Annotated in this window: 94 protein-coding genes (1 of these 94 running past the window's edge); 53 read left to right on the forward strand and 41 right to left on the reverse strand. The window is 71.8% G+C overall.

What is annotated here, in order from left to right:
• Both J5X75_RS30460 and J5X75_RS45645 read left to right on the forward strand, forming a co-directional pair.
• On the forward strand, positions 1–213 hold a 213-nt coding region (locus tag J5X75_RS30460; protein ID WP_208470987.1), incomplete at its 5' end, for a hypothetical protein.
• A gap of 77 nt (positions 214–290) precedes the next feature.
• On the forward strand, positions 291–2,510 hold the full coding sequence (locus J5X75_RS45645; RefSeq protein ID WP_208470988.1) for a HoxN/HupN/NixA family nickel/cobalt transporter: 2,220 nt from the start codon (positions 291–293) through the stop codon (positions 2,508–2,510).
• Positions 2,511–2,574: 64 nt separating this feature from the next.
• Here J5X75_RS45645 and J5X75_RS30470 read toward each other — a convergent pair whose 3' ends face one another.
• The 3 genes from J5X75_RS30470 to mmsA all read right to left on the reverse strand — a co-directional run bounded on the left by J5X75_RS30470 (position 2,575) and on the right by mmsA (position 6,569).
• On the reverse strand, positions 2,575–3,672 hold the full coding sequence (locus J5X75_RS30470; RefSeq protein ID WP_208470989.1) for a substrate-binding domain-containing protein: 1,098 nt from the start codon (positions 3,670–3,672) through the stop codon (positions 2,575–2,577).
• Between the two features lie 7 nt (positions 3,673–3,679).
• A complete protein-coding gene (mmsB, locus tag J5X75_RS30475) occupies positions 3,680–4,975 on the reverse strand; it encodes a multiple monosaccharide ABC transporter permease (RefSeq protein ID WP_208470990.1) in 1,296 nt (431 codons plus the stop codon).
• Between the two features lie 73 nt (positions 4,976–5,048).
• Positions 5,049–6,569, reverse strand: coding sequence for a multiple monosaccharide ABC transporter ATP-binding protein (gene mmsA, locus J5X75_RS30480; RefSeq protein WP_238490116.1), 1,521 nt, complete (start codon positions 6,567–6,569; stop codon positions 5,049–5,051).
• A 224-nt stretch (positions 6,570–6,793) separates the two neighbouring features.
• Between mmsA and J5X75_RS30485 the strand changes: the two genes are divergently transcribed.
• Complete coding sequence (locus J5X75_RS30485) at positions 6,794–9,574, forward strand: hypothetical protein (protein WP_208470991.1); 2,781 nt, start codon at positions 6,794–6,796, stop codon at positions 9,572–9,574.
• 5 nt (positions 9,575–9,579) lie between these two features.
• Here J5X75_RS30485 and J5X75_RS30490 read toward each other — a convergent pair whose 3' ends face one another.
• Positions 9,580–10,836, reverse strand: a complete 1,257-nt coding sequence (locus J5X75_RS30490; RefSeq protein ID WP_238490098.1) for an MFS transporter — start codon at positions 10,834–10,836, stop codon at positions 9,580–9,582.
• Positions 10,837–11,177: 341 nt separating this feature from the next.
• On the opposite strand from J5X75_RS30490, the gene J5X75_RS30495 reads away from it, so the two are divergent.
• Both J5X75_RS30495 and J5X75_RS30505 read left to right on the forward strand, forming a co-directional pair.
• On the forward strand, positions 11,178–12,539 hold the full coding sequence (locus J5X75_RS30495) for a sensor histidine kinase (protein WP_238490100.1): 1,362 nt from the start codon (positions 11,178–11,180) through the stop codon (positions 12,537–12,539).
• A complete protein-coding gene (locus tag J5X75_RS30505; RefSeq protein WP_208470993.1) occupies positions 12,536–13,198 on the forward strand; it encodes a response regulator transcription factor in 663 nt (220 codons plus the stop codon). Before J5X75_RS30495 ends, J5X75_RS30505 begins: the two co-directional genes overlap by 4 nt.
• 4 nt (positions 13,199–13,202) lie before the next feature.
• Here the strand turns inward: J5X75_RS30505 and J5X75_RS30510 are convergent, their stop codons facing one another.
• From J5X75_RS30510 to J5X75_RS30540, 7 genes are all read right to left on the reverse strand, one after another.
• On the reverse strand, positions 13,203–13,526 hold the full coding sequence (locus J5X75_RS30510; protein ID WP_208470994.1) for a DUF6223 family protein: 324 nt from the start codon (positions 13,524–13,526) through the stop codon (positions 13,203–13,205).
• A 460-nt stretch (positions 13,527–13,986) separates the two neighbouring features.
• Positions 13,987–15,141, reverse strand: coding sequence for an McrC family protein (locus tag J5X75_RS30515; protein ID WP_208470995.1), 1,155 nt, complete (start codon positions 15,139–15,141; stop codon positions 13,987–13,989).
• Positions 15,138–17,303, reverse strand: coding sequence for an McrB family protein (locus tag J5X75_RS46145; RefSeq protein ID WP_208470996.1), 2,166 nt, complete (start codon positions 17,301–17,303; stop codon positions 15,138–15,140). Before J5X75_RS46145 ends, J5X75_RS30515 begins: the two co-directional genes overlap by 4 nt.
• Before the next feature lie 21 nt (positions 17,304–17,324).
• Complete coding sequence (locus J5X75_RS30525) at positions 17,325–17,924, reverse strand: nitroreductase family protein (RefSeq protein ID WP_208470997.1); 600 nt, start codon at positions 17,922–17,924, stop codon at positions 17,325–17,327.
• A 16-nt stretch (positions 17,925–17,940) separates the two neighbouring features.
• Positions 17,941–18,372, reverse strand: coding sequence for a hypothetical protein (locus J5X75_RS30530; RefSeq protein ID WP_208470998.1), 432 nt, complete (start codon positions 18,370–18,372; stop codon positions 17,941–17,943).
• 25 nt (positions 18,373–18,397) lie between these two features.
• A complete protein-coding gene (locus tag J5X75_RS30535) occupies positions 18,398–18,985 on the reverse strand; it encodes a TetR/AcrR family transcriptional regulator (protein ID WP_208470999.1) in 588 nt (195 codons plus the stop codon).
• A gap of 18 nt (positions 18,986–19,003) precedes the next feature.
• Positions 19,004–19,879, reverse strand: coding sequence for an oxidoreductase (locus tag J5X75_RS30540; protein WP_208471000.1), 876 nt, complete (start codon positions 19,877–19,879; stop codon positions 19,004–19,006).
• Between the two features lie 81 nt (positions 19,880–19,960).
• Between J5X75_RS30540 and J5X75_RS30545 the strand changes: the two genes are divergently transcribed.
• On the forward strand, positions 19,961–20,956 hold the full coding sequence (locus tag J5X75_RS30545; RefSeq protein WP_208471001.1) for a hypothetical protein: 996 nt from the start codon (positions 19,961–19,963) through the stop codon (positions 20,954–20,956).
• Between the two features lie 6 nt (positions 20,957–20,962).
• Here J5X75_RS30545 and J5X75_RS30550 read toward each other — a convergent pair whose 3' ends face one another.
• From J5X75_RS30550 to J5X75_RS30560, 3 genes are all read right to left on the reverse strand, one after another.
• Positions 20,963–22,186, reverse strand: coding sequence for a vanadium-dependent haloperoxidase (locus tag J5X75_RS30550; protein ID WP_208471002.1), 1,224 nt, complete (start codon positions 22,184–22,186; stop codon positions 20,963–20,965).
• 77 nt (positions 22,187–22,263) lie between these two features.
• Positions 22,264–22,593: a hypothetical protein gene (locus J5X75_RS30555; protein ID WP_208471003.1), complete on the reverse strand. Its 330-nt coding sequence runs from the start codon at positions 22,591–22,593 to the stop codon at positions 22,264–22,266.
• A gap of 219 nt (positions 22,594–22,812) precedes the next feature.
• Positions 22,813–23,682: an EamA family transporter gene (locus J5X75_RS30560; protein WP_208471004.1), complete on the reverse strand. Its 870-nt coding sequence runs from the start codon at positions 23,680–23,682 to the stop codon at positions 22,813–22,815.
• A gap of 69 nt (positions 23,683–23,751) precedes the next feature.
• Here J5X75_RS30560 and J5X75_RS30565 point away from each other — a divergent pair, with 69 nt between their 5' ends.
• The 3 genes from J5X75_RS30565 (at position 23,752) to J5X75_RS30575 (ending at position 26,361) form a co-directional block, all read left to right on the forward strand.
• Positions 23,752–24,606, forward strand: a complete 855-nt coding sequence (locus tag J5X75_RS30565) for a LysR family transcriptional regulator (RefSeq protein WP_208471005.1) — start codon at positions 23,752–23,754, stop codon at positions 24,604–24,606.
• A gap of 89 nt (positions 24,607–24,695) precedes the next feature.
• Complete coding sequence (locus tag J5X75_RS30570; protein ID WP_208471006.1) at positions 24,696–25,871, forward strand: helix-turn-helix domain-containing protein; 1,176 nt, start codon at positions 24,696–24,698, stop codon at positions 25,869–25,871.
• Positions 25,872–25,914: 43 nt separating this feature from the next.
• The gene (locus tag J5X75_RS30575; protein ID WP_208471007.1) at positions 25,915–26,361 is read left to right on the forward strand and encodes an ATP-binding protein; all 447 of its coding nucleotides are present in this window, start codon (positions 25,915–25,917) and stop codon (positions 26,359–26,361) included.
• Here J5X75_RS30575 and J5X75_RS30580 read toward each other — a convergent pair.
• Together J5X75_RS30580 and J5X75_RS30585 are read right to left on the reverse strand one after the other, a co-directional pair.
• A complete protein-coding gene (locus J5X75_RS30580) occupies positions 26,348–27,010 on the reverse strand; it encodes a hypothetical protein (RefSeq protein WP_208471008.1) in 663 nt (220 codons plus the stop codon). The genes J5X75_RS30575 and J5X75_RS30580 overlap by 14 nt on opposite strands.
• A 5-nt stretch (positions 27,011–27,015) precedes the next feature.
• Positions 27,016–27,492 (reverse strand): SigE family RNA polymerase sigma factor, encoded by a 477-nt coding sequence (locus tag J5X75_RS30585; RefSeq protein ID WP_208471009.1) that lies wholly within the window; start codon positions 27,490–27,492, stop codon positions 27,016–27,018.
• A gap of 170 nt (positions 27,493–27,662) precedes the next feature.
• Between J5X75_RS30585 and J5X75_RS30590 the strand changes: the two genes are divergently transcribed.
• Complete coding sequence (locus J5X75_RS30590; RefSeq protein ID WP_208471010.1) at positions 27,663–28,856, forward strand: MFS transporter; 1,194 nt, start codon at positions 27,663–27,665, stop codon at positions 28,854–28,856.
• A 500-nt stretch (positions 28,857–29,356) separates the two neighbouring features.
• Here J5X75_RS30590 and J5X75_RS30595 read toward each other — a convergent pair whose 3' ends face one another.
• A complete protein-coding gene (locus J5X75_RS30595; protein ID WP_208471011.1) occupies positions 29,357–29,557 on the reverse strand; it encodes a hypothetical protein in 201 nt (66 codons plus the stop codon).
• 169 nt (positions 29,558–29,726) lie between these two features.
• On the opposite strand from J5X75_RS30595, the gene J5X75_RS46150 reads away from it, so the two are divergent.
• Positions 29,727–29,957, forward strand: coding sequence for a hypothetical protein (locus J5X75_RS46150; RefSeq protein WP_307798368.1), 231 nt, complete (start codon positions 29,727–29,729; stop codon positions 29,955–29,957).
• A complete protein-coding gene (locus J5X75_RS30600; protein WP_307798364.1) occupies positions 29,879–30,493 on the forward strand; it encodes a serine hydrolase domain-containing protein in 615 nt (204 codons plus the stop codon). The genes J5X75_RS46150 and J5X75_RS30600 overlap by 79 nt, the downstream gene beginning before the upstream one ends.
• 108 nt (positions 30,494–30,601) lie before the next feature.
• On the opposite strand, the gene J5X75_RS30605 is transcribed toward J5X75_RS30600, so the two are convergent.
• From J5X75_RS30605 to J5X75_RS30620, 4 genes are read right to left on the reverse strand one after another with little or no spacing between them, the layout of a single operon-like run.
• Positions 30,602–33,313 (reverse strand): exo-rhamnogalacturonan lyase family protein, encoded by a 2,712-nt coding sequence (locus tag J5X75_RS30605; RefSeq protein ID WP_208471013.1) that lies wholly within the window; start codon positions 33,311–33,313, stop codon positions 30,602–30,604.
• A 26-nt stretch (positions 33,314–33,339) separates the two neighbouring features.
• Entirely contained in the window at positions 33,340–34,164 is an 825-nt protein-coding gene (locus J5X75_RS30610; protein WP_208471014.1) for a carbohydrate ABC transporter permease, read from the reverse strand.
• On the reverse strand, positions 34,161–35,057 hold the full coding sequence (locus J5X75_RS30615) for a carbohydrate ABC transporter permease (protein ID WP_208471015.1): 897 nt from the start codon (positions 35,055–35,057) through the stop codon (positions 34,161–34,163). Before J5X75_RS30615 ends, J5X75_RS30610 begins: the two co-directional genes overlap by 4 nt.
• Complete coding sequence (locus J5X75_RS30620; protein ID WP_208471016.1) at positions 35,054–36,322, reverse strand: ABC transporter substrate-binding protein; 1,269 nt, start codon at positions 36,320–36,322, stop codon at positions 35,054–35,056. Before J5X75_RS30620 ends, J5X75_RS30615 begins: the two co-directional genes overlap by 4 nt.
• A gap of 230 nt (positions 36,323–36,552) precedes the next feature.
• Between J5X75_RS30620 and J5X75_RS30625 the strand changes: the two genes are divergently transcribed.
• On the forward strand, positions 36,553–37,683 hold the full coding sequence (locus J5X75_RS30625) for a hypothetical protein (RefSeq protein ID WP_238490102.1): 1,131 nt from the start codon (positions 36,553–36,555) through the stop codon (positions 37,681–37,683).
• On the opposite strand, the gene J5X75_RS30630 is transcribed toward J5X75_RS30625, so the two are convergent.
• Both J5X75_RS30630 and J5X75_RS30635 read right to left on the reverse strand, forming a co-directional pair.
• Entirely contained in the window at positions 37,658–38,446 is a 789-nt protein-coding gene (locus J5X75_RS30630; protein ID WP_208471017.1) for a phytanoyl-CoA dioxygenase family protein, read from the reverse strand. The genes J5X75_RS30625 and J5X75_RS30630 overlap by 26 nt on opposite strands.
• Before the next feature lie 11 nt (positions 38,447–38,457).
• Entirely contained in the window at positions 38,458–38,712 is a 255-nt protein-coding gene (locus J5X75_RS30635) for an alpha/beta fold hydrolase (RefSeq protein WP_208471018.1), read from the reverse strand.
• Between the two features lie 79 nt (positions 38,713–38,791).
• Here J5X75_RS30635 and J5X75_RS30640 point away from each other — a divergent pair, with 79 nt between their 5' ends.
• Positions 38,792–39,466: an SDR family oxidoreductase gene (locus J5X75_RS30640; RefSeq protein WP_208471019.1), complete on the forward strand. Its 675-nt coding sequence runs from the start codon at positions 38,792–38,794 to the stop codon at positions 39,464–39,466.
• Positions 39,467–39,537: 71 nt separating this feature from the next.
• Positions 39,538–40,704: an SUKH-3 domain-containing protein gene (locus J5X75_RS30645; protein WP_208471020.1), complete on the forward strand. Its 1,167-nt coding sequence runs from the start codon at positions 39,538–39,540 to the stop codon at positions 40,702–40,704.
• On the opposite strand, the gene J5X75_RS30650 is transcribed toward J5X75_RS30645, so the two are convergent.
• Positions 40,682–40,861: a hypothetical protein gene (locus J5X75_RS30650; protein WP_208471021.1), complete on the reverse strand. Its 180-nt coding sequence runs from the start codon at positions 40,859–40,861 to the stop codon at positions 40,682–40,684. The genes J5X75_RS30645 and J5X75_RS30650 overlap by 23 nt on opposite strands.
• Entirely contained in the window at positions 40,858–41,910 is a 1,053-nt protein-coding gene (locus J5X75_RS30655) for an alpha/beta hydrolase (protein ID WP_208471022.1), read from the reverse strand. Before J5X75_RS30655 ends, J5X75_RS30650 begins: the two co-directional genes overlap by 4 nt.
• A gap of 146 nt (positions 41,911–42,056) precedes the next feature.
• Here J5X75_RS30655 and J5X75_RS30660 point away from each other — a divergent pair, with 146 nt between their 5' ends.
• Positions 42,057–43,265: a sensor histidine kinase gene (locus J5X75_RS30660; protein ID WP_208471023.1), complete on the forward strand. Its 1,209-nt coding sequence runs from the start codon at positions 42,057–42,059 to the stop codon at positions 43,263–43,265.
• Between the two features lie 3 nt (positions 43,266–43,268).
• The gene (locus J5X75_RS30665; RefSeq protein ID WP_208471024.1) at positions 43,269–43,913 is read left to right on the forward strand and encodes a response regulator transcription factor; all 645 of its coding nucleotides are present in this window, start codon (positions 43,269–43,271) and stop codon (positions 43,911–43,913) included.
• Positions 43,914–43,952: 39 nt separating this feature from the next.
• Here the strand turns inward: J5X75_RS30665 and J5X75_RS30670 are convergent, their stop codons facing one another.
• On the reverse strand, positions 43,953–49,376 hold the full coding sequence (locus J5X75_RS30670; RefSeq protein ID WP_208471025.1) for an ATP-binding protein: 5,424 nt from the start codon (positions 49,374–49,376) through the stop codon (positions 43,953–43,955).
• Between the two features lie 438 nt (positions 49,377–49,814).
• On the opposite strand from J5X75_RS30670, the gene J5X75_RS30675 reads away from it, so the two are divergent.
• From J5X75_RS30675 to J5X75_RS30690, 4 genes are all read left to right on the forward strand, one after another.
• Positions 49,815–49,964: a hypothetical protein gene (locus J5X75_RS30675; RefSeq protein ID WP_208471026.1), complete on the forward strand. Its 150-nt coding sequence runs from the start codon at positions 49,815–49,817 to the stop codon at positions 49,962–49,964.
• Positions 49,965–50,042: 78 nt separating this feature from the next.
• Positions 50,043–50,870 (forward strand): alpha/beta fold hydrolase, encoded by an 828-nt coding sequence (locus J5X75_RS30680; protein ID WP_208471027.1) that lies wholly within the window; start codon positions 50,043–50,045, stop codon positions 50,868–50,870.
• A 99-nt stretch (positions 50,871–50,969) separates the two neighbouring features.
• A complete protein-coding gene (locus J5X75_RS30685; protein WP_208471028.1) occupies positions 50,970–54,599 on the forward strand; it encodes a S8 family peptidase in 3,630 nt (1,209 codons plus the stop codon).
• 107 nt (positions 54,600–54,706) lie between these two features.
• On the forward strand, positions 54,707–55,669 hold the full coding sequence (locus tag J5X75_RS30690) for a helix-turn-helix domain-containing protein (protein ID WP_208471029.1): 963 nt from the start codon (positions 54,707–54,709) through the stop codon (positions 55,667–55,669).
• A 16-nt stretch (positions 55,670–55,685) separates the two neighbouring features.
• On the opposite strand, the gene J5X75_RS30695 is transcribed toward J5X75_RS30690, so the two are convergent.
• Positions 55,686–55,889 carry a hypothetical protein gene (locus J5X75_RS30695; RefSeq protein WP_208471030.1) on the reverse strand — a complete coding sequence of 68 codons (204 nt, stop codon included), beginning with the start codon at positions 55,887–55,889 and terminating at the stop codon, positions 55,686–55,688.
• Between the two features lie 69 nt (positions 55,890–55,958).
• Between J5X75_RS30695 and J5X75_RS30700 the strand changes: the two genes are divergently transcribed.
• On the forward strand, positions 55,959–56,582 hold the full coding sequence (locus tag J5X75_RS30700) for a TetR/AcrR family transcriptional regulator C-terminal domain-containing protein (RefSeq protein ID WP_208471031.1): 624 nt from the start codon (positions 55,959–55,961) through the stop codon (positions 56,580–56,582).
• Positions 56,583–56,602: 20 nt separating this feature from the next.
• Here the strand turns inward: J5X75_RS30700 and J5X75_RS30705 are convergent, their stop codons facing one another.
• A complete protein-coding gene (locus J5X75_RS30705; protein WP_208471032.1) occupies positions 56,603–57,529 on the reverse strand; it encodes a DUF6777 domain-containing protein in 927 nt (308 codons plus the stop codon).
• A gap of 148 nt (positions 57,530–57,677) precedes the next feature.
• Here J5X75_RS30705 and aroQ point away from each other — a divergent pair, with 148 nt between their 5' ends.
• Complete coding sequence (gene aroQ, locus J5X75_RS30710) at positions 57,678–58,220, forward strand: gamma subclass chorismate mutase AroQ (RefSeq protein ID WP_238490135.1); 543 nt, start codon at positions 57,678–57,680, stop codon at positions 58,218–58,220.
• A 43-nt stretch (positions 58,221–58,263) separates the two neighbouring features.
• On the opposite strand, the gene J5X75_RS30715 is transcribed toward aroQ, so the two are convergent.
• A complete protein-coding gene (locus tag J5X75_RS30715; RefSeq protein ID WP_208471034.1) occupies positions 58,264–60,126 on the reverse strand; it encodes a hybrid sensor histidine kinase/response regulator in 1,863 nt (620 codons plus the stop codon).
• A gap of 247 nt (positions 60,127–60,373) precedes the next feature.
• Here J5X75_RS30715 and J5X75_RS30720 point away from each other — a divergent pair, with 247 nt between their 5' ends.
• The 19 genes from J5X75_RS30720 (at position 60,374) to J5X75_RS30810 (ending at position 85,933) form a co-directional block, all read left to right on the forward strand.
• Positions 60,374–61,459, forward strand: a complete 1,086-nt coding sequence (locus J5X75_RS30720) for a peptidoglycan-binding domain-containing protein (protein WP_208471035.1) — start codon at positions 60,374–60,376, stop codon at positions 61,457–61,459.
• A 139-nt stretch (positions 61,460–61,598) separates the two neighbouring features.
• Positions 61,599–62,516 carry a hypothetical protein gene (locus tag J5X75_RS45650; protein ID WP_208471036.1) on the forward strand — a complete coding sequence of 306 codons (918 nt, stop codon included), beginning with the start codon at positions 61,599–61,601 and terminating at the stop codon, positions 62,514–62,516.
• Between the two features lie 179 nt (positions 62,517–62,695).
• A complete protein-coding gene (locus J5X75_RS30730; RefSeq protein ID WP_208471037.1) occupies positions 62,696–63,868 on the forward strand; it encodes an ROK family protein in 1,173 nt (390 codons plus the stop codon).
• 73 nt (positions 63,869–63,941) lie between these two features.
• Entirely contained in the window at positions 63,942–65,468 is a 1,527-nt protein-coding gene (locus tag J5X75_RS30735; RefSeq protein WP_208471038.1) for a sugar ABC transporter ATP-binding protein, read from the forward strand.
• Positions 65,469–65,569: 101 nt separating this feature from the next.
• Positions 65,570–66,541, forward strand: coding sequence for an ABC transporter permease (locus tag J5X75_RS30740; RefSeq protein ID WP_307798365.1), 972 nt, complete (start codon positions 65,570–65,572; stop codon positions 66,539–66,541).
• Positions 66,542–66,640: 99 nt separating this feature from the next.
• The gene (locus J5X75_RS30745; RefSeq protein ID WP_208471040.1) at positions 66,641–67,696 is read left to right on the forward strand and encodes a substrate-binding domain-containing protein; all 1,056 of its coding nucleotides are present in this window, start codon (positions 66,641–66,643) and stop codon (positions 67,694–67,696) included.
• Positions 67,697–67,749: 53 nt separating this feature from the next.
• Positions 67,750–68,931, forward strand: coding sequence for a Gfo/Idh/MocA family protein (locus tag J5X75_RS30750; protein ID WP_208471109.1), 1,182 nt, complete (start codon positions 67,750–67,752; stop codon positions 68,929–68,931).
• A gap of 210 nt (positions 68,932–69,141) precedes the next feature.
• On the forward strand, positions 69,142–70,377 hold the full coding sequence (locus J5X75_RS30755; RefSeq protein WP_208471041.1) for an inositol-3-phosphate synthase: 1,236 nt from the start codon (positions 69,142–69,144) through the stop codon (positions 70,375–70,377).
• Positions 70,374–71,216: an SCO3242 family prenyltransferase gene (locus tag J5X75_RS30760; protein WP_208471042.1), complete on the forward strand. Its 843-nt coding sequence runs from the start codon at positions 70,374–70,376 to the stop codon at positions 71,214–71,216. Before J5X75_RS30755 ends, J5X75_RS30760 begins: the two co-directional genes overlap by 4 nt.
• Positions 71,213–72,553, forward strand: coding sequence for an EboA domain-containing protein (locus tag J5X75_RS46155; RefSeq protein WP_307798359.1), 1,341 nt, complete (start codon positions 71,213–71,215; stop codon positions 72,551–72,553). Before J5X75_RS30760 ends, J5X75_RS46155 begins: the two co-directional genes overlap by 4 nt.
• A gap of 21 nt (positions 72,554–72,574) precedes the next feature.
• Positions 72,575–73,426, forward strand: a complete 852-nt coding sequence (locus J5X75_RS30770) for a TatD family hydrolase (protein ID WP_208471043.1) — start codon at positions 72,575–72,577, stop codon at positions 73,424–73,426.
• The gene (eboE, locus tag J5X75_RS30775; protein WP_208471044.1) at positions 73,426–74,541 is read left to right on the forward strand and encodes a metabolite traffic protein EboE; all 1,116 of its coding nucleotides are present in this window, start codon (positions 73,426–73,428) and stop codon (positions 74,539–74,541) included. The genes J5X75_RS30770 and eboE overlap by 1 nt, the downstream gene beginning before the upstream one ends.
• Positions 74,538–75,872, forward strand: a complete 1,335-nt coding sequence (locus J5X75_RS30780) for an alkaline phosphatase family protein (RefSeq protein WP_208471045.1) — start codon at positions 74,538–74,540, stop codon at positions 75,870–75,872. The genes eboE and J5X75_RS30780 overlap by 4 nt, the downstream gene beginning before the upstream one ends.
• A gap of 11 nt (positions 75,873–75,883) precedes the next feature.
• Positions 75,884–76,921, forward strand: a complete 1,038-nt coding sequence (locus J5X75_RS30785) for a polyprenyl synthetase family protein (protein WP_208471046.1) — start codon at positions 75,884–75,886, stop codon at positions 76,919–76,921.
• Positions 76,922–77,038: 117 nt separating this feature from the next.
• A complete protein-coding gene (locus J5X75_RS30790) occupies positions 77,039–79,837 on the forward strand; it encodes a PQQ-dependent sugar dehydrogenase (protein WP_208471047.1) in 2,799 nt (932 codons plus the stop codon).
• Between the two features lie 11 nt (positions 79,838–79,848).
• Positions 79,849–81,537 carry a ThuA domain-containing protein gene (locus J5X75_RS30795; protein WP_208471048.1) on the forward strand — a complete coding sequence of 563 codons (1,689 nt, stop codon included), beginning with the start codon at positions 79,849–79,851 and terminating at the stop codon, positions 81,535–81,537.
• A 177-nt stretch (positions 81,538–81,714) separates the two neighbouring features.
• A complete protein-coding gene (locus J5X75_RS30800) occupies positions 81,715–82,722 on the forward strand; it encodes a sugar phosphate isomerase/epimerase family protein (RefSeq protein WP_208471049.1) in 1,008 nt (335 codons plus the stop codon).
• A gap of 234 nt (positions 82,723–82,956) precedes the next feature.
• A complete protein-coding gene (locus J5X75_RS30805) occupies positions 82,957–83,871 on the forward strand; it encodes a sugar phosphate isomerase/epimerase family protein (protein ID WP_208471050.1) in 915 nt (304 codons plus the stop codon).
• Position 83,872: 1 nt separating this feature from the next.
• Positions 83,873–85,933, forward strand: coding sequence for a PQQ-dependent sugar dehydrogenase (locus J5X75_RS30810; RefSeq protein WP_208471051.1), 2,061 nt, complete (start codon positions 83,873–83,875; stop codon positions 85,931–85,933).
• Positions 85,934–86,007: 74 nt separating this feature from the next.
• Here J5X75_RS30810 and J5X75_RS30815 read toward each other — a convergent pair whose 3' ends face one another.
• Together J5X75_RS30815 and J5X75_RS30820 are read right to left on the reverse strand one after the other, a co-directional pair.
• Positions 86,008–88,041 carry a HEAT repeat domain-containing protein gene (locus J5X75_RS30815; protein ID WP_208471052.1) on the reverse strand — a complete coding sequence of 678 codons (2,034 nt, stop codon included), beginning with the start codon at positions 88,039–88,041 and terminating at the stop codon, positions 86,008–86,010.
• A gap of 236 nt (positions 88,042–88,277) precedes the next feature.
• On the reverse strand, positions 88,278–88,520 hold the full coding sequence (locus J5X75_RS30820) for a response regulator transcription factor (RefSeq protein WP_208471053.1): 243 nt from the start codon (positions 88,518–88,520) through the stop codon (positions 88,278–88,280).
• Between the two features lie 136 nt (positions 88,521–88,656).
• Between J5X75_RS30820 and J5X75_RS30825 the strand changes: the two genes are divergently transcribed.
• Positions 88,657–89,124 (forward strand): peroxiredoxin, encoded by a 468-nt coding sequence (locus J5X75_RS30825; RefSeq protein WP_307798361.1) that lies wholly within the window; start codon positions 88,657–88,659, stop codon positions 89,122–89,124.
• On the opposite strand, the gene J5X75_RS30830 is transcribed toward J5X75_RS30825, so the two are convergent.
• Positions 89,096–90,205, reverse strand: coding sequence for an acyltransferase family protein (locus J5X75_RS30830; protein WP_208471055.1), 1,110 nt, complete (start codon positions 90,203–90,205; stop codon positions 89,096–89,098). The two genes, J5X75_RS30825 and J5X75_RS30830, sit on opposite strands and share 29 nt — an antisense overlap.
• Positions 90,202–91,182 (reverse strand): alpha/beta hydrolase, encoded by a 981-nt coding sequence (locus J5X75_RS30835; protein ID WP_208471056.1) that lies wholly within the window; start codon positions 91,180–91,182, stop codon positions 90,202–90,204. Before J5X75_RS30835 ends, J5X75_RS30830 begins: the two co-directional genes overlap by 4 nt.
• 124 nt (positions 91,183–91,306) lie before the next feature.
• Here J5X75_RS30835 and J5X75_RS30840 point away from each other — a divergent pair, with 124 nt between their 5' ends.
• The 3 genes from J5X75_RS30840 (at position 91,307) to J5X75_RS30850 (ending at position 94,269) form a co-directional block, all read left to right on the forward strand.
• The gene (locus J5X75_RS30840; protein ID WP_208471057.1) at positions 91,307–92,464 is read left to right on the forward strand and encodes a sensor histidine kinase; all 1,158 of its coding nucleotides are present in this window, start codon (positions 91,307–91,309) and stop codon (positions 92,462–92,464) included.
• Positions 92,461–93,129 carry a response regulator transcription factor gene (locus J5X75_RS30845; RefSeq protein ID WP_208471058.1) on the forward strand — a complete coding sequence of 223 codons (669 nt, stop codon included), beginning with the start codon at positions 92,461–92,463 and terminating at the stop codon, positions 93,127–93,129. Before J5X75_RS30840 ends, J5X75_RS30845 begins: the two co-directional genes overlap by 4 nt.
• A gap of 96 nt (positions 93,130–93,225) precedes the next feature.
• A complete protein-coding gene (locus J5X75_RS30850) occupies positions 93,226–94,269 on the forward strand; it encodes a zinc-dependent alcohol dehydrogenase family protein (RefSeq protein ID WP_208471059.1) in 1,044 nt (347 codons plus the stop codon).
• Here J5X75_RS30850 and J5X75_RS30855 read toward each other — a convergent pair.
• The 3 genes from J5X75_RS30855 to J5X75_RS30865 form a co-directional block, all read right to left on the reverse strand.
• Entirely contained in the window at positions 94,247–94,798 is a 552-nt protein-coding gene (locus tag J5X75_RS30855; RefSeq protein ID WP_208471060.1) for an SMI1/KNR4 family protein, read from the reverse strand. The genes J5X75_RS30850 and J5X75_RS30855 overlap by 23 nt on opposite strands.
• A gap of 18 nt (positions 94,799–94,816) precedes the next feature.
• Positions 94,817–95,008 (reverse strand): hypothetical protein, encoded by a 192-nt coding sequence (locus tag J5X75_RS30860; RefSeq protein ID WP_208471061.1) that lies wholly within the window; start codon positions 95,006–95,008, stop codon positions 94,817–94,819.
• 70 nt (positions 95,009–95,078) lie between these two features.
• Complete coding sequence (locus J5X75_RS30865; RefSeq protein ID WP_208471062.1) at positions 95,079–99,167, reverse strand: tetratricopeptide repeat protein; 4,089 nt, start codon at positions 99,165–99,167, stop codon at positions 95,079–95,081.
• Between the two features lie 277 nt (positions 99,168–99,444).
• On the opposite strand from J5X75_RS30865, the gene J5X75_RS30870 reads away from it, so the two are divergent.
• Together J5X75_RS30870 and J5X75_RS30875 are read left to right on the forward strand one after the other, a co-directional pair.
• Positions 99,445–100,878, forward strand: coding sequence for an FAD-dependent monooxygenase (locus J5X75_RS30870; protein WP_208471063.1), 1,434 nt, complete (start codon positions 99,445–99,447; stop codon positions 100,876–100,878).
• A gap of 306 nt (positions 100,879–101,184) precedes the next feature.
• Positions 101,185–102,672: an FG-GAP repeat domain-containing protein gene (locus J5X75_RS30875; protein ID WP_208471064.1), complete on the forward strand. Its 1,488-nt coding sequence runs from the start codon at positions 101,185–101,187 to the stop codon at positions 102,670–102,672.
• Between the two features lie 566 nt (positions 102,673–103,238).
• Here the strand turns inward: J5X75_RS30875 and J5X75_RS30880 are convergent.
• A complete protein-coding gene (locus J5X75_RS30880; RefSeq protein ID WP_208471065.1) occupies positions 103,239–104,693 on the reverse strand; it encodes a cellulase family glycosylhydrolase in 1,455 nt (484 codons plus the stop codon).
• Between the two features lie 218 nt (positions 104,694–104,911).
• The gene (locus J5X75_RS30885; RefSeq protein ID WP_238490108.1) at positions 104,912–106,402 is read right to left on the reverse strand and encodes a Na+/H+ antiporter NhaC family protein; all 1,491 of its coding nucleotides are present in this window, start codon (positions 106,400–106,402) and stop codon (positions 104,912–104,914) included.
• Positions 106,403–106,576: 174 nt separating this feature from the next.
• Here J5X75_RS30885 and J5X75_RS30890 point away from each other — a divergent pair, with 174 nt between their 5' ends.
• From J5X75_RS30890 to J5X75_RS30905, 4 genes are read left to right on the forward strand one after another with little or no spacing between them, the layout of a single operon-like run.
• A complete protein-coding gene (locus J5X75_RS30890) occupies positions 106,577–107,719 on the forward strand; it encodes a DegT/DnrJ/EryC1/StrS family aminotransferase (RefSeq protein ID WP_208471066.1) in 1,143 nt (380 codons plus the stop codon).
• An 8-nt stretch (positions 107,720–107,727) separates the two neighbouring features.
• Positions 107,728–108,357, forward strand: coding sequence for a sugar transferase (locus J5X75_RS30895; RefSeq protein ID WP_208471067.1), 630 nt, complete (start codon positions 107,728–107,730; stop codon positions 108,355–108,357).
• On the forward strand, positions 108,350–108,982 hold the full coding sequence (locus tag J5X75_RS30900) for an acetyltransferase (protein WP_208471068.1): 633 nt from the start codon (positions 108,350–108,352) through the stop codon (positions 108,980–108,982). Before J5X75_RS30895 ends, J5X75_RS30900 begins: the two co-directional genes overlap by 8 nt.
• Positions 108,983–108,995: 13 nt before the next feature.
• Positions 108,996–110,267 (forward strand): glycosyltransferase family 4 protein, encoded by a 1,272-nt coding sequence (locus tag J5X75_RS30905; protein ID WP_208471069.1) that lies wholly within the window; start codon positions 108,996–108,998, stop codon positions 110,265–110,267.
• Here the strand turns inward: J5X75_RS30905 and J5X75_RS46160 are convergent.
• From J5X75_RS46160 to J5X75_RS30920, 3 genes are read right to left on the reverse strand one after another with little or no spacing between them, the layout of a single operon-like run.
• A complete protein-coding gene (locus J5X75_RS46160) occupies positions 110,186–111,415 on the reverse strand; it encodes an O-antigen ligase family protein (protein WP_208471070.1) in 1,230 nt (409 codons plus the stop codon). The two genes, J5X75_RS30905 and J5X75_RS46160, sit on opposite strands and share 82 nt — an antisense overlap.
• Positions 111,376–112,650, reverse strand: coding sequence for a lipopolysaccharide biosynthesis protein (locus J5X75_RS30915; protein ID WP_208471071.1), 1,275 nt, complete (start codon positions 112,648–112,650; stop codon positions 111,376–111,378). Before J5X75_RS30915 ends, J5X75_RS46160 begins: the two co-directional genes overlap by 40 nt.
• On the reverse strand, positions 112,647–114,026 hold the full coding sequence (locus J5X75_RS30920) for a tyrosine-protein kinase domain-containing protein (RefSeq protein ID WP_208471072.1): 1,380 nt from the start codon (positions 114,024–114,026) through the stop codon (positions 112,647–112,649). The genes J5X75_RS30915 and J5X75_RS30920 overlap by 4 nt, the downstream gene beginning before the upstream one ends.
• Positions 114,027–114,113: 87 nt before the next feature.
• On the opposite strand from J5X75_RS30920, the gene J5X75_RS30925 reads away from it, so the two are divergent.
• On the forward strand, positions 114,114–115,343 hold the 5' portion of the coding sequence (locus J5X75_RS30925; protein WP_208471073.1) for a nucleoside-diphosphate sugar epimerase/dehydratase. The gene runs 588 nt beyond the window's last position; the window shows 1,230 of its 1,818 coding nt (coding positions 1–1,230); its start codon is at positions 114,114–114,116; the stop codon falls past the right edge of the window.

Consider the following 115,343-nt stretch of genomic DNA (forward strand, 5'->3'; position numbering starts at 1 on the left):
GCGATCATGACGGTGCCGGCGGCGACCGGGGCGATGAGGGCGGTCACGGCGATGCGGCGGAGAAGCTTAGGCAAGATCGGTCCTTCCGGGGAAGTGTGTTCCGGGCTCACCGTTGACTTCGGCCCGGTGCGTACCGGGGTGATTGCCGGGCCGGTGTACGTCGGTCACCGTCCGGTTGCCGCAGCGCAGGCGCGATGTGTGTCAGTTCAGTGACGTACGGCAATCCGTGCGGCCGCCGGCCGCGAATCCCGTTCGCCAGTCGAGTGGTGATCGGGCGAAGGGAAGCCGACATGGCGGACAAGGGGAACCGGGGATCGCTGGCCGTGATGGCCGGTGTCGTCGTGCTTTTACACCTGGCCGGATTCTGGGCACTCGACGGACTGCCGCCACAGTTCCCACTCGGGGTCTTCGTCGTCGCCTACCTGCTGGGCATGCGCTGGGCCTTCGAACCGGGCACCACCGCCGCGATCGACCGGGCCACCGCGCAGATCCCCGGCCGCGGCACGACGGTGGCCGGATTCTGGTACGCCCTCGGCTTCTCGACAGCGGTCTACGTCATGGCGGTCCTGTTCACGATGGGCCTGCAGATGCTCGCCTGGCGCGACCGGCCGGTGATCCTGGACGGCTCGTTCACCGGCGTCTTCCTCGGCATCTTCGGCATCCTCCAGTTCGTCGCGCTGATCGGCGCCGTGCGGATGCGGCGCGACGGCGCCGAGCCGCCGACCCGGCTCGGTCGCCTGCTGGGCTGGGTACGCCGGTCCTGGCACCTGTACCCGGTCGGCCTGATCCTCGGCTTCGGACTGTTCCTCGCCGTCGAGGTGGGCCTGCTGATCCTCGCGGCAGGGCAGTTGACGCTGATCGCCCCGATGTACCTGACCTGGGTGCTGCCGATGGTCTTCGCGGCCGGCATGTCCCTGGCGGCGACCGTGCAGAGCGCCGCCGGCGACCGCATCGAGGCGCGCCGGGCCGTCCTCGACATCGCGCTCACCGCCGTGACCGCACTCGCCGCGCTGATCGCCGCCGCCATGCGGGTGTTCGGCCCGCTGCCCGACGGCGCCGTCGGCGCGTTCTTCACCTTCCTCGGCAACCTGTTCCTGGCTGCCCTGCGCCTGCTCGGGCGACTGCTGAACTACCTGCTCGACCGGCCCGGGCTGCTGCTGCTCCTGCTGATCGTGCTGGTCGCCGTGGTGGCCTTGCGCCGGCGTGGCAAGGGAGGCGCCTCCGGCGGCGCCGCCCCGGCGAGGAGCGCCCCGCAGGCGACCGGCCGGAGCGCTCCGCGGGCGTCCGGCCCGGCGAAACCCGGCCTGGGTGACCGTCTTCGCCAGGCGCTGCGCGACCGCAAGGAGGCCGGCGCCCGCAAGAAGGCGGTCCGGGACCAGGAGAAGCGGGCCCGGGAGCGGGAGAAGGCCGCCCAGCGGGCTCGCGAGGAGGCAGCCGCCCGCAGCGCGGCCCCCGCCCCGCGCCAGCCCGCCGGTCCGGGCGTCTACGCCCAGGGCCGTGCCACGCCCGGCGACCGGCCGCGGCCGGCCCGCGCCGCCGCCCGCCCGGTCTCGGTGGTCTCCCCGCAACCGGCGCCCGTTGCCGCACCTCAACCCGTTCGCGCCAGCGCGGCCGCCAGCCCGCCGCCCGCACGCACCACGGCCGCAGCACGCCAGGGACGGTCCCCGGTCGCGCAGCCCACCCCGGTCCAGCCGGTGGCGGCCGCGCCGGTTGGCCCGTTGGTCCAGCCGGTGGCGGCCGCGTCGGTCGGTCCGTTGGTCCAGCCGGTGGCGGCCGCGTCGGTCGGTCCGGTGGTCCAGCCCGTAGCGGTCGCTCCCGTGGTGCAGCCGGTCGTCTACGGCCAGCCGGTGATCGCCCAGGGCGTGGTCGCCGACCTCGATCACACCGAGCCGATCGTGGCGGAGCCCCTCCCGCGGGAGCAGACCGGCATCGCCATCGTCACGGGGGCCGGTGCCGGCCTGGGCCGGGCCATCGTGTTGGGCCTGGCCGGCGCCGGGTACGGGATCCTCGCCGCCGACCTGGACGCCGACAGCGCCGCCGCCTGTGCCGCCCAGGCCCGCGGCTACGGTGTGCCCGCCCAGGCCGTACGCCCGGATGTCCGCCAACCCGGTCACCTGGAGCGGATCGTGGCGGTGGCCGACGAGTGGGGCGGCCCGGTGGTTCTGGTCAACGCGGGCGCCGGCGGCTGGCCCAGCCCGGTGCCGGGCCGGACCGCCGAGATGCACCTGACCGACCTGACCAGGGAGTCCATGCGGATCCGGGGCGGCGGCGCGATCCTCAACGTGGTCCCGTCGGCCTCCGCCGACACTCCCGCCCTGGTCCGATTCACCGCCGACCGGGCCGGGGACCGCGACGGCGTACGGATCATGTGCCTGACCACCGACCAGCCGTTCACGACACAGGACGAGGCGGTGACCGCGGTTCTGGACCTGATCCGCCACGGCCGGGCCGGCACGGTGGTGGCCCTGCAGAGCTGGAACCCGACCCCCGGGACCGTCCCACTGCCGTGAGCACCGGCTGGCCGCTAGAGCTGTTTCGAAGGGCCGGAAACAGCTCTGGCGGCCGGCTGAAGGGCTACTTGGTGAGCGGCGACAACTTCGGATCGTCGGCGTACGCCTCGGCCGCGTTGGCCTTGGTCACGATGATCGGCGGCAGCAGGTAGGCCGGAACCACCTTGACCCCGTTGTCGTACGACTTGGTGTCGTTGACCGTCGGCTGATTCCCGGCCTGCAACGTCTTGACCATGTTGACGGTCTCCGCGACAAGCTTGCGAGTGTCCTTGTTGATCGTCGAGTACTGTTCACCCGCCATGATTGACTTGACCGACTCGACCTCGGAGTCCTGTCCGGTCACGATCGGGATCGGTTTCCCGGCCCCCTTGATCGACGTGATGATCGCCCGGGCGAGCGTGTCGTTCGGCGACAGCACCCCGTCGAGCGTCTTGTCGCCCGCGTAGGTGGAGTTGAGCAGCGAGTCCATCCGGCTCTGCGCGTTCTCCGCCTTCCACCCCTGCGTCGCGGTCTGCTTCACGTCGGTCTGACCGGAACCGACCACCACCTCACCCCGGTCGATCAGCGGTTTGAGCACGTCCATCGCCCCGTTGAAGAACACCCCGGAATTGTTGTCGTCCGGCGATCCGGAGAACAGTTCGACGGTCCACGGCCCGGTGGCCTTCCGCGATTTCATCCCGTCCAGCAGCGCCTGTCCCTGCAATTGCCCGACCTTGAAGTTGTCGAACGCGATGTAGTAGTCCACGTCCGGCGTGTTGGTGATCAGCCGGTCGTAGGCGACGACCACGGCGCCCGACTGTTTCGCCTGGGCCACCTGTGTGGACAGCTGCGCGGCGTCGGTCGCCCCGATCACGATCACCTTGGCGCCCTTGGTGATCATGGCGGTGATCTGCGCCTGCTGGTCGGCGACCGTGGTGGACGCGCCCGCGTACTGCACGTCGGACTGGAAGCCCGCGTCTTTCAGCCCGTTGGTGAACAGGTCACCGGCGAGCACCCAGTTCTCCGACGTCTTCGAGGGCAGCGCCACGCCGATCAGCGCGTCCGCCGCGAACCCCTTCTCGGGCGCCGTCGAGCCCGATTCCCTGCGTTCCGATCCACAGCCGCTCGCCACCAGGGCCGCGACAAATCCAACCGCCAAAACCTTTGTGAGAGAGGTACGCATGAAGCGATCACCTTCCTGGCAGAAATTCGGTTTCACGAGTCGAGGTGTCCCGCGCGAGGGTCCGCGGCGGCTCGCGGCGGAACGGGCGCATCAACGATCCGATGACCGAGAACCGCCCCTGCTTCTTGTTGTAGACATCGAGCGCGACCGCACCGAGCAGGAACAGCCCCTTGATGATCTGGACCATGTCGGCGCCGGTGCCGATGAGCTGGAGCCCGTTGTTGAGCACCGCCATGACCAGGCCGCCGACGATCGAGCCGCTGACCGTGCCGAGACCGCCGGAGACCGCGGCCCCGCCGATGAAGACGGCCGCGATGGCGTCGAGCTCCCAGTTCAGCCCGTCCTGCGGCCCGGATGCCGCCGACCGGGCCACGAAGATCATCCCGGCGAGCGCCGCGAGGATCCCCATGTTCGTCATGACCAGGAAGTTCACCCGGCGCAGCTGCACACCGGACAGCTCCGCGGCCCGCGCGTTGCCGCCGACGGCGTAGATGTGCCGGCCGCCCGCCGTGTTGCGGGTGTAGAAGGAGTAGGCGATCACCAGGACCGCCAGGATGATGCCGGAGACCGGGAAACTGGTGCCGACCCGGCCGCCGGCGAAACGGAAGGTGGCGAACAGGATCACGCCGACCATGACGGCCAGCCGCACGGCGGAGACCCACAACGGGGCCGGTTCGGCGCCCTCCATCCGCTGCCGGACCCGCCGGGCGTGCCATTCCCGCCACACCACGGCCGCGCACAGCGCCAGCCCGAGCAGCAGGGTCAGGTTGTTGTAGCCGGTGTCCGGGCCGACCTCGGGCAGATAACCGGCGCCGATCGTCCGGAATCCCTCCGGCACCGGAACCGTGTCGGCGTTGCCGATGTACTGGTTCCCGCCACGGAACAGCAGCATCCCGGCGAGCGTGACGATGAACGCCGGCACCCCGATCCAGGCCACCCAGAATCCCTGCCAGGCGCCGATCAGCGCGCCGACGAGCAGGCCGAGCACGATGCCGGCGGGCCAGGGCAGTCCGTGTTCGCTGATCGCCTTCGCGACCACGATTCCGGTGAACGCGGCCACCGATCCCACCGACAGATCGATGTGCCCGGCGACGATCACCATGAGCATGCCGATCGACAGGATCGAGATGTACGCGTACTGCTGGGTCAGCGCGATCATGTTGCCCGATGTCAATGTCAGCCCGTCGGTCATGATCTGGAAGAAGGCGATGATCGCGATCAAGGTGAAGATCATGCCGAATTGGCGGGCGTTGGAGGTCGTACCCCCGAAGAGGTTCTTCTGCAGGTCTCCGCGTCGGCTCATGCCGTCACCTCCGCTTCGCTTCGGCGCCGCCATGAGTTCATGACTGAACTGAATGATTCGCTCGCAAGCTCGCTCATGTGGTGCGCATCCTCTTGGTGGAGGTCATCTGCTTCATGAGCAGTTCCGGGTCGGCGTCACGCCGGTCCATCTCGCCGGTGATCGTGCCTTCGAACACGGTGTAGATGCGGTCGCAGAGCCCGATCAGCTCGGGCAGTTCCGAGGAGATGACGATGACACCCTTTCCCTCGTCGGCGAGCCGCTGGATGATGCCGTAGATCTCGTATTTCGCGCCCACGTCGATGCCCCGCGTGGGTTCGTCGAGGATCAGCAGATCCGGATCGGTGAACATCCATTTCGCCAGGACGACCTTCTGCTGATTGCCGCCGGACAACCGGGTGACGCCCTCGTCCACCGACGGCGTCTTGATCCGCAGGGTGCGGCGGTAATGCTCGGCCTTGTGATATTGGGCCACCTCGTCCAGTACACCCCGCCGGGTGATCTTCGACAGTTTCGCGGCGACCACCGACGTCTTCACGTCGTCGAGCAGATTCAGCCCGATCGCCTTGCGATCCTCGCTGACATAGGCCAAACCATTCCGGATCGCGTCGGCCACGCTTCTGATCTCTATCTCCCGGCCGTCCTTAACGATCCGGCCACCGAGATGTACGCCGTACGAGCGCCCGAAAACGCTCATCGCCAGCTCGGTGCGCCCGGCGCCCATCAGCCCCGCGAACCCGACGATCTCGCCGCGCCGCACCGTGAAGGAGCTGCCCTTGCAGACCAGCCGCTCGGCGGAGACGGGATGCCGGACGGTCCAGTCCCGCACCTCGAAGAACACCTCACCGATGGTCGGCACGTGCTCCGGGAATCGGCTCTCCAGGTCACGGCCGACCATTCCCCGCACGATGCGGTCCTCGTCGGCGCCGGAGTCCGCCACCGTGATCGTCTCGATGGCGCGCCCGTCCCGGAGAATGGTGATCGCGTCAGCGATCGCCTCCACCTCGTTGAGCTTGTGGGAAATCATGATCGAGGTGATGCCGCGCTGCTTGAAACCGCGCAGCAGGTCGAGCAGGTGCCGGGAATCGGTCTCGTTTAGTGCTGCCGTCGGCTCGTCCAGGATCAACAATCGTACGTCCTTGGCGAACGCCTTCGCGATCTCGACGAGCTGCTGTTTACCCACGCCGATGTCCCGGACCAGGGTGTCCGGATCCTCGTTCAGCCCGACCAGGCGCATCAGTTCCAGCGCCCGGTGATTGGCCTCCCGCCAGTCGATACGCCCCCATTTACGGGGTTCGTTGCCGAGGAAGAGGTTCTCGGTGATCGACATTCCGGGAACCAGCGCGAGTTCCTGATGGATGATCACGATCCCGGCGTTCTCGCTGGCCCGGATGTCGGCGAACCGGCATTCCGCACCCTGATAGAAGATCGTTCCCTGATAGCTGCCGTACGGGTGAACGCCGCTGAGCACCTTCATCAAGGTCGATTTCCCGGCGCCGTTCTCACCGCAGATCGCGTGGATCTCGCCCGGCCGCACCACCAGACTGACGTCCGACAGCGCCGTGACGCCCGGGAACTCCTTGGTGATCGACCGCATTTCCAGCAGCGCGTGGCCCACGAATACCCCCCGAGTGCGTCTCTGTAAAGATCCACATCGATAAGTGGGATGTTTCCGCACTGTAAATCGAATTGTCGACAACCGCCATGGCGAAGCGGCCGATCACGGTTCCGGAACTCCGAAGCGCCGGTTGGACGAGGATTCCCGCCCCACGCGCATCTCCGGTCCGCCTCACCCGCCGATGGGGCTGCGACGATGAACCGGTGACCGACGATCCGGAGCACGGCGAGCGCTGGGCCGAAGACCTGCTGCGCCAGGGCATCGAGGAGAAGGACGTCGAGGCGGTACGCCAGGCGGGCGCGCTGCTGCTCGAGCTGCGCAACACCACGTCGCTGGCCGATCCGCGACAGCCACACTGGACACGGCGGCTTCTGGAGGTCTGCCGAACCGCGCATCACCTGACCGGCGACCTCTCGTACGCGCAGATCGCCCTGCACCTCGACCGCCAGATACGTGCCGAGACCAGGGCGGCCGGCGACGAGCGGCTCCAGCGGCTCACCGCCGCGGCGCACGCCCTGCTGCGACGGTACGACGACAGCGGATCCGTGGTGGACCTGGAATCCGCCGTCGAGTCCGCCACCCAGGCGCTCGCCGACGACGACCACCCCGGCCGGGCGGAGCTCCTGCACACCCTCGGTGTCGCGCTGCATCGCCGGTTCGCCCACCGCGGAGACCTGGCTGACCTGCGGCGGTCCGTCGAGACGTTGACCGCGGCGGTCGCGGTGGTGCCCGAGGGCAACCCGGACGAGAGCCGGTTCGGTGTGAGCCTGCGAGCGGCCATGCGGGAACTGCACGGCCATGATCCGTCGCAACCGCTCGAACCGGCCATCCGGCGGTCGGTCGACGAGGAGCCGCCGGAGCCGCCGGCCCCCTCGGCGACCGATGCCGTGGCACTGCTGGAACGGGCCGACCGGACCGGGGACACCGACGCGCTGGCGGCCGCGATCGAGCTGCTGGACGGTTCGGACGAGCCCGGCGACCTGACCAACCTCGGCATCGCCCTGCGGATGCGGTTCGGGCACACCGGGAATCCCGCCGACCTGGACGCGGCCGTGGACACCGGGCGGCGGGCCGTCGACCGGATGCCGGCGGACAACCGGATGCGGTACGTCGCGTTCGCCATGTACGGCGCCGCGCTCGGCACCCGCTACGAGCACACCGGCTCGGGCGCTGACCTGGTCGCGGCCGTCGACGCCGGACGGCAGGCGGCGCAGATGCTCGACGACGACGATCCTGCCCACACCCGCATCCTCTTCGGCCACGTCCGGACCATCCAGACGCAGCGCCCCGGCGGATACACCAGCCCGCCGTCCACCGGCCGGATGCTGCCGCCCCTGCCCGATCCCGCCGCCGAGTCCGAACGACGGGCCCGGACCGCCCTCGACCTGCACATCCGAGCCCAGGCGCTGGGTGACCTGGCCGTCCTCGAACCCGCCGCCGAACTGGCCCGCACCGCGGACGATCCGCACATGCTCAGCGTCATCCTGCACACCCGGCACCAGATGACCGGCGAACCCGCGGACTTGGCGGAACTCGTCGACGTCACCCGGAGCCTGGTGGCCGAACCGGACCCCGGCGATCCGAACGCCGCGGGCCGGCACACCAACCTCGCGGGCGCCCTGTACAGCCTGTTCGAGGCCGGCGGCGACCCGGCGGTCCTGGACGAGGCGGTCGCCGCCGCCCGCCGTGCCGTGGAACTCGGCGACGGCACCGACCAGTTGCCCGCGCTACGGCACAATCTGGCCAACATGCTCTCGTACCGCTATGAACGCACCCACACCGCGGCGGACCGGGACGAGGCTCTGGCCGCCGCCGCACACGCGATCGCCGACCCGGGGCACCGCGACTGCGCGTCCTGTTCGGAGACCAGCGGCCGGCTGCGGCACGACCGGTTCGAGGAGAGCGGGGACCCGGCGGAACTGGACCGGCTCGTCGAGACGCTCGCCGGCCGGCTGCGCCACGCCGACGGGCTGACCGACGAGGACCGGGCCCTCACCACCCTCAACCTGGCCACCGCGCTGCGGCTGCGCTACCAGCGCCGGGGAGTCCGGTCCGATCTGTCCGCCGCCGTCGACGTGCTGCGCGATCCCGGCGCGGACAGCGAGCATCGGGCCGCCTATCTCGTGGAGACGGCGATCCTGTGGCGTCTGCGGCTGGAAGCCGGTGACCACCTGGATCTCGCCCGGCTCGACGCGGTGGTGCACGACCTGCGGGAGGTCCTGCGCAGCCTCCCACCCGGTTCGGCGCGCCGGGAGGGCACGCTCACCACCCTCGGCCTCGTACTCATGCGGTGCTTCGAACACAGCGGGATGCGAAAGGACATCGACGCGGCGGTGACCGCTTTCGACGCCGCGGCCCGGCTCGGCGAGCAGGTCGGCAGCCACCTCGGGCTGGGGCTGGCGCTGATGGCCCGGCACCGGGCCAGCGGCGACCCGGGCGATCTGGACACGGCGATCGCGGCCGGGCGGCGGGCCGTCGCCATGCTGCCGGACGGGCACCCGGAACGGACGCAGGCGCTGTGCAACCTGGCGGTCGGCCTCCACCGGCGGAACGCGGACGGGGACCGGGCGGCGGCACGGGAAGCGTGGACGGCGGCGGCCTCCGATCCGGCCGGGGCCACCTGGGCACGGCTGCGCAGCGTACGCGGATGGGCCTCGTGTCTCACGGAGGGTGACGGACCGGCGGCGGCCGTGGAGGTCTATGCCCTGGGTGTCGAGCTGCTCGGGCTGCTGGCGTGGCCCGGACTGGCCCGCGGCGACCAGCAGCATCTGCTGGAACAGGAGGAATCCGGGCTCGCGCGGGACGCGGCCGCCGCCGCTGTGGCCGGTCGTGACCCCGGCCGGGCGACCGGATTCCTCGACAACGGGCGAGGGCTGCTCTGGGCTCAGGCGCTGCGGCTGCGTACCGAACTGGATCTTCTCCATCGTGCCCGGCCGGAGCTGGCGACGGCGCTGGCGCGGACGCGGGTCGCCCTTGGCGGCTGACCTCGTCAGCGCTGTTCGGCAGCGCCGTGTCCGGCCGCGGCCTCCGCTTCGTCCCGGGCTCCGCCGACGGCCGCCGCGCGCCTCGACCTGCGGACCGCCGGTCCGAAACCGATCAGCGCGGCGAGGAGCGCCAGGCCGGCCGCGACCGCCGGGGTGACATATCCGGCGCGCGCGCCCGCCGCCTCCACCGCCCAGCCGCCGATCGACGCGCCCGCCGAGACACCGATCAGCAGGCCGGTCACGGTCAGGGTCATGCCCTCGTTGATCCGCGCCGACGGCACCAGCTCGTGCACCAGGGTCATGCTCGTGATCATCGTGGGGGCGGTGGCCAGCCCGGCGACGAACAGCACCGCGGCCAGCGCCCACAGATTCCCGGCGAGCAGCACCGGCTGGATCAGCACGGCCATCGCCGCGACACACATCAGGAATCGGGCCGCCACCGCGCCGCGCATCCGCAGCGTCCCGAACGCCAATCCGGCCACCGCCGACCCGCCGGCGAACAGTCCCAGAATCACCCCGGCCGACGACGGATGGCCGAGCGATTCCGCGTACGCCACGGTGACCACCTCGACACTGCCGAAAACAGTGCCGGTGAACAGGAACGTCACCACGATCTCCAGCATGCCCCGCTCCCGCAGCGGCGACCGGCCGCGCTCCCGCACGCCGTGCACCGTCGGCTCGGTGCGGCGCTGCGCGGCCAGCGCCAGCGAACCGGACACGAACAGCACGATCGTCACGGTGAGGCCGGCCTGCGGGGCCACCGCCGTGCACAGGAAGGCGGCGATCACCGGGCCGGTCATGAAGCACAGCTCGTCGATCGTCTGCTCCAGCGCGTTCGCGGTGTGCAGCAGATCTGGCCGGTTCCGGTGCAGGGACGCCCATCTGGCCCGGACCATCGCGCCGAGGTTGGGGGTCGCGGCCGCCACCATGTTGGCGGCGAACAGGGTCCACGCCGGAACGCCGGCGCCCGCGCAGATCACCAGAGCCACCGCGCCGGCGGCGGAGAACAGGGCGGCCGGCACCGCCACGCGGGACTGGCCGTACCGGTCCACCCGCCGGGCGATCCACGGCGCGAGCAGGGCGGTCGCCGCCAGGCCGACGGCCGAGACCGAGCCGGCCAGGGCGTACGAGTCCCGCAGCGACGCCACCATGATCACGACGCTGACCCCGAACATCGAGATCGCCATCCGGGCCGGAAGGGCGGCGAGGGTGAAGGCGGCCGCGCCCGGCGTGGCGAAAAGGCGGCGGTACGACGAGAACAAGTGATCCCCCTCCAGCGGTCCGGGCCCGCCGATGCTCGCCGCTGCCCGCCGGGGTGTCATCCGAATTTCCACCCCGGACGGCCGAATCCACTCGATGCAGGAGGAACCCGATGCCCGGCACCCCGGCACGAGGGACACCGTCGTCATCACATTCGCCTCGACGATCGGCGCCGGTCTCTTCGCCGTCTCGCTTCCGGATCTCTTCCGGTACGCCCGACCCCGTCCCGCCGCAATCGGGACAGTTCCGCCCCGCGGCGCGATCTCGCTGCCCACTCCGGCCTGTGCCGCGCCCGCCGGGCTCAGAGCGATGGCCGGGGAGGGGGCTGGGCTACGCTCAGGACATGGCTGGATGGCGGTCGTGGGGCCGGAGGACCGACGCCGTCCTGGTGCCGGTGGTCGCCTTCATCGGTGTCGCGGGGTTCGTCGTGCAGTCGGGCGGCATCGACACTTTCGCTGAGTTCGGGGCGCTTCTCGCCGTACTGATCTCGTCGGGTCTTCTGATCCTCCGACGTCGTTTCCCGATCGCGGTGGGGGCCGTCGTTCTGGCCGCGGTCGCGGCCTACGGATTCCTGCTCCAGCAGCCCGGCCCGATCATGGTCGTCTTCGTCGTGGCGCTTTACACCGTGGTCGACGAGGGGCATGTCGCGGTCGCCGTCGGGCTGGGCGTCGCGTCGGTGCTGACCTTCGCGATCGCGGACAGCCTCACCCGGACCGGGGTGTCCGGGAACGGGGCCACCTTCCTGCACGCCGGATGGCTGGTCGCGGTCATCGTCGGGGTGACCCGCAACCGGCGCGCCTATCTCGCCGAGGTGGAGGCCCGCACCCGGGCGGCGGGGGAGCGGGCCGACGCGGAGGCGCGGCGCCGGGCCACCGAGGACCGGTTGCGGATCGCCCGGGAGTTGCACGACATCCTCGGCCACCACCTTTCGCTGATCAACGTGCAGGCCGGCGCCGCCCTGCACCGGCCCGATCCGGTGCGATCCGAGCAGGCGCTGACCACGATCAAGGAGGCCAGCCGGGAGACGCTGCGTGAGTTGCGTGCCGCGCTGAACGCCCTCCGGCAGGAGGGTGAGGCGCCGTTGAGCCCGCCACCCGGCCTCAACGGTCTGGCGGATCTGGTTACCGCGGCGGCCGCTTCCGGGCTGGCGATCCACGTCGACATCACCGAGAACCGGCCATTGCCACCCGAGGTGGATCTCGCCGCCTACCGGATCGTCCAGGAGGCGATCACCAACGTGGCCCGGCATGCGGCCGTTTCGGAGGCGGTCGTCCGGATCCGGCCGGACGGTTCCGACGTCCTGATCGAGATCGACGATGGCGGCAGGGGAACGCCGGACGCCATCCCCGCCAGCGTTGTCTCGGATGGTGTCGTTCCCGGTGGGGTCGTCTCTGGTTCCGTTCCGGGTAGCGCCGTCTCAAGTGGCGTCGTAGCGAGTGGCGCCGCCTCCAGCAACGCTGCCTCCAGCAACGCCGGTCCTAGTAGCGCCGGTCCTATTGGCGTCCTCCCGAAGAGCGTCCTCCCGAGCAGCGCCGTCGCGGCCGACAGCGAGCCTGGCAAAGCTGCGACCAGGGGAAACGGGATTCTGGGGATGCGGGAGCGGGCGCGGGCGCTCGGCGGTTCGCTGACTGCTGGGCCGGGGCCGGATGGCGGGTTCCGGGTCAGCGCGCGTCTTCCGCTGAGCCCCGACCGGATGCCGTCATGATCAAAATTCTGCTGGCGGATGACCAGACACTGGTGCGGGCCGGATTCCGGTCGATCCTCGAGGGCGAGGACGGGCTGGAGGTCGTCGGCGAGGCCGGTGACGGGGCCGAGGCCGTCCGGCTGGCGCGGGAGCTGCGGCCGGACGTGGTGCTCATGGACATCCGGATGCCGCTGCTGGACGGGCTGGCCGCCACCCGGCAGATCACCGGCGCCCGGGTGATCATGCTGACCACGTTCGACCTGGACGAGTACGTCTACGGAGCGCTGCGCGCCGGAGCGAGCGGTTTCCTGGTGAAGGACACCGAACCGGCCGAGCTGATCCACGCCGTCCGGGTCGTCGCCCGCGGGGATGCCCTGATCGCGCCGGCCATCACCCGCCGTCTGATCGCCGAGTTCACGGCCCGCGTCGCCCATCCGGACCCGGGTCCCCGGCTGAGCGCGCTGACCGACCGGGAACGCGAGGTGATGGCCCTGGTGGCGGCCGGCCTGTCGAACGACGAGATCGCCGCCCACCTGGTGCTCAGCCCGGCCACCGCGAAGACCCACGTCAGCCGGATCATGACCAAGACGGGTGTCCGGGACCGGGCTCAGCTGGTGATTCTGGCCTACGAATCGGGTCTGATCGTGCCGGGCTGGCTCGTCGCCACGGACCGTGACTGAGCGTCTACACGCGGACGTGCCGCGAGCGGGCCAGCGCCAGCCCGCCGACCGCGAGGCTCGCCACGCCGAGCACGATCGCCACATAGGCTCCGCCGCGCCCGTTGCCGGTGCCGATGCCGCTGTCCGACGTGGCCGCCACGAACCCGCCGCCCACCAGCGCGACCAGAGCCGCGCCCAGCGAGAACAGGGCGGGACCGCGGGTCCGGCGGGCCAGGGCACGGGCGCCGGCGATCACGCCGGCGAGCCCGGCGACGGCGGCCAGACTGGCTATGATCCGGCCGCTGCTCATCGTGTAGACACCGGCGGCCAGCACCTCTTGAACATCCATCACGTTCCCCTTCCACGAACCGATACGGGGAGCGTAGGTAAGGGAGAGTCACGGAGCGTCAGGCCGGAGTTGGGACCTGGCGTACCACCGCGGAGGTAGGGCGCACGGACGGCGTACCCCCGTGGTTGTCTATCCGGCGAAACCGCCTGGTTGGCGAGAGTGCGGGTCTGGGCCGGCAACTGGCCGGGCGGGGCAGGTCAGGTGGGAAGCGCTTGGTTGGCGAGAGTGCGGGTCTGGGCCGGCAACTGGCCGGGCGGGGCAGGTCAGGTGGGAAGCGCTTGGTTGGCGAGAGTGCGGGTCTGGGCCGGCAACTGGCCGGGCGGGGTGGTCAGGCGGGGAGCGTTTGGTTGGCGAGAGTGCGGGTCTGGGCCGGCAACTGGCCGGGCGGGGCAGGTCAGGTGGGAAGCGTTTGGTTGGCGAGAGTGCGGGTCTGGGCCGGCAACTGGCCGGGCGGGGCAGGTCAGGTGGGAAGCGCCTGGTTGGCGAGAATGCGGATTTGGGCCAGCAACTCGCCAGGCGGGGCGGTCAGATCAAGCGGATGGCGGATGATCTCGATCCCGGTGTTCCGGACCGGCAGCGGGCCGGAGGCGGCGCCCTGGGCGTAGACCAGCCAGCCACGGTTCAGGCCGAGCGCCGTGCAGTAGGCCAGCATCTGGTAGGCGTCCTCGTTCGGATAGGACAGCTTGTACTTGGCGTCGAACACCGCGACCGGCCGCCCGCCGGCCAGATGCACCACGTCCGGCTTGATCAGGATCTTGCGTGATGTGTCGAGGTGGGCGTGGTACTGCCCGGCGGTGTGTCCCGGACGGCCGGCCAGAGCCTCGCGCAACGCCGTGGTCAGGAAGTCCTCGAACACCCGCGCCATGTCCACCACGAACGCCGCCATGCTCTGGCCGCCCGGGCCCGGCTCGGCGCTGTGATGCCGCAGCACCAGGGCGGCCAGCCGCAGCGCGGGCAGATAGCGGGCGTTCAGGCGGGACGGCCGCCAGTCCGGCGGGATCGCGCCGTGCGGCAGCACCCGCACGCCGTCGAGGCGCGCGTCGAGATGGCCGAGCCGGGACCGCGCCGAGGCGGGCAGGCGCGGCACCGCCAGCATCCGGCGCAGCGCCGTCCGCAGGATCCGGTTCTCGGCGATGTCCGGCGAATACTCGTCGTAACGGACTTCGACCGGCAACGGAAGACCGGCCCGGTGCGAGATCTGATCGGCGAACCGGATCCGGCCACGAACCAGCGGCAGCGCCTCGTCGACCGCGACATACCCCTGGAGAACCCCGGCCGCCAGCGCCCGCTCCGCCTGCCTGGCCAGCGATTCGGCCAGCGCCGGCCACAGCTCGGGCTGGGCCTCCGCGCCGGCGTCCTCCGGCCGGAACCCGGGGTCGCCGGCATATCCGAGTAGGAAGAGCAGCCGCGCGATGCCCACCTTGGGATGCACTTCGACATCGAGACCGTCGATGCGTACGGCGCCCGCGCATCCGTTCGGCCACAGGCGCCACCACCCACCGCCCTCCGGCCGCGGCTTCACCAGGCCGGTCGCGTCGAGCGCGGCGGCCTGATCGTCGGAGAGCCGGCAACGGGCCCCGGCCTTGTCGAGTTCGCCCAGGTCGACGCGGTTCACGGCAGCCCGGCGCGGACGGCGTCGAGCCCGAACCGGTCGTGCACCTGCTGTCGCGACAGCCGGCCGTAGTAGTGCTCCTCCAGCAGCGGCAGCAGGTCGTGCCGCCACATCCGTTCCAGCGCGGCGCCGTCGCCGAGCCCCGTGCGCATCAGGTACGACGGCCCGATCTGGAAGTCGCGGTCCTCTTCACCGATCGCGTCGTTGAGCGCCTCCAGCAGCAGCGCACGCTGGTCGCCGTCGACGCCGTGCCGTTTCAGCCAGGCGGGCAGCAGGCCGGACACCGGCGGTTCGCCCGGATGCAGTTCGAGGAACGCGAACCGTCGCCGGATCGCCGCGTCGACCAGCGCGATCGACCGGTCCGCGGTGTTCATGGTGCCGATGATGAACACGTTCGGCGGCAGGTTGAACGCCTCGGACGGCGAGTACTGGAGAAGGACCGCCTCGTCCCGGTACTCCAGCAGGAAGTACAGCTCGCCGAAGATCTTCGCGAGGTTGCCGCGGTTGATCTCGTCGATGATCAGCACGTAGGGGCGGCCGGGATTGTCCCGCGCCTCGGCGGCGATCGCCCGCAGCGGGCCGGGAGTCTTGGCGAAGGCCACCGACCCGGCCGCGCCCTCGGCGGGGCGGAAACCCTCGAAGAAGTCCTCGTACGAGTACGACGGGTGGAACTGCACGAGCCGGACGGCATCCCGTTCGGCGATGTGGTTGGCGACGGCCCGGGCCAGGAAGGTCTTGCCGGTGCCGGGCGGCCCGTGCAGGATGACCTGCCGCCGGTCCCACAGCAGGTCGACCAGTTCCTGTAGCCAGAACCGGTCGAGGAACAGCTCGTCCGCCAGGCCGGCGGTCACCGGGCGCAGGCCGTCGAGGGCGGGGCGGGTGGACATCGGCTGCGGTTCGTCGACCGGCTCGCTGGAGTCCATCAGGGCGGACAGCGCGTCCAGGGAGCCGGTCAGGTCGACGACCGTGCCAGGTTTGTCCAGCTCGGCGGGGAGCGGCGCCGGCAGCGACCCGATCGGGGTGGGTGGCGTGGTGAGCCAGCCGACCGGGCGGCGCAACCGGGCGTCGTCGTACTCGGCCTCGCCGTCGATGACACCGAGATACAGCTGATCGTCCACCAGGGTGACGACGATGTCGTCGCTGTCCATCCGGGACAGGACCGCGTGGAACTCGCTGACCAGGGCCACCTGCCGGGCGTAGTCGAGGTGCTGGTAGCCGGCCTCGACGGCGGCCCGGACGTCCGGAACCGAGGCTCCCGCCGGTATTTCGCCGAGGTGCGTGGCGGCCAGCGAGACGAACGAGTGTTCCCGCCACCGCGCGGCCAGCTCCGCCCCGCCTGGGCGCGGCCGGACCAGCCAGGCCCGGCGCTCACCGGGCGGCCGGGTGATGTTGCGCCACTGCGCGGCGAACGGGGGCCGGTAGTAGTCGACGGGCTGCCCGGACTCCCGTTGCAGGCGCACGGTGATGTCGAAGAGCTCCCGGTCCAGGTCGCCGCCGGTGGGGGTGCCCGGCTTGGCGAAGGCGTTCCGGATGGCCTTGCGGTGGGCGGTGTTCAGGATCGGCAGGAAGTGGTCCGGGAAGGCGAGGTAGAGCAGCGACGCCCGCAGCGACGGCATGATCGGGTAGTGGTCGACGGCAGCCTGCCAGGACCACGCCCCGGACAGGGCCTCCTGTCGCTCCGGCTCCGGCCGCTCGAACCAGCCGCACAGCACGTCGACCGCGTCGGCCAGCCAGCGCCACAGCATGGTGTGCGCGCCGGTGCCGCCGTTCCAGGTGCCCTGGGAGAAGGCCGGCCGCACGTGTGCGGGCACGGCGCCCGGCCGATTCATCCAGCCGAGCACCGTGGTCACGCGCCGCTGGAGCGTGCCGCCGGTCAGGTTCGACAGCGGCAGCCCTTGGAGTGTCAGCAACTCGGCGACCAGCTGTTTCGCGTCATCGGACGCGTCCTCCAGCTGCCTCGACAGCTTGACCATGAACGGGTCGGAACCGAGGTCGGGCCGCTCGTTGTAGCAGCGCCGCAACTCCCGGGCGGTCTCCAGGCGCCACACCGCCCGGTCCGGGGTGAACAGGGACGTCCCGTCGCGGAAGCCCCGCTCGATCAGCTCCCGCCCGATCTGGCGGACATGCTCGTCCTGACGAGCGGGAATGATGACGTCGTCGTTCACGCCGGCTATTTCATCACGGCCTCAGCGCAGCCAGGTGACCAGCTCGTCGATGGGCTTGCGGCGCTTGGCCAGTTTGGCGGTCGGCACGCCCGGATCGTCGGCCGGGTAGCCGACCGTCAGCACCCCGGCCAGGGCCACGTCGTCGGGCAGCCCGGCCACCGCGGCGAGGGCGGCCAGCTCCGCCGGGAACGCCGGACTGTAGAAGCCGCTGGCCAGGCCCTCGTTCGCGGCGGACAGCTGGAGCAGCGCGAACAGCGCGCCGGAGTCGAACCACCAGAACGGCACCGGCCACGGGATCTCCTCGGCGTCCTCCAGTTTGTCGGCCTCGGTGTACCGCTCGTGGTACGACGCCTCCCGGATGCCGATGACCAGCTGCACCGGCGCCTGCGAGATCCACGGGTGGAAGCCGTGCTCCAGATACCAGGGCTCGGCGACGGCGGCCAGTTCGGCCCGCTTCTTCGGATCCGAGACGACGACGATCCGGTGCCCCTGGCTGAAACCGGCGCTGGGCGCCCGGTGCACCACCTTGACGACCCGCTCGATCACCTCGTCCGGCACCGGATCGGGCCGGTAGTTGCGGACCATCCGCCGTCCGCGCAGAACCTGATTGAAGTCGGTCACTTCGACACGGTACGCCTCACGCGCCGTAGACGTGGCCCCGTACCAGGTCGTCCTTCTCCAGGATGGTGTCGACGATCTTCCAGAACTCGGCGATCCGCGGGTGCGCGAGCCCGTCCGCGCGGTTCAGCTTCCGTCCGAACATCGGGTCGTCGGGCGCGGCCGAGCCCCCGTCGACCAGCGTCGCGGCCGGCGTGGTCTGGCCCTGGACCGGGCCGACCCGGCAGCCGAACGTGATGTGGTCGTCGGTGCGGCCCTCACCCCAGGTGCCGAGGATCGCGTCGATCCACGCCTCGTGCACCCCGTTGTGGTGGTAGCAGCTGGCGAAATAGACGGCCACCGCGTCGTTCTCGTCGTGGACGAACGCCCACGTCCGGTCGGCGGTGCTGTCACAGCACTGGCAGACGAACTGTCCGCCGTTGCGGCTGTCCTCGTCGATCACAAGAGTCACGGGCGCCACCCTACGCGGGTGGCGCTCACCACGGTGCACCCAGCAGCGGGCGGACGACGTCGTCGACCAGGTGGACCACCCAGGCGTCGTCCAGCGGCAGGCCGGTGAGCAGCAGCCGGTGCCAGAGCATCGCCTTGCACACCTCGACGACCGCCGCGGTGTCCGGAGCGGCCGGCAGGTCGCCGCGGCGGACGGCACGGTCCAGGACGATCTCCGCCTCGGCCGTGCCGGTCGCCAGGACGTGCTCGTGCAGCAGCCGGCCCAGCGACGGGTCGGCGCGGATCGCCGACAGCAGGGCCAGCACGTACGGGTGCTTGCGCTCGTACACCCGGCAGAACATGGTCAAGCCCGCGATCAGGTCGCCGCGCAGTGTCCCGGTGTCCGGCAGCGCCGGGTGCTCCCGCATCATCCCGTGCAGGGCGGCGGTGACCATGCCGGGTTTGCCGGCCCAGCGGCGGTAGATGGTGGCCTTGCTGGCGCGGGCCCGGCGGGCCACCTCGTCGATGGACATCCGGTCGTAGCCGACCTCGGTCAGCAGCTCCCGGATCGCGTCGAGGATGGCCTGCTCACGCGCCGGGTCCAGGCGGTGCTGGGCGGCGGGGGACTGGGGCAAACCGCCCTCCAAGACGGATCACTGCTGGACGAACGTACCGTACCGCACGCCGGTCAGCTCCTCGGAGATCGTCCACAGACGGCGTGCGGTCTCCTCGTCACGGCCCCGCGCCGCGACCTCCAGCCGGGCCGGTTTCCCGCGACGCTCGCCGGGACCGTCCGGGCCGTAGAGCTCGCCGCCGCGCACATCCGTGGCGAGCGCGGCGTGCAGCGACGGAAGCGCGCCATCCTCGGCCGACTGCGCCCCCACCCGGGCCGCGGCGATCAGCAGGGACCGAAACCGATTCCCGGTACGGGCGAGATCGGTGTGCGCCACTCCCGGGTGGGCGAGCACGCTGGTCAGCGGGGTCCGGCGGCCCAGCTCCAGCGCGAACAGCACGTTGGCCAGCTTGGACTGACAGTAGGCGCGGAACTTCCCGTAGCGGTGTTCGCTCATCAGGTCGTCGAACGCCATCCGGCCACGCCGGTGCAGGCCGCTGGTCACGGTCACCACCCGGGATCCCTCGGTGGCCAGCAGGGCGGGCAGCAGCAGGCCGGTCAAGGCGAAGTGCCCGAGGTGGTTGACCCCGAGCTGACGCTCGAAACCGTCGGTGGTCACCGAGCGGGGCAGGGCCATCACGCCGGCGTTGTTGATCAACAGATCGAGACGATCGTACGCGTCATGGAACCGCTCGCTGAAACGCCGGACCGATGCCAGATCGCCAAGATCGAGTTCCCGCCAGGCTATTTCCGGGCTGTGCCCGGCCGTCTCGCCACGCATCCGCTCGGCCGCCGCCTCGCCCCGCCGCCGGTCGCGGGAGGCGATCAGCACGCCCGTTCCGCGCCGTGCCAGCTCGAGTGCCGTGTGATAGCCGATGCCGCCGGCCGCCCCGGTGACCACCGCGATTCCCGCCATGTCCGCACCCTCCTCGTTCGTAGCTGTACGAAACGGTACCGTACACCAGGTGGCCCGTCCATCGAACTAAGATCACCGGCTATGTCCCCCACCACGCCGCCACGTCCCCTCGACATCACCCAGCTCTTCCCTGAGCTGCGGGAACACTCGACGACCTCGACCCGCCTGCACCCGCGTCCGGGCCGTCCGACGGTCGCCGACAGCTCGGTCGGAGGCCCGCTGCTGTGGCCCGCCGACGAGCCGTGGCCGGTCTGCGACGACGCGGGCGCCCACGGGCCGTCCAACCTGACCACGCCGGCCATCGAACGCCGTAAGCGGGAGATCCTCGCCCACGCCCAGGCCCGGCCGGCGCTACCCGGCGGGGAGTTCCTGACCGCGCCGGAACGCGCCGAGGTCGCCGCCGCCGACGGCCTCGAACTGGACGACCTGCTCGAGGAGCCGATCCCGCTGATCCCGGTCGCCCAGCTGTATCGGAAGGACATCCCCGACTACGCCGGGCCGGACGGCACCGACCTGCTCCAGGTGCTGTGGTGCCCGGTCGACCACGAGGACGCCGACTACAACCCCAAGGTGTTCTTCGTGTGGCGGGACAGCACCGCGGTCGGGCCGGTCCTCCGCACGCCCCCGGAACCGGCGGTGATCAGCGACATGTACCTGCCGGTTCCCTGCGTGGTGCACCCGGAACAGGTGCGCGAGTACCAGTACGCCGACCTGCTCCCCGAGGACCTGCGGGACCGGCTCGACGCCCGCGACGAGGAACTGGAGGAGGACGACGACCTCCTCGGCTACCAGAGCGCGCTGTCACTGGCGCCGGGCTGGAAGGTCGGCGGATTCGCGAACTGGTCGCTGACCGACCCGTACCCGATGAACTGCTCCGTCTGCGGGTCCGCGATGACCTTGACCTTCACCGCGGCCTCGGCCGACTGGAACGGCCGTCACTGCAGTTGGCGCCCGGTCGAGGAGGATCCGAACGCGTCCCCCGACTTCGTCGGCGTGGCCTTCGGCCGAGGCTACGACCTGTACGCCTTTCGCTGTCCCGCATCCTTCGACCACCCGGCGGCGACCGCCATGCAGTGAGGCCGGTCATCGTGGCCGAAGGCTGGTGGCCAGCACCTCCCGGGCCACCGCCCGGCCGATCTCCAGCCCGGCCCGGTTGCTGAAATCGAAGTGCAGGCCGCCGAGGACCCGCGATCGTCCCGCCTCGGTGGCCGCCGCCGAGAAACCAGGGTACGAACGAGCGGCCCCGCCCGGCGCCGAATCGGTGGCGTGGGTGAACGCGATCCGGTCGGTGTGGAAGAAGCCGGCCAGCACCGTGGCGCCCGCCCCGCTGTACGAGCTGTGGCCCGACACGTACTCCGGGGAGCCGCCGACACTGCCGGCCCGCGACACCCAGGCCGGATCCGGGGCGGTCGCCGACTCGTGGATCGCGGTGGTCGGCCGCCAATGCCGGTACGTGTACTTCGTCCCCACGGTCACCACCGTCGTGTCCGCCAGCGCCATCGAGATCAGCGCGCCCAGGCGGACCTCGTCGGAGAGGCCGAGACGCCGCTCGGCCGCGACCGTCGACGCGATGCGCAGCCACTCGCCCGGGGGTTGGCTCGTGCCCGCCGGCAGCGACCAGAACTGGTAGGTCGCCAGCGACTCGGGCGCCGGAATCCGGCCGTCACCGACCACCGCGACCTCGGCGAACGCGGCCGCGTAGGCCGTGCTGTCCAGCGCCGGTGGCGGGCCTGGTTGGTACCGCCCGGGATTCGCCACCGCGAACGGCCGCACGGCGCGGTACTGCACGCCCGCCCACGCCGCCCGGAACACACCCGGCCCGGACCCGGCCGCCTGCGACTCCACCGGCGCCGACCCGTCGTCGGCACGGGCCGCCACGACCGCCTCGCCGACATGCCGTCCCCAGGCCGCCCCGTCGTCCACCCCGTGGCGCAGACTCGCCAGGTCGCCGGCGAGTTCGCCGTCGTAGGCCGCCGTCCGTGCCGGATCCGTCCGGACCAGCACCGCGTGCGCCGCCGCGGCGGCCGCCGCCTGCCGGTTCGCGTGCCGGGGACCGTGCCCGCCGACCAGTGCCGGCTCCCGGCGGCCGCCGATCCCGTTGACCGCGTCGAACATCGCCACGTTCACCAGCGCGTACAGTCGCGCCGCATCGGCGTCCGTCGCCCGCGCGGCCCGGACCGCGTCGAGCGCCAGCCCGTTCCAGGAGGCGACCACATCGATGTCCGGCTCCGTGGTCCGTGCCGCCGCGGGCGCGCCGGCCCCGGCTCCCACGAGCCCCACCAGGACGCTGATCAGTAGCTTTCGCATGGCTTCGCCTCCCGCCGCTCAGCGTCCTCCACAGAGGAATCGCCGCGCGTCCATGTGTAAGACACCCGACTCCGGGTTCAGGCGGGCCGGGCGCCACGAATCTCCGGCCGGCTGGGGAAGAGGGTGAGCTGCTCGGTCTGTGGGAAGGCCGCCAGCTCGTCGGCGCCCTGTTTCCGCAGGCAGCGGCGGCAGGTCACGGCGGCCGTGGTGGGCCGCAGCGCGGCCAGCTCGCCCCCGCTGACCCCGACGTGGCAGAGCGGGGCCGGCACCTCCAGCTCGCCGAGCCAGCGAACGGTGGCGACGGCGTGGACCGCGCTCCCGCCACGCACGAACGCGTTACGGCCGGCGAAGTCCGCGACGGCGCGGGCGACGACGGCGGCGAGCAGATCCCCAGCTGATGGCGTCACGCTGACATTCTGCCCCTCGGGTATGACGGAAACCGCCACCCGCCCGGTTAGCCGCCGTTCGCCCAAAAGATCAACTCCCGACCGGATCCGGTACGCCGTCCACGAACCGTCCGTGGCGGATGCCCCGAGCACCGCTCCCTCCGGCGGGAAGTAGCCGAGCAACACGCGCCGGAGCAGGGGCAGCCGCCGGGTGGGAGAGCGGCGCGAAGCTGCCTGAACTCAGTCGGGCAGGAGGGCGGGGCGGGTCTCCGGCGAGACGACGGGCCCGGCAGTGGACCGGGAAGTACGGACCGCGCCGGCGCTCGCGGCGATCACCAGGGCCACGGCGACCAGTTCGAGGGCGGACAGGCGCTGCCCGAGCACGGTCCAGCCGGCCAGCACGGCCAGCGCCGGCCCGAGGCTCATCAGCACCGCGAAGGTCGAGGTCGGCAGCCGGCGCAGGGCGCGGAGCTCCAGCGTGTACGGCAGGACCGACGACATCAGCGCCACCACCGCGCCCAGGCCCAGGGTGACCGGCTCGACCAGGTGCGGCCGGGCGCCCAGCGGCAGGCTGAGCAGCGCCGCCGCGCCCATCGCCAGGGCCAGCCCGTCGGCTTTCGGGAAACGCTGCCCGGCGCGGGCGCTGAACACGATGTACCCGGCCCACATCACGCCCGCACCCAGCGCGAACGCCGCCCCGGCCGGGTCGAGCCGGTCGAAGCCCCGGTAGCCGAGCAGAGCCACCCCGGCCAGCGCCAGACCCGCCCACAGCCAGCTCGCCCGGCGCCGGGCGGCGACCACCGACAGCGTGAGCGGGCCGAGCACCTCGAGGGTCACGGCCGGGCCCAGCGGAATCCGGTCGATCGCCTGGTAGAACAGCGTGTTCATGCCGGCCAGCGCGATCCCGAACCCGGCGGCCACCGCCCAGTCGCCCCGGCTGTGCCCGCGCAGGCGGGGACGGCACACCACCAGCAGCAGCACGGCCGCGATCAGCAACCGCAACGTGACCACCCCGGCCGCCCCGGCCCGGGGAAACAGCAGCGCGGCGACCGCCGACCCGAACTGCACCGACATCGCCCCGCCCAGCACGAGGCCCACCCCTGCCCTCATGGCGCTGACGCTATGCGCCCGGTCGGCGGTCCGGAAATACGGATCCAGCAGTGGTTATGCTTCCCCGTTATGACCGCCGAGTTACGGCATCTCCGCGCCTTCCTGGCGATCGCCGCCGAGGGCAGCATCACCCGCGCCGCGGCCCGGCTGCACCTCACCCAGCCGGCGCTGTCCCGCACCCTGCGCCAGTTGGAGGAGCACCTCGGCGTCGGGCTCGTCGACCGCTCCACCCATCACCTGGAGCTCACCCCGGCCGGGGAGGCCTTCCGGGCGCGGGCGGCCGCGGCGGTCGCCGCCGTCGACGAGGCCCTCGACCCGGCGCGCGCCGGAACGTGGCCGCTCCGGCTCGGCCATGCCTGGTCGGCTCTCGGCGAGCACACCACCACCCTGCTGCGGGTGTGGCAGGAGACGTATCCACACATCCCCCTGCGGTTGTTGCGGGTCGACGACCGTACCGCCGGGCTGGCCCGGGGCCGCACCGACGCCGCGGTCCTGCGCGATCCCGGCGAGACGCCCGGCATCCACACCGAACTGCTGGCCACCGAGCAACGGGTGGCCGCCGTTCCGGCCGACAGCGAGCTGGCCCGCCGCCCCGGACTGACGCTCTCCGACCTGGCCGGCTGCGCCCTCGCGATCAACACGGTCACCGGTACCACCAGCCTCGACCTGTGGCCACCGGGCGCGGCCCCGGCCACCACGATCGAGGTGGCCAACACCGACGACTGGCTGGCCGCCATCTCGGCCGGCGGCACCGCCGGGGTCACCAGCACCGCGACCGCGGCCATGCATCCGCATCCGGCGGTCACCTACCTTCCGCTGACCGGCGCCCGCGGAATCGAACTGCATCTCGCCTGGCGCGAACCACCGACCCATCCGGCCGTCCCCGCCCTCGCCGCGCTGCTGCGCGACCTGCTCAGGCGCTGACGGCGCACGCGCTGTCCGCCCGGCCGCGGCCCGGGGGCCGTCTACTCAGGGGCGGCCGGCCAGGGTGCCGCCGGTCGATCGGGGATGCCGTGACCAGTGACCATGCCGGGGCCAGGCTGCGCCGCTGGCGCCTGCGCCGCGGCCTCACCCAGCGGGTGCTGGCCGAGCTGGCCGGTTTCAGTCAGGGCTACGTCGCCCAGATCGAGGGCGGACTGGCGCCCCTGGAACGCCGGGCCACCCGCGAGGCGCTGGCCCGGGCCCTGCAGATCTCGGTCGGTGAGCTGACCGGTCACCCCGGCGAGGACCGTCGCGGCTTCCCGGTGAGCGCCGAGGCGATCGAGCGGCTGCGCGGGGGCGTCATCGCCATGGCGGTCCCGGACGTCGCGGACGGTGACGACGACGGCGACGTCGACACCGCGCTGCTGGACCGGTACTTCGAGGCCTGCCGGTACGACCTGCTGGTGCCCGCGCTGGCCGAGATGCTGACCGTCCTCGCGGCCCGGTCGCGTACCGTCACCGGCCCGGCCGAGCGGCTGCATCGGCGCCGCACCGTGGAGGTCTGTCACAGCACCGTCTGCACCGGCGCCCAACTCGGGCTTCCGGATCTCACCCTGGCCGTCGCCGGAGTGGGCATGCGCGCCGCGGAGGAACTCGGCGAGCCGGAGTACCTGGGCCTGGCCAGCTACGCCCGCATCCGGGCGGTTTCCGCCACCCCGGGCGCCGGCCGGGTCGCCGCCGATGGCATCGACCGGCTCTCCCCGTACGTCGGCGCCGATCCCGCGGCCGCCGGCGCCTACGGCATGCACCACCTGATCAGCGCCGAACTGGCCGCCCGGGCCGGACGTTCCGCGGTGGCGTGGGCCCACATCGAGGAGGCCGCCGCGGTCGCCGCGCACACCGGAGAACGGCGCGACCGGTTCAACTTCGGCCCGGCCAACGTGGCGATGTGGCGTCTCGCCGTCCTGGTGGCGCTGGGGGAGGGCCGGGCCGCCCGGGTCGCGCCGCCCGGTTTCCGTCCCGAGGCGGTGTCCTCGGCGCACCGCCGCGCCTCGTACCTCATCGATCTCTCCCGGGCGCTGCTCCAGGGCCGCGGGCTGGAGGACGACGCGGCCGGCGCCCTCTACCGCGCCGAGGCGATCGCGCCGCAGCAGGTGGCCGTGTCCGCCGGGGCCCGCGACGCCCTGCGCGTCCTGCTGTCGCGGCCCCGGTTCGGCCGCGACAGCCGTCTGCGAGGGCTCGCCGGCCGGGCCGGAATCCGCGATTGATTCCACTAATCCTCCCGCCCGCCGGACGCCTTACCGTTCCCCCATGACGCAGATTCCCAGCGGAACACCGGGGGAGCCGCCGCAGCTCACGGCGGCGTTGGCGCCGGATCCGGACGCCGCGAGCCTGGCCCGCACCCTGGTCGCCGACGCGTGCCTGCGCTGGCGACTGCCCGGCCTGCTGCATCCGGCCCGGCGGGTGATGTCCGAACTGGTCCTCAACGCCGTCGAACACGCCGCCACCGACCTCGTCGTCACGGTCACCCGCCACGGCGACGGCCTGCACCTCGCGGTCCGCGACGGCGACCCGCGCCTGCCCCGCCTCCGGACGATGGCCCGCGTCCGCCGGGGCGCCCCTCTCGACGAACGCGGCCGCGGCCTCCAGCTGGTCCAGGCCGCCGCCACCCGCTGGGGCGCCGACCGCACCCCCACCGGCAAGACCGTCTGGGCCGTCCTGCTCCCCGTCGTGGCGGTGCCGCTCAGCCGCGGCTGAGCCCGGTGGCGACCGCTGTCAACGTGGCCGCCGACAGTTCGGCGGTGCCGCTCACGTCGATCACCGTGCCGTCCGCCGTGGTGATCAGCACCTGGTGTTTCGGCCCGTCCGTGGTCTGCCCCCGCATCAGCCGCGCCGTCCCGGCCGGCACCGCGAACTCGCCGATCTGCTCCATCCCGGCGGTGGACCAGGCGGACAGCCATCGCGTGATCGTCGCCCGGTCGGCCCCCGGCGCCGTCCGCAACGGCTGGAGAACCGTGATGAACAGGGAGTTCCCGCCGTTCGCCTGGACGAAGATTCGCATCGTGACCACGGCGCTCGCCCGGCCCGGTCCCGGTTCGGAGCCGTCGTTGACCAGCAGGTTCTCCGTCACCGCGTGCACCGAACTGCTGACCTGTGGATCGAGGCGCAGCCCGGGAGGTGCGTAGCCGATCCGGAACCCGGCCACCTCGCCCACGGCGGGGGCGGTGGACACCACCGGCGCCCGCCGTGGCTCCGGCCAGGCGGCCACCGAGATTCCGGCCAGGCCGAGCAGCACGCAGCCCACCACGGCGAGAGCCCGCAGACGGCGGCGCCGGCGGACCCCGCGCCCCACCCGCTCGGCGAACCCGGCCGGCACCGGCAGATCGAAATCGGACTTGGACAGCATCTCGCTCACCCCTGCGTCATCCGGCCGCGCAACGTCGACAAACCGCGGGACAGATGCGACCGCACCGTGCCCGTGGCACACCCCAGCACCGCGGCGATCTCCTCGTCCGGCAGGTCGCACAGATAGCGCAGCGCGATCGCGGCCCGTTGCGGCGGTGGCAGGCCGGCCAGGATCTGCCGGATCGCCGCGGACGACTCGACCGAGGCGAGCGCCCCGTCCTCCCGCGCTGTGTCGGGCACCGTGGCGACGGGGATCGCCCGGCGTCGCCTCCGCTCGTTCAGAAACAGGTTGATCATGGCGCGTTGCGCGTACCCCACAGGGTTTCCGTCCCTGCGCACCCGCGACCAGGACGTGCCCACGCGGATGAGGGTCTCCTGGGCGAGATCCTCGGCGGCGGCCGAGTCAAGCGTCAGCGCGTTGCCGAGCCGCAGCAGCCCGGCGGCGCTCTCCCGCACGAAGGCCTCGAACCCCGTATCCCTCATACCTCTAATACACTTCCGGGCGCCGGATCTGTTGCAGTCACCGGCGGAAGGGAACGGGAAATGCCTCTCACCATGGTCACGGTCGCTCTCTCGCCCGAGGAGCAGGCCGCGTAACACGCTGCCCGGCCGGCTCCTCGCCACTTTTCTTCTTCCTGGCTTGAGGAGCTATTTTGCGTGCCCTTCTCTCCGCGCCCATCGGCGCGGACTTCAACCGTCTCTGGACCGCGTCCGCGATCTCGAACATCGGCGACGGCGTCACCATGGCCGCCGGCCCGCTGCTGGTCGCCTCGATCAGTGACAACCCGTCGCTGATCGCCGGCGCCGTCTTCGCCCAGCAACTGCCGTGGCTGGGCATCGCCCTGATCAGCGGCGCCTGGGTGGACCGCCTCGACCGCCGCAACCTGGCCGTGGTGGTCAACCTGCTGCGCGCCCTCGCGCTGGGCGTGCTGACCACCACCATCGCCACCGGAACGGTCACCGTCGCGGTGATCTACCTGGTGATGTTCCTGCTCGGCGTCGGCGAGACACTGGCCGACACGGCGGTGGGCGCCATGCTGCCGGCGATCGTCGCGTCCGAGCGCCTGCCCAGCGCCAACGCGCGGCTCGGCGCGACGTTCAGCGTCAACCAGTTCGTCGCGAAACCGCTGGGCGCCTGGCTTTTCGTCATCTCCGCGGCCGCGCCGTTCGGGCTGGACGCGCTGACCTTCGGGGCCGCGGCCGCGCTGATCGCCGGAATCCGCCCGGTCCCACCGTCCGAGCTGCACGAACGCACCTCACTGCGGCGCGAGATCGGCGCCGGTGTCCGCTGGCTGTGGAACCACCGCCTGCTGCGGACCCTGGCGGTGAGCATGGGGATCGGCAACATCGCGTACTGCGCGGCGTTCGCCGTCTTCGTCCTCTACTGCCGGGACCGGCTCGGCCTCGGCGAGGTCGGCTACGGCGTGCTGCTCACCGCCTTCGCGGTGGGCGGCCTGTTCGGTGCGGGCGTGGCCGCCCGGCTGAGCGACCGCTTCGGCAACGCCGCAGTGCTGCGGGCCGGGCTGATCATCGAGGTGATCGTCCACCTGACACTGGCCGTGACCACCTCACCGTGGGTGGCGGCGGCCATCCTGGTGGTATTCAGCATCCACACCATGGTGTGGGGTGTGATCACCTCGACGGTCGGCCAACGGGCGGTCCCCGATCCGCTCCGTGGGCGCGTGTCCAGCGTCTACTTCCTGATTCAGACCGGCGGGGCGGCCCTCGGCTCGCTGCTCGGCGGCCTCCTCGCCGGCGTCTGGTCGATCACCACACCGTTCTGGATCGCCGCCGCGACCATGGCACTGATCACTCTGGGTGCCTGGCGCCCGCTCAGAGAAGCCTGATCCGGTACGCCCCGCGTGTTCAGCCCGGCGGCCACGCCGCCGGGCTGAACCGGGATACCGGCTCAGGACTCGCTGGAGCGCTGCCCGTCGTCCCCGCGCATCCGGCGGAACCGGCCGGCGATCCCGCTGGAGAGCATGCCCGTCACCGAGCCGGCCATGCTGAGAGCGGTGTCGAGCCCTTTCGCCCCAGCCTCTCCGACAGCAGAGAACGTTCGACGTCCGGCGCCGGCCCGATGACCGCCAGGCCATCACCGGCGCTGACCAGCTGAATCTCGGCGCTCATCGCCCGCTCGCCCGGTGGCTCGTTCGAGCCCGAGGCTGACCGGGCCGCCCGGACCATGATCATCCTCCGCTCCGGCATTTCCCGGCGACGTCCAGAGGACCCCGACCATGCCCGGTACGCGCGACCCGGTCCCGTCCCATCAGGACAGTTCCGCCGTGCCCCGCGACCTCGCTGCCCACTCCCGCCTGTGCCGCGCCCGCCGGGCGCAGATCGGTGGTCAATCCGGGCGGCGCAGACCCCGGTACACCGCGGTGATGCCCAGAAACAGCGTGGTGACCAGCACGATCGTGATGGCCGCGTTGACCGCCACCGGAATGTCCTCCGCGTAGTACTGCTTCCCGTAGTTGGCCCCCACGATGACGACCACATAGACCCACCACGGTGCCCACTTGCGCTCGCCCGGCCTTTTCGCACTCATGCAGAACCCCTCTCGGCGACCTGTTCCGCCCTCGAGCATCCCGGGCATCACCGGCCACGCCGTCCGCCATCAGACCGACGCGCACCCCATCACTTGGTCGTACGTCTCCGCCCGGTGAGGCAGCCCCGGGAGCAAGCTGGATCTTTGCGGCAGAAGGTAAGAAGGACCGGTGGCGGGAGTGGATGGACTGCGTTCGTTGCTCGGCGAACTGGTGGACGAGGGCGCGGTCGGCGTCCTGGCGGAGCTTCGGGACGATGGCGTCACCTGGCGGCTGAGCAGCGGGGTCGCCGAGCTGGGCACCGACCGGCCGGTCGAGCGGCGCTGCGCCGGGAGCCGGACTTCGCGCCCGGCGCCTCCCGCGCCTACAACAACACCGGATACGTGCTGCTCGGCATGCTGATCGAGAGGGTGACCGGCCGCTCGTACCGTGAGGAGGTCGAGCAGCGGATCCTGGGACCGCTGGACCTGCGCCGGACCCGGGCCGACGACCACGGGACGCGGTTGCCGGAGCCGCACGCGCACGCCTACCTGGACGTGGACGGCGTGCCGGTCGACATCACCGAGTGCAGCCCGTCGCAGGCCGGCGCGGCCGGCGGCATGGTGTCCACGGCCGCCGACCTCAACCGGTTCCTGGCCGCGTTGATGGCCGGCGACCTGCTCGGCGCGGCCGAACGACGCGAGATGCGGTCGACCGTGGCGACCGACGTCCCCGGCGTCGACGGGGGCCTCGGCGTCAACCGCTACACGCTGCCGAACGGCGCCGTGGTGTGGGGCAAGGAAGGCGGCTTCCACGGTTTCCGGACGTGGGTCTTCCACCAGGACGAACCCGCCCGGCAGCTGGCCGTCTCGATGACCGTGGCGGGGGAGGCCGGGCCCGCCACCCACGAGCTGCTGGCCCGCGCCGCCGACGTCTTCACGCCGACGGCGCGGGGCTGAGCGAGCGCCGGCCGCGCGGGATCGAGCGAGCGCCGGCCGCGCGGGATTGAGCGAGCGCCGGCCGCGCGGGATCGAGCGAGCGCCGGCCGTGCGGTCGAGGGCTGATCGTTACGGGAGGGCGGAGCCGGCGAGGGCCAGGTTCTGGATGGCGGCGAGGCCGTACAGGGCGGTGGTGTTGGTGTCGACCCAGGGCGCCTCGTCGACCGTGTTGAGGACGGCCGGGCCGGTCAAATGGGTGGTCTGCCACGGGGAGGCGCCGGTGTAGCCGTCGGTTGCGGTGAACTCGGTCCACGCCCGGGCGGCCAGGGTGGCGTCGCCGAGGCGGGCCGCCGCGTAGGCGGTCAGGCGGGAGTGGCCCTGCTTGAGGATCAGTGTGCCGAAGTGGGCGCCGCATTCGGCGGTCTGTTCGGCACGGGTCGCGTTGTAGAGGCGGCAGTACTGCAACCACGCCTTCTCGAACTCCGGCAGGTCCACCAGCCCGATCAGTTCGGCGCAGATCTCCACCTGGCCGAACATGGCGCTCAGATGCGACACGCTGACCGTCTTCCCGGCGACGGCGAACTCGCCGGTGTCGATGTCGTAGAGACCGCTGCCGGTGACGAAACCGTTCGGCATCCGGCCGATGGTCCGCATGGTGGCCAGCAGCTTCTTCTCGGCGACGGCCGCCTTCGGGCCGTGGCGTTCCCATTCGGTGAGCCAGGCGGCGGCCAGGCCGCTCCAGTCGGTGCCGAGGCCGATCGACAGGGCGTGCGGGTCCGGCGTGTACGGCTCCGTGCGGATCTTGCGCAGCGGGTCGAGGGCCAGGAACGTCCGGTCGGAGTCGACCAGCTCGTGCATGAGGTCGCCGACCCGCTCGTCGGCGGTGAGGAAGTAGAAGATCCGCCGGTAGATCGCGGTGCTGATGCGCTGCTGCTTGGCGCTGTCCGCCCAGTGCTGCACGCCGTGCCGCGTCCCGAGCCCGGCCCATCTTCCCAGGTGGTAGACGTCGACCTCGCCGGTGTGCCGGGTCATCGCCTCGGCGAAGCGGAAGATGTCGGCCCGCCCGGACCGCAGGTAGGCGAACCACAGCCACAGGTCGGGGGACAGTTCCGAGTTGTCCCACGCGTACCCGCCGACGTCGTAGCGCCACACGTGCCGGTCCACGTCGGGGGTGTGCATGACGTCGCCGTAGTTCCAGAATCCGTACCAGTGGCGTTGTTCGGTCTGGTCGCGGTAGTAGTCGAAGAGGAAGTCGAGCCGGTCCTCGACCTCGGCGCGGGCCGGTGTGGACCGGTCGACCGGGCTGAACAGGCCGCCGAACGCGCCGGACGCGGCCAGGTGCGCGGGCGGCGCGACGATCTGCGGCGGGGTGACGACGGTGCGGGCCAGCGCGGCGAGACGTTCGGCCGGCGGGGTCGCGGCCAGGGCGAAGAACATCAATTCCGTGGTACGGGCGACGCCATAGGGAGTCCCGAACCCGGGCTCGTAGTCCTCATAGGTGATGTTGAGGCCTTCGAGCTGCTCCGGGTACGTGTCCTGGCCCATCCCGTCGTGGTAGAACCGGGTGTCCATCGGCCCCGCCTCCGGCGACCACATCCAGATCGTCGCGGTGGCCTGGTCGGTGTCGGCGCCCCGGATGTCGAGCTGCGCCGGGTATTTCTGCCAGAAGTCCCGCATCCCGAACCCGAGCCCACCGCTGACCCCGCCGACATACCCGAACCCACGGGACCGCTGCCCGGCATCGACGCCGACCCACCCGTACCCGGTCCTGGTCCGTTTCTGAATGGTGTAGCCGGAGCAGCTGAGCTGGCTGAGCGTGTAGTCGCCCCACGCCGGGATGTACTGGAGCCGGCTGGTGACCCGCTGGTCCCAGGTCGCCGGGTCGGGCAACTTCTCACCGGCGATCTGCGCCGCGCGTACCGTGGCTCCGGGGTCCCGGCGAAGGCCGGTGATGCCTTTGACCGCCTCCCGCAGTAGCCCGTCGCCGTCGCCGGACAGCCGGATGTGCCGGTCGTAGGGCTGGTCGCGCATCGGCACCCCGACCCGCACGCCGAGCCCGGCGATGAACTCCTTCTGCCCCTCGCTGTCGAACAGGAACGTGTGCACCACCCGCACGTGCTCGGCCCCGGCGTAGAGGTAGAGGCGCACGATGAATGGCAGCCACGACCTCCCGCGCCGCCGGTGGTCGCCCTCGATCCGGACCACAGCCCGGACCGGCCCGCGCTGCTCGACCGTCACCCTGCTGATCGAGCTGGTCAGCTTCTCGCGGGAGGCGCGCCGCTCGTCGTCGTCCTCGATGCTGGTCTGCCGCAGACTGATGAGTTCGAGATTCCGCGCGATCTCGGTGCCGCCACGGGTGATCGACCGGATCAGCGCCGAGCCCCGCCGTCCCAGCACGACGTGGATGACGCCGGTGTCCACGGTTACCGTGTCCCGGTTCTCCGCGACACTCACCGAGGACGAGCCGGTCACACCAGCTGTCCGATTCAGCACATAGGAATCCGACAGCGGAGCATCGGCGGGAAGCGCGTGCGCGCTCCACTTCAGCGACCCGTCCGGCCAGTAGCCGATCGGCCAGCTCTGCACCGGGACAGCGGCCCCGTCGGCGGCGGCCAGCGAGAACGGCGAGTCGGCGGGGACCGCGCCCTTCGGCCACGGCACGCCCCAGGTGCTGCCGACGTTGGTGCCGGGCGTGCCCTCCAGCCAATTCAGGGCGACGGTCTCCGGCGCCGGGGCCACCGCCGTCTCGACCCGCAGTGGTGGCGCGGAGAAGGGGACGGAGGAGACCAGCGGGGCGGCGGCGAGACCGCGCACGAACGTACGTCGGGAGATGTCGGGCATGCTGCACCGGCTCCTTAGGTGGGGGATCAGCCTTTGAGGCCCGAGGTGGCGAAACCTTCGACCAACAGCCGCTGGAACGCGGCGAAGAACAGCAGGATCGGCACGATGGCCAGCGCCGACAGCGCCAGCATCGGCCCGAACGCGTTGTGGTCGGTGGTGTCGATGAACAGCCGCAGGGCCAGGGGAAGAGTGAGCTTCTCCGGCGAGGACAGGTAGATCAGCTGGGTGAAGAAGTCGTTCCAGGTCCAGATGAACGTGAAGATCGCCGTGGTGACCAGGGCCGGCCGGACCAGCGGCAGCACCACCGACCCGAAGATCCGGATGGAGCCGCAGCCGTCGAGCCGGGCCGCCTCGTCCAGCTCGCGCGGGATCGTCCGCATGAACTGGACCATCAGGAAGATGAAGAACGCGTCGGTGGCCAGCAGTTTCGGCAGGATCAACGGCCAGAACGTGTCGACCATCCCGAGCCGCTGGAACAGCGAGTACTGCGGGATCGTCACGATGTGCACCGGCAGCATGATCGTGGCGAGGGTGAAGGCGAACAGCGGCGCGCGCAGCCGGAACCGCAGCCGGGCGAAGGCGTAGGCGGCGAGCGAGCAGCTGGCGACGTTGGCGATCGCGCAGCTCGCCGCCACGATCGTCGAGTTGACGAAGAACCGCCCCGCGGAAACCCCGGCCAGGTCGTCGCCGAGCGCCCGGTAGTTGTCCAGGATCCACTCCTCGGGCAGCAGCGCCAGGCTCTGCACGATCTCGGAACCCGACTTGAACGACGCGAACGCCAGCCAGACGATCGGGTACAGCAGCGGGATCAGCAGCAGGATCACGGCCGGGTGCCACAGCCGCCGGCTCACGACTCCTCCCCGCTGTAGAAGACCCAACCCTTGGCGGTACGGAAGAGCAGCGCCGTGATCAGGGCGATGACCAGAAGCAGGAACCAGGACATGGCCGAGGCGTAGCCCATCTTGAACTCCACGAATCCCTTCTCGTAGAGGTAGAGCGTGTAGAACAGGGTCGCGTCGCTGGGGCCGCCGGTGCCGTTGCTGACCACGTAGGCGCCGGTGAACACCTGGAAGGCGCGGATCGTGTCGAGCACCAGGTTGAAGAAGATGACCGGCGACAGCATCGGCACGGTGATCCGGAGGAAGGTCCGCCAGGGGCCGGCGCCGTCGACCGCGGCGGCGTCGTAGTACTCCTGCGGGATCTGCTGCAACCCGGCCAGGAAGATCACCATCGGGGCGCCGAACTGCCACACCGCGAGCAGGACCAGCGCGAGCAGGGCCCGGTCCGGGTGGCCGATCCAGTCGTGGAAGATCACCCGCCAGACCAGGGCCACGCTCACGCTCGCGCCGAGCAGCGACGGGGCGTAGAACGCCGACCGGTAGAAGCCCTGCGCCCGGCTCCTGCGGTTGATCAGCATGGCGACGCCGAGGGCGGCGATCAGCTGGGCCGGCACCGAGATGACCACGAACTTCGTGGTGGCCCCGACCGCGTTCCAGAAGTGCGGGTCGACCGTGAGCATGCGGACGTAGTTGTCCATGCCCACCCAGCGAGGGGCGGTGAACAGGTCGTACTCGGTGAACGACAGGTAGAGCAGCCACACCATCGGGCCGGCGGTCAGGAACACCGCCCCGACGACCCACGGCGAGAGGAACAGGTAGGCGATCGACGGCCTTTCCCCGTACCGTCGCAGGGGTTTTGATCTGGTCTCGGTCTTGGCACGTGGCCGCTCCAGCACGGTGGTCATGCGCCCAGGGCCTGCTGGATCTCGCTCATCAGGCGCGGGGCGGCCTCCTCCGGCTCGGCCTTGCCGTGCATGACGTCGTCGTAGATCCGCTGGAACTGGGTCTTCACCACACCGGCGCCCTTCGGCGGCGGCGGGGGAGCGGGCAGCAGCTGCGGCGACACCTTCGCCTCGTAGGCGGCGACGGCCTTCCACTCGTCGGTCAGCGTGGACGCCAGCGTCTCGCGGATCTTGAGGTTGGCGGGCAGGCCGCGGGCCATGCCGAGGATGGCGCCGGCCTCCGGGTCGTTGAGGAAGAAGTCGACGAACGCGAGCGCGGCGTCCTGGTTCCTGGTGCGTTTCGCGACGCTGAGCATCATCGGCGGCTGGGTGAACTGGCCGATGCCGTTGCCCGCGGTCGGGAAGTGGGAGAGGGCGAACTCGCTGCCGTAGGTGTCCCAGGAGGTCATGCCGACCGTGCTGTCCGGGCAGAACTCGGCGGTCGACTCCTTGCGCGGGAACGGGGTGAGCGTGGTGTTGGCGGTGACCTCCGGCGGGGTCAGGGCCTTGGCGGCGCGGAACTCCTCGCCCAGCCTCCACCAGGCGACGATCTCGGCCTCGGTGTAGCCGAGCTTGCCGTCCGCGGTGTAGAGGTCCTTCCCCTGCTGGCGCAGCCAGTCGCCGAACCAGTCCTCGATGCCGAACGGGTCGCTCAGGCCGCTCACCTTCGGGCCGAACGTCGCGGACACCCGGGCGGCGGCGTCCTTCAGGTCGGTCCAGGTCCAGCCGTCGGCGGGCAGCTTCGCCCCGGCCTCCCGCCAGCGCTCGGCGTCGTACTGGAGCACGTGGGTGGTCTGGCCCATCGGCAGGCCGAACGTCTGGGCGCCGAGGTTGCCGGCCGGGAACAGCTTCTGCTCCAGATCCGCGGTCTGGATCTTGCTGCCCAGGTGCGGGGTCAGGTCGAGCAGGGTGTTGCGGTCGGCGTACTCCCGCAGGTAGCGGTCGCCCATCTGGAGGATGTCCGGGGCGTTGCCGCCGCTCATCTCGGTGGCCAGCTTCTGGAAGTACGGGTCGTAGGCGGCGTACGTGGTCTTGATCTCGACGTCCGGGTGCCTGCTCACGTACAGGTCGACGACCTGCTGGGTGAGCTTGGCCCGCTCCTCGCTGCCCCACCAGGCGAACCGCAACGTCGTCTTACCGCCGCTCCCGTCGTCGCCGCATCCGCCGAGCCCGGCCAGGGCGAGTCCGGCTATCCCGCCGCGCAGGAGCGCGCGCCTGCCGACCGACATGGTTCCTCCCGCTAAAACGTTTCATAGGCAGCCTGAACTGCAATTGATGAGCATCGATAGTTTGGCAGCTTCGCATGGGGATCATCCGCACGTCAACGCCACCCTTCCATAGGTGGTTGTCTTTGCGTAAGCGCTTGCGTGAAACACACGGGAGACCTTGACAGGTTCCAAGTTATCGTTAACATTCAGCGGATCGATCGCTCGTCTCGACCCCCAACGAGGAGCACCCGATGCGCATCCCCGTTCTCCTGTCCGCCCTACTCCTGTCCGCCGGCGCCGTCGCCCTCACCGCCGGATCGGCCACCGCGGCCGACTGCGGCGCCCTCACCTACCAGGCCACCGCCACCCTCAGCGGCAGCACCTGGACCGCCAAACTGGGCAGCTCCACCGTCTACACCGGCACCGACATGCGGGCCGCCGTCCAGGCCGCGGTCAGCGCCCTGCCCAGCCGGACCTCGAAACAGAACGTCCTCGTCCGCGGATCCGGCTCGATCAGCGCCGGATCCCGGATCTCGCTGCCCAGCTACACGCTCATCGACGTGTGCGGCACGATCAACGTGACCGGCAGCGGCAGCGGCGACTACGCCCCGATCTACACCCGCGGCACCACCGACGTCGAGGTCGCCCACCTCAACGTCACCGGGGCGCCGCTCTACGGGATCTTCGCCCGCAGCGTCAACAACCTCACCCTCGGCGTCATCGACATGCGCCTGTCCCGCGGCCTCGGCGTGCGCATCGACAACTACGGCAACACCGCGGTCATGGCCAAGAACATCAAGATCGGATCCGTGTACGTCTCCGGCGCCAGCTCGCACGCGGTGGAGACCTACGGCGTGGACGGGATCACGATCGGCACCGTCACGGCCCGCGGCGTCGGCGAGTCGGGGCTCCTCCTGAACCAGACGATCAACGCCACGGTCGGCACCGTCGACGCCGAGAACGCCGGCACCGGGACGGGCTACGCCGCCTTCCGGATGGCCAACCGCAACGGGCGGGTCGGCAGCTCCTACCCCACCAACATCCGCGTCGGGACGGTCAAGGCCCGAGGCGGCGGGCGCGGCGTCTTCTGCGTCTCGGAGAGCGGCGGGGCGGTCATCGACCGGGTCGACATCGCCAACACCGGCAACAACTCGGTGCTCGTCGAGAACTGCTACAACGTGACGATCGCCGGCGTCTCCGGGACGATCACCGGCGGCGGGGAGGTCCGGATCTCGTCGCGGACCGAGTTCGCGCCGTCGGCCAACATCACCTTCAAGAACCTGACGGTCACCAACACCAGCATCCGGTGGAGCCCGTGCACCGGCTCCAACAACGTCGTCACCAACGTCACCCGGGTCAACTCGACCCTGACCTGGTGCTGAGACGCTGATCCGGGTGGCCCGGCCGAGACCGGGCCACCCGGGATCGTTGCAGCCATTCCTCCGGGTCCCGGCCGCCGACGAGGCCGTGGTACGGGCTGGCCGGCGCCACACCGGCCAGGCGGCGCAGCTCCGGGGACAACGACCGTAGTCCCTCGACCCCGGTCGTGAGGGTGTGGTTGTCGGCGGGACGCAGCCACGGCAGGACGTGCTCGCAGATCAGGGCACGCCGGGTCGCCTCACTACGGTTGTGGCCGGCCGCGTGCCAGAGGCGGCCGCTGTAGACGACCGCGCTGCCCGCCGGCATCACCACCGGGACCAGCTCGTCCTCGCGGGGACGGCGGTCGGCCGGCCAGAGATGGCTGCCCGGCGCGATCAGCGTGGCGCCGTTCTCGGCGGTGAAGTCGTCGAGCGCCCAGATCACGTTGACCTCGGCCTCCACGTCGCGGGGAAGCGGGTAGACACCGGCGTCGAAGTGCGGTGCCTGGGCGCCCTGGCCGGGGTCGACCGCCGACAGGAACAGCATCCCGAACTGGTGGACCTCACCCAGCCCCTCGGTCACCAGGGCCCGGACCCTCGGGTGGGTGAGCAGCGGCTCGAACGCTCCGACCCGGCTGAGCAGCTCGTACACCCGCCTGGTCCGGCGGCCGTCGAAGTCGTTGTCGCTCCAGCCGACGCCCTTCAGCAGATCATCGGCGTGCTGGCCGGCGGCCGCCAGCTCCTCACCGGACAGCAGGCGGGGCAGTATGAGGTAGCCGTTCTCCATGAATCCCGAAACTACCGGCCGGACGCCGCACAGGCATCGAGGAATTCCGCCAGACGGGCGGGACGGCTCAGCGCCGGAGTGTGGCCACCGTCGATCTCGTCGGGGGTGATGCCGAGGCGTTCGGCGCAGACCCGGCGCAGGTAGGCGGGCGGGAACAGGCGGTCGTCGCGGCACAGCAGAACCCTCGTCGGGACGTCCGGCCAGGCGCGCAGCGGGGACGGCTCGCTCATCCGGGCCTCCGACTGGCGGGGCGCGCGGCGGACCATCCGATCAGGCTAGACGCCAATGTCGCAGGAGGATGTTCCCGCTTGACCTCAACCCCGGTTGAGGTGATGGGGTGGGCGCATGGATCTTGATGATGTACGCGTGGTGGTCACCGGCGCGGGGCGCGACACCGGGCTCCTGATCGCCTCGGCCTTCGCGGCGCGCGGCGCCCGGGTGTTCCTCTCCGCCCGTGACCTCGGCGCGGCGCGGCGGGCCGCGGAGCCGATCCGGGCCGAGGCGTTCCGGTGCGACCTCGCGGACCCGGCCTCGGTGCGGGAGTTCGCGGAGGCGGTACGGGCACGCACCGACCGGGTCGACGTACTGGTCAACAACGCGGCCCAGTACCGGGAGGGGGAGATCTCCGACGACGAGGTCGAGCAGATCATCGCGGGCGGGGCGACCGGGACCGTGCTTCTGACGCAGCACCTGCTGCCGCTGCTGCGCCGATCGGACCGGCCGGACATCGTCACCATGATCTCCGGCTGCGGGGAGCCGGGGAATCACCGGTCGGCCGCGCATCCGGCGTTCTACGCGGCCAAGCACGCGCAGGCCGGGTTCGCCGAGATCCTGTCGCACCGGCTGCGGCCGGAGGGGATCCGGGTGATCTCGCTGTTTCCGCCCGACTTCGTGCAGGAGGGCCCGCGCGTCGCCGGGAGCGCCCTCACCGCTCGGTCGGTGGTGGACTGTGTGATGTTCGCGGTCGGCCAGCCGAGGGACTGTTTCATCCGCGAGTTCCGCTTCGAGCAGGTGCGGTGACGGGTTGAGTTCCCCGCCCGTTTGCGGTATCGACATGCATGAGTTTGCGGAGGCGTAGCAGAGTGGGCGGCATGGCGATCACCAGGACGGATGCGGAAGACCTGGCGCGCACGTGGGTCGAGGACGTCTGCCCGGGAGCCGAACCGGTGCTGTACGAGTTCGCCCGCGGCTGGGTGATCTCCGCGCGGACGCACACCGGGCACGGGCCACCCAGCATGATCCTCGACCGGGACACCGGGCAGCTGGTGATCGGCGGCACGCTGCCGCCCGCCAACCTCGCCGCGTGGTACATGCGTGACTTCCAGCCCGCACCGGCGCCGGCCGGCCCGCGACGGTACCCGGCGACGATGAGCCGGCTCACCATCGCCGGCCGCGGCCGGGTGGCGCTCAGCCTGCGGTCCGACACCGATCAGCCGCTGCACCCGGCGGTGGAGACGTTCTTCGGCACGATGCCCGCCCACTATCGCGAGCGCGGGGCCGAGCGGAGTTCGGAGGCCGTGGTCTTCTCCGAACTGTTCCGCGCCGAGGAGAACGCGCGACGTGCCGCCGGACAGCCGCTGATGGCCCTCCCCGACCTGCGGGACCTCGTGTGCGGCGCGCGATTGGAGACCTACCGGATCCGGGAGAAGGACGATCCGCTCAGCGGCAGCCGGCTGCGGTCCGGGCTGCCGGTCCTGCTGTTCCTCGACTATCTCGGCCTGAGCCCGGACGCCGCCGCGGACGGACAGGAGGGCCTCCTGCCACGGATCATCCCCGGGCCGGGCCCGAGCGCCGGTTCCGGCCCGGCGTCGTCGTGGGGCTTCGGCGACGAGGTGGCCGCGGTGCTGCGCGGAGCGGGCTGGTCGGCGGAACGCCGGATCGACAACCCGCCGGGGTACGGCGTGAGCCATCGGATCTTCCCGGCGGCGTCCCGGGCGCTCGCCGAGTTCGCCGGCCTGTACGTCACGCAGGACGGCGCCGGGGTGGCGCTGCGGCGGCGGATGTTCGCCCTGGACCCGTGCATGGCGGCCGAGACCGTCGAGACGCTGGAGGCGTTCGCACAGGTTCTCGGGGTGTCGCTGTTCCCGCTCGGGGTGGAGGGCGACGGTGAGGCCGTCCTGGCCATCGACGAGCGGGGCCGGGTGTTCTCCCTGGATCACGGCGGCGAGTGGTATCTGGGCGCGGACATGGGCGCCGCGCTCACCACGCTGATCACCGGCACGCTGCCGCCCCGGGTCAGCGACGACGGCACCTGGTAGGAGCCGTCCCGTCCCCGTCGGCGGTCTCCGGCGGGTCGCGGGGTGGACGGGACGCCGGGGCCCGGTCCGCCACCGGCGCGGCGGGTGGGGTGGGGACGCCGAAGGAGGAGCGGGCCCGGCCCCACCGGGCGAGGAGGGCGAACGCGTCGAGGATCATCGCGGGTCACCGTCCGGGAGGGCGGCGGCCAGGTCGGCGAGCGCCCGCAGGGAGGTGGTGTGCGGTTCGAAGTAGCCGTCGTGGCCGTCCACGTCGTCGCAGGGCAGCGGCAGGGCGCCGAACTCCGGGTCGGAGGGCAGCGTGCCGTGGCCCAGGCCGAGGATCCGTACACCGGGGACGCGGCGGATCCAGTCGCCCGGGGAGGCGCACGCCCACACCCGGGCGCCGGTGCGCAGGCCGGATCGGTCGGCGACGCCCATGCCGGGGCTGCCCAGGGCGACGATGTCGGTCACCTGCGCGGGCAGGCCGGGCGCGGCGAGACCGGCCACGATGGAGCCGTAGCTGTGCCCGGCCACCACGATGGACCGGTCGGCGTCGGCGAGCACCAGGCCGTCGACGAACCGCTGGAGGGCCAGCGCCCCGGCGGCCGCGCGGTCCTCCCGGACGATGTCCCGGCCGCCGCCCTCGGGCGGGTCGTATCCCAGCCACGCCACCACGGCGACCCGCGCGCCGGGGTGACCGTCCCGGATCCGCTCGTCGAGCCGGCGGGCCTGCCACGCGGGCGCCCGCCGCTGAACGCCACCGAGCCCGGTGTCGAACCCGGCCAGGTCGGTGTCCACTCCCGGCACCAGGATCACGACGCGGTCGGCGGTGTCCAGATCGCCCAGCACCTCGATCATGCGCCCGTCGGCGCGGTCGTCGAACCCGAGGATCTGCCGGGTGGCCGCCTGCGGATGCCGCTGCCGGTTCGCCGCGTAGCGCAGCGCCGGCGGCGCCCCGTCGAGGTTGCCGGTGATCCGCGGGTGCCGGTGGGCGAGCGCGGTGGCGTCGGCCGGTGCGAGGGCCGCGAAGTAGGCGGCCATCCGGGCCGGGGTGGCGGTGACCGGGTCGGGCGGTGCGAGCGGGTCGGCGAGCCAGGCGGCGAGCCCGGCCGGGGCGGGCGGCGGCGCGGGGCGGGCCGGGCCGAGCACGGATCCACCGGCGAGGGCCAGCCCGGTGAGGGTGGCCGCCAGTACGGTTCGGCGAGGGGTGACCAGACGGCGAAGCATGACGTCGAGCCTGGTCGGAGCCGGGTTTCGGCACAGTCGGGCGGGCTCGCGCCCGATGGTGCGGCTAACCGCCGGTCCGGTCGGTGGACAACCCCCTGGCGCCGGGTTGCGCGCGGCGGGAATGCTGGCTGGCGATGAGAAGGAAAGTGACCGCCGTTCTCGAGCCGCAGTCGTGGCGAGAGCTGGGCTACCTGTTGCTGGTGCTGCCGATCGACGTGGTCAGCGCCGTCCTGCTGGTGTATGCGACCGTGTTCGGGGTCATCCTCTCGATCACTCCGCTGGGGCCGTGGCTGCTGGCCGGGGTGCTGCGGGCCGCGGCGGGCCTGGGTGCCCGGCGGCGCGGGCTGGCCGCGCGCCTGATCGGCGAGCAGGTGCCGGCGCCGGTCCGGTCACCGGCCGGGCCCGGCGCGTTCGGGTGGCGGCGGGCCGTGCTCAGTGATCCGGCGGGCTGGAAGGCGCTGGCCTACCCGCTGGCCAAGGTGGTGGTGGCGCCGCTGTCGCTGCTGGCCGGCGCCGGCTTCTATGTGTACGGATTCGCCACGTTGACCTTCTATCCCCTGCAAGAGCACGACTTCCAGGGGTGGGTGCCGGTCACCTGGGTCCTCGGGCTGGTCATCATCCTGCTCGCGCCGTGGATGGTGCGGCTGGTCCTGTTCGGTGAGCGGCTGCTGATCCGGGGGCTGCTCGGGCCGAGCCGGGCCGGCCAGCGGATGAGCGACCTGCGGGAGTCCCGCGACCGTGCGGTGAAGGACGCCGACGTCACCCTGCGCCGCATCGAGCGGGACCTGCACGACGGGGCCCAGGCCCGGCTGATCGGGGTGGGGATGCACCTGGCGATGGTGCGGGAGCTGATCGCCGCCGACGCGCCGCCGGAGAGTGTCGTCGAGGCGGTCGACACCGCGCAGGACACGCTCGCCACGGCGGTGTCCGAGCTGCGCGATCTGGTCCGCGGGATCCATCCGCCGGTGCTGGACAACGGCTTGGAAGCCGCCCTGGCCACGGTCGCGGCCGGCAGTCCGGTGCCGGTGGCGGTCGAGGCCGGTCTGCCCCGGCGGCCACCGCCGGCGCTGGAGAGCATCGCCTACTTCACGGTGTGCGAGCTGCTCACCAACGCGGGACGGCACAGTGGAGCGGCCGCCGTTACGATTCGAGTCGATCTTCGGGGGGACGTGCTGCGGCTGCGGGTCCACGACGACGGGCGCGGCGGCGCCTTCCTGCGGGCCGGCGGCGGGCTCGCCGGATTGTCCGAGCGGATCCGGGTCGTCGACGGACGGCTGTCGCTGGACAGTCCGGCCGGCGGGCCGACCACCGTCACCGTCGAGATCCCCTGCCCGGCACCGGTGGAGAGGCCGTAACACATGCGCATCGTGATCGCCGAGGACTCCGCGATCCTCCGGGAGGGCCTCGCTCAGCTGCTGACCGTTCGGGGGCACGAGGTGCTCGCCACGGTCGAGGAGGTTCCGGCGCTGTTCGAAGCGGTCGCCGCGCGGCCGCCCGACGTGGCGATCGTGGACATCCGGATGCCGCCGAGCCACACCGACGAGGGCCTGCGCGCCGCCGTCCGGCTCCGTCGTGAATGGCCCGGCACCGGGGTGCTGATCTTCTCCCAGTACGTGGAGACGGCGTTCGTGGCGGAACTGCTGGCCGGCGGCTCGGACGGGGTCGGCTACCTGCTGAAGGAGCGGGTCGCGAAGCTCGACGACTTCGTGGACGCGCTGCACCGGGTGGCGGCCGGCGGGACGGCGCTCGACCCGGACGTGGTCACCCAGCTGTTCGGCCGTACCCGGCACCGGGACCTGCTCGCCGAACTCACCCCACGCGAGCGGGAGGTGCTGGCGCTGATGGCGCAGGGCCGCACCAACACGGCGATCGCGGCCGCGATCCGGGTCACCGAACGGGCGGTGGAGAAGCACGTGACGAACATCTTCAACAAGTTCGACCTGCCGCCGTCGGACACCGACCACCGCCGGGTCCTGGCCGTGATCCGCTACCTGCAGAACTGACTCCGGCGTGGCGGACCGCCACGCCGGAGTCGCGGGGGATCAGCCCTTGAGGCCGTGCTCGATGGCCTCGATGATGCGCGGGCGCAGCTCGGCGGTGCTCACGATGGCGTCGACCGAACCGACCTCGACCGCCCGCTGGATGCTGTGGACACGGTCGAACTCGGCGGCCACCTCACCCAGCTTCTCGGCCCGCACCGACTGCTGGACCTCGGCCAGGCGGGCGTTCAGCGCGGACCGCTCGGCGCCGCCCGCCGCGGCGACCTGGGCCTGCAGGGAGCTGACCCGCGGGTCGTTGGCGGTGCGGTTGTTGACCTCGCCGGAGAAGACCACCGCCGCGGCCGGGGCGCCACCCAGCACCGAGGCGAACGAGCCCTCCAGGGCGAGCACCGTCATGTTCGGGTTCAGGGCCTTCGAGAAGACCACGAACGCGCCGCCGTGGTAGCGGGAGACGACCGTGAAGACGATCGGGCCCTCGAAGTTGACGATGGCCCGGCCGATCTCGGCGCCGTACTCGAGCTGAAGGTTGCGCATCGACTCGGGGGAGCCGTCGAAACCGGACAGGTTCGCGAGGACGACCAGGGGGCGGTTGCCGGAGGCGGCGTTGATCGCCCGGGCGGTCTTCTTCGACGACCGCGGGAACAGGGTGCCCGCGGTGTACGTGTCCGGGCCGTCGGTGGGCGGGAACCCACGCCGGGCCACCGACTTCGACTCGATGCCGATCAGGCAGACCGGGCGGCCGCCGATGTGCGCGTCCTGCACCACCGACGTGTCCGCGTCGGCCATGCCCGCCCAGCGCTCCAGCACCGGGTGATCCTGGTCGGACACGGCGCGCATGACCGTACGGATGTCGAAGGCCTTCTTGCGGTCCGGGTTGTGGGCCGCCGAGAAGATCTGCCCGACCGTCGTGAAGTCGCTGCCGGCGACCGTGTGCGGGAAGCCGGAGACGTCCCGGGTGATCGGGTCGGACGTGGTCGCCGGGCGCGGACCGGTCTCGCCGGGCGCGACGTACGTGTGGTCGTAGTGGGCCATCAGCACGTCGCGGGCGGCCGGCAGGCTGGGCGCCCAGTACTGCGCCTGGCCGTTGGGGCCCATCACCCGGTCGTAGCCGCCGATGCCGAAGTTGTCCTCGGCCGACACGCCGCCGGAGAAGTCCAGCGACTGCTTGCCGGTGAGCACCATGGCCGAGTCCGGCGTCATCACCAGGATGCCCTTGGTGTGCATGAGCATCGTGGCCTCGGCGTTCCAGTACGGCTGGGCGCCCACGTTGATGCCCGCCACCACGATGTTGATCTCACCGCCGGCCTGGGTGAACGTGACGATCCGCTTGAGCGCGGCCGCCACCCAGTCCATGTTCTCGGTGCCGGAGGTCATCGAGATCCGGGCGCCGGCGGACAGGGCGAACCACTCCAGCGGCACCCGCATCGTCTCGGCGAGGTCGAGGGCGGCGATGACCCGGGCACATTCCGGCTCGGACAGCGCGCCGAGCGACTTGGTCGGGTCGCCGAGCAGCACCACGCGGGTGACGCCCTCGGGGTAGCGCTCGGTCGGCGTGGTCACCACACCGGCGACGATCGCGGCCGTGTTCCTGCCCTTCGGCCGGTCGACCGGTTCGAGCGCGCCGTCGGCGTTCAGGTCGTACTCGGTGAAGCTGCCCAGCAGTCCGGTCAGCTCGTACGGGTACACCGCCCCGCGCCGCGCCGCCCGCAGCACCTTCTGCCGGTAGTCGTCGAGCGGCTGCACCGGCTCGGTGGACGGCTCGCCCACGTGCAGCTGCGCCCCGTTGCCGGGTTCCAGGGTGATCCGCACCGACACCTCGGTGAGTTCCCCGCTGGAGCGCCGCTGCCGGGCGATGAACTGCACCTCCTCCAGGCCCGCGCCGCTGGCCGTCGGCAGGATCCGCTGGACCAGCGCGTTCAGCTCGTCGAGCGAGAGTTCGGTGACCGGCCAGACGTACATCATGATCCGGTTGGTGTCGAACCGCTTGTTCTGCGGACGCTGCGCCTGAATGGTGCGGATCGCGTCCAGGGTGAGCGTGACGCCCTGCTCCAGCGCGGGCAGCGCGACCAGGCGGCCGTCGGTCTCGCGCAGCGCGGTGAGGTCGCGGACCTGGTACATGGCGATCAGGCGCTCGTCGGCCGGGTTGCTCTTGGCGACCGCCTTGAACAGGTACATCTCCTCGTCGGTGGACGGGAGCCTGGTCAGATCGAACTCGCGCAGCCGTTCGAGCTGGAGCCGGAGGGCGATCTGCGGGTGCAGGCCCCGGATGAGCCGGTCCTCCACGAAGTCGCCGGAGTCGTCGCGACGGAAGGTGAAGTGGTGGTGCATGACGGCGCCGCTGGTCCCGGCCACCGTGGTGGTGACCCGCCGGACCCCGGCGACCGGCAGTGCGGCGAACAGCGAGCCGAGGTGGTGCGCCATCTCCTCGGCGGAGGGCTGCGAGTCCCAGGCGACGTAGATGTCGGCGACGTCGGCGTCGATGGGCCCGAGCGCCGCGAGCGAATCCGGCAGGTCGGCGATGTCGACGGCGGTGGCGGCCACCCGGGTCACCCGGTCGGCGGTGTGCGCGGTCGTGACGAAACGGATGTCCCCCACCGACCGCGTCTCGAAGGACGACAGTCCACGGTTGTCGTAGTAGCGGCGCGTCAACACCTCGAGCAGCGGAACGTGATCCCGCCCCGGCCGCCCGATCCGCTGCCCCAGCAGCCGGACCAGCGGTTCCGAACAGGCCACCATGCTCTGGATCCGCGCCGCCCGGTCCGGGGCGTCCGGGTGGTGGTCCAGGTGCCGCAGATCGGCACGGACCGCGGCGTAGACCTCGGCCCGGGTACGGCGGAGCAGCGGCTGCGCGTACCACCGGAACACGATGCCCCGGGCCAGGTCGGACACCGACGGGAAGCGCACCTGCGTCGCCTCGATCAGGTGCTCCAGCGCGATGCCGGACCGCTCGAACAGCGGCTCCTGCGGCGGGTTCCCGGCGATCCACCGGCGCAGGATCTCGGTCACGATCCCGACGCTCGCCGCGGACCGCTGGAGAGCCAGGAAGATCCGGAAGACCGCGTCCTCCAGGGCCGGCGTACGCTCCAGACCGTCCACCCCGTAGTGCGCCAGCACCCGGGTGAGCCGGTCCTGGAAGCCCTGGCTGACCCCGGCCCGCTCGGCGTCCAGGCTCTGCAGGTAGGTGTGGAAGTACTCCCGGGGGCTGTGCACCGCGTCACCCGGCTCCGGGTTCCAGTCCTCGCCCGGCTTGTTGCGGCTGAGTTCCAGCAGATCGGCCGCGATGGTGAGCAGCTCGATCTCCCCGGTGAGCGGCCGGTGGCTGAGGTCGGCGCGCGCCGCGAGGTATTCCTTGACCGCGGCCGCCTCGACGTCGTAGCCGAGCAGCAGCGCCCGCAGATCCTCCAGCCCACGGTCCACCGAGTAGCCGGTCGCGGCGGGCAGTTCGATCTCGACGGCGGCGCCCGCGTCGGTGGCCTCCTCGGCGGCGCCGTCGTCCAGGGGCTCCAGGCGCATCAGCGGCGCGCCGGTCTCGACCTGGCTGCCCACGGCCACCGGGCACTCGCGTACCCGTGCCTTGAAGGGAGCCCGCAGCACGTTCTCCATCTTCATGCTCTCCAGCACGAGGATCGGCGCGCCCGCCTCCACCTCGTCACCGACCGCCAGCGGCGTGGCCACCACCAGGGCGGGGGCGGGTGAGCGGACCACGCCGCCCTCGTCCCGGCTGACCCGGTGCGTGACGCCGTCCACCTCGATCGTGTGGATCGGGCCGTGCGTGGCCGTGACCAGCCGGAACCGGTGGCCGTTGACCAGCATCTGCCCGCTGTGCGCGTCGAAGCGGTCGCTGACCACGTCGGCGTACGCGAAGTCGCCGCCCGCCGAGATGCCCACCCGGAACCGCTTGGCGCCCAGCCGGGACACCTGCACCCGGTAGCCGACGCCGCGCAGCTTCAGGTCCAGGGGACGGCCGCTGTCGTGCTGCACCTGCGGACGGCCGCCGTGGGCGGTGGTGAGCAGCCGCTGCCGGGAGACGTCCTCCTCGTCCTGGTACGCCTCGATGCCGGCGGCGGCCAGCGCGATCGCCGAGTGCCGGTGGCTGACCAGCCGGCCCTGCGCGCGGACCCGGTCGATCCAGCCGGTGTCGGCCGAGCCGTCGATCACCTCGGGCTGGTCGAGCAGGTCCAGCACGAAGCTCTTGTTGGTGGACCCGCCCTCGATGATGACGGTGGTCTCGGCCATCGCCCGGCGCAGGCGGCCGAGCGCCTCGTCGCGGTCCCGCCCGTACGCGATGATCTTGGCGATCATCGAGTCGAACGCCGCCGGAATGCTGTCGCCCTCGCTGACCCCGGTGTCCACCCGGATGCCCGGGCCGGCCGGCAGTTCGAGGCGGGCGATGCGGCCCGGCGACGGCGCGAAGTCGCGGTCCGGGTCCTCGGCGTTGAGCCGCGCCTCGACGGCGTGTCCCTGCTCGGGCGGCTGCGGACCGGTCAGCCGGCCGCCGGACGCCACGTGCAGCTGGAGTTTGACCAGGTCGGTGCCGGTGGTGATCTCGGTGATCGGGTGCTCGACCTGGAGGCGGGTGTTCACCTCGAGGAAGGCGAACAGCTTCTCGCCCGGGTGGAACAGGAACTCGACCGTGCCCGCGCCCTTGTACCCCACGGCCAGCGCCAGCCGGACCGCGGACGCCTTCAGCTCGGCGGCCTGCTCCGGCGCCATCACGACCGAGGACGACTCCTCGATGATCTTCTGGTTGCGCCGCTGGACCGAGCAGTCGCGGACGCCCAGCGCCCACGCGGTGCCCTGACCGTCCGCGATGACCTGCACCTCGACGTGCCGGGCGCCGGTGACCAGCCGCTCCAGGAACACGACGCCGGAGCCGAACGCCCGCAGCGCCTCCTGGCTGGTGCGCTCGTAGGCGTCGGTCAGGTCCGCGCCCGAGTCGACCCGGCGGATGCCGCGGCCGCCGCCGCCGGCGGTCGCCTTCAGCATGAGCGGGTAGCCGATCTCGTCCCCGGCGCGCAGCGCGTCCTCCAGGGTCGCGACCTCGCCGCGGCTCCACGGGGCGACCGGAACGCCGACCTCCTCGGCGATCAGCTTCGAGCCGATCTTGTCACCGAGCTTGCGCATCGCCTCCGCGCTCGGCCCGACGAACGTCACCCCGATCCGGTCGCACAGCTCCGCGAACGCCGGATCCTCCGCGACGAAACCCCAGCCCACCCAGGCCGCGTCCGCACCGGTCGCCCTCAGCGCCTCTTCGAGAAGAGCGTGATTGAGGTACGGGCGGGCGGCCGCCGGGCCCAGCGAGTAGGTGACGTCGGCCGCGCGCACGAACGTCGCGGTCCGATCCTCATCGGTGTAGAGGGCGACCGTCTCGATCCGGGTCCCGGTCTCCGCGGACAGATCCCGTACGGCGTGGATGAGGCGCATCGCGGCCTCTCCACGGTTGATGATCGCGACACGCCTGAACACTTGCCGAGCCTCCCTGCAGCCCCGTCAGATTCCTTCGCCTCAACCTTCTCGGCTACTGTCCCGTCGAGCCATAAGCCGGATCATGCATGTCGGGCACCTTAGTTTGTAGGAATCCCACAAACAGCGTTGTGCCTGATGGCCAGACCGGGGTGCGATCGTTCGACCGTCCCGGCCCCGTTCCGATCCACGGCCCCTACCGGGAGCAGCGAAAACACTATCCCGCACCATCCCGGGTCCACGGCCCCTGTCGATACCCCTCAACCCGGCGGGCCGCTCACCCTGGGTGCCTTCACTTAACCGCCAAAACACTCTTTTCGTACGCTCCGCGCAGCCCGCGACCGCACGCACCCCGCCCCGTGACCCGCCACGCGACCTTCCGGCGGCTCCCGGCCCCCGACGCGGCCGCTCGCCGACGCGCAGGGCTGGGAACGGTTCGCCGTGTTCGGCGGCTCCGGAGGCGGTCCGCACGCGCGGTGGCTGCTCGAGAGCATCCCCGGAGCGCGGGCACACCGGTACACCGGCGGCCACGTGCCCGGCCCCGAGATCTTCCGGCAGATCTACGACTGGCTGCGCGCCCCGGCCGGGTGAGTGGGTGGCGGGACCGCGATCGGCCGTCGCCGGGAAATCGGCGGCGGACGATCGGCTGATCGCCTACGGTCACCGGCCATGACCGAGACGATGGTGACCGCCGGGCCGCTGCGACTGTGGACGGAACGGACCGGGGACCCCGGCCGGCCCGCCGTCCTGCTGATCATGGGGTCGTCGGCGCAGGGCTACAGCTGTCCGGACACGCTGGTCGACCGGCTCGTCGACCGCGGGGTGCAGGTGATCCGGTACGACCATCGCGACACCGGGCTCTCCAGTGTCGTCGACGTCGACCGGCATCCGTACGGGCTGTCCGACCTGGCCGCCGACGCGCTGGCCGTCCTGGACGCCTACCGGCTGCCGTCCGCCCACATCGCCGGAGCGTCGATGGGCGGCATGATCGCGCAGTGGCTGGGCGTGCACGCGCCGGACCGGGTGCGGTCGCTGACCCTGCTGTCCACCAGCCCGATGGGCGCCCGCCCCGGCGACCTGCCGCCACCGGCCGACCGCTTCCTCGAACACCTCGCCGACACGGCCGGGGACCCGCCCGGGGTGGACGCCGACGTGGCCCTGTTCCGGGTGATGAACGGCGACGTCCGCCCCTTCGACGAGCCGGCGTGCCGGGCGATGCTGGAGCGCTGCTGGGCCCGGGCCGTCGACCCGTCGGCGGCCGCCCACCACGGGCTGATCGCCCGGATGGCCGGCCCGGACCTGCGCACGCCGCTGTCCACGATCACCGCGCCGACCACGATCGTGCACGGCGACCGGGATCCGGTCGTCCCGCTTGCCCACGGTGAGGCGCTGGCGGCCGCGATTCCGCACGCCGAGCTGCACGTCGTACCGGGCATGGGGCACGTCTACTGCTCGCCCGGTCTCCCGGAACTGATCGCCGGCCTGATCCGCCTCTGACCGGTGGTTCGGGGGCCGCGGTGGCGGAGTCGTGCCTTGGCGTGACTCCGCCACCGTCAGGTATTCACCGGCGTCGACCGTACCGATAGAACTCCTTGCATGTCTTCCCCCTTGATGCGGCGCCGGCTGCTGGCCGCCGTCGCCGCGGCCGGTCTGCTCAGCGGCGGCGTCGCCGCGGTGCAGGAACCCGCGACCGCGGCCGCCCCCCGAACACCGACGAAGACCACCACCGAAACCACCCACACGATCACCCTGATCACCGGTGACGTGGTCACCGTGCGCGGCTCCGACGGCGGCGCCGGGACCGTCGACGTCGACCGGCCCGACGGCGCCCCCGGCGGCGTCCGGCTCCAGCGCAGCGGTGACGACCTGTTCGTCCTGCCCGACGAGGTGCTGCCGCTGCTCAGCGCCGACCGGCTGGACCGCCGCCTGTTCAACGTCACCGATCTGCTCGCGATGGGGTACGACGACGCGAAGACCACCGTCGTGCCGGTGATCAGCACCGCCCCGGCGGGGGCGGCCCGCTCGGTCGCACCGGCCGTCCCGCGCGGCGCGAAACTGGTCCGCGACCTGCGGGCGGTCGGCGCCGCCGCGCTCACCGTGGACAAGAAGCAGACCCGCCCGTTCTGGACCGCCCTGGGCGAGAAGCCGGGCAAGCTCTGGCTGGACGGGAAGGTCACCGCCACCCTCAAGGACAGCGTCCCGCAGATCGGCGCGCCCGAGGCGTGGGCGGCCGGCTACGACGGCGCCGGCGTGACGGTGGCGGTCCTCGACACCGGCATCGACGCCACCCACCCCGACCTCGCCGGCCAGATCGACGAGAAGGTCAGCTTCGTGCCGGAGCAGGACACCTCCGACGTCAACGGGCACGGCACCCACGTCGCCTCGACGATCGTCGGCACCGGCGCCGCCTCCGGCGGTGTCGACAGGGGTGTCGCGCCCGGTGCCGACCTGATCGTCGGCAAGGTGCTCGACAACAGCGGCTCCGGACTCGACTCCTGGGTGCTCGCCGGCATGCAGTGGGCCGCCGAGTCGGGCGCCGACGTCGTCAGCATGAGCCTCAGCGACCCGACGCTGTCCGACGGCACCGACCCGATGGCGGTCGCGGTCGACACCCTGTCCGCGAAGTACGGCACCCTGTTCGTGATCGCCTCCGGCAACAGTGGGCCGGAGAGCATCGGCACCCCGAGTTCGGCGGCCAGCGCGCTCACCGTCGGCGCCGTCGACAAGCAGGACCGGCTGGCGAGCTTCTCCAGCACCGGCCCGCTGGTCCGCAGCGGCGCCCTCAAACCGGACATCACCGCGCCGGGCGTGAACATCAACGCCGCCCGCTCGCAGCAGATGACCAGCGGAAGCGGCCTCTACCGCAGCATCAGCGGCACCTCGATGGCCACCCCGCACGTCTCCGGGGCGGCCGCGATCCTGGCCCAGCGGCACCCCGGCTGGACCGGCCCGCAGCTCAAGGAGGCGCTGATGAGCAGCGCCAAGGGGCTGCCCGGCTACACGCCGTACGAGGTCGGCACCGGCCGGGTCGACGTGGCCGCCGCCGTCCGCGACGAGGTACGCGCGACCGGCTCGGTGTTCCTCGGCAACTTCGACTGGCCGCACGAGCCGAGCGACGCGCCGGTCACCAAGCCGGTCACCTTCACCAACACGGGCACCACCGACGTCACCCTGAACCTGGCCGCCACCGGCCCGTTCGAGCTCGGCGCCGGCTCGGTGGCGGTGCCCGCCGGCGGCACCGCCACGGTTCCGGTCAGCGGTGACCCGACCAAGCCCGGCACCGGCCGCTACACCGGCTACCTGGTCGGCACCGACGCCACGGGCGCCGTCGTCACCCGTACCTCGCTGGGTCTGATCAAAGAGGACGAGCGGTACGACCTGACCGTCAAACTCGTCGGCCGGGACGGCAGACCCGCCACCTCGTCCGTCGTGATCAAGCAGGAGGGCGAGTACTACCCGTACTTCCTCACCGTCGCCGGTGAGCAGACGCTGCGGATGCCGCCCGGCACCTACACGGTCGAGTCCTTCCTCGAGGGGCGGGGTGAGCGGGCCGACTCCCTCGGTTACGTCGTCCTGGTCGACCCGGAGACCGTGCTCGACGGCGAGTCCGCCACGGTCGTGCTGGACGCCAGCAAGGCCCGCCTGCTCGACACCACCACGCCGCAGCGCACCGAGAACCGGCAGCGCAAGGTCGACTACACGGTCACCTACCCCGGTGGCGACAGCTTCCGGGACGCCTTCCTGATCCCGACCCGGTACGACGACGTCTACGTCTCGCCGACCGAGCAGGTCGAGGACGTGACGTTCACGATGGTCCACCGGTGGCGCAAGGGTGAGCCGCTGCTGACCGTGAGCGCGCTCGGCCTGCCGCCGCTGGACGTCACGGTCCAGCCGGGCAGCACCCTCGACGCCGGCCGCGACATCCTGCCGCTGGTCTACGCGGGCACCGGCACCCCCGGCGAGTACCCGGACGCCAAGGGCAAGGCGGTCGTGGTGACCCGCAGCGACGCGATCAGCGCCGTCGACCGGGCCGCCGCCGCGGTCGCCGCCGGAGCGGAACTGCTGCTGGTCGTCAACGACGGCGTGGGCATCCTCAACGAGGTGGTGGGTGACTCGCCGATCCCGGTCGCCACCGTGCACCGCGACGCCGGGGCACGCCTCGTCGACCTGGCGAGGTCGGGCCGGCGGCACATCGCCACCAACCAGGTGCCGTACGCGTCCTACCTCTACGACCTGACCCGCACCTACCCCGGAAAGGTGCCGAACCGGCCGCTCACTTACCACCCGCGCGCCACCGACCTGGCCCGGATCGACGCGCGCTACCACAACCCGACCGAGCCGGTGGAGGGCAGCGGCGGCCGGTACGACGTGACGTTCGTTCCGGGGCTCGGTTTCCCGGAGCGGGAGTGGCACCCGTCCACCCGTACCGAATGGGTCACCCCCGGCCAGGAATGGGCCGAGGCACACGCGCAGGGCACCTGGACGGTCTCGACCAACCGCCACGCGTACGCCGCGGGCGCCACCCGCCTGAACTGGTTCGCCCCGGCGATCCGGCCCGCGTTCAGCCGCACGTTCGCCGTGCAGAACAGCCGCTACCAGGACAACATGACGATCAACGTGCAGGCCTGGACGCCGTCCGGGGACACCCTCGAACACGGCGGCAACCTGGAGTGGGGTTCGGTGCCCACCAACCTCAAGCTCTACCAGGGCGGCACACTGCTGCACGAGAACAAGCTGTCGTCGTCGTTGCAGTGGAAGCAGGTGCCGTCCGGGACCCTGCCGTACCGCCTGGTGCTGGACGCCTCCCGGCCGGCGGAGGAGTGGCGGCTGTCCACCCGCACCCACACCGAGTGGGACTTCGTCTCCAGCTCCAACGACTCGGACCGTTTCGAGCCGATGGCACTGCTCCAGATGGAGTACCGCCTCGACACCGACCCGCACGGTGACGTCCCGGCCGGCAGCACCCAGAGAATCCGGGTGAAGCCGATCCCGCAGGCCGGCGGCGGCCCGGACACCGGCACCGTCACCTCGGTCACGCTGGAGGTGTCCTACGACGACGGCGCCACCTGGCAGAAGGCGACGCTGCGCAAGGACGGCGGCTGGTGGAGCAGCACGCTGAAACTGCCGAGGCGGCCCGGCGGCTTCCTCTCGGTGCGCGCCACCGGCGCCACCGACGCCGGGTTCGGCATCAACCAGGAGATCATCCGGGCGTACGGGTTCCGATGATCCCACTCGCGGGGCCCTGGGACGGCGACGTCCCGGGGCCCGGCATATCCTCTCCGCACCTCCGGGTGGACTCTCCGCGCCCCCGGGTGGAGAGGAGACGGCCACCGATGCTCGCCGCTCTGGGCCTGAGCCCCGACCACGAGTCGGTCTACAGTGTCCTCGCCGGTCGCGCCCAGGCCGGCCTGGCCGAGCTCACCGTCGCCCTGCGACTGCCGGTCGCCGTGATCGAGGACGCGCTGTTCCAGCTGACCGCGTGCGGCCTGATCAAGTCCACACCGGACGGCGCGTTCGCGGCGGCGCCCCCGGCGGTGGCGCTGGGCGCCATGATCAGTGAACGGCGGGCCGAGCTGCGCAACGCCGAACTGGCCCTGGTCACCCTCGCCGAGGAGCACCGCAAGGCGATGGCCGGCCGCACCATCAGCGAGTTGATCGAGGTGGTCACCGGGGTCGAGGCGATCCGGCACCGGTTCGCGCAGGTGCAGCACGCCGCCCGGCGGCAGGTCCGCACCTTCGTCACCACGCCGTTCGTGGCCGTGCCGCCGGGCGCCAACCCGGTCGAGTCGCAGATGGTGGCCCAGGGGGTGCGCTACCGGGTGGTCATCGACCAGCCGGCGCTCTCCTCGCCCGGCATGGTCGCCGAGACGATGGAGTCGCTGCGGCAGGGCGTCCAGGTCCGGGTGACCGAGTCGCTGCCGATCAAGCTGATGCTCGCCGACGACGAGCTGGCCCTGGTGCCGCTGACGGTCGCCGTCGGTGAGGAGCCGGGCGCCGTCCTGCTGCACCGGTCCGGGCTGCTCACCGCCATGGACGCGCTCTTCGAGACGGTGTGGAGCCACGCTCACCCGCTGGATCTGGCGGGCCTCGGCGAGCCGGCCGCGGACGTCGTCACGGCGCTGGACCGGACCATCCTGGCGCTGCTGCTCGCCGGGCTCACCGATCAGGCCGTCGCCGCCCAGCTCGACCTCTCGCTGCGCACCCTGCAACGGCGCCTACGGCACCTGATGGACCTGGCCGGCGTCCAGACCCGCATGCAACTCGGGTGGCACGCGGCCCGCCACGACTGGACCTGACAGCGCGGCGGCGGCGTCACGACTCCCGAGTGAAGAGCGTCGCGATCCGGTGCTGCCAACCTGGCAGGAAGCGCGGCGGGCGGGCGGGCGAATGGTTCCACCGGTGGTTCAGCGAAAGGCGCGGGGTGGCGCCGGGCCGCCGCTCGGCATGCGCCGGAACGCCGGGAACGCGATGTGTCGCCCGGTGCAGCAGGTCGGCCAGCGAGCCTCTGGTCGTCATCGCCATCGTCCTCTCTATCGGTGATAGAGCGACTCTAGCACTGATAGAGTGCGGTCGGGAGGTACCGCATTGGCGCTGGACCGACAGAGGATCGTCGCGGAGGCCGTCGCGCTGCTGGACGCCGACGGGCTCGACGGTGTGACGACACGCAAACTCGCCGCGCGGCTGGGCGTGCGGTCGCCGACGCTCTACTGGCACGTGCCCAACAAGGCGGCCCTGGTCACCGCGATCGCCGACGCGATCCTCGACCAGGAGTTCGCCGACCGGTCACCGCCCGCGCCGGAGCAGCACTGGCGGGACTGGTTGAGCGACCTGGCCGGGCGGTTGCGCCGGGCGATGCTCGCCCATCCGGACGGTGCCCGGGTGATCTCCACCGCCCAGCTCTCCCGCACCATGACCGCGATCTCCGAACTGGCCATGAGCACCCTCGTGGACCGCGGCGTGCCGCTGCGGCGGGCCCGGGTGATCGTCCTGACCGTCGAGCGCTTCACCGTCGGCCACGTCCTCGAGGAGCAGGCCCCCCGCCCGGACGCGGAGGCGCTCGAAGGCTTCGACATGGAGACGTTCACGCGGCAGCACCCGACCGTGATCGCGGCCGTCACCGACTACTTCGAGCCCGGCCGCACCGTCGACGACCTGTTCCATGACTGTCTCGAGGTGGTCATCGCCGGCGCCGTGGCCAGAGCCACCTGACGGCCCGGCCGGTTCGGCGGTCAGCTGGTCGGGGCGGGGGATCCGCCCGCCGGCTCACCGGTGGGTTCGGTCGTGGTGGTCGGCTCTACAGCCGAGGTCTCGACAGGTGGGCCGCTGGTCTCCTCGACCGGGTCCGGGCTCTCGGTCGGCATGTCCGTCACCGTGGGGGCCGGGCCGGCGGCATCCTCGCCGCCGGGGTCGTCCGGCAGCGGCGAATCCTGGTCGCCGTCCGTTCCGGCGCGCCGTTCCAGCCCGGCGTCCGCATTGTCGACGTCGACCAGCTCGTACGCGCTGACCGCCCGCCTCCCGGCCGCCGGCTCGACCTTGACGACCTTCTCCGGGCGGTGTGTCTTCCACTTCTTGTTCCGGCCGGTGAACGAGACCGTGATGTCGTCCGGGTCGTGTTCGAAGGTGCCCAGCGGGTTGCCGCAATTGCACTTCACCACCGGTCTGCCGAATCTGTCGACCAGGACCGCGATTCCCGCCTCCAGCAGGGCGTCGAAGCCGTCCGCCCGGCCGTTGCGGTAGTCGTAGTTCTTCACCAGGGTGTCGTTGCGCAGCAGCACCGGCGTGAGGTCCTCGACGAAATCGTCGATCCGGTCGACCTCGATGCCCTGAACGTCGGCCCACGCCCGGGCCTTCTTGCGGTTGGCCGGATCCTCGAGGAATTGGGCGAGCTTCTTCTTGGCGCAGCGTTTCCTGTTGCGGGAACCGCCGTACAGGCCAGGCTGATCGCCATTTCTCGTGCCGCCCATGAGGGCCGTGACCGCGCCGACGTCGGCGTCGGCGTCCAGCCCCAGATCGAAGAAAGCCGCGGCCGCGGGAACGCCCCGGGCCAGGGCCTGGACGGCGACTCGCTGGGCGCAGCCCCCACTGACGGTGGCGATGCAGACCATGAGCGCGGCGACAGCGGCGGCCTGATACCTGATCCCCGGGAGAGATCTCATGCGGATTCCTCTTGAATGTCATTCCGGATGGGACGGGAAAACCGTATTAGGCATCCGCAAACGTGAAGACAATTGGTCACCCGATCGGATTAGGAATGGTGATCGGTGAGGAATTCGGTCCCGGCCCTCCGAATAAGATCTCGACGTGATGTACCTGCTGGTCGCCGGGCTGGCCGCGACGATGACGACCGCGCTGCCGCCGTCGGGTGATCTGAACGCGCTGGTCGACCTCTCGGCCGAGCGCCTGCTGCTGGCCGACCGGGTCGCCGCCGCCAAGTTCGGCACGGATCAGCCGATCGACGATCCGGTCCGCGAACAGCAGGTGCTCGACCGGGCCGCCGCGATGGCCGCCGAGGCCGGACTGGGCCCCGCCGAGACGGTCGTCTTCTTCCGGGCTCAGATCGAGATGAGCAAGACGGTGCAGCGCGGGCTGTTCGACCGGTGGACCCGGCACCCCGAGCGGGCCCCCGCCGACCGGCCCGATCTGGCCGCCGACGTGCGCCCGCGCCTGGACCGGATCACGGCCGCGTTCATCGACCGGCTCGCCGCCACCGCGGACCTGCGGGCCGCCACCCGGCGCTGCCGCGACCTGCTGCTCGTCGCGGAGGGCGAGGCGGACCGCCGCCACCGGCTCGACCCGCTGCACGAGAAGGCCCTGCACGGCGCGATCGCCCCGATCTGCGCCGGCTGACGGCACTCGTGCCCGCTCGGAGCGGGCTACCGGCCGCGAGCCTCTAGCCCGGGCGTCCCCGGCCGCTGTCCGCGGCGGTGGGCGCCAGGGTGTCGCCGACCGCGGCGAGCAGCTCGGCGGCGGTGAAGGGCTTCGGCACGATCCGTACCGAGTCGTCGAGCTGGTAGCGGTCGCGCAGGTCCCGTTCGCTGTAGCCGGACATGAACAGCACCCGCAGGCCGGGGTGGTGGCGGCGCAGCCCGGCGGCGACCTCCGGTCCGGACCTGTGGCGCAACGCGATGTCGGCGATGAGCAGGTCGGCGTCGTCCAGGACGGTGGCGGCCGGATCGTGTTCGTTCAGGGCGGTGGTCCGGAAACCGTTCTCCCGCAGAATCCGAAGCACCGCGTCGCGTACGAAATCCTCGTCCTCGAGAACGACCACGTGCTCACCGTGACCCTGCGACGGACCCGCCGCCGACGTCCCCGCCGCACCGGGCGCCGGGCCGTCGGCCCGCGGAAGCTCGACGGTGAAGGTGGTGCCCGCGCCCGGCGACGACTCGACGCCGATGTGGCCGCCGGCGTCCTCGACGATGCCGTAGACGGTGGCCAGGCCCAGTCCGGTGCCCCGGTCGGCGGGTTTGGTGGTGAAGAACGGTTCGAAGAGCCGGTCGCGGACCTCGGCGGTCATCCCGCAGCCGGTGTCGGCGACCGTCAGCCGGGTGCCGCCGTCGGGCGTCGGGCCGGTCCCGACGACGACCATGCCGCCGTCGGGCATCGCGTCGCGGGCGTTGATGACGAGATTGAGCAGGATCTGGTCGAGGCGGCCGCGGTTCGCGCGTACCGGAAGGGGTTGGTCGTGGGTGCGGCAGACGAGCTCGATGTTCGTGCCGATGCTGCGGCTGAGCAGCTCGCTGGAGCTGCTGACGACCTCGTTGAGGTCGACGTTCTCGACCTGGGTGGGTTCCTGTCTGGCGAACAGCAGCAGCTGGCCGGTCAGGGACCGGGCCCGGTCGGCGGCGTCGCGGATGCGGTCGAGATCCCGGCGGCCGTCGGCGGTGACCTCGTCGGTGAGGAAGTCGGCGTAGTTGAGGATGATGGCGAGCAGGTTGTTGAAGTCGTGGGCCACCCCGCCGGCCAGCTGCCCGAGGCTCTCCATCCGCGCCGCCCGGGCGCTCCGCTCCAGGGCCTGCCGCTCCTCGGCCTCGCGCCGTTTCTTGGCGGTGATGTCGCGTTCGGTGGTCGCCGCGGCGATCACCCGGCCCGATTCGTCGCGGATCGGCGCCGCCGCGACCGACACCAGGAACGCCGTGCCGTCGCTGCGAATCCGCGGCGCCTCGTCGAGGATCACGTGCTTTCCGGCGTTCAGTTCGGCCAGCCATCGCTCGTAGACCGGCAGCCGCTCCGCCGGCAGCACGCGGGTGAAGCTCTCGCCGATCATCTCCGCGGCCCGGTAGCCGTACAGGCCTTCCGCGCCGGCGTTCCACTTCAGCACCGTGCCGTCCAGGCCCAGCGCGATGATCGCGTCGGTGGACTGCTCCACGATCGCGGCCAGCATGCCTCGTTCGCCGGCCGCCTCCGCGGTCGCCCGCAGCAGCAGCCGCAGGTGGAGGGCGATCGCCCAGCTGATCGGGATGATCCCGGCGACCAGCAGCAGCCGCAGGATCTGGTCGGGGGTGCCGAGCATCCCCTGCCAGGTGGAGACGGCGAACGCCGCGACGAACGCGTAACAGCCGACGGCCAGCACGCCGCGCGGGCGCGCCGAGGCGCCGGCGAACGCGGTTCCGATGGCCACCATGCCGAACAGGAGCATGTGCGGCGGTGACAGCGCGGAGCCGACGGCGAGCACGGTGACCGTCACGAAGGCCACCATGAGGTGCGGCGAACGCGGCCCGGCCGGTGCCTCGGACGCCGGTCCCAGAGGCCTCATGTGGCAGCCCTCCGCCCCCCGTCTCGCCGGATACCGGCAGACTATTCCCGGCGCATCACCCCCGGCGGGGAAACCGCTGATCGTGTCGTTCCGCCTCCTCATCCCGCCGGGATGATCCGGAGGCGGCGCCCGGACTGCGACGATCGGCGCATGAACGGAATGTTGATGTGGGGCCTGGTGCTGCCCCTGCTGCTGGTGGTCGCGGGCGTCGTGGTGATTCTTCGCAAGCGCAACGACCGCCGCTGACATGCGGGCCCGCGTACCGATCCTGCTTCTCACCGGGATTCTCGCGGTAACCGGATGCGGCAACGGCGACGGCGACGCCCGGGTCCGGATCGCCGAACGGCAGCTCGCCGACGCGCAGGAGGCGCTCGCCGGGGCACAGGCCGAACTGGCCGGCCAGGTCGACGCCTTCTGCCGGACCAGCTCCTCCTACGTGACCGCCCTGGACCGGTACGGCGACCTGATCACCGGCACCGCGCCGACCGTCGGCGACGTGAAGGGGGCCGGCGCCGACCTGGCCGAACCCCGGTCGGAGGTGGTCACCTCGGTCGAGAAGCTCGCCGCCGCCCGGCAGGCGGTCGCGGACGCCGAGAAGGATCTGGCCGAGGCGGCCGCGGCCGTGACGTCCGCCCGCACCGGGGCGTCGCTGCCGCCCGCCCCGTCGCCGTCGCCGTCGCCGACGCCCGAACCACGGGCGTCCGTCGCCGACACCACGGTCAGCCGGGTGAAACAGGCCGACGCCGACTTCACCGCGGCGCAGGCGGGCATCGGCGACCAGACGCCGATGCGGCAGGCGTCGGAGCGGTTCAACGCGGCGGCCGTCGCGCTGGAGATGTCGTGGCTGGACCTGCTGGGCGAGGCCGGCTGCGTGACCGAGGACCAGCGGGGCCGGGCCCGCGACTACACCCTGGCGGTGCAGAAGTCGCTGTCCACGGCCGGCTACTACCGGGCCGAGGTGGACGGCGTCTACGGTCCGGCCACGGTCGACGCGGTGCGGGCCGTGCAGAAGGCGCACGGCCTGACCGGGACCGGAACCGTCGACAAGGCCACCGACGCGGCGTTGCAGGAGGATCTGCGGGCCAAGGGCGGTGCGGCCGCCGAGGCGGCGATCGCGTCCACCGCGGCCGTTCAGCAGACCTTGAAGCTGGCCGGGTTCTGGTCCGGGCCGGTCGACGGCACGTGGACCGACGAGCTGACCGAGGCGCTCCAGGCGTTCCAGAAGAACCTGGGGGTCGAGCCCACCGGAACCGTGGACGCGGCCACGATCGCCGCCGTCGAGCACACCCGCGCGGCGAAGACCTCCCCGGCTCCCTCGGTGTCACCACCCTGACCGTCATCAGCGGCGAGTGCGGGGCGGGTGTTACGGCGGACACCCACAGGGGGTGGACTTATGCGAGGAATGACCGTTTTGTCGGATATGCGGCTAGCCTCGGGTGGTTTGGTTCCACCAGCCCGAGGAGGTCACCCGGATGCGCCGGATCGTCACCGTCGCCGGGGTCGCGGTCATCACGACGCTGCTGCCACCGCCCATCGCTCGCAGTGGCGGTCCCGTCCCCGCCCCCGTCCCGAGCCCGACACCCGATGCCGACGCGTTCGTGCTGCGTATCCTCGATTCGCGGGGCAACCCGGTCAAGCCCGTGCCCACCGTCACGCAGACGGCGCCGCCGGCGAGTTCCCCCACGCCGACCGTCACGCAGGCGGTGGCGCCCACCATCTCGGTGACGCCGACCGTCACGCAGGCGGCGCCCACGGTCTCGCCCACGCTCACCGTCACGCAGGCGGCGGCGCCCGCCGGTCCCGCCACGCCCACCGTGACCCCGCCGTCGTGGCCCGCCAGCTCGCCCACCCCTCCGGCGACCCGGCCGTCGGGGCCTACCGGCTATTCCACGCCGTCCGTCGCCCAGTTGTCACCGGTCACGAGTTCCCCCGTGCCCGCGGTCGCCCGCCCGGCCGTCGTGAAGCCCGGCCCGAGCCGTCCGGCGCCGGTGACCGCTGAGCCGGTCCGCCCCCGGCCCGCCACGGTGCGGCCCGCGGTGAAGCCGGCCGTGGTTCCCGCTCACGAGCCCGCGGCCAAGCCCGTCGTCAAGCCCGCGCCCGCGGTGAAGCCTGCGAACAAGCCCTCCGTCACGTCCACCGCCGGCCGGCCGAGTCGGCACCGTCCGCACCGTCCGCACCCGCATCGCGATCACCGTGGCCGGCCGCTGATCATCGGCGTCCCGGACGACCTGGGAGTCCTCGACGGCGGCCTGGACCTGGACGTACGTGACCTGCTGCCGGACTTCTGCCACCGATCGGTGGAGTGCCCGCTCCTGCCCGCGCAGTGGCCGGGGCTGCCGCCGGGCGTACCCCTGGGTGGTTGGGGTTTCGGTCTGAAGGATCTTGCTTGAGAGGAGTATCGCCGGAGCTTTTGCAGGATCTGTCGAAAGTTTGAGGTGGATCAGCTGGAAGCTATGGACAGCTAGAACATTCACTTCTACTGTGGCGCATGTAACACATCGGCAAGGCATCGATGTGACATCGGCGAGCGCGGCACGCTGTGGCGTGCGGATGTGGAGCCAACGTGCGTATGACGATCGATCCTCCCTACCTGCGGCTGCTACGCCTGCTGCGGAACGAGGGCGCCATCTCGCGGGCCGAGCTGGCCGATCGCCTGCAACTGCCCCGCCCGCGGCTGCTGGCCGAAGTGGAACGCCTGGTCGCCGCGGGCTATCTCGTCGAGGCCGGGATGGCCGCCTCCCGGGGCGGCCGCCGCTCGACGCTCGTCGAGTTGCACCCGAGGCTGCGGTTCGCCGCGGTCGACCTGGGCGCCAGCTCGATCGACGTCGAGGTGACCAACGGCCGCCTGGAACCGGTGGCCAACTACACCGAAGAGGCCGACATCCGGTCGGGCCCCAAGGTGATCCTGCACCGCGTCAACGAACTGCTGGCCAAGGCGCGGGTGGAGGGCGCCTACGACCGGCTCGACGCGATCGGGATCGGGGTGCCGGGGCCGGTCAGCTTCCGTGACGGGGTGCCGGTCTCGCCGCCGATCATGCCGGGCTGGGACCGGTTCGGCGTCCGGGAGCTGCTCACCCGCGAGCACGGCTGCCCCGCGGTGGTCGACAACGACGTGAACATCATGGCCGTCGGTGAGCAGCACGGCGGTGTGGCGCACAGCGTGCAGGACTTCCTGTTCGTGAAGATCGGCACCGGCATCGGCTGCGGCATCTACCTCAACGACGACGTCTACCGCGGCACCGACGGCTGTGCCGGCGACATCGGCCACATCCAGGTCGACCCGCACGGTCCGATGTGCTCGTGCGGCAACGTCGGCTGCCTCGAAGCCCTGTTCAGCGGCACCGCGCTGGCCCGCGACGCGATGGTCGCGGCCCGCGCCGGGTCGCCCGCGCTCGCCGACCGGCTGGCGGCCCGCGGCGTGCTCACCGCCCGCGACGTCGCCGAGGGCGCCACCGAGGGGGACGTCGCCTGCATCAAGCTGATCCGCGAGGGCGGGCACCGGCTCGGCTCGGTGCTCGCCTCCCTGGTCAGTTTCGCGAACCCGTCCATGATCGTGATCGGGGGAGGGCTCGCCCAGCTGGGTCACATCCTGCTCGCGGAGATCCGCAGCGCCGTCTACCGCCGGTCACTGCCCCTGGCCACCGGCAACCTCCCGATCGTGCTCTCCGAGCTCGGCTCCCGGGCCGGGGTCACCGGAGCGGCCGTCCTGGCCAGCGACGTCGCCTTCGAGCAGGCGTCATGAGCGAGCTTGCGAGCGAATCATCGGGCTCAGTTGTGAACTCATGGCGGCGCCGGAGCGAAGCGGAGGTGACGGCATGAGCGAGCCGGACGTGGTGCTGCGGCTGACCGATCTGGTCAAGACGTTCCCCGGCGTGCGAGCCCTCGACGGGGTGCAGCTGGAGGTGCGGGCCGGTGAGGTGCACTGCCTGCTCGGGCAGAACGGCGCCGGCAAGTCCACCCTGATCAAGGTGCTGTCCGGGGTGCACCGGCCGGACGCCGGCACGGTCGAATGGCTCGGCCAGCCGGCCGCGTTCGCCAACCCGCAGGCCGCCATGAAGGCCGGCATCGCCACCATCTACCAGGAACTCGACCTGGTCGACGACCTGTCGGTGGCGGAGAACGTGTTCCTCGGCCACGAGCCGCGCCGGCTGGGGTTCATCCGGCGGGGCGCGATGGCCGACCGGACCCGGCGGATCCTCGGGTCGCTCGGCCACGAGGAGATCCCGGCCCGCCGGATGGTCCACGCGTTGCAGGCCGCCGGGAAGCAGGTGGTCAGCATGGCGCGGGCACTGTCCCAGGAGGCCAAGCTGCTGATCATGGACGAGCCCAGCGCGGTGCTCGCCCACGACGAGGTGGAGAACCTCTTCCGGATCATCCGCAGCCTCACCGCCCAGGGCATCGCCGTCATCTACATCTCGCACCGGCTGGAGGAGATCCGGGAGATCGGCGACCGGGTCACCGTTCTCAAGGACGGCCGGACCACGGCCGCGAACCTGTCGGCGAAGGACACCCCGACCAGCGAGCTGGTCAGCCGGATGACCGGCCGGACCATCGAGTACGTGTTCCCGCCCCGCCCGCAGGAGCCGCCACGGGGCGAGGAGCTGTTGCGGGTCGACGGCCTGAGCCGGGCCGGCGAGTTCCGCGACGTCTCGCTCACCGTCGCCGCCGGGGAGATCGTCGGCATCGCCGGACTGGTCGGATCCGGCCGTTCCGAACTGCTCGAAACCGTCTACGGCGCGCGCCGGGCCGACACCGGCACCGTCACGCTCGGTGGGCGCAAGCTGCGGCCCGGGAACGTCGGATCGGCCGTTCGAGCCGGTATGGGCATGGCCCCCGAGGAGCGCAAGAGCCAGGCGCTGCTGCTCGGCGAGCCGATCTACCGCAACATGACGCTGGCGACGTTCAGCGGCCTGGCCCGGCTCGGCTTCACCGACGCCGGGCGCGAACGGGCCGAGACCGACCGGATCGCCGCGTCGCTGGACCTTCGCCCGCGTGACGTACGCCGGCCGGTGGGCACGTTGTCCGGCGGCAACCAGCAGAAGGTCGTGGTCGGGCGCTGGCTGCTCGGCGACACCCGCCTGTTGCTGCTCGACGAGCCGACCCGCGGCGTCGACGTCGGCGCGCGGGCCGAGCTCTACCGGGTGATCCGCCGGCTCGCCTCGGAAGGGGTGGGCGTGCTGCTGGTCTCCAGCGAGGTGCCCGAGGTGCTCGGTCTGTCCGACCGCGTGCTGGTGATGCGCGAGGGCCGGGTGGTACGCCAGGCGCCCTCTCACGAACTCGACGAAGACACGGTGCTCGACCTCGTGATGGCGGGGTCGTTGATGGAAGGGACGCCAGCGTGACGCTCAGTGAAGGCACCGGTCTGGCGGTGCCCGGCGCCGCCACGGAACCACCGGGCGGAGCCGCGCAGAAGCGGTCGTGGGCCGGGGAGTCCAGCGAGTCGGTGGTCCGCAACCTGGTTCTGGTCGGTGTGCTCGTCGCGCTGATCGTCATCGGCGCCGTCACCCAGCCGGAGCTCTACAGCGACTCCACCTGGGTGTGGAACAACATGGTGTCCATCCTGCAGCTGGCGTCGGTCGTCGGCGTGGTCACGGTCGGGATGACGTTCGTCATCATCGGCGGCGGGATCGACCTCTCGGTCGGGGCGATCGTGGCCCTGGCCGGGGTGTGGTGCACGACGCTGGCCACCCAGTCGTACGGCACCATCGGCATGATCTTCACGGCGATCGTGGTGGGCGTGTCCGTCGGCCTGATCAACGGGGTGCTCATCTCGTACGGGCGTCTGGTGCCCTTCATCGCCACCCTGGCGATGCTGGTGTCGGCCCGCGGCCTGGCCGCGGCGATCTCCGGCAAGCAGACGCAGATCTCCTCGAACGCCTTCATCAACAGTCTCGCCAGCGACCGGGTCCTGGGCGTCCCGCTGCTGGTCTACATCCTCGCCGTCGTCGCGGTGGCCGGCTGGGTGCTGCTGAACCGCACCACGTTCGGCCGGCGCACGGTGGCGGTCGGCGGCAACGCGGAGGCCGCGCGCCTGGCCGGCATCGACGTCAAACGGCACACCATGCTGCTCTACGGGCTGTCCGGCCTGTGCTGCGGCATCGCCGCGATCATGCTGACGTCGCAGGCGACGTCCGCGCAGGCGGCCATGGGCAACCTGTACGAGCTGGACGCCATCGCCGCCGCGATCATCGGGGGCACGCTGCTCAGCGGGGGACGGGGCACGATCGTCGGTTCCATCCTGGGTGTGCTCATCTTCGCGACGATCACCAATCTGTTCGCCATCAACGGTCTCTCCACCGAGGCCCAGAACATGGTGAAGGGCGGCATCATCGTCGCCGCGGTCCTGGTCCAGCAGTTCCGCTTCAAGTCCGTCACGCAGTTCATCGCCCGGAACCGGGCCACCACCACCAGCTGAATTCCGCTTCTTCCGCGAGGTGACCGTCCGTCGGACGGCCGCCGGGTCTCGCACACCCTTCACACCCCCGTCCTTCGAGACGAGACATAGGAGATGGCCATGGAAAAGACGAACTCCGACCTGTCGCGGCGCAGGCTGCTCTTCGGCGGCGCCGCGGTGGGTGCGGGAGCCCTTCTCACCGCGTGCACCAGCAACGAAGCGGCGCCGACCACGGCGCAGACCAAGGACACCGGTGACGCACAGGGCAACGCGGCGCCGGGTCAGAAGGTCGTCATCGGCTTCTCCGCCCCCGCGGCCGACCACGGGTGGATCGCGGCCATCACCAACAACGCCAAGGCGCAGGCCCAGGCCTACTCGGACGTCGAGTTCAAGTCGGTGGAGGCGGGCGCGGACGCCGCCGCCCAGCGTGCGGCGCTGTCCACGCTGATCGGCCAGAAACCCACCGTCATCGTGCTGCTGCCGCACGACGGCAAGGAGCTCAACTCGTTCGGTCTCGAGGCGATGGCCGCCGGCATCCCGGTGGTCAACCTGGACCGCGCCTTCCCCGACGCCCGCGCCTACCGGACGCAGATCAAGGGCGACAACTACGGCATGGGTGTGGCCGCGGCCGACTACATCATCACCCAGATGAAGGTGAAGGGCGTCACCGCTCCGGTCATCGGCGAGATCGCCGGCATGGACGAGCTGGAGCTGACCCAGGAACGGTCCAAGGGCTTCAGCGACACGCTGGCGGCGGCCGGGTTCAAGGTGGCCAACCGTCGTGCGGCCCGGTTCACCGTCGACTCCGGCCAGCAGGAGGCGGCGCAGCTGCTGCAGGCGCTGCCGAAGATGGACGCGCTCTGGAACCACGACGACGACCAGGGCGTCGGCGTGCTGGCCGCGATCAACCAGGCCGGCCGCAGCGAGTTCATCATGGTCGGCGGCGCCGGCTCCAAGCAGGCGATCGAGACGATCCAGGCCGACAACACGGTGCTCAAGGCGACGGTCACCTACAGCCCGTCGATGGCCTCGTCGGCCATCTCGCTGGCCCGGTTGATCGGCCAGAACAAGGGCATGTCCGACCTGGTGGAACTCCAGGTGCCCAAGGACATCGTGCTGGCCTCGGAGACCATCACGAAGGGGAACGCGAGCGCCTACGCGAAGCTCGGGTTCTGACCGCGTACGGGGGGAGACCCATCTTGTCCACGCAATCGCAACTGCGGGTCGGCATGGTCGGCTACGCGTTCATGGGCGCCGCGCACTCACAGGCGTGGCGCACCGTGAACCGCGTGTTCGACCTGCCCCTGCACGCCCGGATGACGGCGGTCTGCGGCCGTGACGAGGCGAACGTCGCCGCGGCGGCGGCCCGGCTCGGCTGGGAGCAGCACACCACCGACTGGCGGTCACTGGTGTCCCGCGACGACATCGACCTGATCGACATCTGTACGCCCGGGGACAGCCACGCCGAGATCGCGATCGCGGCCCTCGCCGCCGGTAAACACGTCCTCTGCGAGAAGCCGCTGGCCAACACGATCGACGAGGCCCGGCAGATGGCCGCCGCCGCGGAACGGGGCGCGGCGGCCGGCGTCCGGTCGATGTGCGGATTCAACTACCGGCGGGTGCCCGCGGTCGCGCTGATGCGGCGGATGGTGGCCGACGGGCGGATCGGCGACATCCGGCACATCCGCGCCGCCTACCTCCAGGACTGGATCACCGATCCCCAGTTCCCGCTGGTCTGGCGGTTGCAGAAGGACAAGGCGGGCTCCGGTGCGCTCGGGGACATCGGGGCGCACATCATCGACCTCACCCAGTTCGTCACCGGTCAGCGCATCACCGGGGTGACCGCGCTGACCGAGACGTTCGTCAAGGAACGGCCGCTGCCGCAGGCCTCCAGCGGGCTCAGCGCGGCGGCCGGGGACGGCAACGGCACGGTCGCTACCGGGCTGGTGACCGTCGACGACGCCGCGCTGTTCCTGGCCCGGCTCGACGGGGGCGCGATCGCCACCTACGAGGCCACCCGGTTCGCGACCGGCCGCAAGAACGGGCTGCGCGTGGAGATCAACGGATCGCTGGGGTCGATCGCGTTCGACTTCGAGCGGATGAACGAGCTGGAGTTCTACGACGCCGCCGAACCGTCCACCGAGCAGGGCTTCACCACGATCCTGGTGACCGAACCGGATCACCCGTACCTGTCCGCGTGGTGGCCGCCCGGCCACGGGATCGGATACGAGCACTCCTTCACCCACCAGGCCCGCGACCTGATCGAGGCGATCGCCACCGGCGCCGACCCGGCGCCGTCGTTCACCGACGCCCTCCAGGTCCAGCTGGTGCTGGACGCCGTCCTCCGCTCGGCCGGCAGCGGCTCCGGCTGGACGGACGTCGAGCCGATCCTCGCGGAGGTGGCCGCCTGACCCCTGCGCAATGACCGGGCTCTTCCACCACCCGCGAGGGTCCGGACACGGTGCGCCCCGTGTCCGGACGGGTGGCGGGAGAGGCGACCGCCATCCGGCGCGGCACGGACGGGATTCCCGCGCCGCGCCGGGTGACCCCTTGAACGGCAGGCGGAGCCGGAACGCCGCACCGGTTCCGCCTGCCCGCCCGCCAACGAATTCGGAGGAGTCATGTCCCTGGGTGTCTGGCTGGTCGGCGGTCGCGGCAGCGTCGCGGTCACCAGCATTGTCGGAGCACTGGCCATGCGCGCCGGTCTGGCCGCGCCGACCGGGTGCGTCACCGAGCTGCCGGGCCTGAGCAGCGCCGCCCTTCCCGGTTTCGGTGATCTCGTCTTCGGCGGTCACGATCCGTCCACCGTGCCGCTGACCAAGCGGGCCGAGGCCCTGGCCGACGCCGGGGTCGTCCCGGCGCGCCTGGTCGCCGCCGTGCAGGCCGACCTGGCCGCGGTGGACGCCCGCATCCGCCCGCTGCCGGCCGGCCGGACCCAGGCGGCGACGGCCGGCCTCATCATCGCCGACCTGGCGGAGTTCCGGGAACGCCACCGGCTGGACCGGGTCGTGGTGGTGAACGTCGCCTCCACCGAGCCGGTCGCCGAGCCGGATCCGGCGCACGCCGAACTGGGCCTGCTGGAGGCCGCCCTCGCCGCGGGACGGCCGGCGTTGCCGCCGAGCGCGCTGTTCGCCTACGCGGCACTGCGGGCCGGCTGCTCGTACGTCGACTTCACCCCGTCCACCGGCGCGCGGCTGCCCGCCCTCGACGAACTGGCCCGGGGGCAGGGGCTGCCGTACGCCGGCCGCGACGGCAAGACCGGGGAGACCCTGCTCAAGTCGGTGCTGGCGCCGATGTTCGCCCAGCGCAACCTGGACGTGCTCACCTGGTCCGGCATCAACCTGCTCGGCGGCGGCGACGGGGCCAACCTCGCCGACCCGGCCGCCAACGACGCCAAGAGCGCGAGCAAGCAGCGGGTCCTGCGGGAGACGCTGGGCGAGCAGCCTCAGGGCACGGTCCGGATCGAGTACGTCGAGGACATCGGCAACTTCAAGACCGCCTGGGACCTGGTCACCTTCGCCGGTTTCCTCGGCACCCGGATGCGCCTGGAGTTCACCTGGCACGGCTGCGACTCGGCCCTGGCCGCCCCGCTCGTGCTGGACCTGGCCCGGCTGACCGGCGCCGCACACGCCGCCGGGCGCTCCGGGGCCCTCACCGAGCTGGCGTTCTTCTTCAAGGACCCACCGGGCGACGTCCCGCACGGCCTGGCCGACCAGTTCCGGATGCTCACCGCGTTCGTCGCCGGCCTCGACCGGGCACCCGGCGAGACCGACGGCACCGAGCGGCAGCCGGCGCGAGATGATCAGCCGGCCGCGGGCGAGGGCCGGGAGGGCATGCCCGAGGAAGCACTGCCGTGACCGGCTGGCGGGATCTGGCCGAGCTGGTACGCGCGCCCGCCGCCCTGTCGGTGCCCGGTGACGTGATCGCCGGAGCGGCCGCGGCCGGCACCCTGCGCCCGCGGACCCTGGCGCTGGCCGGGGCGTCCGTCTGCCTCTACTGGGCGGGCATGGCCGCGAACGACTGGGCGGACCGGGAGATCGACGCGGTCGAGCGGCCGGCCCGGCCCATCCCGTCCGGCCGGGTCCGGCCCGGTGCCGCCCTGGGTGTCGCCGCGGCGCTGACCGGCGCGGGAGTCGCGATCGCCGCGCTCGCCGGGGGCCGGCGGGCCGCCACGGTCGCGGTTCCGCTGGCCGGTGCGGTCTGGGCGTACGACCTGGTGGCCAAGCAGACCGCCGCCGGACCGGCGGTGATGGCCGCCTGCCGCGGGCTCGACGTGCTGCTCGGCGCCGCTTCGGGGCGGCGGCGGGCGGCGCTTCCGGCGGCCGCCACGGTCGCCGCGCACACGTACCTGATCACGCTGTTGTCCCGCCGTGAGACGACCGGCGCGACCGTCACGCTGCCCGCCTCCACCCTGGCCGGCACCGCGGTCGTCGCGGGCGCCGCCGCCTCCCGGACGGCGACCGTCTCCGGGTTGCTCTCGGCCTGGTACGCGGCCCGTTTCGGCGCCGCCCAGCAACGCGCCCTGGCCAGCCCGGACGCGGCGACGTTGCAGGGGGCGGTGACGGCCGGGATCACCGCGTTCCCGGCGTTGCAGGGCGCCCTGACCGCCCGGGCCGGCCGTCCCGCGGCGGGCGTGGCGGTGGCCGGCGCCGCGCTGCTGGCCGGCCCGCTGGCACGGAAGGTGAGCCCGACATGAGCGGCCTGCGGTTCGGTTACGGCACCAACGGGTTCGCCAACCACCGGCTCGACGACGCGCTCGCGGTGATCGCCGACCTGGGGTACGAGGGGGTGGCGCTCACCCTCGACCACGACCACCTCGATCCGTTCGCGGACGGTCTGGCCCGCCGGGTCGCCGCGCTGTCGGCGCGGCTGTCGTCGCTCGGCCTGTCGGTGGTGATCGAGACCGGCGCCCGGTACCTGCTCGATCCGTGGCGCAAGCACGCGCCGACCCTGCTCGACGACGACCGCGAGCCGCGGCTGGAGTTCCTGGCTCGGGCCGTCGACATCGGCGCGGACCTCGGCGCCGAGGCGGTGTCGTTCTGGGCCGGGGTGCGTCCCGCCACGGTCGGCGAGTCCACCGCCTGGGACCGGCTCGTCGACGGCTGCGCGCAGATCGTGGAGGTGGCGCGGCGGCGCGGCGTGACCCTCGGCTTCGAGCCGGAGCCGGGGATGCTCGTGCCGGACATCGCCGGCTGGCGGCGGCTGCACGCCGACCTCGGCGCCCCGGCCGAATTCGGCATCACCCTGGACATCGGGCACTGCCGCTGCCTGGAGCCGATCCCGGTGCCCGACTGCGTCACGGCGGTGGCCGAACACCTGGTCAACGTCCAGATCGACGACATGCGGCGCGACGTCCACGAGCACCTCGAATTCGGCCACGGGGAGATCGATTTCCCGCCGGTGCTGGCGGCGCTGTCCGCCGCCGGGTACGCCGGTCTGGTCGCCGTGGAGCTGCCCCGGCACTCGCACGCCGCACCGACGGTGGCGGCCCGGTCCCTGGAGTTCCTGCGGGCCGCGCGGAACTCCTGGCTCGCCGACGCCGTCGCGAGGGTCCGCGCGGATCCGCCGTCGATCGTGCGCCTGTTCGCGCAGGCGGGCCGCCGATGCCGTCCCGGGGAGGGCGCGCGGGCCCGGTTGCTGCGCGCGCTGCCACCGGAGACGGTGCCGCACTGGGTCGACGACCTCTACCGGCACGGCGACGCGGCCGAGAAACTGGCTGTCCTGGAGGCGCTGCCGGAGCTGCCGCTCGGCGGGGAGGCGGTGCCGCTGCTGCACGACGCGTTACGGACCAACGACACCCGCCTGATCACGGCCGCGCTCGGCCCGTACGCCCGGCATCTCGATCAGCACGCGTGGCGGCACGCCGTCCTGAAATGCGTCTTCCTCGGCGTACCCCTGAAGAACGTCGACCACCTGGACCAACGTGCCGACCGTGAGCTGGCCGCGATGATCTCCGCTCTGCACGCGGAGCGTGCGGCGGCCGGGCGTGAGCTGCCGGCGGACGCGCACCGCCTGCTCGACCGCATCCCCTGATCCCATCCCCTGGGAGGTCCCGTGCGAATCTTCGACCCGCATATCCACATGACCTCACGCACCACCGACGACTACGAGCGCATGGCCGAGGCCGGGGTCCGCGCCGTCGTCGAACCGGCCTTCTGGCTGGGCCAGCCACGCACCAACCCCGGCTCGTTCGCCGACTACTTCGACTCCCTCGTCGGATGGGAGCCGTTCCGGGCCGCCCAGTTCGGCATCCGCCACCACGCCACCATCGCCCTGAACCCGAAGGAGGCCAACGACCCCCGCTGCCGGCCGGTGCTCGACCTGATCCCGCGCTACCTCGACAAGGACTCGGTGGTGGCGGTCGGCGAGATCGGGTACGACGCGATGACACCGGAGGAGGACGAGGCGTTCGCCGTGCAGCTGGCGCTGGCCGTCGAGTACGAGCTCCCGGCACTCGTGCACACCCCGCACCGGGACAAGGCGCAGGGCGTGAAACGAACCCTCGACGTGGTGCGGGAGAGCGGTATCCCACCCGGCCGGGTGCTCGTCGACCACCTCAACGAGGTGACCGTCGGCGACGTGCGGGACACCGGCTGCTGGATGGGCTTCTCGATCTATCCGGACACGAAGATGTCGCCACCGCGGATGGTGGAGATCCTGCGCTCGCACGGCCTGGACCGGATGCTGGTGAACTCGGCCGCCGACTGGGGCCGCTCGGACCCGCTGCTGACCCGGCGCACCGGCGAGGCGATGCTGGCGGCCGGATTCAGCGACGACGACGTGGACCGGGTGCTGTGGCGCAACCCGGTGGCGTTCTACAGCCTGTCCGGGCGCCTCGACCTGAGCGACACCGGCGACACCGGTCCGCTGTTCGAGGGCAGCTCGATCCTGCGAGGGGGCAGCTGATGCGGGTCCACCGTCCGGACGGCCGGCCGGTCCATCTCAGCTACTGCACCAACGTGCACCCGGCCGAGGACCTGTCCGGCATCATCGGCCAGCTCGACACCTACGCCGTCGCGGTGCGGGAGCGGCTCGGCGCCGACGTGCTGGGGCTCGGCCTGTGGCTGGCCGCGCCGGTGGCGGCCGTGCTCGCCGAGGACGGCGAGGCGCGCCGTGGGCTGCGCCGGGAACTCGACGTGCGCGGTCTGGAGGTGGTCACCCTCAACGGGTTCCCGTACGAGGCGTTCCAGGCGCCGGTCGTCAAACACGCCGTCTACCGGCCCGACTGGACCACCCCGGAACGGCTGGACCACACCCTGAACCTGGCCCGGATCCTGGTCGATCTGCTGCCCGCCGACGCCGACCGGGGTTCGGTGTCGACGCTGCCGCTGGCCTGGCGGGAGCCGTGGCCGGCCGAGCGGCGCGACGCCGCCCGGCGGATGCTGGACCGGCTCGCCGAGGGACTGTCCGAGATCGCCTGGCAGACCGGCCGGGTGGTCCGGGTGGCGTTCGAACCGGAGCCCGGCTGCGTCGCCGAGACCAGCGCGCAGGCCGTCGACATGCTGGCCGGCACGGACACCGACCGGCTCGGCGTCTGCCTCGACCTGGCCCACCTGGCGTGCGCCTGGGAGGAGCCGAAAGCCGCGGTGGACCGGCTGGCCGCGGCCGGGATCCCGATCGTCAAGGTGCAGGTGTCGGCCGCGCTGGAGGTCGCCGACCCGGTCGCGGCCCGGCCGGTGCTCCAGCGGTACGCCGAACCCCGGTTCCTGCACCAGACCCGGACCGCCGCCGGGCACGCCTGCGACGACCTCGACCTCGCCCTCGCCGAGAACCCGCCCGGCCCGTGGCGCATCCATTTCCACGTGCCGCTGCACGCGCCACCGGCGCCACCGCTGACCGCCACCACACCGCTGCTGCGGGACGCGCTGGCCGTCGTGGACTGCGACCACTTCGACGTGGAGACCTACACCTGGGACGTCCTGCCGGCCGGGCAGCGGCCCACCTCACCCGCGGAACTGGCCGACGGCATCGCCGGTGAGCTCGCCTGGACCCGCGACCAGCTGACCGGAGCGCGCGCATGACGAAACTCGTGGTCCTCGACGTGGTCGGGCTGACCCCGCGCCTGCTGGAACACATGCCCCGGCTGCGGGCGATCGGCGCCGTCAACCGGCTCGACCCGGTGCTCCCGGCCGTCACGTGCAGCGTGCAGGCCAGCCTGCTGACGGGGGAGACCCCGGCCGGGCACGGGATCGTCGGCAACGGCTGGTACTTCCGGGATCTGGGCGAGGTGCTGCTGTGGCGCCAGCACCACGCCCTGGTCGGCGGGGAGAAGGTGTGGCAGGCCGCCCGGAAGCGGTTCCCCGGCTACACGGTCGCCAACATCTGCTGGTGGTACGCCATGGGCGCGGACGTCAACTGGACCATCACCCCGAGACCGATCTACTACGCGGACGGGCGCAAGGAACCGGACTGCTACACCGACCCGCCGGAGTTGCACGACGAGCTGGACACCTTCCCGCTGTTCAGCTATTGGGGGCCGGGCGCCGGTATCGCCTCGTCGAAGTGGATCTGCCGGGCCGCCGAGCACGTGATGGCCGCCCACGACCCCGATCTGACGTTGGTGTACGTCCCACATCTGGACTACGACCTGCAACGGTACGGCCCGGACGACCCGCGTGCGGCGGCCGCGGCGGCCGAGCTGGACGAGGTGCTCGGCCCGCTGCTGGACGCCGCGCGGGCCCGCGGGGCGACGATCGTGGCGCTGTCGGAGTACGGCATCACCCCGGTGCGCCGGCCGGTCGACGTGAACCGGCGGCTGCGCGAGAAGGGCCTGTTGCGGGTCCACACGCAGGCCGGCATGGAGTACCTGGACCCGTGGACGTCCCGGGCGTTCGCCGTCGCCGACCACCAGATCGCCCACGTGTACGTGCGGGACCCGGCGGACGTGCCGGTGGTGGCGGCGCTGCTCGACGATCTGCCGGGCGTCGCCGAGGTGCGCGACGGCCTGGGCCACGAACGCTCCGGTGAGCTGGTGCTGGTCGCCGAACCGGACGCGTGGTTCACCTACTACTACTGGCTCGACGACGCCCGCGCCCCGGACTTCGCCCGGCTGGTGGACATCCACCGCAAGCCCGGCTACGACCCGGCCGAGCTGTTCCTCGATCCCGCCGGGCCGGCGTCCGCGAAGCGCCGGGCGGCCGTCGCGCTGGCCCGCAAGAAGCTCGGCATGCGGTACCTGATGCGGGTGGTCGGCCTGGACGCCGGCGCGCGGGCGGTCCGCGGCTCGCACGGGCGCCTGCCGGACCGCGCCGAGGACGCCCCGGTCCTGCTCTGCTCGGACCCGGCCGGGGCGGTCGGCCGGATCGCCGCCACCGAGGTGAAGAGCCTGCTGTTGCGTCTGGCCGAGCGGTAGGGGAGGGGACCGTGACACTGCGGGCCCGTTTCGACGCCCGGCTCGCCGACTTCCTCGCCGCGCAGGGCCCGCAGTGGCCCGAGGGAGCGCCACGGGGGCTGTTCAGCACACTGCAACGGTTCCTGCTGTCCGGCGGTAAGCGGCTGCGGCCGATGTTCTGCTACTGGGGCTGGTGCGGCGCCGGCGGCGACGACGATCCGGGCATCGTCACCGCGGCCGCCGCGCTGGAGATCTTCCACGCCTTCGCGCTGATCCACGACGACATCATGGACGGCAGCGAGCGGCGCCGTGGCGAGCCGTCGGTGCACGCGCTCTTCGCCGATCTGCACAGCCGGTCGTCGTGGCGCGGCGACGCCGCGAGCTACGGGCGCAACTCCGCGCTGCTCTGCGGTGACCTGTGCGCGGTCTGGGCGGATCAGATGTTCCAGAGCTGCGGGCTGAGCGACGAGCAGGTGAGCCGGGGGTACGCGGTCTTCGGCGCCATGCGCACCGAGGTGATCGCGGGCCAGTACCTCGACCTGGTCTCCGGGGTCGGCGACGGCTCGACGGCCAGCGCCCTGACCGTGATCCGGCTCAAGGCGGCCCGCTACACGGTGACCCGGCCGTTGCAGATCGGCGCGGCCCTGGCCGGCGCCGGGAACGGCCTGCTGGAGACGTTCGCCGCGTTCGGTGATCCGCTCGGCGACGCCTTCCAGTTGCGGGACGACGTGCTCGGGGTGTTCGGCGATCCGGCGGTGACCGGCAAGCCGGTGCTGGACGACCTGCGTGAGGGCAAGCGCACGGTGCTGATGGGGCTGGCCCGCGAGGCGGCCGGCCACCGGCAGGCGGCCCGGATCCGGGCGCTGCTGGGCAGCCCGGATCTGGACGAGGCCGGTGCGGCCGAGCTGCGCCGGATCATCGTCGACACCGGCGCGCTGGACGGCGTCGAACGGCTGATCAAGCTGAGGGTGGAGTCCGCCCTGGCGGCGCTGGCCGGTTCGGGGGTGCCGCCGGAGGTCGCGGACCGGCTGACGGCGCTGGCACACGAGACAGTTCACCGTCAGCGTTGAAAAGTTGTGTACGTAGTGACAAAAGTCGATGGCTTCTTTACTGTTTCGGGCAGGTGACGTCGGCGGCGCGACCACCCATTCCTCACGTTCCCCAAGCTCCGAAGGGATGGCCGCACCATGCCCGTTTCGTCCCGCCGCCGATGGTGGACCGCCGGCTCCGTCGCCGCGCTGATCCTCGCGACCGGCCCGGCCCCAGCCCAGGCGCACCCGGTCGACCCAGCCGACTTCCAGCAGGTCACCCTCGCCAAGGGGGAGCCCGAGGTCGGCGAGCCGATGAGCCTCGCCGTGCTGCCGGACCGCTCCGTGCTGCACACCGCCCGCAACGGCACGCTGCGCCGCACCGACGCCGCCGGCAACACCGCCGTCGTCGGCACCCTCGCGGTCTACACCCACGACGAGGAGGGGTTGCAGGGCGTGGGCGTCGACCCCGGCTTCGCCACCAACCGGTTCATCTACCTCTACTACGCCCCGCCGCTGAGCACCCCGGCCGGCGACGCGCCGGACACCGGCAGCGACTTCTCCGCCTTCAACGGCGTGAACCGTCTCTCCCGCTTCACCCTCACCGCCGACTGGAAGCTCAGCGCCGAGCGCACCGTCCTCGACGTGCCGGCCACCCGCGGCATCTGCTGCCACGTCGGCGGCGACATCGACTTCGACGCGGCCGGCAACCTCTACCTGTCCACCGGCGACGACAGCAACCCGTTCCAGTCCGACGGTTACACGCCGATCGACGAGCGGGCCAACCGCAATCCGGCCTTCGACGCCCAGCGCAGCGCGGGCAACACCAACGACCTGCGCGGCAAGATCCTGCGGATCAAGGTCAACGCCGACGGTACGTACAGCTCGCCGGCCGGGAACATGTTCGCCCCCGGCACGGCCGGCACCCGCCCGGAGATCTACGCGATGGGGTTCCGCAACCCGTTCCGGATGACCGTCGACAAGGCCACCGGCGTGGTCTACGTCGGCGACTACGGGCCGGACGCGGGATCGTCGTCCACGCGCGGCCCGAGCGGCCAGGTCGAGTTCAACCGGATCACCGCGCCCGGCAACTACGGCTGGCCGTACTGCACCGGCACCAACACCGCCGCCGAGACGTACGCCGACGTCGACTTCGCCACCGGCGCCGTCGGCGCCAAGTTCGGCTGCGCGGCCGGGCCGGTCAACAACTCGCCCCGCAACACCGGCCTCGGCACGCTGCCGGCGGCCAAGACCTCCTGGATCCGGTACGGCGGGGACGCCGGCACCCCACCGGAGTTCGGTGGCGGCTCGGAATCGCCGATGGGCGGCCCGGTCTACCGGTACAACGCGGCCAACCCGTCCACCACGAAGTTCCCGCAGTCCCTGGACGGGCACTTCTTCGCCGCCGAGTTCGGCCGCGGCTGGATCAAGCCGATCCACGTCGGCGCCGACGGTTCGGTCGGCGAGATCTCGTCGTTCACCTGGAACGGCAAGCAGGTGATGGACCTCGCGTTCGGGCCGGACGGCGCGCTCTACGTGCTCGACTACGGCACCGGCTACTTCAACGGCGACGAGAACTCGGCGCTGTACCGGTACGACTACGTCGGTGGCGGCAACCGGGCCCCGACCGCGGTGGCGAACGCCAACCAGACCTCCGGCCAGGCGCCGCTGACCGTGCAGTTCTCCTCGGCCGGCTCCACCGACCCGGAGGGCGGGGCGCTGACCTACCGGTGGGACTTCGGCGACGGCGGCAGCTCCACGGCGGCCAACCCGTCGCACACGTTCACGGCCAACGGCGCCTACGACGTGAAACTCACCGTCACCGACCCGCAGGGCGCCACCGGCAGCGACAACGTGCAGGTCGGCGTCGGCAACACCGCCCCCACGGTACGCATCGGCGCGCCCGGTGACGGGCGGGTGTTCTCCTTCGGCGACACCGTCGCCTACGCGGTGACCGTCACCGACCCGGAGGACGCCACGATCGACTGCGCCAAGGTCAAGATGACCTATGTGCTCGGCCACGACCAGCACGGCCACCAGATCACCTCGAAGACCGGCTGCACCGGCACGCTCACCATCCCGGTCGACGGCGAGCACGACACCGCGGCGAACATCTTCGCCGTGTTCGACGCCGAGTACACCGACGCCGGCGGCCTGACCACGCACGCCCAGCACACCCTGCAACCCGCGCACCGGCAGGCCGAGCACTACAAGACCTCCGCCGGGGTGGCCCCGATGAACAAGCCGGAGGCCGAGGGCGGCAAGACCGTCGGGGACATCCACAACGGCGACTGGATCGCGTTCCAGCCGTACCAGCTCGGCAACGTGTCCCGCTTCAGCGCCCGGGTCTCGTCGGCCGGGGTGGGCGGCACGATCCAGGTGCGGGCCGGTTCGGCGACCGGAACCGTGCTCGGCTCGGCCGCCGTGCCGGTGACCGGCGGCTGGAACGTCTTCACCGACGTCAGCGGCGCCCTCACCACCCCGCCGGCCGGCACCACCACCCTGTACCTGACGTTCAGCGGCGGCACGGGCGCCCTCTTCGACGTCGACGCGTTCACCCTCGTCAAGGCCCCTACCGGCCCGGTCACCGGCCTCGCCGGCAAGTGCCTGGACGTCAACGGCGGTGGCACCGCCGACGGCACCAAGATCCAACTGTGGACCTGCAACGGCTCCGCCGCGCAGGTCTGGACGGTCGACGGCCAGGTGTGGCGCAACCCGCAGTCGGGCAAGTGCCTCGACGTGGCCGGCGGCGGCACCGCCAACGGCACCAAGGTCCAGCTGTGGACCTGCAACGGCACCGCCGCCCAGAACTGGACCGCGCCGGCCGACAGGACGGTCCGGAACCCGGCCTCCGGCCGATGCCTGGACGTCTCCGAGGTCAAGCCGAACGACGGCCAGCAGATCCACATCTGGGACTGCCTGGGCGCCGCCAACCAACTGTGGAACCTGCCTCAGTGAGGAGAGAACCGATGCTTGCCCGAGCCATCGTCGCCGCGCTGACCACCGTGGCGTGCACCGCCGTGGCGGCGCCCGCCGTCGCCGCCGATCCCGCCTACGACGTCCTCGTGTTCTCCAAGACCGCCGGATTCCGGCACGACTCCATCGCCGCCGGCGTCCAGGCGATCCGCGACCTGGGCGCGGCGAACAACTTCACCGTGACCGCCACCGAGGACGCGACCGCGTTCACCGCCACCAACCTGGCCCGCTTCGAGACGGTCGTCTTCCTCAACACCACCGGCGACGTCCTCGACGCGAACCAGCAGAGCGCCTTCGAGGCGTACATCCGGGGCGGTGGTGGTTTCACCGGCGTCCACGCGGCCGCCGACACCGAGTACGACTGGCCGTTCTACGGCCAGCTCGCCGGCGCCTGGTTCGCCTCCCACCCGGCGGTCCAGCCGGCGACCGTCAAGGTCGAGGACCGGGCGCACGCGGCCACCGCCCACCTGCCGCAGTCCTGGACACGCACCGACGAGTGGTACGACTACCGCACCAACGCCCGCAGCACCGCCCACGTGCTGGCCACCCTCGACGAGAGCTCCTACTCGGGCGGCACGATGGGCGCCGACCACCCGCACGCCTGGTGCAAGACCCTCGACGCGGGCCGGTCGTTCTACACCGGCGGCGGGCACACCGCGTCGGCGTACAGCGAGCCGGCGTTTCGGGCGCACCTGCTCGGCGGCATCCGCTACACCGCCAGACGAACCCACGCCGACTGCCGCCCGGAAACCGGCTACACCCCGCTCTACAACGGCTCCACCAGCGGCTGGTCGCAGGCCGGTCCCGGCGCCTTCACCAGCGCCGACGCCACCCTGACATCCACCGGCGGGATGGGCCTGTACTGGTACTCGGCCAAGCAGTTCACCAGCTACTCGCTCAAGCTCGACTGGCGGCTGGCCGGGGACGACAACACCGGCGTCTTCCTCGGGTTCCCGCCGTCGAGCGACCCGTGGTCGGCGGTGAACAACGGCTACGAGATCCAGATCGACGCCACCGACGCGGCCGACCGCACCACCGGTTCGGTCTACACCTTCAAGGCCGCCGACATCGCGGCCCGGGACGCGGCGCTCAACCCGCCGGGGGAGTGGAACACCTACGAGATCCGGGTCGAGGGCGAGCGCCTGCAGGTCTTCCTCAACGGCGTCAAGATCAACGACTACACCAACACCGATCCGGTACGGTCGCTGGCCGGCCACATCGGCATCCAGAACCACGGTGACGGCGACGAGGCGTCGTTCCGCAACATCCGGATCAAGGAGCTGGGCGGCCCCGTCGGTGGCACCGGGCCGGTCGTCGGACTGGCCGGCAAGTGCCTGGACGTGAGCAACGGCGGCTCCGCCGACGGCACCAAGGTCCAGCTGTGGACGTGCAACGGCAGCGGCGCCCAGACCTGGCAGGTCAGCGGCCAGGTCTGGCGTAACCCGCAGTCGAACAAGTGCCTGGACGTGTCCGGTGGCGGCACCGCCAACGGCACCCGGGTCCAGCTCTGGACGTGCAACGGCTCCGGCGCCCAGAACTGGGCCGCGCAGTCCGGCGGCACGGTGCGCAACCCGCAGTCGGGCCGGTGCCTGGACGTGTCGCAGAACAGCTCCGCCGACGGCCAGCAGATCCACCTCTGGGACTGTCACACCGGCGCGAACCAGCAGTGGCGTCTTCCCTAGACGTACCACCGCTACTAGGGTGGGTTGCGGCGACCGTGGACACAGCGGTGTCCGGGACGGGAGGCGCAACCCACCCCGGCATACCCGCCGCACCCCGTCCTGACCGCTCGCCCCACTCCGGCTCCTCGCGCCGGGCATCGAATCCCTTTCGAGACACTGCTGCGAGGAAGTGAGAGCATGGCACGACCGATCACCCTGTTCACCGGTCAGTGGGCCGACCTGCCGTTCGACGAGGTGTGCCGGCTGGCCTCCGGCTGGGGTTACGACGGCCTGGAGATCGCCTGCTGGGGCGACCACTTCGAGGTCGACAAGGCGCTCGCCGACGACGGCTACCTCGACCGCAAACGCGAGACCCTGGCCAAGCACAACCTCAAGGTCTTCGCGATCTCCAACCATCTGGTCGGCCAGGCGGTCTGCGACCACCCGATCGACGAACGGCACCGGGACATCCTCCCGGCCCGGATCTGGGGCGACGGCGAACCCGAGGGGGTGCGCCGGCGGGCCGCCGAGGAGATGAAGGACACCGCCCGTGCGGCCGCCAAGCTCGGTGTGCGTACCGTCGTGGGTTTCACCGGGTCGTCGATCTGGCACACGCTGGCCATGTTCCCGCCGGTGCCGCCGTCGATGATCGAGCGTGGCTACGCCGACTTCGCGGACCGCTGGAACCCGATCCTCGACGTCTTCGACGAGGTGGGCGTCCGGTTCGCGCACGAGGTGCATCCCAGCGAGATCGCCTACGACTACTGGACCACCAAGCGCACCCTGGAGGCGATCGGGCACCGGCCCGCGTTCGGCCTCAACTGGGACCCGTCGCACTTCGTCTGGCAGGAGCTGGACCCGGTCAACTTCATCTTCGACTTCGCCGACCGCATCTACCACGTGGACTGCAAGGACGCGAAGGTGCGCACCGGCGACGGCCGGCGTGGGCGGCTCAGCTCCCACCTGCCGTGGGCGGACATGCGGCGCGGTTGGGACTTCGTCTCCACCGGTCACGGTGACGTGCCCTGGGAGGACTGCTTCCGGGCGTTGAACGCGATCGGTTACGACGGCCCGATCTCGATCGAGTGGGAGGACGCCGGCATGGACCGGCTCGTCGGCGCCCCGGAGGCTCTCCAGTTCGTGCGCGGGCTGGCGTTCGACGCGCCGTCGGCGGCGTTCGACGCGGCCTTCTCCTCCCAGCAGTAGCCCCTTTCGGCCTGGTCAGAGCCCCGGCCGGGCGCCCGTGCGCGCCCGGCCTGGACCGCCGTGCCCTTTCGTCCGGGCGAGCGAAAGTTTCATTGATTCATGCGGATGTTTCTCTAGAGACGACTGTGAATACGCGGTAACGTGCGGTACGGAAACCGCTCTGCACGAAAGTTGCCGTCTGCGGGCGCTCCCCGCAGGCCATCCGTGTTCACTGCCGTAACCGGAGGCATCACCATGCACGAGTCACCATCCCGTCCGTCCGCCCTGAGTCGCCGCAACCTGCTGGGCGCGGCGGCCGCGGGTGCCGCCGCCACCGCCATCGGGTCGCCCGCCGCGGCCGGTGGCGGCTCCGCGCACCGGGTGCCGCGCGACCAGATCAGCGTGCAGCTCTACACGCTGCGCAACCAGCTCGCCATCGACCTCGAGGGCAGCTTCGCCGAACTCGCCGAGATCGGCTACACCCGCGTCGAGCACGCCGGATTCGTCGGCCGCACCGCCGCCCAGTTCCGGGCCGCCCTCGACAACGCCGGACTGCGCGCCACCTCCGGCCACGCCGGCATCCCGCAACCGTGGAACGCCGAGACCTGGAAACGGACCCTGGACGACGCCGCCGTGGTCGGCAACAAGTTCATCGTCCACCCGTACTTCGGCACCGGGCCCACCGGGCCGATCCGCGACGCCGCCGTCTACCGGGCCTTCGCCGCCGACCTCAACTCCGCCGGCGAACTGGCCCGCCGGGCCGGGCTCAGCTTCGGCTACCACAACCACCACAACGAGTTCCTGCGCCAGACCGGCACCGAGATCACCGGCTTCGACATCCTCACCGGCGAGACCGACCCCCGCCTGGTGCACCTGGAGGTCGACATCTACTGGGCCTGGCGCGGCGCCGCCGACCCGGTCGACCTGATCGAGCGCAACCGCCGCCGGATCAAGCAGGTGCACGTCAAGGACATGAACGTGAGCAGCGGCTTCGCCGACCCCGGCGACGGCCTGATCGACTTCGAGCGGGTGTTCCGCCGCGCCCACGAGGCCGGCCTCATCGAGTACATCGTGGAACGCGACGACGCCGGCAGCCCACCGCGCACCCCGGAGCAGGCGCTCGACACGGCGCGCGTCGGCTACCAGTACCTCACCGGGCTGAGGTACTGACATGCGACGGCTCGTCACCGGCGCCGCCGCGGCCCTGCTCGCCACCACCCTGGTCACCGGCTTCGGCAACCCGGCCCAGGCCGCCCCGCCGGACACCGACTTCCAGAAGGTCACCCTCAACGACTACCCGGGCGAACCGATGGCGCTGGCCGTCCTGCCCGACAAGCGGGTGCTGCACACCGCCCGCCGCGGTGAGGTGCGCATCCACGAGCCGCGGACCGGCCGCAACGTGCTCGCCGCGACCATCCCGGTCTACCTGCACGACGAGGAGGGCGTGCAGGGGATCGCCGTCGACCCCGACTTCCGCCACAACCACTGGGTGTACGTCTACTACTCACCGGTGCTGAACACACCGGTCGACGACCCGGCCACGCCGAACGTCAACGAGGGCAACGCCCCGGAGAACGGCACCGCCGCCGACTTCGCCCCGTTCCGGGGGCACCTGCAACTGTCCCGGTTCAAGCTGCGCGGCAACACCCTGGACCTGGGCAGCGAACAGAAGATCCTCCAGGTCCCGGTGGACCGGGGCATCTGCTGCCACGTCGGCGGGAAGATCGACTTCGACCGGCACGGCAACCTCTACCTCTCCACCGGCGACGACACCAACCCGTTCGCGTCCAGCGGCTACACCCCGATCGACGAGCGGGCCGGCCGCAACCCCGCGTTCGACGCCCAGCGCAGCTCCGGCAACACCAACGACCTGCGCGGCAAACTCCTGCGCATCACCGTCAAGCCGAACGGGACCTACACGATCCCGCGCGGCAACCTGTTCAAACCGGGCACTCCGAAGACCCGTCCCGAGATCTACGCCATGGGCCTGCGCAACCCGTTCCGCTTCGACGTGGACGAGCGCACCGGCGTCGTCTACCTGGCCGACTATTCGCCGGACGCGCGCAACGCCGACCCGGCGCGCGGACCGGCCGGGCACGGGCGCTGGATGGCGATCGACAAACCCGCCAACTACGGATGGCCGTACTGTGTGGCGCCCGACATGCCGTACGTCGACTACGACTTCGCCACCAGCACCTCCGGGGCGCCGTTCGACTGCGCCCGGCCGGTCAACGCGTCGCCCAACAACACCGGGCTGCGGGACCTGCCGCCGGTGGAGAAGGCGGAGGTCGTCTTCACGTACACGGCCAGCACGCAGTTCCCCGAGCTGGGCACCGGCGGCATCGGGCCGATGGGCGGGCCCGCCTACCAGTACGACCGGCGCAACACCTCGCCGTTCCGGTGGCCGGCCGACTTCGCCGGGAAGCCGCTGTTCTACGAGTGGACCCGCGACTACGTGAAGGCGTTCACGCTGGACCGCCGCAACCAGGTCGCGGCCATCGAGGCGGTGCTGCCGTCGATCGTCTTCGACAACCCGATGGACCTGGAGTTCGGGCCCGACGGCGCGCTCTACGTCCTGGAGTACGGCGACGGCTACTTCGCCGAGAACCCGGAGGCGCAGCTCGCCCGGATCGACTACGCGCCCAAGAACAAGACGCCGATCGTGAAGGCCAGCGGATCACCCACGGTCGGGTCGGCGCCGTTCACGGTGAACTTCACCAGCGCGGGCACCGTCGACCCGGACGGCGACGCCCTCCGGTACGCGTGGGACTTCGACGCCGACGGCGACGTGGACTCGCGCCAGGCCGACGCGTCCCACACGTACACCGAGAACGGTGACTACCGCGCCACGCTCAAGGTCACCGACTCCACCGGACGGTCCGCCTCCGCGGAGTTCCTGCTGCACGTCGGCCCGGTGGCGCCGGCCGTGTCGTTCGTGACACCGACCGAGGACCAGGAGTTCACCTTCGGCGACACCGTCACCTTCCAGGTGAACGTGGTCGACGACCAGCCGGTGAACTGCGCCGACGTGCAGGTGTCCTACATCCTCGGCCACGACGAGCACGGCCACCCGCTGTCGACGACGTCCGGGTGCAGTGGCTCGATCACCACGTTCATCGACCCCGGGCACGCCGGGGCGGAGGGCCTGGTGGCGGTCTTCGTCGCCGAGTACACCGACGGCGACGGCCAGACCGGCTCCGCCGAGGTGGTCCTCACCCCCAGCGGACCCTGATGACCGTGCCCGGCCCTCCCCGGGCCGGGCACGATGCAGCCGCTTCTTCGAAGCGGGAAGCGAGGATCACGCCGTCAGGTGATCGAGGTCAGGGCGCGCGTGCACACCCGCAGGAACTCCTCGTCCTCCTCGATGGCGTCGTCGCGCGAGACCCAGTGGGTCGCCCGGGTCGCGGTGGCCAGTTCGGCGCGCAGCAGCGGTTCGACCGAGGCCGCCGCGGGACCCATCTCGGCCCAGCACGTGGCGATGCCGATGTGCGCCCCCCGCGTGCGCTGCCAGGCCGCGCTGAGGATCGGCAGGGTGGTGTCGAGGTCGCCGGTGATGCGCCACAGGGTGGCGGCGGCTGCCACTTGTTGGCTGCCGGCGTCGGTGAGCAGGGCCGTCACCTGGGCCGCGATCGGTGCGGCCGCCGCGCCCAACGTGCCGATGCTTTCCAGCGCGTGATGACGCACGTAGCGGTTCGTGCGCAACGCGTGTTCGTAGCCGGCCAGCACGTCGGTGGCGCCGGTGGCGCGCAAGGCGTCCGCCGCGCCCAGGCAGACCTCGGGATCGTCGTGGGTCAGCAGGGGCCGCAGCGTGTCTTCCGTGCCGTCCGCCTCCACGGCGGCCAACGCCCTCGCCGCCGCCGCGACGACCTCCGGTCGCGGATCCGCCAGGCTCGCGCGGATCAGTGGTGCCTCGCTCGCGGCGGCCGGTCCGAGCGCGGCGAGGGCTTTCAGCGGCAGGGCCCATTGGTCCTGGTACGGCAGCAGCGCGACGATCTCGGGTAGTGCGTCGGCGGCGGCGGGACCGATGTGGGTCAGGCCCCGGAGCAGGTGCAGGGCCGGCTGGTGGTCGCCGTCGGCGGTCAACCGCTGCAGCCACCGCCGGATCGCCGGCACGAGCCCGGCGGCGTCGGCGCCGTACGGCCTCAACAGTGGGCCGGTGTGGTCCGGCAGGACGTCGCCCTCATAGGCCCGCTGGATCAGCGGTAGCCCGCGCGGGTCGCCGAGGCGTATCAGGGTCAGTGCCAGGGGCCACACGTTCCCGCCCTGAGGATGCGGAGGGTGTGCCGATCCGCCGCGGTAGACCGGGGCGCCGGCGGCCAGCGAACGCGCGATGCCGGCGGCGATGTCGTCGGCCACCGGCGCGGTCAGCGGCCAGGCCTGGTCGGTCAGCAGACCGACCGCGAGCAGATGGTCCTCCCCCGATTCCGTCAGCAGCGCGGCGAACGCGGCGAGCAGCTCCCGGTAGTCGCCGCGCCACTGTCGCATGGCCCGGCGGGTGTCCCACACGGCGCTGTTGCGGCGGTCCGCGGGACCGTCGCGGACAATGGTGCTGAGCAGCTGATTGCGCTCGGTCACCCGGTCGCCGAGTGCCGTGCACAGGGCGCCCAGGTCGAAGCCGTCGGCCTCGTCGAGCAGGCCGAGCAGAGTGGGCACCAGATCGGGCCGGTCACCGTCATCCAGGCGCAGCAGCTCCCGCAGCGCCACGATCCGCACCTCGACCGGCGCCGGGCCGGTGTGCACCGCCCGCAGCCAGGCATGCAGCGAGGCGGCGTCCACCCCGTCCTGGTGGCCCGAGACCGCCCGGCGGGTGATGACGCCCACCGCCTCGACCAGCGCCGTCTGAACCCCGGTGTCCGGCTCCACCGACATCCGGTCGCGCAACAGATCCGCGACGTCGCCCGCTCGGTCCTGGCAGACCAGCAACGCCTCCGGCGCCGCGTGCCGCACCCTCGGCTGGGGATCGGCCAACAGCGCCGTGAAGGTGTCGAAACCGGCGGCCACCGCCTGCCGCGCGCTACGCCTCAGGCGCCCGTCGCTGTCGGCGAGTTCCCCCACGTCGTCGGTCTCCGCGCTGCCGATGCTCGCCAGCAGCCGCAGAACGTCGTGGCGCCCCCGCGCCTCGGGCGCGGCCGCCGCCTCGATGAGGAAGGGGATCGCCGCGACCGTGCACTCGTACACGTCGAACTGGTGATGCACCGCGCCTTCCAGGTACTCCATGGCCCACGTCCGCTGCCCCTTCTTCGGCGAGATCAGCCCTCGGATCGCCTTCGGCATCGCGGTCGCCGGCCCGTAGGCGTGCGTCATGGACGCCCAGTCGATCTGGTCCAGACCCGCGAACATCTCACTCCCCGTCGTCGGCCGGCGCTTCCCGGCCCGGAGGCTACCGGACCGCGGGCCAGTGCTCCGGCCGTCGGTCCGGGGGTGGAGGCCCGTGCTGGGCGGGCCGCCAGGGCCCGGGCAGTGCCTCGACCAGGAGGGTTCTGCCGGTGGCGAGCGACAAGAGCAGAGACGCGAGGCCGGTCGCCGTCATGCTGACGCGAGGCGTGCCCGGGGCTCCTCGTCCCCGGGCACCTCGGTCATTGCAGGACACCGGCGCGGAAGGCCTTGGCCACCGCGTGGGCCCGGTCGTTGGCGTCCAGTTTGCGGAAGACGTTCTTCAGGTGGCTGTGGATGGTCGCCGCACTGAGGTAGAGGTGTGCGCCGATCTGCTTGTTGGTCTTACCCTCCGCCACCAGGGTCAGGATCTGTACCTCCCGGTGGCTGAGCGAGTCGATGCTGGTGGGGGCGAGTCGGCGCGAGGTCCGAAAGAGTTCATCCATGGATCTCACTGTCCAGCCGGTCAGTGGCCCGTTCGTGTCACCTACCGGGCGGCCATCGTGCCGTTTCTGATTTGACATCCTCGCGTCGGCCGGTGAAATGAATGTGACATACGTTCGTGTCCGTAGACTGCGTCGGGTGAGCATCGGCAAAGGCGACATCGCACCCGACTTCGAGCTTCCCGACCAGAACGGCATGCCCCGGCGGCTGACCGACCTGCTGGCGGACGGGCCCGTCGTCCTCTTCTTCTACCCCGCGGCCATGACCAAGGGCTGCACCGCGGAGGCCTGCCACTTCCGGGACCTGGCGGCCGAGTTCCGCGCGGCCGGCGTGCAGCGGGTCGGCATCAGCCGGGACACCGTCGAGAAGCAGAAGCTCTTCGCGGACACCCACACCTTCGACTACCCGCTGTTGTCCGATCCCGATTCGGCGACCATCACGGCGTACGGCGTGAAGCGCAAGCTGAACCTCGGCCCGCTGAGCACCAAGCGGATGACCTTCGTGATCGGCACCGACCGCCGGATTCTCGACGTCATCCACAGCGAGCTGGACATGAACCAGCACGCCGCCGAGGCGCTCAGCGTGGCGGCCGCCGCGAAGTCCTGACCCGCTCCGCGCGGTGGAACGCCGCGCAGAGCAGCACCAGGGTCACGGCGAAGACCGGCAGCCAGAGCAGGCGGTGCAGCGGCCACATCCCGGCCGGCGGGTCGGACAGGCCGGGCAGCGGGCCGGCCAGCAGCCCGCCGAAGGTGACCAGCAGCAGGGCGCTCTGGTGCCAGCAGTAGACGGTCATCGCCGACCGGTTGAGCACGGCGACCGGCGTTCCGAGAGCCGGTCGCCGCAGCCATCCGGCCAGCCGGTCCCGGACCAGCAGGAACACGCCGATCTGCGCGGCGGCCAGGGCCAGCGCGAACAGCGACGGCGGATCGAGATTCGACCAGCCGTCACCGGGCACGCCGACCGCGCTGGCCGGATATCCGGCCAGCAGCACCAGCCCAGCGCCGGCGGCAATACCCGTGACCGCCAGGATCCGGCCGGCCCGGCGGGACAGGAGCCCCTCGGCCAGCGCGATACCCAGCAGATACGGCACCGCCCAGCCCGCCACCGTGGCCGCCGGATGCAGCCAGGCCGCCACCTCGAGGTGACGGGCCACGTCACAGGCCGCCACCAGCGCGATCGCCGGGGCCAGCGGCCACAGCCGGAATCGGCCGACCGCGGCCCGCAGCAGCGGAGCGCTCACCGTCAGGACCAGATAGACGATCAAGAACCAGAGCGGATGTACGAGCAGCGAGCGCACCACGTGCAGGGTGCTGTCCGGCGCGCCGGTGACCCTCAGCAGCAGCCAGGCGGGCAGCCACACGGCGGCCAGCAGCCCGACCGGGCCGGCCAGCCGGGCGAACCGGGTGAACCGGGCGGTGGGCCGGCGCGTTCCGGAGCCTCGCCGTGCGACAGCGAATCCGCCGGCGAAGAAGAACGGGCCGAGGGTCTGCAACACCCACGTCGCCGGGATCAGGGCGGGGAACTCCGCCAGCGGGCTCGCCCCGTGCCATGCCGCGGGCCGCGCGGGATCGCTCACCACCGCGGACACCAGCCAATGGCCGACGACCACGCCCACGATCGCCACGGCCCGGAGCGCGTCGATCGTACGATCGCGGGTCTCGGGGTCTGCGGTTCTCGATCGGGTCATGGCAGATCACCGGCGATCCGGGCCAGTGCCGCCAGCGAATCGGTGCCCGGCGACAGGTAGTGGTCGTGATCGTGGACGTCCGCGGTGGCGAAGACCCGGGCGCCGAACCCCGGCCCGGCCGGCTTGGCCCCGAGACCCAGCCCGAACAGCCGCACCGCCGGAACCCACCGCACCCAGTCCTGGTCGCTCTGCCCGGCCCAGACCCGGGCGCCCGTGCCCAGACCGGCCACGTCGTCGACGCCCATGCCGGCGCTGCCGAACACCGCGATGTCGGTCACCTGCGCCGGGAGCCGGGGCGCGGCCTGCCCGATCACCGCCGACCCGTAACTGTGCCCGAGCAGCGCGATCGTCGCCCGCGGGCGGACCGCGACCAGACCGGCCACGAACCGCTCCAGCTCCGCCGCCCCGGCTCGCGCCAGATCGGCCCGGCCGGCCTCGTCGAACCCCTGCGGCGTGTCGTAGCCCAACCACGCGATCACCGCGAACCCGCCGGATCCCGCCCCGGCCCGCTGGAGCTCGGCGGCCTGCACGGCCGGTGACCGGTACGACCGTCCGCCCACACCCCGCCAGAAGTTCGCCAGCCGATTGGTCATGCCGGGCACCAGCACCGCGATCCGCCGCGCCGTCGACAGATCACCGAACACCTGGGCGACCCGGCCCCGCCCACGCGGGTCGAACAGCAGGAAGTCACCGTCCGGGCGGTCGATCCCGGCGGCCAGCATGGACCGCCGGTTCGCCTCGTAGCGCAGCGTGACCGGCGCCCCGTCCAGATTGCCGACCGCCCCGGGACGCCCGGCGGCCAGCTCCCGCCGCTGCCGCGCCGGCATGACCGCGAACAGGTCGCGGACCGTCGCCGGCCGTGCGGCGGCGGCCGCCGGGGCCGGCGCGGGCGGCGCGGCCAGCACGGTACCCACGGACGGCGCCACGATGACCGCGGCGACCGCCAGCGCCGTCCGCAACCGATTGATCAGAATCATGCCGATCACGGTGCCGGGCGGCCGGCGCCGCCACATCGGCCCGTGGACGGCAACGGGATGAGCCCGTGGGCGTAAGCCCGTGAGCCGATGCGCCGGTGATCTTCACGTCGATACAGTCGGCCCCATGCCTACCCCACCGCATCGGACGGGTGGCGTGCTGGCCTGGAGCGGCGCGCTCCTGTTCCCGTTCGCCCTGTTCGCCACGATCACTCTGCCGGGCGGCAGCGGGAGCCTGCTGCAGCTGCCCCTGGTCCTCCTGGCGCTGCTGCTGCCCCTGGGACTGGCCCGCCGATCGCCGCTGCCCGGTCTCCTGGTCCTGCTCGCCGGCGGAACAGCCGTGCTGTTCACCCTCCAGAACGGGACCCTCGTCAGCGTCCTCGTCATCGTCCTGATCATCATGGCCGACGGCATGGCCGGAAACGTGGCGGCCAACCGGCCACGGCGCGTGTCGTTGCCGGTGGCGGCCCTGACCGCGGTGGTGGAGGGGACCCTGGCCGTGACCGCCGGCCAGGTCGGCGACGTGGCGACGGTGCTCACCGTGATCCTCCTGGGCGTCATCACCGCCTGGGTGCTCGGCGACTCGATCCGGCAGCGCCGCCGGCACGCCGCCGTCCAGCGGGAACAGGCGGAGGCCCAGGCCGTCGAGGCGGAACGACTGCGGATCGCCCGCGAGCTGCACGACATGGTCGCCCACAGCATCGCCGTCATCGCCGTACAGGCCGGCATGGGCCGCCGGGTCATCGACACCCGGCCCGCCGAGGCCCGCGACGCCCTGGCCAACATCGAGGACACCAGCCGGGAGACCGCCGCCGCGCTGCGCCGGATGCTGGTCGGCCTGCGCCGCAGCGACGGCGGTTCCGGACCGGCGCCGCGCGACCCCGCTCCCGGCCTGGCCGACCTCGACGACCTGGTCACCCGCAGCGCCCAGGCGGGCGTGGAGGTCCGGCTGCGCCGCCACGGCGAGCCGGCGCCGCTGCCGCCCGACATCGACCTGTCCGCGTTCCGCATCATCCAGGAGGCGGTGACCAACGTGATCCGGCACGCCGGCACCGGCCACTGCGACGTCGGCGTCCAGCAGGACGACCGCGCGCTCACCATCGAGGTCACCGACGACGGCCCCGGCGGCGCCACCGCCACCGTCGTCGCCGGTGCCGGGAACGGCCTCACCGGCATGCGGGAACGCGTCGGCCTCCTGGGCGGCGAGTTCGCCTCCGGCCCCCGGCCCGGCGGCGGCTTCCGGATCGCCGCGACCATCCCCCTCCCGGAGGAGACCACCCGATGACCGTCCGCGTGGTGCTCGCCGACGACCAGCCACTGATCCGCAGTGGGCTGCGGGTGCTCATCGACGACACCGAGGATTTGCGGGTCGTCGCCGAGGCCGCCACCGGGGCGGAGGCCGTGCGCTTGGTCCGCGAGCAGGAACCCGACGTCGTCGTCATGGACATCCGGATGCCGGTCATGGACGGGATCGAGGCCACCCGGCACATCACGGCCGGCGACGGCCCGGCCCGGGTGCTCATGCTCACCACGTTCGACGACGACGAGTACGTCTACGCCGCCCTGCGCGCCGGCGCCAGCGGATTCCTCGTCAAGGACATGGCCCTCGACGACATCCTCGGCGCCATCCGTGTGGTCGCCGCCGGGGACGCGCTGATCGCCCCCAGCGTCACCCGCCGCCTCATCGAGCACTTCGCCGCCGGAGCGCCCGTACCCGCCCCGCCGCCGGTCCGGGCACGCGCCGACGACACGATCACCGAGCGGGAGCGTGAGGTGCTCACCCTGGTCGGCCGCGGCCGGTCGAACGCCGAGATCGCCGGAGACCTGCACATCAGCCCGGCCACCGCGAAAGCCCACGTGGCCCGGCTCTTCACCAAGCTGGACGCCCGCGACCGGGTCCATCTGGTGATCATCGCGTACGAGATGGGCCTGGTCGCCCCCGGGTCGTAGGGTGCCCTGCCGGTACCTGTCTCGTCAGTGACTCCCTGCCACCCGGCGCCGGGCGGTTACATGGTGGTGAGAGCACCGTCCTGAGGAGGGACCGCCATGCGCCAGGTAGTCATGTACGCCCCCGGTGACGTCCGCGTGGAGCAGCGCGACCGGCCGGCCGTCGCCCGCCCGACCGACGCGGTCATCCGGGTCGTGGCGGCGTGCGTCTGCGGCTCCGACCTGTGGCCGTACCGGGGGATCGACCAGGTCGGCGAGCCGCGGCCGATGGGCCACGAGTACGTCGGCGTCGTCGAGGAGGTCGGCGCCGAGGTCCGCGACATCCAACCCGGCCAGTTCGTCGTCGGATCGTTCTTCACCAGCGACAACACGTGCGAGATCTGCCGGGCCGGCTACCAGTCCCGCTGCCCGAACCTCCAGCCGGTCGCCGACGGGTCCGGCGGCGCGCAGGCCGAGTTCCTGCGCGTGCCGTGGGCCGACGGCACCCTGGTCGCCACGCCCGGACAGCCGGACGCCGACCTGATCCCGTCCCTGCTGGCCGCCTCCGACGTGCTCGGCACCGGCTGGTTCGGCGCGGTCGCCGCCGAGGCCGGCCCCGGCAAGACGGTCGCGGTCGTCGGCGACGGCGCGGTCGGCCTGCTCGGCGTCCTGGCCGCCAAACAGCTCGGCGCGCAGCGGATCATCGCGATGAGCCGGCACCCCGACCGGCAGAGGCTGGCGTTCGAGTTCGGCGCCACCGACATCGTCACCGAGCGCGGCGACCAGGGCGTTTCCAAGATCAAAGACTTGACCGACGGGTACGGCGCCCACTCCACGATCGAGGCGGTCGGTACCCAGGAGTCGATGCTGCAGGCGATCCGCGCCACGCGGCCCGGCGGGCACGTCGGCTACGTCGGCGTCGCCCACGGTGTCACGCTGCCCGGCATGGAACTGTTCCTCTCCGGCGTGCACCTGCACGGCGGCCCCGCTCCGGTGCGCCGCTTCCTGCCCGAGCTGATCGACCTGATCCTCAAGCGCGAGATCGACCCGGGCAAGGTGTTCGACCTGTCGCTGCCGCTGGACGAGGCGGCCGAGGCCTACCGGGCGATGGACGAGCGCCGCGCCGTCAAAGCGCTGCTCCTCACGTCGCCGGGAGGCCGGTGATCTCCTCGTAGAGGGCGTCGTAGGCGGCGGCGTCGACCAGGTCGAGCAGGCCGTCGTCGACGGCGTAGACGCCCCTCGCGAAGCAGGCGTTGGTGACGGCCACCAGTTCGGCGATGGAGTGGAACTCGACGACCGGGTGGCCCGGCACCAGCAACGACACGACCACCGGCTCCTCGCCCGGCGTGTTCCAGGCGGCCACGTACAGGTCGATGCCGCCGTCACGCAGCAGCGGCACCCCGTGGGCGTAGGGCAGCTCGACGAACGAATCGGCTGTGGTCTCGTCGAGGGTGACCGGCCAGTAGCCCGGGATCACCCAGCAGTCGCCGATCGTCTGGTCGGGCGCGTCGTCGACGCCGTCACACCACGAGAACCAGGTTCGGACGGCCGCGGGCACATCCGCGCCGAGCACGGCGGTGATCTCCTCGTCCGGCCGGCCGGGCCGCATCCAGGCGGCGACCGGCGCACCCAGCCGGGTCAGCCGGTCACTCCACTCGCGCAGGGCGTTTCCCAGATCGTCGTCCGCGTTCACGAGCAGGAACCTAGCAGGTCAGAAGTATTCCTCCGGACAGTCCCAGAGGGTGCCGCCCTCCGGCGTGCCGGGCTCGGTCACGATCAGGAACCCGCCGACGGTCCCGGTGTCGGTGGGGCGGTCGGCCGGCAGTGGGGTGTTGATGAGCACGAAGGCCGCGGCCAGCGAAACCGCACCGGCCGCCAGGGCGATCAGATCCCGTCTGCGCATGCCCAGTCCTCTCACCGCCCGGATTTTACGACCATCAGTCAACCCGCGGGGAAGCGCCCTTCCGCACTCCTCAAGCGCCGGGGTCGGCCTCCGCCCCGGCACCGATGCGGTCCAGCAGGCCGCGGACATGGTCGACGAGCGAGGTGTTTCCGATCTTGCGGGCTGCGGCGAGGCTCTTCTCCAGCACTGTCCGGGCCGTGTCCCGCTCGCCGTAGGCGATCAGGAGCTGACCGAGGACGTTTCCGACCAGGGCGAGACCATCGGGCCGCTGGAGATGGTCGAGGATCTGGTACGCCTTGATCAGATACGGTGCCGCGGCCTCGAATTCCTGGCGGTCGAGGTAGATCTCCGCGATACCCCAGTTGACATTGGCGATGCCGTCCAGGTCGTTCAGGCGCTCCGCGGCCGGCAGGACCTTCTCCTGGCGGATGCGGAGTGCCTCGTCGTGGTCACCACGCTGCCGCAGGATGTCGGCGACCTGCCCCCAGGTGATCGCGATGGAGCGAGTGTCACCGATGCGCTCATAGACGGGCAGCTCGACCTCCCGGCGGATGCGGAGTGCCTCGTCGTAGTCGCCGCGGTCATAGCGGATGTCGGCGATCTTGCCCCAGGTGATCGCCGTCTCACGGATGTCGCCGAGCCGTTCGTAGGCCGGCAGTTCGATCTCGTGGTGGATGCGGAGCGCCTCGTCGTAGTCGCCCCGCTGTTGCAGGATGTCGGTGATCTTGCCCCAGGTGACGGCGGCGGAGTGGGTGTCGCCGATGCGTTCGTAGACGGGCAGCTGCTTCTCCCGGCGGATGCGCAGCGCCTCGTCGTAGTCGCCGCGCTGGAAGCGGATGTCGGCGATCTTGCCCCAGGTGATGGCGGTGGAGCGGGTGTCGCCGATGCGTTCGTAGGCGGGCAGTTCGATCTCGTGGCGGATGCGCAGCGATTCCTCGTAGTCGCCGCGACGGTAGCGGATGTCGGCGATGGTTCCCCAGGTGAGGGCGATGGCGTGGGTGTCGCCGAGTCGTTCGTAGACGGGTAGTTCGACTTCTTCGCGGATGCGCAGCGCCTCGTCGTACTCGCCTTGGTCGTAGCGGATGTCGGCGATGGTTCCCCAGGTGAGGGCGATGAACCGGGTGTCGCCGAGTCGTTCGTAGACGGGGAGCGCGACGTCCTTCCGGATGCGGAGCGCTTCGTCGTAGTCGCCTCGCCGGAGGACGATGTTGGCGATGTTCCCCCAGGTGGAGGCGGCGGAGCGGGCGTCGCCGATGCGCTCGTAGACGGGTAGTTCGACCTCCTGGTAGATGCGGAGTGCTTCGTCGTAGTCCCCACGTCGGTACCGAAGGTCGGCGATCCTGCCCCAGACCAGCGCCACCTCACGTTCGGAACCTCCGACGGTGAACATGTCCCGGGCCTGGTAGAGCAATTGTTCGGCGCGCTCCAGCTCACCACGGGTGGTCAGGAAGTAGGCGTGTTCGGCCTTGATCCGGGCCTGATCCAGTGGATCGGCCGCCGTTCCGGCCCGGGAGGCCTCCGTGGTCGCCCGGTCGAAGAAGGCGGCCGCGGTGTCCCCGTCGCCGCTGGTCTGTGCCGCCTCCGCGGCCCGGCGAAGCAGCAGCAGCGGCACCGGGAGGGAATGCCGTTCGAGTACGCCGATGGCCTGTTGCCCCAGTGCCAGGGCTTTCGCCGCCGGCCCCGCGAGCAGCGCCTGTACCGCGTACGCGGCGCACAGGGCGATCGTCGCCGGGTCATCGGCCAGCAACGCCAGCCGGGTCAGCTGCACGTCCAGGTCCGGGCCCCAATGGGGTTGGCCCTCGGGGCCGCCCCACGCGGCCAGCAGAACCGGTACGACCTCGGTCGCGATCTCGGTGCGTTCGGTCGCGGTCAGCGGGGTGAGCCGGCCGGCCGCGAGCGCGTTGACCGCGGTGGCCGTCTCTCCCTGGAGGTGGGCGTCGGGGAAGGTGTCCACCAGCCCGAGGTCGCGCAATCGTCCTACCGAGCCGGCGGTGCGGGTCTGGAGACGGTCGACGACCGGTGCCGGCATCGGTAGCTCGAACAGGGTCAGCGCCCGCAGCAGGGCGATGTGGGCGGGGCCGGCCTGTTCGATCAACGCGTCCAGTGCCAGGTTCTCCACGAACGCGCGCACCTCGGTGTCCGCGGGCAGGTCGCCACGGTCGAGGTAGGACTCGATCTCGGTGACCGCCAGTTCGGCGCGGGCCGGGTCGACCTGCGGGCTGTAGACCAGCCGCAACGCGATCAGGTCCTGGAGGCCCGGGTTGCCCCGGCTGACCGCCACCGCCCGCGCCGCCAGCCCGGCGCGCGACTCCCGCACCTGCTCCGGAGGGACGGCCCGCTGGCGCACCGCCAGCTTCTGCTGCGCCACCTCCGACAGCGGCGCCAGTTGCACGGGCTCCAACCGCTGGTGCAGCCCGTCCAGCGTGAACACGAAACGGCTGGTCAGCACCACCCGGCTGTCACTTCGGCCCGGGTCGAAGGCATGCAGCACGGCCGTCAGCACCGGCGCGTACCCGGCGGCCACCTGATGGGGGGCGTCCGGGCGGGATTCGAGGATCCGCTCCAGGTCGTCGATGATCAGCAGCAGGGGGCGCTGGAGGTCCTCACCGGTCTGGGCGCACGGGCCGGAGAGCAGGTCGACCAGCACCCACCGCAGCGCTTCCGGCTGATCGCGAACCTCCGCTCGCCGCTTCTCGATCAGCGACCGGGCCGCCGGGTTGTCCTCCACCGCGGTCGCGATCGCGTCCAGCACGCCCATCGCCGTGTAGTCACCGAACACCACCGCCACCGCGTGGTCGGTGAACCGGTCCGCCAGCCGCGCCGCGAGGCTGGACTTGCCCAGCCGGCCCTGTCCGTGCAGCAACACCCCGGCCCGGTCACCGCCGCGCAGCACCCGCAGCGCCCGGCGCATCTCGCGACGCCGGCCGACGAACATCTCCGCCGTGGCCACCGGAACGTGACGCCGCTTGAGGTCCAGAAAGGTCTTGGTGCCGTGCAGCGCCGGCATCAGCTGCCGCTTCCGTGTCCCGGCCACCAGCGGGCCGCCACCCGATGGCCCCAGCCAGATCCGGGCCAGATGCCAGTCCGCCCGCAGCCGCGGGTGCTCGCACGCCATGAGCTCGCGGCGCGCGTCGCCCACCGCGGCCGCCAGCTCCTGCCGTAGCCCGAGCTGCTCGTAGAGGTGCTGGGCGAACACGGTCGCGGCGCCGTCGGTGACCGAACCGTCCCAGCCGATCACCGCGGGCACCCCGGCGCGCACCAGCCCGGTGGACAGCGAATGCGCCACCTCGCCCGGAGCCGCTCCGCCGTCATCCGGAGTGCCGGGGGAGCGATGATCCGGCCCGCCGGGCGGATGGCCGTCCGCGTCGGCTGCCGTAGCCGTCAGACAGGCCGAGACGACCATCAGGCGTGGCATCGGCGACAGCCGCCGGATCAGCTCGGCCGCGGTGACCGCCCGCCCATCGCCGACCTCGTCCTCCATCATCAGCACCGGCACCCGGGGCCCATCGGGTGACGTCCGCCAGTTGTTCACCCCGTGGCAGGACAGGTGCAGCACCGGCAGGCCACCGAGATCGGCCCACCGCGGCCCGAGCTGCTCCGGGTCGCCGGTGTCCTCCACGACCAGGTCCATCCGGGTGTCGCCGACCGCGGTCAGGATGGCGGACTCCTCCGCTTCGAAGTCGAGTTCGTGCTGGCCGCGCGGCGCCGACGCCATGAACATCAGCCCGAGCCGGAGGTCGTCCAGCGGCGGCGCGGCAGTCGGGGTCCCCAGCCGGCGGACCACCTCGAAGCGGCGCAGCCCGTCCGCGGCCAGGAATCCGTTCTGGTCGGCCAGCACCTCCCACGGCGCCCGCAGCACCGCCCACACGGCCGCCGACGGCGACTGCGGCGCCCGCACCTCGAACACCATCGGCGCGGTGGCGCGTTCCCACCGCGCGCTCACCATCTCGCCACCGCCGTCGAGCCACCCGAACAACTCCCGGCCCAGCCCCACGAACACCGCGTCGTCCGCGCGGGCGCGTATCGCCTCCACATACCGGCCGGCCACGCCCTGGAGCAGCTCCACGTCGGCGGCGTCCAGTTTCCGGTGACCACCCACCGGCTCGCCACCGACCAGCACCTCGAACCCGGCAGCGCCCAGAAGCAGACCAGTGATCACCCGCCCGACCTCCTCACCCTCGTCACCACTACCTGGCGGACAGGAGCGGATCAGTCGATGAGTCCGTGCCCGGCTCAGCCCGGCGACGCTGGATGACGGGAAAGGATTGGACGAGATGACGTTCGGGCGGGTAACTTGCTGCTGCCCGTGACACCGCCCGAGGAGGTGAGACCCATGAACGCTGTATCGCTGTGGGTGCTCCCCCTGCCGTCACGGTCGGGCGATTGACGTAGGTGTCGCCGGGAGCGCCGCGAAGGCACTCCGGAAAGGCACCACCATGCTGGAATTCGATGTGATCATCGCCGGTTGCGGGCCGGCCGGCGCGATGCTCGCCGCCGAACTGCGACTGCACGACGTGCGGGTTCTCGTCCTGGAGAAGGAGACCGAGCCCGCCTCGTTCGTCCGTATCGTCGGTCTGCACATCCGCAGTCTCGAACTGCTGGCGATGCGCGGCCTGCTCGACCGCATTCTCGAACACGGGCGCCGGCGCCCGGCCGCCGGCTTCTTCGCCGCGATCGACAAACCACAACCCCAGAACCTCGATTCCGGGTACGCCTACCTGCTCGGCATTCCCCATCCGGTGATCGTCCGCCTGCTGGAGGAACACGCGATCGCGTCGGGCGCGCAGGTCCGGCGCGGCTGCGCGGTGACCGGATTCGAGCAGGACGACGAGGGCGTGACCGTCGAACTGGCCGACGGGGCGAGGGTGCGTGCCCGCTATCTCGTCGGGTGCGACGGCGGCCGCAGCACGGTGCGAAAACTGCTCGGTGTCGGCTTCCCCGGCGAGGCCGCACGCAACGAGACGCTGATGGGCGAGATGAGGGTGACCGCCCCGCCGGAGGAGATCGCCGCCCGGGTGGCCGAGATCAGCGTGACCGAACGGCGTTTCAGCCTCCGGCCGGCCGGCAATGGCGTCTACGGCGTCGTGATCCCGGTCGAAGGTGTCACCGATCGTGCCGAGCCACCCACCCTCGACGATTTCCGGCGGCAGTTGAGAATCGTCGCGGGAACCGATTTCGGGGTGCATTCCCCACGCTGGATGTCCCGTTTCGGCGATGCCACCCGGCTGGCCGAGAGCTACCGGGTGGGGCGGGTGCTGCTGGCCGGCGACGCGGCCCACATTCATCCGCCGATCGGCGGCCAGGGTCTCAATCTGGGTGTGCAGGACGCGTTCAACCTGGGCTGGAAACTGGCCGCGCAGATTCGTGGCTGGGCGCCGGGCGCACTGCTCGACACCTACCAGGCCGAACGTCGCCCGGTCGCCGCCGGCGTGCTGGACAACACTCGCGCCCAGACGGCGTTGCTGTCCTCCGAACCGGGTGCTCAGGCCGTACGGAAACTGTTTTCCGAATTGATGGATCTCGACGAGGTGAATCGGTTTCTGATCGGGAGGATCGCCGGGATCGACATCCGGTACGACGTCGGTGCGGGCCCCGATCTGCTCGGCCGGCGCATGCCCGACGTCGAGGTGAAGCAGGGTCGGCTCTACGGTCTGCTGCACCGCGGCCGTGGCCTGCTGCTGGACCGCACCGAGCGCCTGACCGCCGGCGGCTGGACGGGCCGGGTCGATCATCTCGCGGATCCCACCGCGGCCCTGGACGTGCCCGGTGTCCTGCTGCGCCCGGACGGGCACGTCGTCTGGATCGGCGATGACCAACGGGATCTGGACAAGCAGTTGGCCCGCTGGTTCGGCCAGCCGATCGCCGGCTGAGAGGCCGGCCACGACGGACCGAGCCGTGGGGCGAGCAGGCGCAACGCTCGCCGCACGGCCGGTCCGACGGCGGCGGTCCCGGGCGCCGTCGGGACCACGCCGTAGATCATGCGGTGGGCGAGAAGCACGCCGTCGACGGTGATCCGGCCGTCGACCAGTCCGGCCGCCTGGGCCGATGGCAGCGCGGCTCGGACCAGGGCCGGCCCGGCACATGGCCCGCGGGGGAAATTACACCCTTTCGGGTGAGTGACGTCATGTGACACATTGGCCTGGCACAGGGCGGAACAGCGGGGGGATCGGTACGACATGGCGGTTTCACGACAACGACGCCGACTGCGCCGGGCGCTGTCCGCGGCGACGATCGCCGCGGCGGTGCTGTCCCCGGCGGCGCCGGCGTGGGCCGCCCCCGGTTACCCCGCGCTGGCCCCGTGCGGGCCGGGTGCGGCCACGGCGGCCGACGACGCGATCGCCACCCAGCTGAAACCACTGATGAACGGCCGCCGGCTCGGGTCCGCGGTGACCGGCGTCCGGATCGCCTGCGCCCGCGTGATCGTCGCCACCGTCCAGTCCCGAGGGCTGGGCCAGCGCGCCGCCGTCATCGCTGTCACCACCGCGATCGCCGAGAGCACGCTGAACAACCACGCCGTCGCCTACGACCACGACAGTCTCGGGCTGTTCCAGCAGCGGCCCTCGCAAGGGTGGGGCAAGCCCGCGCAGGTGGTGGACCCGATCTACGCCACCAACGCGTTCCTCAACGCCATGCTGCGCAAACACCCGGGCGGCAGCTGGATGACCGGCGACATCGGAGCGATCTGCCAGCGTGTGCAGGGCTCGGCGCTGCCGCTGGCGTACGCACCGGAGGCCCACGACGCGCAGCTCATCGTCGCGCGATTGTGGACCGAGCCGGGTCCGGCGGCCACACCGCAGCCGACCGCGCCGTCCGGCCCGTACCAGAAGGCGCTCGCCGCGGCGGGCACCCAGCTGGGCGCTCTCGCCGGGCGGCACGAACTCGCGCTGGCCGACTGGAACGGCGACAACCGGCCTGACCTGTTCGTCGTCGAGGGCACCGAAACGGCCAGCGGCAAGACCGAGATCCGCATCATGGACGGCGCCGCCAACTTCGCGGCCCTGCTGCTGACCAGGGCGACCACGCTCGACGCGACCGACAACCGGCAGGCCTACGCGATCGCCGACGTCAACGGCGACAAACGGCCGGATCTCGTCGTGGTGCAGCGTTTCTTCACCTCGAGCGGCAACACCGAGGTCACCGTCCTCGACGGGGCGTCGGCCTTCCGGCAGCAACTGCTCCATTCCGGTACGCCGCTGCCCGCCACCGACGAGCGCTACCGGTTCGCCGTGACTGACTGGAACGGTGACGCCCACCCGGATCTCGTCGTCACCCAGACCTCCGGCACCGCCGGCAACCGGATGGAGGTCGAGGTTCTCGACGGGGCGGCGAACTTCCAGCGGCACCTGGCCCCGAAGATCGTCACCCCGGAGCCCGCGAACCCCGACCACCGAGTGGCCGTGACCGACTTCAACAACGACCGGCGGCCCGACCTGGTGATCATCGAGACGTCCGGCAAGGCCGACGGCAAGACCCGGCTGCGCGTGCTCGACGGGGCGGCCGGCCTCCAGCGCACGCTGGTCAAGGCCGACACGGCTCCGGGCATCACCCACCACCTCGAGCTGCTGATCACCGAGTGGAACGGCGACCACCGCCCCGACCTGATGCTGGTACAGGAGAACGGCACTGCCAGCGGCCGCACCGAAATGGTCGTTCTCGGCGGTTAGCTCCCGCCGATCGCCGATCGCCGATCGCCGATACGGCGGACGGTCGCCTGTTCCGTCTGGACCGTCCGTCCGGGCGGCGCGGCCTCGCCGCCGGGTCCGACCCACCCCACCGCGACCGGCGCAACGGCCGGAAGCGGGCAACCGCGTGCCGGGAGCGGGTCACCGCGGCCATCCATCTCCCGTGATCGGCGTAACGGTTGGCAGTGGGCTACCGCGTGCCGGGAGCGGGTCACCGCGGCCATCCATCTCCCGTGATCGGCGCAATGGCTGGCAGTGGGCTACCGCGTGCCGGGAGCGGGTCACGGCGGCCATCCATCTCCCGTGATCGGCGTAACGGTTGGCAGTGGGCTACCGCGTGCCGGGAACGCGCCACCGTAACCACCCGCGCGGGGCGACCGGGGGCACACGCCGGGGTGGCCCACCGATCTACGCCCGGCGGGGGCGGCACAGGCTGGACCCGGCAGCCAGCCTGTGCCGAACAGGCCGGACTATCCGAATAGGGCAGGACTGCCGTTGCGCGTACCAATGAGGAAGGTTCTCTGCTTCGGAGAAGGAGCGCCCACCGGTCAGGAGATGGCGACGTCGTCGTAGTAGACGGTTCCGGTGTTGTCGCCGGATTTCAGGTGCAGCTGGACGCTGGTGGCCGAGGCCGGGGCGACGGCGTCCACGGACAGTCTGGTCCAGCCGGTGTTGCCGACGGGCAGCCGGTTGGAGGTGTTCTGGCTGATCCATGTGCCGTTGATGTCGAACCAGCTCAGCGCGATCTCGGTGATCCCGGTGGCGGAGACGCCGCGAGCGTACGCCTCGGCGTGCCAGGGACGGCCGCCCTGGACCGGGGTGATCGGCGAGGTCAGGAGGGAGGGCAGGTTGCTGCCGTTGCGGGTGGTCGCGGAGAACCGGGCCGACCTGGCGCCGGTGCGCGGCGACTCGGTGGTGATCACGGCGGTGCCGGCCGTGGGCTGGTAGTTGCGCCACGGGGAGTCGATCGCGGCGGCTTCGAAGCCCAGGTTGAGGATGCTGGTGGGGGTGGCGCCGGTGGTCCACGCGGTGCCGGTGACCGAGGCGCTGATCTTCGGGGTGGTGTCGGTGCGGTAGAGGCCGAATTTGTACTGGGCGGGCATGGCGGACACTGCCGAGTTCGGTGGGATCGCGCCAGGGGCGAAGTCGTTGAGCGTCCACGGCGCCACCGAGCCGACGCCCGCCTCGCCGGCCGCGCGGAAGACCCGGGCCAGGTAGGCGGCCTGTTCGCCGTCGGTGCCGGAGTGGGTGCTGGCGCCGGTCTCGCCGATGACGACCGGGTCGGGGGCGACGGCGGTCTGGGCTCGGCGGATCTCGGCCAGGGCCCGTTCCGAGGCGCCGTAGAAGTGGTAGTCGTAGTAGTCCAGCGGTGTGGTGGCCAGCTGCGACTTGATACTGGCCAGGCCGGGGGCGCCGGTGCCGCCGTCGACGGACAGGGTGAGTGGCATGGCCGGGGCGGTGCCGCGGATCGCCGGGATGACCTGGCGTACCCAGGCGACCGCGGCGGCGTCGCCTGGCGGGAATTCGTTCTTCACCTCGACGGCGATGACCCGTGGGTCGTCGGCGTACGGCGCCAGCAGAGTCTGCGCCCAGGTGATGCTGCCGGCCGTGTCGGAGTAGCCGGACCACCAGTCGAACAGGGTGAGTTTGACGGTCAGGCCGCGCGCCTGGGCGATGCCGATGAACTGGCTGAGCTTCTGGGCGTACGCGGGAGCCGGGGTGGGATATCCGAAGGTCTGCGGGAAGACGATGGCGCGGACGTTCGTCGCGCCGAGCGCGGCGGCCCTGACGAGATCGCTGTCGATGCGCGCCGGGTCGAAGGTGGTCCACATGAACGTCCATCCGGCGTTCGACGGGTAGTAGTTGATCGTCTTCGCGGCCTGGACCGCGGACATCCGGCTCGCCAGGGTCGGCGGCGTGGCGTGGGCTGGTGTGGCCGGCAGTGCCGGGCTCAGCAGCAGGGCGCCGGCCAGGACGGCGGCGCGGAGGCGGAAATGACGCATGGGGGGGACCGGGCCTTTCGCGGGATTCGCCTTTTCGGAGGGGGTCTTCAGGCGAAGGTAGGTCCGGTCCGGACGGTCGGCAACGATTCCCGTGTGCCATTCGAGGGGTGGCTGTTTAGGCTGGTCAGGGGGGAGGGTGGTGTCGCTTATGATGCAATTGTTCCCATTTACTGAATGGTAATTGATCCCCGGACAAGGGTCGAAATAATGGTGGAGGGCTATGTGGACGCGCTATTCGGATCAGCGCCCGCCTCCGCCGCGGTGGGCACCTTGAAGCCGATGAACCCGTAGAGCACGTCGAGGACCGGGCTGAGGATGTTGAAGAAGCAGTAGGGCAGGTAGTCGCCGGTGGCCACCCCGAGCACCCCGGCGGTGTACGCCCCACTGGTGTTCCACGGCACCAGCACCGCCGTGACCGTGCCGGCGTCCTCCACCGCGCGCGCCAGGGTCTGCGGCGCCAGGCCCCGCCGGGCGAACTCGTCGCGGAACATGCGGCTCGGCAGGACGTCGGCGACGTACACGTCACCGGCCACCACGTTGAGCCCGATCCCGGTGCCGTTGACGGCCAGGATCAGCGTGCCGCGCCGTTTCGCCCGCGTGACGACCGGTGTGATGAGCCGGCGCAGGAAGCCGGCGTATTCCATGACCGCCGCGAAGGAGAGGGCGCCGAGAATCAGCCAGACCGTGGTCAGCATGCTCACCATGCCGCCGCGGGTGAACAGCTCGTCGATGACCGGCTGCCCGGACCGGCAGACGAATCCGCTCGCCATCGCCGAGAAGACGGCCTTCGTGCCGGTGGCGACGGGGCCGAGGCCGGGCTCGCCGACGAACGCGGTCACCGCGGAGTGCTGGGTGACGGTCGCGAGGACGCCGGCGAACAGCGCCGATCCCATCAGCGCGAGAAACGGCGGGATCTGCTTCACGGTGAAGACCAGCAACAGCAGCATGGGCAGCAGGTTGAGCACGGAGAGGTGGAAGACGCCGCCGAGCGCCTGCTGAGCGGCCTCGGTGTCGATCTGTCCCTCGGGCCGCGCGTTCGCGCCCATCACGAAGAAGATGATCAGGCTGATCGCCAGCGCCGGGCCCGATGTCCAGAACACGTTGCGGATGTGCCGGCCGACCGTCAGGCCGCGCCCGACGAGTTTCGGCACCAGGATCGTCGTCTCGGACAGCGGGGTCATCTTGTCGCCGAAGTACGCCCCGCAGATCACCGCGCCGGCGGTCACCTCGACCGGCAGCCCCATCACCTTCGACATCGCCACGAACGCGACGCCGAGGGTGCCGGCCGTGGTCCACGAACTGCCGGTGACCAGGCCGACGGCGGCGCACACGACAGCGGTGGTGAGGTAGAACCAGGCCGGGCTCATCAGGCTGATGCCGACGTCCACGACACTGGGGATGGTGCCGGCCATGTTCCAGGTGCCGATCAGCGCGCCGATCGCGAGCAGCATGAAGATCGGTCCCATGGCGGTGGTGACGCCACCGATCGCCGCGTCGGCCACGGACGCCATCGAGAAGCCGTTCTTCAGCGCCATCAGGGCGGCGAACGCCGCGCTCAGCAGCAGGGCCACCTGCAACGGCCCGTCCATCGCGCCCGCGCCGAACAGGATGATGCTGGTCGCGAGCAGGACGACGAGGACGACGACCGGCAGCACCGCGTCGAGCATCGTCGGCGGCCGGCCCCCACCCGGTGGCGGTTGATCAGTCATGGCGGCCGGGAGGAACCGCTCGCCCTGGAGTCGTCATCACCGTCAGTGATATCGCAAGTGGATCTTCGTGGTCCGCCGATTGGCCGGATGCCAGCCGTTCGCGCGGATAGCATGGCTGGCGAGACGGTCGAGCCGCACATTCCCCCTGGTGCCGGTCACGATGGGTGGTGGGGGATGCATGCCGAGGATCGCGCCGTTCTGCTGTCCGGACCGGATGTCGGCGACCTGGAGCAGGAGTACGTTCTGGCCGCCCTGCGTTCTGGCTGGATCGCACCGGTAGGCCCGGATCTGGACCAGTTCGAGCGGGAGATCGCCGAGCGGGCCGGGGTGCCGCACGCGGTCGCGGTGAACTCCGGGACGGCCGCCCTGCACCTGGCCCTGATGGGCGTCGGCGCCGGTCCCGGTGACGTCGTCGTCGTGCCCACGCTGACCTTCGTGGCCACCGCGAACGCCGTCGCGCACACCGGCGCCACCCCGGTCTTCGCCGACTGTGACGCGGCCACCGGCAACCTCGATGCCGACCTGCTGTCCTGCGTGCTCGCCGACCTGGACGCCGAGGGGGCACGGGTGCGGGCGGTGATGACGGTCGACCTGTACGGAGCGTGCGCCGACTACGGGCAGATCCTGTCACTGTGCGACCGGTACGGCGTACCCGTCGTCGAGGACGCCACCGAGGCGCTCGGCGCCGCGCACGCCGGGCGACCGGCCGGTTCGTTCGGCCGGGCGGCGGCGTTCTCGTTCAACGGCAACAAGATCATTACCACGTCCGGTGGCGGCATGCTGGTCACCGCCGACCAGGGGCTGGCCGACCGGGCCCGCTACCTGGCCGGTCAGGCGCGGCTGCCGGGGGAGCACTACGAGCACGGCGACGTCGGCTACAACTACCGGCTCAGCAACCTGCTGGCCGCGCTGGGCCGGGCTCAGCTGTGCCGCCTGGACGAGATGATCGAACGCCGCCGGGCGCTGCACGACGGGTACGCCAAGCTCTTCGCGCACCTCGACGGGGTGCGCCTGCTGGGCGGCGACGACCCGGCCGCCAACCGCTGGCTCACCGCCGTCGTCGTCGACCCGGACCGGACCGGCTGGCGCAGCCGCGACCTGGCCGTACACCTGGCGGCGCGCAAGGTGGAGACGCGGCCGGTCTTCAAACCCATGCACTGCCAGCCCGCGTACGGGCGGGCCCGCGCCTTCCTGACCGGCGCCGCCGAGCGCCTGTTCGCCGACGGCCTGGTCCTGCCCGGCGGTTCCGCGATCGGCGACGACCAGGTACGCCGGGTCCTCGACGAGATCACCGAGTTTCTGGACGGACGGCGATGAGTTCCCGGATGACGGATGTGGTGCAGCGAGCCATCGACATCGGCGTGTCCGCGGCCGCGCTGGTGGTGACCGCGCCGGTGATGGCCGGTGTCGCCGCGGCGGTCGCGGTCGATCTGGGGCGCCCGGTGCTGTTCCGTCAGCAGCGCCCGGGTCTGCACGGCCGCCCGTTCACCCTGATCAAGTTCCGCAGCATGCGGGACGTGGACGAGCGGCGCGGCCTGGTCACCGACGCCGACCGGCTCACCGGCCTGGGCCGGGCGCTGCGTGCCACCAGCCTGGACGAGCTGCCGACGCTGTGGAACGTGCTGCGCGGCGACATGAGCCTGGTGGGACCCCGGCCGCTGCTCATGCGGTACCTCGACCTGTACAGCCCGGAGCAGGCACGGCGCCATCTGGTCCGGCCGGGGGTCACCGGGCTCGCCCAGGTGAGCGGCCGGAACCTGGTGGACTGGGACGAGCGGCTGGCGCTCGACGTCTGGTACGTCGACCACCGTTCCCTGGCGCTGAACGCCCGGATCTGCCTGCGGACCGTGCTGACCCTGCTGCGCCGGGAGGGCGTCTCGGCGCCGGGGGAGGCGACGATGCCGCTGTTCACCGGTTCGGCGCGGGCCGGCGCGGAAGCCGACGGCGATGCCTGAGCCGGTCGTCATCGTCGGGTGCGGCGGCCACGGCCGGGAGCTCTTCGGCATCATCGCGGCCATCAACGACGCCGGCGACGCGTGGAAGGTGACGGGCTTCCTCGACGACGACCCGGCCGAGCCGAACCTGCGCCGCCTGGACCGGCTCGGCACCGCCTGGCTCGGCGCGAACGAGCTGCTGGCGGACCTGGACGCGTACTTCGTCATCGGCATCGGCGACCCGCGGGCCCGGGCCGCGGTCGCCGCCCGGCTGGAACCGTTCGGCCGGCCCGCGGCCACCCTCGTGCACCCGGCGGCCACGCGGGGGCCGGACAACCAGGTGGCCGACGGGGCGGTGCTGTTCGCCGGGGCCCGGATCACCACGAACGTGACCCTGGGCCGGCACACGCACCTCAGCCAGAACGCGACGGTGGGCCACGACTCGGTGCTGGCCGACCACGTGCAGGTGAATCCCCTCGCGGCGGTGTCCGGCGACTGCGACATCGGGCGGGAGGTGCTGATCGGCACGGGCGCCGTGGTGCTCCAGGGCCGGTCGGTGGGCGACGGCGCGACGGTGGGCGCGAGCGCCTGCGTGGCCGGGAACGTCGGCGCCGGGCAGATCGTCAAGGGCGTGCCGGCCAGATAGCGGAGATGACATCGTGCGGATCACCTACATCCACCAGTACTTCAAGACGCCGGGCATGTCCGGCGGCACCCGGTCGTACGAGTTCGCCCGGCGCCTGGTCGAGCGCGGCCACGAGGTGCACATGATCACCGGTGATCCGGACGGCGACCGGGTCCGGGTCACCTGGGAGGCCGGCATCGTCGTGCACTGGCTGCCGGTGCCGTACAGCAACGCGATGTCGTACCGCCGCCGGATCCGGGCGTTCCTCGACTTCGTCGCCCGGTCGGCGGTCGAGGCGGCCCGGCTGCGCCACGATCTGGTCCTGGCGACCAGCACGCCGCTCACGGTGGCGATCCCCGGCGCGTGGGCGGCCCTGCGCCGCCGGGTGCCGATGGTGCTGGAGGTCCGCGACGTGTGGCCGGAACTGCCGATCGCGATGGGCGCGCTCCGGTCGCCGGTCAGCCGCTGGGCCGCCGAGCGGCTGGAGGCGTGGGCCTACCGCCGGGCGGCCCACGTCATCGCGCTGTCGCCGGGCATGGCCGCCAGCATTCAGCGCCGGTTCCCCCGGGTCGGGGTCACCGTCGTGCCGAACAGCTCCGACATCGGCCTGTTCGCCGGGGCGGACCGGGCCGGGACCGCCCTGCGCGCGGAGACGCCGTGGCTGGGGGACCGGCCGCTGGTCCTCTACGCCGGCACGCTCGGCCCGGCCAACGGCGTCGACTACCTGGTACGGATGGCGGCGTGCCTGGCCGAAACGGCCCCCGACGTACGGGTCGCGATCATCGGCGATGGCCGGATGCGCGACGACATCCGGGATCTGGCCGCCGGGCTGGGTGTGCTGGACCGCAACCTGTTCCTGCTGGGGCCGGTCAGCAAGGAACGGGTGGTGGCGTTCTTCGGCGCGTGCGACCTGGCGACGTCGATGTTCGTCGACATCCCCGAACTGGGGAACAACTCGCCGAACAAGGTGTTCGACGCGTTCGCGGCGGGCCGTCCGGTGGCGGTCAACCACGGTGGCTGGATCGCCGACCTGCTCACCGAGAGCGGCGCCGGGCTGGTGCTGCCGGCCGGTGACCCCGGGGCGGCGGCCACCGCGGTCGCCGCCTTCCTGGGCGACGAGTCCGCGCGCACGGCCGCGCGGACGGCGGCGTACGCCCTGGCCCGCGACCGTTTCGACCGTGACCTGCTGTTCGAGGACTTCGAGCGGGTGCTGAACCGGGCCGTCTACCGCGCCAGCGAGGCCGGCGCCCGCACGGGACGGACCACCGCCAGGAGCAGGAAGATCCACATCAGCCGCGCGTCGTAGTAGTCGCCGGAGAACAGGCTGGTGGCGCCCATGAAGATGCCGCAGTAGGCGGCGATCCGGGATTCCAGGCTGCGTTCGCGCACCGGCACCGCGGTGTACGCCTGCCACAGGCCGAGCCAGGCCAGCACCAGCAGCGCCAGCCCGACGAACCCGCCCTCGGCCGCGATCGACAGCGGCAGGTTGTGCACGTACCGTTCGCCGAAGCCGAGGTCGGCGATGGTGTGGAAGCCGTTCAGGCCGGCGCCGAGGAGCGGCCGCTGCCAGAAGATCCGCAGCGCGGTCTGGGCCAGCACGTCGCGGTCGGAGGTGTAGCCCTCGCCGACGGTCGACTCGAGGAATCGCTTCTGCACGAAGTCGGCGATCGACGGCCCGGCCGTGATCACCAGGATCACGGCCACCACGGCGAGCAGGGCGAGCGGCCTGGCGATCCGGTGGATGTCGATCCGGGGCCGGATCGCCAGCAGGGCGACGGCGACGGTGATGGCGAACGAGAGCAGGCCGCCCCGGGATCCGGAGGCGATCGCCCCGAACAGGAACACCGGGATCGACGCGAGCCACATCAGCCTCTCGCCGCTGCGCAGGTACAGGTAGAACGACGTGAAGACGCCCATGATCATGATGCGGACGAACACGTTCGGGCCGCCGCCGAGCGCCGCCCACCGCCCGGCCTCGTGGCGGCCCAGCCCGGCCGCGGCGGCCACGAAGTAGATCCAGGCCGCCACGTAGAACAACTTCAAGGTCATCTCGGTGACCCGGTCGCGGTCCCAGGCGGCCAGATTGAAGTAGATCACCAGCAGCACGGTGACCGCGCACAGGTCGCCGAGCGCCGGCCCGGTCACCGAACCCGGCGGCACCCACAGCACCGACAGCCCCTGATAGCCGAACAGCAACAGGATGCCGAGCAGCGCCGACCCGCCCTTCGCCGGGCGCCGGCCGACCTGGTGCGCCTCCAGAACAAGACACAACAACAGGATCAGGAACAGGGGTACGCGTACGTCGTTGGCGACCGGGATGTCCAGACCGGCCCGGGTCAGCGTGAAACGGCCGGCCAGGGTCACCACGAAGGCGATCACCACGACCAGGCCGGGCCGCGGTGTGTCCGGGGCGGTCATGACGGTGGCCGCCGCAGGGCTCTCGTGGAGAGCCACGTCGCGATGAGCCCCAGCGCGGTCGCCGCCGACAGCAGCCCGATGATCGCCGCGTACGGCGCGATGAACAACCCTCGTCCGGCGACGGCCACCACGACCTCCACGAGCAGGCAGGCGACCAGCAGCCGGCTCATCACCTTGGCCTCGGACAGCACGTCCAGCACCGGCCGGGCGGTGTAGAACATGGCGAGCGGGATCGCGGCGAGCACACCGAGCCGCAGCACCGGCACCGCGGCGGTGAACCCGTCGCCGAGGAAGCCGTGCACCATCGCCGGGGCGAACAGCACGATCACCCCGGTCGGCAGCGCGGCGACCACGGCGGCCAGCCACGGCAGCAGGGCGAGCAGCCGCCGTTCCCCCCGGTGTTCGCCCTCGCTGTGGAAGAGCCGGCTGAGCCGGGGCATCAGCACCGGGGTGAGCATGGCGAACACCGAGCAGATCAGGGTGACCGCCGAGGTGGTGAACCCGGCGTAGCCGGCTTCCGGACCGCCGCGCGTCCGCATGGCCACGGCGAGGGTGGGCAGCGTGTAGAACGCGGGCAGGGCCAGTTCCCCGGGCATCCGGCGGATCCCGTACGCGATCAGCGTCGTGATGCCGGGTTCGGGAGCCGTCGCCGTGGACCGGGCCGGCCGCCGGCGGATCGTCAGGGTCGCCGCGATGCCCACCACCGCGGTGGCGAGGCCCTGGAGGAGGACGAAGTCCGCGATCCGGTCGGTGGCTGCGAACGTGACCAGCGGGATCACGCCGAAGCCGATTCCGGAGACCAGATTCGAGGCGGCCACCCGGCCGGCGCCACGCAGGGCGGTCAGCGCCACGGTGCACAGGCAGTTGCCGCCCAGCATGATCAGGACGGCGATCGTCGCGGACCTGCCGCCGGGCAGCCCGAGCAGCGCGGCGATCTGGTCCCCGGCGGCCGCGCCGGCCAGCGTCGCGGCGGTGACCATGACCGCCTCGATGGCCAGCGCCTGCCAGGCGAGCCGCCGGGTGGTGTGCACGGTACGCGGCAGGAAGCGGTACAGGCTCACGCCGAGCCCGAGCAGCAGGGCCGGCTGCACGGTGCTCACCATGCTCCGCGCGATCTGGTAGAAGGCGAACCCGTCGACCCCGCCGCGCTCGGCGACCAGGTGGAACAGGTAGAGCCCGATGCCCAGGACGGCGAACTGCACGACCAGCGTGGCGCCGTAGTCGCGGCGTACGGCGGCGGGCACGGTCCGCAGCAGTGACCGGAGGTTCACGCGGCCTGCCGCTTCCCGCCGCCCTGACCGCCCCGGGGCGGTTCGGGACCGGACAGGTAGGTGTCGTAGTTGGGCACCGCGTCCGGGCCCTTGCGGCTGACCATGTTCAGCACGCAGCCCAGCAGCGGGGCGCCGACCGCGCCCAGCGTCCGGACGGCGGCGGTGACCTGTGCCGACGTCGTCCGGCCGGCGCGTACGACGAGGACCGTGCGGTCGGCGCGGGCGGCGACGACACCGGCGTCGGTGACCGGCAGCAGCGGCGGGCAGTCGAAGATCACCACGTCGAACCGCCGGCGTACCTCCTCGACCAGGTCGGTCATCCGTGCTGAGCTGAGCAGCTCGCTCGGGTTGGGTGGAGCCGGGCCGCCGGCCAGCAGCCACAGCCCGGCGCCCCAGGGCTGGAGGGCCTGCTCCAGCGGCGCGCCGCCGTCCAGCACCGTGCTCAGCCCGGGCGCGTCCGTTCGGCCCAGGAAGGCGGCCAGCCGGGGGTGGCGCAGTTCGGCCTCGACGATGAGGACCCGTTGTCCCACCTCGGCGAAGAGCAGGGCCAGCCCGCAGGCGGTGGCCGAGCGGCCCTCGCCGGGGACCGCGCTGGTCACGGCGAGGGTCTTCACCGAACCGGTGGCCGCGGCGCACTGTACCCGCGTACGGATCTCGCGCAGCGCCTCGGTGCGGGCCGAGGGGCCGCGCGAGACGAGGGCGCCGCCCGGGTCTCTCGGCACCCGGGCCAGTACCGGCGCCGAGGCGAGGACCTGGAGCGCCTGGGCGTTGCGTACGGTCCGGTCGGTCACCTCCCGGCCGACCACGCCGATCGCGCCCACGATCAGCCCGGCGACCAGGGCGAGGGCGAGGTTGTTCAGCACGTCGGGCGACACCGGGGCCGCGTCGAGCGCGGGACCGGAGACGACGGTGACGTTGACGGTCGACGGCTGGACGGGCGTCGGCCGCTCCAGTCGCTCGACGACCCGCTCGAATCGCCCGGTGAGATGGGTGAGCAGCAGCAGGGCCCGGTCCGGGTCCGGGTCCTGGACGCTGACCTCCATCATCACGGTGTCCGGGAGGGGTTCCGAGGCGATCGCCGCCCGGATCTGGTCGGCGTCCATGTCGATGCCGGGCGTCGCGGCCAGCGGGGTGACGACCTCGTCGCTGGTCAGCAGTTCGCCGTAGGTGGACAGCCGGCCGACGTTGAACAGGCTGGCCGGATAGAGCTCGCCGGCCATGGTGACCGGGCTGGAGAAGAAGAACGTGACGCGCGCGGCGTACACGGGGGTGGTGTTGATATTGATGATCGTGGCGACGCCGAGCGCGATCGCGACGGAGGCGGCGAGCAGCCACCGGTGCCGTCTGGCGACCCGGAAGTAATCGCGCAGGCCCACCAGACCTCCCCGCACCTCTCTGGGTCCGACGATACGGTGATTTGAAGAAATGATCACGAAATAGGCGGGTTTGGTACGCTGCCAAACATGAGGCGCGCTCGCCTGCTGCCGCTGCTCGTGGACAGTGCCGCGTGGGTGATCGGCCTGCTCGCCGCGGTCTTCATCCGCTACGACTTCGTTCCCGGTCCCCGCCCGCTGGCCGGCGTCCTGATCATGATGGTGCTGGCCGTCCTGGCGCACACCGCGATCGACCACGCCCGCCGGCTGCACCGGGGGATCCACCGCTTCGCCAGCTTCGACGACGCGAACGCGGTCGCCGTCACCACCGTGCTGGTCGGATGCATGCTGACCCTGGCCGTCGTGCAGCTGTCCCATCCGCCGGTGCCGGTCGGCGTCCCCGCCGTCGCCGGCGCGATCGCGCTGCTGATCATGCTCGGCGTCCGCTACCTGTGGCGGGTCCGGCTGTTCCGCCGGCTGCGCCCGGACCGCCGGGTCGCCGCCCCGGTCCTGCTGTTCGGCGCCGGGTCGGCGGCGGACCTGCTCGTCCAGTCGATGCTGCGCGACCCGAACGGCGGCTGCCTGCCCGTCGGCCTGCTCGACGACGACCCCGCCAAGCGCCGGCTGCGCGTGCACGGCGTACCGGTGCTGGGTGACCGTGACGACATCCCGCAGGCGCTGGCCGCGACCGGCGCCGAGCTGGTGGTCTTCGCGGTGGCCAACGCCGACGCCGTCCTGGTCCGCGAGATCCGCGAGCTGACCCTGGCCGCCGGCGCCGACTTCAAGGTCGTTCCCTCGGTCAGCGAGCTGATGAACCAGCCCGTCGAGGTCGGCGACATCCGTGAGGTGCAGGTGACCGACCTGCTGGGGCGCCACCAGATCGACACCGATCTGAGCAGCATCGGCGGATATCTGACCGGCAAACGGGTCCTGGTGACCGGTGCGGGCGGCTCGATCGGCTCGGAACTGTGCCGGCAGATCCACCATTTCCACCCGGCCGAGCTGATGATGCTGGACCGCGACGAGACGTCCCTGCTCGCCGTCCAGCTGTCGATCGATCCGGGGGCCAGCCTCGACGATCCGGCGGTGATCCTCGCCGACGTCCGTGACGCCGCGCGGATGCGGGAGATCTTCCGGGAGCGGCGACCGCACGTGGTCTTCCACGCGGCCGCCCTCAAACACCTGTCCCTGCTCCAGCGTTACCCGGCCGAAGCGGTCAAGACCAACGTGCTCGGCACGCTCAACGTCCTGCGGGCGTCCGGCTCGGTCGAGCGGTTCGTCAACATCTCCACCGACAAGGCCGCCGACCCGACGAGTGTG

The organism is Actinoplanes flavus (genome assembly GCF_017592555.1).
Taxonomy (GTDB): domain Bacteria; phylum Actinomycetota; class Actinomycetes; order Mycobacteriales; family Micromonosporaceae; genus Actinoplanes; species Actinoplanes flavus.

What these genes read in the sequence shown, in the direction of transcription:
- J5X75_RS30880 (WP_208471065.1), bottom strand. Translation starts at nt 104,693, where the DNA reads ATGCGTCATTTCCGCCTCCGCGCCGCCGTCCTGGCCGGCGCCCTGCTG.
- J5X75_RS30720 (WP_208471035.1), top strand. Translation starts at nt 60,374, where the DNA reads ATGCGGGCCCGCGTACCGATCCTGCTTCTCACCGGGATTCTCGCGGTA.
- J5X75_RS30580 (WP_208471008.1), bottom strand. Translation starts at nt 27,010, where the DNA reads ATGCTGTCCAAGTCCGATTTCGATCTGCCGGTGCCGGCCGGGTTCGCC.
- J5X75_RS30620 (WP_208471016.1), bottom strand. Translation starts at nt 36,322, where the DNA reads ATGTCGGTCGGCAGGCGCGCGCTCCTGCGCGGCGGGATAGCCGGACTC.
- J5X75_RS30875 (WP_208471064.1), top strand. Translation starts at nt 101,185, where the DNA reads ATGGCGGTTTCACGACAACGACGCCGACTGCGCCGGGCGCTGTCCGCG.
- J5X75_RS45650 (WP_208471036.1), top strand. Translation starts at nt 61,599, where the DNA reads ATGCGCCGGATCGTCACCGTCGCCGGGGTCGCGGTCATCACGACGCTG.
- J5X75_RS30845 (WP_208471058.1), top strand. Translation starts at nt 92,461, where the DNA reads ATGACCGTCCGCGTGGTGCTCGCCGACGACCAGCCACTGATCCGCAGT.
- J5X75_RS30850 (WP_208471059.1), top strand. Translation starts at nt 93,226, where the DNA reads ATGCGCCAGGTAGTCATGTACGCCCCCGGTGACGTCCGCGTGGAGCAG.
- J5X75_RS30795 (WP_208471048.1), top strand. Translation starts at nt 79,849, where the DNA reads ATGCTTGCCCGAGCCATCGTCGCCGCGCTGACCACCGTGGCGTGCACC.
- aroQ (WP_238490135.1), top strand. Translation starts at nt 57,678, where the DNA reads ATGTACCTGCTGGTCGCCGGGCTGGCCGCGACGATGACGACCGCGCTG.
- mmsB (WP_208470990.1), bottom strand. Translation starts at nt 4,975, where the DNA reads ATGAGCCGACGCGGAGACCTGCAGAAGAACCTCTTCGGGGGTACGACC.
- J5X75_RS30680 (WP_208471027.1), top strand. Translation starts at nt 50,043, where the DNA reads ATGACCGAGACGATGGTGACCGCCGGGCCGCTGCGACTGTGGACGGAA.
- J5X75_RS30685 (WP_208471028.1), top strand. Translation starts at nt 50,970, where the DNA reads ATGTCTTCCCCCTTGATGCGGCGCCGGCTGCTGGCCGCCGTCGCCGCG.
- J5X75_RS30715 (WP_208471034.1), bottom strand. Translation starts at nt 60,126, where the DNA reads ATGAGGCCTCTGGGACCGGCGTCCGAGGCACCGGCCGGGCCGCGTTCG.
- J5X75_RS30470 (WP_208470989.1), bottom strand. Translation starts at nt 3,672, where the DNA reads ATGCGTACCTCTCTCACAAAGGTTTTGGCGGTTGGATTTGTCGCGGCC.
- J5X75_RS30745 (WP_208471040.1), top strand. Translation starts at nt 66,641, where the DNA reads ATGGAAAAGACGAACTCCGACCTGTCGCGGCGCAGGCTGCTCTTCGGC.
- J5X75_RS30505 (WP_208470993.1), top strand. Translation starts at nt 12,536, where the DNA reads ATGATCAAAATTCTGCTGGCGGATGACCAGACACTGGTGCGGGCCGGA.
- J5X75_RS30860 (WP_208471061.1), bottom strand. Translation starts at nt 95,008, where the DNA reads ATGCGCAGACGGGATCTGATCGCCCTGGCGGCCGGTGCGGTTTCGCTG.
- J5X75_RS30565 (WP_208471005.1), top strand. Translation starts at nt 23,752, where the DNA reads ATGACCGCCGAGTTACGGCATCTCCGCGCCTTCCTGGCGATCGCCGCC.
- J5X75_RS30705 (WP_208471032.1), bottom strand. Translation starts at nt 57,529, where the DNA reads ATGAGATCTCTCCCGGGGATCAGGTATCAGGCCGCCGCTGTCGCCGCG.
- J5X75_RS30605 (WP_208471013.1), bottom strand. Translation starts at nt 33,313, where the DNA reads ATGCCCGACATCTCCCGACGTACGTTCGTGCGCGGTCTCGCCGCCGCC.
- J5X75_RS30735 (WP_208471038.1), top strand. Translation starts at nt 63,942, where the DNA reads ATGAGCGAGCCGGACGTGGTGCTGCGGCTGACCGATCTGGTCAAGACG.
- J5X75_RS30820 (WP_208471053.1), bottom strand. Translation starts at nt 88,520, where the DNA reads ATGGATGAACTCTTTCGGACCTCGCGCCGACTCGCCCCCACCAGCATC.
- J5X75_RS30835 (WP_208471056.1), bottom strand. Translation starts at nt 91,182, where the DNA reads ATGATTCTGATCAATCGGTTGCGGACGGCGCTGGCGGTCGCCGCGGTC.
- J5X75_RS45645 (WP_208470988.1), top strand. Translation starts at nt 291, where the DNA reads ATGGCGGACAAGGGGAACCGGGGATCGCTGGCCGTGATGGCCGGTGTC.
- J5X75_RS46155 (WP_307798359.1), top strand. Translation starts at nt 71,213, where the DNA reads ATGAGCGGCCTGCGGTTCGGTTACGGCACCAACGGGTTCGCCAACCAC.
- J5X75_RS30585 (WP_208471009.1), bottom strand. Translation starts at nt 27,492, where the DNA reads ATGAGGGATACGGGGTTCGAGGCCTTCGTGCGGGAGAGCGCCGCCGGG.
- J5X75_RS30645 (WP_208471020.1), top strand. Translation starts at nt 39,538, where the DNA reads ATGGCGATCACCAGGACGGATGCGGAAGACCTGGCGCGCACGTGGGTC.
- J5X75_RS30840 (WP_208471057.1), top strand. Translation starts at nt 91,307, where the DNA reads ATGCCTACCCCACCGCATCGGACGGGTGGCGTGCTGGCCTGGAGCGGC.
- J5X75_RS30595 (WP_208471011.1), bottom strand. Translation starts at nt 29,557, where the DNA reads ATGAGTGCGAAAAGGCCGGGCGAGCGCAAGTGGGCACCGTGGTGGGTC.
- J5X75_RS30790 (WP_208471047.1), top strand. Translation starts at nt 77,039, where the DNA reads ATGCCCGTTTCGTCCCGCCGCCGATGGTGGACCGCCGGCTCCGTCGCC.
- J5X75_RS30895 (WP_208471067.1), top strand. Translation starts at nt 107,728, where the DNA reads ATGACGGATGTGGTGCAGCGAGCCATCGACATCGGCGTGTCCGCGGCC.
- J5X75_RS30730 (WP_208471037.1), top strand. Translation starts at nt 62,696, where the DNA reads ATGACGATCGATCCTCCCTACCTGCGGCTGCTACGCCTGCTGCGGAAC.
- J5X75_RS30900 (WP_208471068.1), top strand. Translation starts at nt 108,350, where the DNA reads ATGCCTGAGCCGGTCGTCATCGTCGGGTGCGGCGGCCACGGCCGGGAG.
- J5X75_RS30800 (WP_208471049.1), top strand. Translation starts at nt 81,715, where the DNA reads ATGGCACGACCGATCACCCTGTTCACCGGTCAGTGGGCCGACCTGCCG.
- J5X75_RS30630 (WP_208471017.1), bottom strand. Translation starts at nt 38,446, where the DNA reads ATGGAGAACGGCTACCTCATACTGCCCCGCCTGCTGTCCGGTGAGGAG.
- J5X75_RS30780 (WP_208471045.1), top strand. Translation starts at nt 74,538, where the DNA reads ATGACGAAACTCGTGGTCCTCGACGTGGTCGGGCTGACCCCGCGCCTG.
- J5X75_RS30540 (WP_208471000.1), bottom strand. Translation starts at nt 19,879, where the DNA reads ATGGCGGGAATCGCGGTGGTCACCGGGGCGGCCGGCGGCATCGGCTAT.
- J5X75_RS30665 (WP_208471024.1), top strand. Translation starts at nt 43,269, where the DNA reads ATGCGCATCGTGATCGCCGAGGACTCCGCGATCCTCCGGGAGGGCCTC.
- J5X75_RS30550 (WP_208471002.1), bottom strand. Translation starts at nt 22,186, where the DNA reads ATGCGAAAGCTACTGATCAGCGTCCTGGTGGGGCTCGTGGGAGCCGGG.
- J5X75_RS30830 (WP_208471055.1), bottom strand. Translation starts at nt 90,205, where the DNA reads ATGACCCGATCGAGAACCGCAGACCCCGAGACCCGCGATCGTACGATC.
- J5X75_RS30625 (WP_238490102.1), top strand. Translation starts at nt 36,553, where the DNA reads ATGCGCATCCCCGTTCTCCTGTCCGCCCTACTCCTGTCCGCCGGCGCC.
- J5X75_RS30870 (WP_208471063.1), top strand. Translation starts at nt 99,445, where the DNA reads ATGCTGGAATTCGATGTGATCATCGCCGGTTGCGGGCCGGCCGGCGCG.
- J5X75_RS30690 (WP_208471029.1), top strand. Translation starts at nt 54,707, where the DNA reads ATGCTCGCCGCTCTGGGCCTGAGCCCCGACCACGAGTCGGTCTACAGT.
- J5X75_RS30805 (WP_208471050.1), top strand. Translation starts at nt 82,957, where the DNA reads ATGCACGAGTCACCATCCCGTCCGTCCGCCCTGAGTCGCCGCAACCTG.
- J5X75_RS30495 (WP_238490100.1), top strand. Translation starts at nt 11,178, where the DNA reads ATGGCTGGATGGCGGTCGTGGGGCCGGAGGACCGACGCCGTCCTGGTG.
- J5X75_RS30885 (WP_238490108.1), bottom strand. Translation starts at nt 106,402, where the DNA reads ATGACTGATCAACCGCCACCGGGTGGGGGCCGGCCGCCGACGATGCTC.
- J5X75_RS30635 (WP_208471018.1), bottom strand. Translation starts at nt 38,712, where the DNA reads ATGGTCCGCCGCGCGCCCCGCCAGTCGGAGGCCCGGATGAGCGAGCCG.
- mmsA (WP_238490116.1), bottom strand. Translation starts at nt 6,569, where the DNA reads ATGCGGTCGATCACCAAGGAGTTCCCGGGCGTCACGGCGCTGTCGGAC.
- J5X75_RS30750 (WP_208471109.1), top strand. Translation starts at nt 67,750, where the DNA reads ATGGTCGGCTACGCGTTCATGGGCGCCGCGCACTCACAGGCGTGGCGC.
- J5X75_RS30510 (WP_208470994.1), bottom strand. Translation starts at nt 13,526, where the DNA reads ATGGATGTTCAAGAGGTGCTGGCCGCCGGTGTCTACACGATGAGCAGC.
- J5X75_RS30810 (WP_208471051.1), top strand. Translation starts at nt 83,873, where the DNA reads ATGCGACGGCTCGTCACCGGCGCCGCCGCGGCCCTGCTCGCCACCACC.
- J5X75_RS30890 (WP_208471066.1), top strand. Translation starts at nt 106,577, where the DNA reads ATGCATGCCGAGGATCGCGCCGTTCTGCTGTCCGGACCGGATGTCGGC.
- J5X75_RS30615 (WP_208471015.1), bottom strand. Translation starts at nt 35,057, where the DNA reads ATGACCACCGTGCTGGAGCGGCCACGTGCCAAGACCGAGACCAGATCA.
- J5X75_RS30640 (WP_208471019.1), top strand. Translation starts at nt 38,792, where the DNA reads ATGGATCTTGATGATGTACGCGTGGTGGTCACCGGCGCGGGGCGCGAC.
- J5X75_RS30655 (WP_208471022.1), bottom strand. Translation starts at nt 41,910, where the DNA reads ATGCTTCGCCGTCTGGTCACCCCTCGCCGAACCGTACTGGCGGCCACC.
- J5X75_RS30545 (WP_208471001.1), top strand. Translation starts at nt 19,961, where the DNA reads ATGTCCCCCACCACGCCGCCACGTCCCCTCGACATCACCCAGCTCTTC.
- J5X75_RS30560 (WP_208471004.1), bottom strand. Translation starts at nt 23,682, where the DNA reads ATGAGGGCAGGGGTGGGCCTCGTGCTGGGCGGGGCGATGTCGGTGCAG.
- J5X75_RS30815 (WP_208471052.1), bottom strand. Translation starts at nt 88,041, where the DNA reads ATGTTCGCGGGTCTGGACCAGATCGACTGGGCGTCCATGACGCACGCC.
- J5X75_RS30575 (WP_208471007.1), top strand. Translation starts at nt 25,915, where the DNA reads ATGACGCAGATTCCCAGCGGAACACCGGGGGAGCCGCCGCAGCTCACG.
- eboE (WP_208471044.1), top strand. Translation starts at nt 73,426, where the DNA reads ATGCGGGTCCACCGTCCGGACGGCCGGCCGGTCCATCTCAGCTACTGC.
- J5X75_RS30695 (WP_208471030.1), bottom strand. Translation starts at nt 55,889, where the DNA reads ATGACGACCAGAGGCTCGCTGGCCGACCTGCTGCACCGGGCGACACAT.
- J5X75_RS30755 (WP_208471041.1), top strand. Translation starts at nt 69,142, where the DNA reads ATGTCCCTGGGTGTCTGGCTGGTCGGCGGTCGCGGCAGCGTCGCGGTC.
- J5X75_RS30650 (WP_208471021.1), bottom strand. Translation starts at nt 40,861, where the DNA reads ATGATCCTCGACGCGTTCGCCCTCCTCGCCCGGTGGGGCCGGGCCCGC.